The following is a 115,343-nucleotide window of genomic DNA, read 5'->3' as shown; positions in this document are numbered from 1 at the left end:
TCTTCTGCTGAAGTTCTGGGTCTATTGCTTTATTCATCTACACCCTCTTTAAAAACTTGACAAGATAAGCTTTTATGGACTGGCTAATATAATTTGATTGAGTATTATCTTAGCCAAACATTAATCTATACCTAAGTCAAATTTAGCATAAGTGTATTTATCTATGTTTTTCGATTATTCAAAAATGTGGTTTGTTTTAAAGGAGACGTTGCACTGCTAAGTCTCCCCAGATTTACATATAAATCTAAACTGTTGTTAAAACCTTTTCCAACAATCCTTGAAACAACTTTAATCCATCAGTATTACCCAACATCGCATCAGAGGCTCTCTCAGGATGCGGCATCATTCCCAACACATTACCGTCACGATTGCAAATACCTGCAATATCTCTTAACGAACCGTTAGGATTTTCACCTTCGTAGCGAAATACAACTTGATTATTGTCTTCCAACTCTCTTAAAGTTTTCTCATCAGCATAAAATTTCCCTTCACCATGAGCGACAGGTAAAGTTATTTGTTGGCAACTTTGATAACCTTGCGTCCAGGGTAAATCGTTACGCTCAACCTTTAGCGGGATTCTGTCGCAGATAAAATGTAAATCTCGATTTCTAATCAACGCACCCGGTAACAGTCCAGACTCAGTTAACACCTGAAAACCATTACAGATACCGAGGACAAACTTACCCTTTTGTGCGTGTTCGATAACAGAAGACATGATCGGAGAAAATCGAGCGATCGCACCGCAGCGAAGATAATCACCATAGCTAAAACCGCCAGGGAGAATCACCACATCAACATCGGAAATATCTGTATCTTGATGCCAAACCATCCGAGTTGGCTGCGACAGAATATCTCTCGTCACATAAGCAACATCGCGATCGCAATTAGAACCAGGGAAAACAACAACGCCGAATTTCATGATTTGATAATGTCAAAGGTATAGAGGGGGGGGAGAGGCGGAGAGGGGGAGATGGGGAGAAGAATGAATAATAACTCCTAACTCCTAACTCCTAACTCCTAACTTTTTTAATCCAAAATCCAGTCTTCGGAGCGTGTCCGTAAGGACATAATCTAAAATCCAAAATTCCTAGACTGCTCCAATAACTGATTCGACTTCAGTCAAATCGAAGCGATAGTTTTCAATTACGGGATTTGCTAGCATTTTGTCGCATATTTTGTCTAAATCTTGACGCGCTGACTTCTCAGAATCAGAGGTAATCATCAATTCGATGTACTTGCCAATTCTTACTTGTTCAACGTTGTTGTATTCCATCTGCTTTAGCCCGGATTGTACGGCGACACCAGCTGGATCTAAAACTGAAGGACGAAGAGTTACAAAAATTTTAGCTTGATATTTAATTGGCACTTAATCTTACCCAATGCGGCTCTGGGTATACTATATCTTTCTACGGTTACTAAATGAAAATTATATTGTCAAACGGTTGAAGTAAATTAAAAGTAGAAGTGGTAATAGAAATTCTTTATTGCAGTTATTCAAATAGTTATCGTTTATGAAACCCATACGTACCCGCAGTCAAGAGCGGCTTTTAAACTTGCTCAAATCCATTAAACAAGGCATTTCCGCTCAAAATCTATATGTGGAACTGCGTAATAGCAATCAAACTATGGGTTTAGCAACAGTTTATCGTTCGTTGGAAGCTTTAAAACTCGAAGGATTAGTACAAGTCAGAACCTTAACTAACGGTGAAGCACTTTATAGCTTAGTACAGCAAGACAAACATCATTTAACCTGTTTGCAATGCGGTAGAGAGATTCCCATCGAACAATGTCCGGTACATCAACTAGAAACCGAATTAGAAACCAACCAAAATTTCAAAATCTTTTATCACACATTAGAATTCTTTGGTTTATGCGACAAATGTCAAGTTGAGCAAGCTTGTTAAATGTTAGTTGTTAGGAGTTAGGAGTTAGGAGTTAGGAGTTACCAATTAAATTCTACCCCCTCTCCCCCTCTCCCTCAACCTAACCGCGTTGTTGATGATTCTTAACCTCCCCAAGCATCGAATTCCCATCTTGGGTTTCAGAAACAATGGAACGTATACCTTCAAGAGTACCGGGAATTGTCCGGGGATCCATAAACATGACTTTGGCGCTTTCGCTTTGTCCGATTGCTGCTCCCATGTCTAAATAACCTAAAGCTAATAGCACTTCTAATGCTTGCTGGGCTTTGGGATTCTCTTTCATTTTTAGAGCGAGAATTTCTGATGATTCGGCTACTGCGTGGGCTTTGAGTACTTGCTGCTGGCGTTCGGCTTGCGCTTTGAGGATGGTAGCTTTTTGTTGTGCTTCTGCCTGTAAAATTACGGCTTTTTGATTGGCTTCTGCTTCTAAAACTTGAGCTTCTGCTCTACCTCTAGAACTATTTACCGCTGCTTCCCGTTCGCCTTCCGATGTCAAAATTGCTGCCCGCTTGCGTCTTTCTGCGGTCATTTGCAATTCCATTGAGTCTTGCACTGCTTTGGAAGGAATAATATCGCGCAATTCTACACGGGTTACTTTTACACCCCAAGGGTCTGTTGCAATATCTAAATCTCGCAATAAAATTTCATTAACATCGCTACGAGCGGTAAAGGTTTGATCGAGTTCAAATTGTCCCATTTCCGCTCGAATTTGAGTCAATACCAAATTCACCATCGCCGCTTGGAGATTTTCTACTTTGTAGTAAGCTTTCTCCATATCCATAATCCGCCAGTAAACCACAGCATCAACTTCAATGGCTACGTTGTCGCGGGTGATGCATTTTTGCGGAGGAATATCGAGAACTTTCTCCCGAATCGTTTCGCGGTAAACTACGCGATCGAAGAAAGGAAACATGAAATTAAGTCCGGGTTCTAACTTGGTGTTGTAGCTCCCCAATCTTTCGACTAAAGCTTCGTTTCCTTGGTTGATAATTTTCACGCTACCAGCTAAGGCAGAACCACCTAAAGCTAAAGATATCAGTAAAAATAATTGTTCCATTGTCTTTATCTCCTAGTTTTTTCTAATAGTTACTAATTTTGTAGACAAATCTACTCAAGCTTTATAAGGTTTAAACCTTATAGGGCTAACTACAAGCCTCTCTACTGAGTCTCTATTAAAAACAGAATCCCCAACTACTTTTCTCAAGATATTTAAAGAAGCATTCAAATCGGCGTTTATTCTCATCCCTTGTGAAGATTTGAACAAACCTCTTTTCACTCGGTTCCCTTGATATTTACTGTGCTTTGCTATTGGCTCCATATCCAGAAAACTACACTTGCTTGTGTAACTCTCCTCACTGGTTGTGACTTTAATTCCCACCAGTTCGCATTTATAAATTAACTGATTTATAAATTTAGAGTGAGGAATCGAAACAAAGTGCTGATTATTTCTTGTACCAATTTTAATGTTCTGTTTCCAGCCTTCATTTTTACCGACTATCAAATGACTAACACCACGTTCTACCAGTTTATTTACAATAAATCTGCTAGCTGCATGGATATAATAATCCATCTTATTATTACGCTTCCGTGTGAGGGCTTCTAGTTTTCTAGAAGTATATTGATTTTCTCTTAAAAATGATTGTAATTTCGATTTAAGTTTGTTGTACCACTGGTTATAAGATTTAATCGCTTTACCACAAACAATAAAAGGAGTAAAGTTTGGGTCATTACTAGCAACAGTAGCTAAGTTATTCAAACCTATATCTATCGAAGCTATAACACCATCCGTACATTGTCCAACGTCAGGGACATTATAAACAATTTCAACAACATAACATCCATATTTTGGTACAATTCTTAATTCATCGATATTAGTGATATTGGTTGGGACTTTTAGAGTCAACCCGGAAGGACTAACAAAACCCTTATTTAACCAAGTTTTAGAAATCGCTTGGTAATTAAAAGTTAATAAATTTCTACCTTTTTCTTTATGTTTATATTTAGGTAACTTAGGTTTACCTGTAAACTTATCTGGATTTCTGGAATACTCCGTCTTTGCTTTTTGGTAAGACTTAAAAACATTGCTGACTTGTTTAATCGTCAGTTGTGATATTTTGGCGGGTAAAGTTTTATAATCCTCAGTTAGTTTAAGAAGATGATACAACTCATTGAAAGTTGGTATTTTCTCACCTTTAAAGTAACTTTGTCTGCAAATGTATAGAGCGCAATTAAACAAGTTTTTTGACGCGAAACAAGCTCCATCAATCTCCTTAAATTTCGGGTGTGTTTGTTTAATTTGATGCTTTTGGATTAGTTTCATCAGTTTTCAAGCATTTGACTTAATTTGTCTGTGTTTGACTATGTTTATTTAGTTTAAAATAAATACTATTTTTCAAACATGAAAATCAAACACAGTTGGGAAACACGAGAATTACGGATGTAAGATATTTTCGGGCATGACAATCAACGTTGTACCTTCACGTCTAACTACGTAAACTCTTTGGTAAGGGGCGATAAAAGCTTGTTCATCATCGCATCGCGCTCGCCAAGAATTGCCTTCGTACAAAACTCTTCCCGTTTTACCAGCAGGTATTTCAGTGATAGTTTCTCCTAAAACTGCATCTCTAATTTTTGATTTACGTCGTCGTGGTGAAATATATTTACGAGTAAGTACTATTAATGATGCGGAAAGCAACAACCAACAAAGTGCTAATAGCCATAAATTTCCTACAGCTAAAGACAATAACGCTACTATAAAAGCGCTGATGCCCATCGTAAAAGCGACAAAAGCAGTGGGAATAAATAATTCCGATAAACAAAAACAGGCTCCGACTATCAGCCAGATCAAAGTTATAGACATATATCATCCTAAAATCTATATTCAGGATAAATTGATTCGCAGTGAGTAGTATACAGAAGCTTTGAGTATCAAGTATGAAAGTAAAAAACTGATCCTGCAAGCCTTTTTACTACTTCAAAAGCCAAGATTTTATTAAAAAAAGCGGTACTAAAGTTAAATACACTTGGCGAACTTAAATTTTCTGAAAGCGAAAAAAATAAAATTGTTCTTTTTAAGGTAAATTTTGATTACTTCTAATCACAAAATTTGGTTAAAAGGATACCTACTTAGTCTAATCCAAGCCTTAATTCTCTGGCTGCGAAATGTCACTTAAATTTACTTGTTAATTATAGTAGATGGAATTTATACCTGATGATTTCTACTCAAAGGATAGTTTATTGCACGAATCCTCACTGTACCGATCCCATTAATACTGTAGGTAATCGCCTTTGCGCTAATTGCTTCACACCTCTTGTCTACCAATATCTTTGGGCGGTGGATACTAAAAAAAATAATTTAGAATCAGGAGAAAAAATAGATGGACGCTATGAAGTTATTTCACCTCAAATTTGGCTGGATACTCAACCGATACTAATACCGGAAACATTAGATAAATTACCGAATAAAGTTCTTCCCTATCTACGCTTGCATCAACATCGATTGCACGTACCTCATGTATACGGATTTACACAATTAACTCAAAACAACGAAGATAATATCTTGTTGCTGGAAAATGCACCTATTGACGATAAAGGCAGTCTGTATCCTGCAATTACCGATGTCTGGGATTCAACGGCAGTAAGACAAGTTTACTGGTTGTGGCAAATTCTCGAATTGTGGAAACCTTTATCCGAATTAGGAGTTGCAGGTAGTTTGCTGGTTCCAGAGAATTTGCGCGTACAGGGTTGGTGCGTGCGTTTAGTGGAACTGATCGAAAATACAAACGCGCCAACTTTACAGCAGTTGGGAGAATGTTGGCGACCAATTGTAGCCATTTCCCACACAAAAGTTAACAGTTCCTTAACAAAACTTGTTAAGCAAATGTGTAGCGGTGTGGTTGATTTTGAAGCAATTTCTAACCAACTTAATCAACTATTGCTATCACCAGCAGCAGAATTACCTTTAACTCTGAAAGTATTTGGAATTACAGATAAAGGAGAGCAACTAACCAGAAACGAAGATAATTGTTTTCCTACAAATAAAGATTCCCAAGACGATTCTTTAATACCCAAAATATCTCTTGTATGCGATGGTATAGGCGGACATGAAGGTGGTGAAGTTGCTTCCGCTTTAGCCGTGCAGTCAGTAAAATTGCAAATCAAAGCTCTACTAGCTGAAGTCGCACAGCAAGCCGAAATCGTATCCCCAGATTTGTTAAAACAGCAAATTGAAGCCAGCTTGCGAGTTGTAAATAATTTAATTTGCAGTGCCAACAATCAGCAAAGACGCGAAAAAAGAGAACGCATGGCTACAACGCTGGTAATGTCGGTACAGATACCGCAAAGCGTGCAAACTACCGGAAATTGGCGTTCGGAAAATGCCTGCGAACTTTATTTAGCAAGCGTTGGCGATAGTCGCGCTTACTGGATTACTCGCAACTACTGTCAGCTACTTACAGTTGATGACGATGTAGCAAAGCGAGAAGTAATTCACGGACGCAGCCTGTATCGTAAAGCATTACAGCGTCCCGATGCTACTGCTTTAACTCAAGCTTTGGGTACTAAAGAAGGTGAATTTCTTCATCCCCAAATCTCACGCTTTATTTTAGAAGAAGATGGAATATTACTATTATGTTCCGACGGTTTGAGCGACAATAACTTGGTAGAACATTACTGGCGCGATTATGCTTTACCAGTATTAACGGGTGAAGTCTCCCCCCAAGAAGCAGCACAAAGTTGGATTAAATTAGCAAATCAAAGAAACGGACATGACAATATTTCAGTAGTCATTACCCATTGTCGCGTCATTCCAGATTACTTAGCAATAGTAAATCCTAAAGCATCTGATATAGAAGTTTTAGAAGGGGAAACAGCACAGCCAGAACAAGAATTAGCAGAAAGTTCCCAAGCACTATTAGACTTAAGACTTTCCGACGACGAACCCGTTGCAGCCAACAATTGGGCACCCGTCAAGAAAAAGCGATCGCGCAATCCAATAATATTACTATCCATAGTATTGCTGCTATTAATCGGAGGTACAGGTTTATTGTTGCTCGGATGGTGGTTAATTCAGCCCAAATCATTTAACACAACCTGCAAGCAGCTTCCGCAGCAAGTGCGGAGAGTTTGTCCCCCTTATTGAGGATGGGGGGATGGGGAGAGGGGGGGATGGGGTAGAGGGGGTAGAATTTAATTGGTAACTGGTCACTGTTAACTGCTAACTCTTAACTCCTAACTCTTAACTCCTAACTCTTAATCCAAAATCTAAAATCCTTTCACCTTTCAACTAGTTGACCAATGTCTACTTTTGGAGTGAAGATATAGAGATGAAAACTCTTGCCTTCGTGTAAGGGGAGTTTTATATATGGCTTCTATACCGCATTTATAAGGCTAAAACAAAATTTAAAGTGGCAAGCGGTCTATATTTTGATAAAAAACAAATTCATTGAGGGGTAGGCGTGACGACTGTTGTGGAAAACCAAAAGTTAGATGTAAATAGTGATATGAATGTTGGCGATCGCGTCCGTGTTACGGAATCTGTAGTAATTTATCATCATCCCGAACATCGCGGTGAGGCTTTTGATATCAAAGGCTTAGAAGGAGAAGTGTTTGGTATTGCTACAGAATGGAAAGGAAGACCTGTTAGTGCTAACTTCCCTATTCAAGTGAAGTTCACTAAAAAGTTTAAAGCTCACTTACGTACTGATGAATTAGAAACAATCTAAAATTTAGCGTCTGCGGCGAAACCACTGAAATATATTCAGTTCGCCGCGCATTTTTTCTAATTCTTGACGATTGCTTTTAGCTGTAGCACGATACCATTCACAGTAACTATTAAACTCCGAGCGCACTTCAACTTCTCGGTAAAATTCATGAGCAGTTTCACTCGCAGCAATTGTTTCTTCTATCTGAGATGACCCCGACGGAACTATTCTTTGTAATTCTTGAGACATTATTTTAGTTGTTAGTTGTTATCCAATACCTATAGCTTAATCGCCGATCGGCCGCACCCTCTGGGTGATAACTGATAACTGATAACTGCTCACTGTTAACTGACTCAAACCCACCCGCGCAAACGGTATACAATCATACCTATATATTCTTTTAAAGCAAGAGTAAAATTTTCTAAATATCTACTATCTGGTAACAAATTTAAAATTGCACTTTTGGGGGTTCTACCTATTGAGTCAAATTCGTCTTTTGTAACCAGAAAATCAGTGGGTGCAGCAATTGTTTCAATATCTTGATGTTTGAAAATCGCCAGCGAACGCGGCATATGCATTGCTGAAGTTACTAATAGTATGCGATTAATATTACGTTCTAAGAGAATTTTTTTGACGTTTACGGCGTTTTGATAAGTATTTAGTGAAGTGGGATCTTGTAAAATATCTTCCGATTTGACTCCCATAAATATAAGTAATTTTGCGATATCTTCCGATTCTGGTGGGCCGCCCCCAGCCCAATCGATACGTCCACCACTAGCAATAATTAAAGGAGCTTTTTTTTGACGGTAAAGTTGAACTGCGTAAACAACTCGATCGCCTGCTTCGCTTAAGTCTACAGTTGTTCGAGGTTCGTAATTAGCCTTAGTTGCACCACCCAAAACCACAATGGCTTCTGCTGTAGGCAATTCTCCTGTAGGAATATTTTGCCATTCCAGGGAACTCACCATAAGGCGAGAAATCCAACCATTAGAGGTAAATAGCACTGCAAACAATCCTAGCGCAATGCAAAATGCTGCTACACGCGGTCTTTTCCAAAGCAAGATCAACCCTAAAACACTACAAATACAGGCAAATCCTAGAGGATATAAAAAAAGGGGTAGCAGCTTGGAAAGATATAAAAACATGGGAACTACAAGTTATAAAGACAGGAGTTAGGAGTTAGAAATTATGAGTTAGGAGTTAGGAGTAGCAAGTAAATTACCAACAATATTTTCTATTCCTACTTATTACTCATTCCTCGTTACTATGCAACTCGTTACTTGCCGGAATGTCTCCTTATCTCCCCATTTCTCAAACCCCCGATTTATTAGGAGGCTTTGCGTAAGTTTTACGATTAACTCTTAACTCTTAACTCCTAACTCTCTTCCTATTAACTTTCGGCTACTTTTCCCAAAACTTAATATTGATTCCCGAACGGCGACGGTAACGACGGGCTACTCTTCTACTTCGCTGCGAATTAGTTCTCTGTGTGGGGGCAGCTAACTCGTCATCGTCGGTTTCGACTTCTCGCTGAATCTGACCTGGTGCTTTAGTAACAGTTGGTTCCTTGCTTCCCCACCAAGCAAAAATAAAGCCCCCACTCAAACCAGCTATTCCACCTAACAAAATACTTATAGGCGGTTGATAGCCCAAAAGTAAAAAGCTAAGTAAGAAAAATAACCAGTATTTTAGTCCAGCATCTACACCATCGGAAGATGCTACGGTTTCGGGATGAGGCCCAGTTCTTGTGGATGTTGTAAATAAGCCTAGTAGTAACCCACCTAATACTCCAAGAAAGAGACTTAAGCCTAATCTATCAGAGGATAGGAAAAATACAAAGGCTAAAAATGACCCGAATATCAGTTGAGAAAGAAAGCTTTGGGAGATAGGTAAAAAATTACCAGAACTTTTTTTTGCCATAATATAGGCTATTGGCTAATAAGTTGTTTTAATTGTGCATCTCGTGGTTGAGTTGTATCTAAAATTTTAAGATATAATTTTTCTTTGTTGCTAACGAGTTTCTCTATAAGACAATTACACTTAACCAGGACTTACGCAAAATAACGTGATTGCGTCCGGGCCGAGCGACAGCGACGTAATCCCACAATTGTTGGGAAAGATCCCCTACACTTCGTTTTGGTCGCAATGACATTTTTTCCTTGCGTAAGTCCTATTAACATTTAACACTTAAGTATAGATACAAAAAAACCAGGAGCTAATCCCCTGGGATTGTAATTCATTAAAGCATAGTTTAAGTAGTTTCCGCAGGTTGAACTTCTGCTTTGCTTTCACCTTCAGCTTCTTGATCTTGTGTAGTTGCACTAACTTGTGGTGGTAAAACACTAACAACAAGTTCGTCAGATTCTGCTGTTAATGTTACGCCTTCGGGTAATGTAATTTGATTAACGTGTAAGCTGTCTCCGACATTCAAGTTACTAACGTCAATATCAATTGAATTAGGAATGTTCTCTGGCAGACAGTTTAACTGCATTTGAGTAATTACGGTATCTAATATACCGCCTTCTTGTTCTACACCAACTGCATTGCCGACAAAGTTAAAAGGTACTTCTACTGTCATTTTACCGTGACCTGCGACAGCAAAAAAGCTGAGATGGTAAAGTTTACCTGTTGCTGGATGAGCTTGAACTTCCCGCAATAAGGTTTGTCCCTCCCAGGGGATATCGCCAATTTTCAAGTCAATTAAGGTATTGTTAACCGAAGCTTTTTTGAGTAAGCGCTCGACGGTTTTAGCATTAATTACCAAAGAAATTGATTCCGTGCCTTTATGACCGTATAAATTGGCAGGAATCTCTCCAGAACGACGCAAAGCCTTTGTTTTGCTTCCTTCTGGTCGTTTTTGACATTCGACCGTCATTTCCATAGTTTTGTTCTGATTATTTATGTTTGTGGGTCAGTTTACAGTTAAAGCAGGGCAGTTTTTTACACTGCACTTCTAAAATATACAGACAAAGAAAACATTGTACCTTATACAGTCTCTAAAGAAACAGGGGTACCGTCAGCTTGCAGTAATGCTCGTTTTGGTCCGTGAATTGGATCTTCAACAATTATTGTTTGATCGCGACTCGCACCTAACGAAACAATCGCGATCGGAACCTCAACCAATTCAGCCAAAAATTTGAGGTAGTCGAGTGCTTGTGGTGGTAAATCTTCTAAACTACGACAATCACTTGTTGATCGCCCCCATCCCGGTAAGGTTTTGTAAATAGGACGACATTGTGCGAACTTTCTGGAACTGGTGGGAAAATGTTCGGTACGCAAACCATCAATTTCATAAGCTACACAAACTTTAATTTCTTCAAGTTCGTCGAGAACATCTAATTTGGTAATTGCTAAACAGTCCATACCGTTAATACGTACTGCATAACGACCGATAACCGCATCAAACCATCCACAACGGCGTTTGCGTCCGGTAGTTGTACCAAATTCTGCTCCTACAGAACACAGATGCTCTCCCATTTCTCCGGAAAGTTCGGTCGGAAATGGTCCTTCTCCAACTCGGGTAGTATAGGCTTTAGCGACACCAATCACTCGGTCGATGGCGGTTGGCCCCAAACCAGTACCCACACAAGCCCCACCCGCTACGGGGTTCGAGGAAGTGACAAAAGGATAAGTTCCGTGGTCTAAATCTAATAGAGTACCTTGCGCTCCCTCAAACAAAATATTTCGACGTTCTCTAATTGCTTGGTAAATTTCCAAGGAAGTATCGACAACGTGAGGACGCAACCGTTCTGCGTACCCTAAATATTCTTCAATTACAGCAGCAGCATCTATCGGTGGTAAGTTATAAAGCTTTTCAAGAATGACGTTTTTAGAATTAATCGTCCAGTCGAGCTGTTCGCGCAATCCTTTGGCATTCATCAAATCCAACATCCGAATACCCGTGCGTTCGGACTTATCAGCATAAGTTGGTCCGATACCTCTACCTGTAGTACCGATTTTATGACTACCCCTTCGTTCTTCTGAAGCTTTATCAATCAATCGGTGATACGGCATCGTGACGTGTGCCGTCTCGGAAATCAACAAATTGCGAGTAGAAATATTTAAACTTTCTATTTGATCCAATTCCGCAATCAAAACCTGTGGGTCAATTACAGTTCCAGAGCCGATAATACATTTGGTATCTGGATACAAAATACCAGAAGGAATTAAATGCAGCTTAAAAGTTTGACCTTTTACTACAATTGTATGTCCCGCATTTACCCCACCTTGGTAACGGACCACCACATCTGCGGAGCGGCTGAGTAAATCGGTTATTTTTCCTTTTCCTTCATCGCCCCACTGGGCACCTATAACAATGACGTTAGCCAAGAGATTTTATTAATATACGGTTTTCACAAATGATTATTATCCACACGATTAGTAACTGATGTCAAGGCTGGTAAGCAACATTTTCAAAAAAAAACTTGGTTCGTTATAAATCCGTGACAATTGTTACCTTTTATCAAATTGAAATTGATTTATATACTACATTTTCAAATTTTATTTCTGGTAAAATAATTAACACTTTAATACCGTAACTGTTTAGTAAATAGTTTGCATCTTGAATTTAGAATAAATGTATAAAATATGTATAGCTCGAACCTATTTTTATGTATCGTCTATCACTGATAATAAATCCGGATTATATAATTTATACTTGAGTAGGTAATAGCAGCTTGATAAAGATAATTGTTCAAGTAAATATTAATTTGTTGGATAAAAATCATTTTCGGGGTAACTGCGATCTTCTTTAATTTACATCTTTTGCAAAAGTTGCAATATTTCCTCAACGTTATTAAAAGTAATTATTTAAAATGATTTTCTTGTCAAATATTTTATTGATCGTAAATAGGATTTACGCAAAGTCAATTTTTTAAATTGGATGTTCCCATCTTAATGTCTGGAATATGATATTTGTCGTTGATAACCCTCAGAGCCGGACAGGCTGGGGAAACAGGGCATCGCAGCTTAAGCCCGGATTGTTACTTTCTTCCCGGCTTTATGATTTCCTATGACGTAGGTTGGGTTGAACGGAGTGAAACCCAACACCGACCTTGGGTTTCGTTCCTCAACCCAACCTACAATTTTTCGGTAATCTTAGAGCGGAATGGGAGTAATATTCTTCTATTCGTGAATAAAACTAACACGCATACAGCTTTATTTTCGACGATTTACGAATATTGTATGTATCCAAAAGAGTAAAAAGCGGCATTCTTATAGGACTTTATTTACTTTAGTTATGATGAAATTATTTAGCATAAAAATTTTGAGAATATTATTTTTATTAGTCCTTTGTTTACTATTCGCTAATGCAGTGATTTCATATAACAGTACTATAAAGTTAAATACAAACGAACAAATTATAAATTATTCAAACGAAGTTATTATTCGGCTTGAAAAAACACTTTTAGCGTTTCAAGATGCTCAAACAGCACGTTATAATTACTTAACTTCAACGAATACAGATTCTCTGAAATTATATGATGTTGCACAAAAGCAGATTGATCGAAACATTCAATCATTAAAAGATTTAACTAGACATAACTATCAAAAACAGGAGCAAGTTTTCTTGCTCAATAAAAAAAACAATAATAGATTGGATTTTTTCGAGCAAAAGTTATATTTTAAACAGAACAAAGAAGTAAATGTATCTCATGATTTAGCTTTAAGCTATGCTGTAAAAAAGCTTCTTTATAACCTTGAAGAAACAGAAACAAAGGTTTTACTAAATCACATAATTTTATCAAAAATTAGCTTCCATAAAACTGTAATTGCTTTTTTAATTGCTGGCTTTGGAAACCTAGCATTAGTTACACAACTTTATTATCTAATTAAAGACTACGCAGTCAAACTAAAAAAAACAGAAGCTGCTTTACGACAAAGCGAAAACCGCTTGCAGACAATCATAGATGCAAAACCGGAATCTATTAAGTTAATAGACAAGGATGGTACTCTTTTAGAAATTAATGCCTCCGGGATAGAAATGATGGAGGTAGAAAGCGCCGATGCAATAATCGGGCGATCGCTATGTTCGGTAATTACTCCAGAGTATCAAAAAGCTTATAGATTAATGCATGAAAGCGTTTGTCGGGGTAACAAGGAAACTTTGGAATTCGAGATGGTTGGATTCAAAGGTACTCGTCGCTGGATGAAAACACACGCCGTACCGTTACCAACCGAAAACAGCGGTTTTCTACATTTAGCAATAACTCGCGACATTACCCAGCGCAAAGCTTCTGAAGAAAAGCTTCAAACACAAGCAGCGCTATTAGATGTAGTGACAAACGCAATTTTAGTCAAAGATATTCACAATCGAATTTTGTATTGGAATAAAGGGGCTGAAAATATCTACGGTTGGCAAGCCCAGGAAGTTCATGGTGAAAAATCATCGCGATTATTACATAAAGAACATTCTTCACAACAAGACGATGCATTATTAAGCGTTATCGATCGAGGAGTTTGGCAAGGAGAATTACATCAAGTAACCAGAGAAGGTAAAGAGATTATTGTTGAAAGTCGCTGGACTTTATTACGAGATCAAAAAGGACAGCCGAAATCAATTTTGGCAGAAAATACAGAAATTACTCAAAACAAACAACTTGAAACTCAACTGTTAAGAACCCAGCGTTTAGAAAGTATCGGCACCTTAGCAGGTGGAATTGCTCACGACTTAAACAATGTGTTAGCACCAATTCTAATGTCAGTGCAATTATTAGAAAGAAAACTGTCCGATTCCCAACATCTACGATTGCTAAAAACTTTAGAAAATAACGCCCAACGCGGTGCTAGTTTAATCAAACAATTATTATCCTTTGCTAGAGGTATTGAAGGTAAACGTACTCTTATTCAAATCAAATATTTAATCGCAGAAATTGAGCAAATTGTTAGAGAAACTTTTCCTAAATCAATTCAACTAAATGTAAATATAACGTCAGACTTGAATTACGTTTGCGGTGATGCTACCCAATTACATCAGGTACTAATGAATTTAGTAGTTAATGCCCGCGATGCCATGCCCAAGGGAGGGAAATTAGAAATTTCTGCCGAGAATCTCCAAATCGATGAATATTACGCCCAAATGAATATCCATGCCAAAACAGGTGCTTATATTGTAGTCACCGTGGCTGATACCGGAGTAGGTATGCATCCAGAAATTCAAGAACGCATTTTTGAACCATTTTTTACAACAAAAGAAGTAGGAAAAGGTACGGGTTTAGGTCTTTCTACTGCTCTAAGTATTGTGAAGAACCACGGTGGTTTTGTGAATGTTTATAGCGAGTTAAATAAAGGTACCATCGTTAAAATTTATTTACCCATCCAAAAAGCAGAAGAAACAAATGTTTCCTGTTGCGATGAATCAGAAGACTTAAATGGTAGTGGCGAATTAATTTTAGTTGTTGATGACGAACCAGCTATCCGTAAAATTACCAAGTCATGTTTAGAAGCATATAATTACCGTGTATTAACAGCATCTAACGGAATAGAAGCTATAGAAATTTATACCAAATATCAACAAGAAATTAATTTAATATTGCTAGATATGATGATGCCTGAAATGGATGGTGAAACTACCATCGGGTTGTTACAAAAAATCAACCCCAAAGTAAAAATTGTTGCTATCAGCGGCTTAGTGTTAAATTACGATTCAACTTTAGATAAAAGTCTAAACTTAAAAGCATTTATGTCAAAACCCTGTACTGGTAAGGACTTGTTACATACTCTAGCTAAAGTTAGCAGGGAATTTAGATAGACTTTACTCAATTTTTTTTTTAGTATATATTTTTTTTATCTTTGTTTTTGTTACCATTAATAAAATTTTTAGTATGAAATATCAGTTATGGCTTTATACGCTGAATTACATAGACATTTGGGCGGTTCGGTTGTACCCCGGATTTTGTGGGGATATTTCGAGCGTCATTCTAACGAGTTAGTCAAAAACTTTCAGAATTATCAAGAATTTGAAGAGTTTTACACCAAACCGCGCAATACTTTAGAAGAATATCTAGAGTTACATACTTTAGTAGAAAGCGTGCAAACTGTAGAGACTCTGCCTTACTTTATTTATCGTTTGGTACGCGGTGCATATATTTTTGAAAATTTGGCGTATTTGGAATTGCGCTACACTCCTTATCTACGAACTCCAGAACATTTAAGTCAATCAGAGAGAATTGACAAAATGGCGGAGATTGTTGATGTTGTGGGTAAAGCCAGCAAAGTTCCCGAATATCCCATTGTCACCAGTCAGATATTGTGTATGCACTCGCGGCTTCCCTATGAAGTGAATAAAGCGATTGTAGATTTAGCCGCTCAAAACAGGCAGTATGTATGTGCTGTAGACGTTGCCGGAGGAGACAGCGCTTACTCCGAACGTATGGATGAATGGAAAAAGCTTTACGAATATGCTTTATCCGTTGGTTTAAATACTACCGGACACCTTTATGAAACCGAAGCTGGCTGTCATCCAGAATTATTGCCTTATTTGATGCGAATCGGGCACGGTATCCAAATTCCTTTGTTAACCCCAGATTTACTTAAAGATGTCGCAAAACGCGGGCAATGTTTGGAAGTGTGTCCGACAACTTACATTAAAACGGGAACCTTGCAAGATATCCGACAGTTAAAGTTGGTGTTTGAGCGTTGTTTTGATGCCGGAGTAGATATCGCGATTTGTACCGATAACGCCGGGTTACACAACGTGCGTTTACCATTTGAGTACGAAAATCTTTTAACCTACGATATTATCGGCTTTGAAATGCTCCAAGCTTGTCAGGATGCCGCTTTCCGTCATGCTTTTGCTTGGCCATACGGAGGCGAACGTCCGGCTCAGTTGTTAAATGGTTTACTCCATCCTCAACCTCAAAAAGCTGTCATGGCTAATAGATAATTAGCGATTAGTGATTAGCCATCGGTTAAAAAGTGATTAAAGTTGCAGCAAGTGAATTTTTATTTTTTAGTGAAGAGTGAATTTAAAAAACTTGGTTTTTACTCGTAATGATACCGACAAGCCAGGAAATAAATTTGAATATTTTCAACTTGATAAACAAGCCGGTGTTCTAAATCAATACGTCTTGACCAAATATTTCCATCCATATATTTTAAAGGTTCTGGTTTACCAATTCCTTCAAATGGATTTTCCATTACAGCAGTAACTAAATCCAAGATTTTCGAGGCAACCTTAAAATCTTGCTTGAACCACCAAGCCAAATCTTCTTTAAACCTAGAACTAAAACCAGGGCTGCGATTCACAACAACTGGTTTTATTTCATCTGACTCAGCCTTTTTCTTTTTCTTCTTGCTCAATCCCCAACTCCTCTTGAAGTTCTTCAATAGTTTGAGGTTTAATTTTTCCTGTCTTAGATTCCTCCATAGCATCCAGCAGACGACTCGCATTTGCAGGAGTTCTAAACAAATAAACCGTCTCTACCAAACTTCTTAAATCCGATTCTGTAATCAATGCTACATTCTCACCATCACGACGATTGATGATATATACCTGATTATTCTGTGTAACTAGTTCTAACAACTTAAAAAAGTTATTTCTAGCATCTGTGGGAGATGTGATTTCGTAATCAAACATCAGTTTATGTACAGGTAATGGTACATATATTATATCAATTGTGGTCTGATGGCGGAGTAAACGTTTTATTAACACGGCAGCAATAAACCATAGTTAATTATTGCCGCACGTTTTATTGGCTTTGATTAATCAATAAAATATTGAAAATAAAATACATTTCCACTATGTATAACTACTAAGCTAAAAAGTAATTTTAATTTATGTTTCTAAGATGAAAGCCTTATAATTCTAGTAAAATAGTAGATAACTCAGCAATTAACGGTTAAATTAAAAACATAATTAAGATTTTACTTTAAGTATAAATAAAATCATTAAGAATTATTTAAAAGCATGAATTTCTATTAACAAATTCAATAAAACATGGTTGTGCGGTAGAGTGGCATTGTATCCTCGCCAACACTGTACGCTATGGCATCTACTATCCAAGCTCTACCTTCAGAAGTCGTACATTTAATTACAGCCGGAGAGGTAATTGATTCTTTTGCTTCGGTGGTACGGGAATTGATCGAAAATTCCTTGGATGCTGGTGCGACAAGGATTGTGGTTTCTTTGCGTCCGGAACAGTGGCGGGTGCGAGTATCGGATAACGGTTGTGGAATGAGTCTAAATGACTTGCAGCAAGCAGCAAGCGCCCACAGCACTAGTAAAATCCGCTCTCCTAAAGATTTGTGGAAAATTAATAGCTTGGGTTTTCGTGGTGAAGCGCTGCACAGTTTGACAACCCTAGCCGATTTAGAAATTATTAGCCGTGCAGAAACTCATCCAGAAGCAAAAACAGGGTGCAGCGGTTGGCGGATTGTATACGGTGACGAGGGAGAACCTTTGCTTATGGAAGCAGCGGCGATCGCCCCCGGTACGGTAGCGATGATTTCTAATTTATTTGGCAATTGCAATGCTCGTCGTCAGGGTTTACCTTCGATATCCCAGCAAATGAAAGCAGTGCAAGCAGTAATTCAACAAACTGCTTTGTGTCATCCTCACGTTACCTGGCAAGTTTGGCAAAATGAACGCGAATGGTTCGCCATTTATCCGACTGGCAACATGAAAGAAACTCTGTCTCAGTTTCTGCGTAGAGTGCATCCATCAGACTTACAAGATTTGAAAGTTGAATTAAACGATCGCGATAATAATCCCGATTCGTCGCTTTCATTAGTGATCGGATTACCCGATAGATGCCATCGTCATCGTCCAGATTGGGTAAGGGTTGCAGTTAATGGACGTATGGTTAAATGTTTAGAACTCGAACAAACTATTTTCTCCTCATTTCATAAGACATTACCGCGCGATCGCTATCCAGTTTGTTTTCTACACTTATCAGTTTCCCCGAATCAAATTAACTGGAATCGCAACCCCGCGAAAACACAAATTTATCTTAATCAACTTGATTATTGGCGAGAACAAATTGCTCAATCGATTGATAAAGCATTCAGCATTAATCATTCGGGCATTAAGGAATCTCTACAGGTAACGCGAGTAGGTAAATTAATCAAAGCCGCAGAAGCCAAAAGCGGTTACAACTTCAACCGTAGAGATATTGAAAAAAAGAACTTTGAAGAATTTGAACTCAATGAAAATTTAAATAAAACTAATAAAACTAATAAAATTCAATTCAAATCGCACGAAACCCAAAACCCCCTCTCAAACTCCATTGCTTTAAAAGCAGTTGCTCAAATCAACAAAACCTACATAGTAGCCGAGCATCCGGGAGGAATGTGGTTAATAGAACAACATATTGCTCACGAAAGAGTTTTATACGAACAAATTTGCGAACACTGGAAATTAGTAGAATGCGAACCACCAATAATTCTGTACCAATTATCTCCCGAACAAATAGAACAGCTACAAAGAATTAATTTAGAAATAGAACCTTTTGGCGAACAACTTTGGGCAATACGTCAAGTACCCGCACTTTTACAGCAGCGCGAAGATTGTGCCGAAGCGATATTAGAACTTAGTAAAGGAGGCGACTTAAACACAGCCCAAGTTGCCGTAGCTTGTCGCAGCGCCATCCGCAACGGCACAACCTTGAGCCTGCCACAAATGCAGCAATTAATAGACGAATGGCAGCGCACCCGCCACCCCCGCACCTGTCCCCACGGAAGACCAATTTATTTATCATTAGAAGAATCAGCCTTAGCTCGCTTTTTCCGTCGTAATTGGGTAATTGGGAAATCGCACGGAATTTAAACAGTGAGCAGTGAACAGTTGAAGGGGGTTGGGCATTGGGCATGGGATAATAAGTTAGGAGTAACTAAGGTTAAAGGTTAAGAGGATGTTTGAAAAGTATTGTTTTTACCTCAAAACATGGGAAACCTAACCCCCCTGCCCCCCTTCCCTACAAGGGAATGGGGGTTTCAAAGCCTCTCTCCTCGCAGCTTTAGTGGTTTGGAGAGAGGTCACAAGTATACTTATTTACTTTCCAAACATCCTTTAAAAGTCAAAGGTCAAAGGTTTAATTTCTCCTTGTCTCCCCATCTTCCCCCTCTAAAAAAATATGAGTGCAGAAATTATTTGTGTCGGTACGGAAATGCTATTAGGAGATATTGTTAATAGCAATGCTCAATATTTAGCGCTACAGTTAGCCCAATTGGGTATTCCTCATTTCTATCAAACGGTTGTCGGCGATAATGTTGACAGAATCAAGCAAGTTATTGAAATTGCTAGTAATAGATCGGAAATCTTAATTTTTACTGGTGGTTTGGGGCCGACTCCCGATGACTTAACTTGCGAAACCATTGCCGATTTTTTCGGTTCTCCCTTAATTGAACGTGCGGAAGTTATAGAAGATATTACTAAAAAATACGCTACACGAAATAGAGTTATGAGCGCGAGCAATCGCAAGCAAGCTTTAATCCCCAAAGGTGCGGAAATTCTCCCCAATCCTACGGGTACGGCACCGGGTATCATTTGGCAGCCACGACCTAATTTAACAATTTTCACCTTCCCCGGCGTACCTTCAGAAATGCATCGGATGTGGGAGGAAACCGCCGTTCCTTACCTGAAAAATCAAGGTTGGGGCAAACAAATCATTTACAGTCGAATGTTGCGGTTTTGGAACGTTCCCGAATCTACTTTAGCTGAGAAAGTATCTGCTTATCTCAATTTACCTAATCCAACCGTAGCGCCTTATGCGAGTAAAGGGCAGGTAAAATTACGAGTTTCTGCGAAAGCGAGTTCGGAAGCGGAAGCAGAAAGTTTGATTGTACCCGTTGCAAAGCAAATTCAAGAGATAGCCGGATTAGATTATTTTGGTGCCGATGATGATACGCTAGCTTCCGTAGTTGGGGATTTATTGCGTAAATCTGGGGAAACGCTTTCGGTTGCGGAATCTTGCACCGGGGGAACTTTGGGAGGAATGTTAACTGATACTTCGGGAAGTTCCGATTACTTTTGGGGTGGTGTAATTAGTTATGATAACTCCGTAAAAATTGGGATGTTGGGAGTTAATGGGGAAGATTTGGAAAAATATGGTGCGGTAAGCGCAACTGTAGCCGAGCAAATGGCTGTAGGTGTGAGAAAACAGCTGGCTACAACTTGGGGATTAAGTATAACAGGAATTGCAGGGCCAGGTGGAGGTACAGAAACTAAGCCAGTGGGTTTGGTTTATGTGGGTTTAGCGGCAGAGAATGAAGTAGAAAGTTTTGAATTTCGGTTTAATTCCGTGCGCGGTAGAAGTTTGATTCGTCACTTTAGCGCTTGTAATGCTTTGGATAGTTTGCGAAGGAAGTTGTTGCAGCGGTAATTGGTAATTGGTAATGGGTATTTGGTATTTGGTAGGTTGGGTTGAGGCTTTGCGAAACCCAACAAAGGTGGTAGATGGTAGGTTGGGTTAGATACGAAAATCAATTTGATTTGTAACGATAAGTACTTAGGCAAAATTAATTGTACATTTGTCATTGCGAGTGGAACGGAGTGAAACGTTAGCGCAGCGTCTCCCGAAGGGAGATAGCAATCGCAAGGTGTTGGGATTGCTTCGCTGTCGCTCGCAATGACACAAATAATTTTGCATACCCACTTATATATTCATCGTGTCGTAACCCAACATTGTAATTAATAGGATTCATATCGGAGAAAGGTTGCAAAATCACAGCTAATAACAATTATCAGTTAGGCTTCACTACCGCCTTGGAATAAATTCCGAGGCTCATATACAAAGTACGTTAAAACGCACTATAATCACCGATCTAAACCTTGCTCAGTCTGATTTATCAGACTATGGCTTACGCCACGCTGCGCTAACGTGTATTAGCCTGGGAATTTATTCCAAGGCGGTGTTAAGAATGGTGCAAGATGTCAGTTAAAATGCATTCAGAGTATGATAGCTGTCTATGAAGAAATGACGAAAAGTAATTTGCTCGAAACGGCTGGGATTGCGTCGTCGTGCCTCCATTCCCTAAGAGGGAACACTTCGTGAACGCAATGACAAAAAAACAGTTATGTTTACCTACTTATTAACAATATTTATCTTCGCAAAATATCCATCCAATGAATATTATTTTGCCGTTGTGATGTTGTAATATCTTGCCATTCAATTTGTTGAAATGTATCTTCCTGCTGTGGAATTGGTAAATCTTGTGCTTCGCTTATATTTTCTCTACAATTAGCTTGAAAGTTTAATAACATTTCAGGTTGTAACCAAGATTCTCCGATGGTTAAATATTCCTCTACAATAGCGACTTCAAAATTCAAAGCCTGACATTTACGAATAATTTCAGGAGAGGAAGTGAGAAAAACTATTTTAGCTTCAAGATTTTCAGAAAGTTTGAGCAAGCTGAATAAGTAGCAATCTAATAAGCTATTAGTATCAAGATTTGTTTGGTGAAGTTTTTCATCAATAAAATAGACTGTTCCACCAGCAACGGTTTTAAATATCAAAATTTCAGGATCATCATGTTCTATTAACGAATTGATGATGAGATTTGCAGCTTCAGTAGCAGATTGGAAGTTACCTAAACTGAGATGTTGTAGTTGAGTGTAAAAATATTTTGGTAAGATAATATCTTTTGTAAAATCATTTATATATTGGGGATTGATAAGACATAAATCTGGTTCGAGAGCGTATAAAATGTTCATTCTTGTATTTCTTTTATTTGTGAAGGTTGATTTATAACTATTACAGGTCTATTTCTTCTATTAAAAGTTATTTCGCCTGAGATAATTACATTTTTATCAGTTAAGGATGAAGCATTAGGAAACAGAGAAAAACTTTTTCTAGGTACATAAGCATAAAGTGTTTCGATACTATTTTTGCTAAATTGAAAGTTAATTAATTTATATTCTGTATCTACAGTGACGCTGGCAATTTTTCCTTTTAAACGAACAGTCTTACCAATATTGTAATAGATAGCATTTATATCTAGAACGTTAATGTATTTTTCAACAACCTTAGTTGATGGAGACGGTATATTACTATTAGTAATATTATTTTTTAATCTTTGTTCTATATCAAGCTGGGAACGTGCAATATCTAAATTCTTTTGTGCTTCAGTATAGTTAGCTACGATAGTAAGAGCGCGATTATAATCTTTAATTGCAGCTTCTAGATCTCCTAATTTATAATAAGCTTTTCCTCGATTGTTATAAAAACTTGCATGATTCGGATTAATACGAAGAGCTTGAGTAAAATCCTTGATGGCTAATTGCATTAAACCTCGTTCATGATACGCTACACCTCGATCATTATAGGCAGCGTCATAATTAGGATTAATACTAATAGCTTGAGTCAAATCATCAATAGCAGCTTGATTATTGCCTAGATTATAGTAAGTAGTACCTCGATAATAATAAGCTTCAGCAAAATTGCTATGAAATCGTAATGCTTCAGTAAAATCTATAATAGCTTCACCATACTTTTTGTTTACAGTTTTTTTTAATCCCGAATGTAATAAATCTTCCGCAGTATTAAAACTATCAACAATTTGAGTCTGTGGGATATCTGTAAAAGTTATAGGAATTGGAAGACTATATAATTTATTAATTGAAGATTTGCACTGTTCGCATTTTTTATTTAGGAATTCCCAACTATCTTTATGGTATCCAAGTTGGCAAGGTTCACAAATATATACTTTCTCACCTGCTTGAAGAATTTCACCACTTACACGATCTTTTTGTCCTACTAAATTTTTTAGCAGTTCATTTATATTAAGTTTTTGATTTTTACCGCCGAGAAAATCGTTATCAAAACTTGTATTATTTTGCTCGCTTGTCTGTGAATTATTTGAGTAATATGTACCAACTTCCGTCCACTGAATATTTTGTGGAGTTGCATTAGTTGATGATTGAGTATTGTTAACTTGATTATTAGAAGATGAGTTCGGTGTTTGAGTAGATGGAGATGATCGAGTATTATTAACTTGATTATTAGAAGATGAGTTCGGTGTTTGAGTAGATGAATTTGAAGATTTCTTCTCTTCAATTAATCCAATCAAAAAAAATAATATTATAATAGCTATGATTATCCAGAATAAGAACTCAGAATAATAATAAATCCTAATAAGAATTTGGATCAATAAAGAAATAAATAATCCCATATTAAAAAATATTCGTCTGATTTTTATTTTTAAACAGGTAGTAGTATCGCATTTTATATAAAGCTAGATATTATTTTGTTGGTAATTTCTTAAATCTATTAAAATCAACTAAAAACTCTCATCAGTCATCTTCAGATGACTTTTGCTATTAGCCAGGGGTTTGCAACCCCTGGCGATTATCATGCTTAAACCTACAAACCAAAAAACTTTATTTCATCAACAACATTGGCTGAGATTTAACTGCTTTAACAACCTTTGCTTCCTCACCCAAAAAGTAAGCAATTTGATTCCTAACGGGGTCATAAACAATAGAAACGCACCAAGGATGATAGAAAAATGCTCGCTGCGTTCTCATATCTGTTCCCGACATAAAAACACCAATGTTGGGATGAGAATGATACCAGCCAACTATATTTGCTTCTGGATGAGTCGATTTAGCATAATCCATAATTCCTTGCCAAGAATCTGGAGTAAATTCTAAATGCGCTCCGGTTCCAATTGTCGCTGGTGCTGGTACTGCTGCGGTAATTTCTACATATATTCCATGCTCGGAATCGTTATAAGCTTGACCAAAAAGAATACCCCCTTGTTCAACACTTGTATTTGCTTCTAAATGATTTGTAAGTATTGTAAGTGCTGACTGTAAAATATAAACCTGAGTATAGGTAAAATATACTTTTCGTTCAGCTAGAAATTCTTTAATCGGTTTTTCTATTGGCTTATAAACATCTTCACATTCAACCCATTCAATTTGATTGAGTTGAGTTAACACTGATTCTTCCTGATTCATCGGTTTACGCTTCATAAACCGTAAAGGATTTATTACTAAACTTCGTTTTAAATTATTTAAAATCATTCCAAACAATTGTTGACGTTGGTTTTTTATTAGCTTTGAAAGTCTGATTATCTACGGCAAAAAGATGCATATTATTTTCAGCCCAATTTTTAGCGGCACCATTAGCTGGACTTTTCAAATTCAGAACATCTTTGGAATACTGAATAATTTTGCCAATACGAATAACTAATTCAGAAAGATTCTCTGCCATTGTCCAGTAGCTACCAAGACAAACATTTTTATTACTAAAAACATTCGGATGAAATATGTCTGTAATAAACTTAGCTTTTGGCTGATCTTTAGGGTAATTGTTGCCTAAAGTAATTTCTACGTTGTGAGTTGTACGATAAACAGGTTGATTATTTCGTACACTTTCTATTCCTTTACAGCGATATTCAATTTTGTAAATTTCTACTGGTTTTCCTTGAGTTGAAACAATGGCTAAAGTACCCCCGGAATTACCAACAAGTTGAGATAATTCTTTAAAATCATTTTCTAAACGCTTTTCTCGAATACCCATAATTAACAACCAGCCTCTAAAATTGGGTAAACTTCTAAAACATCATTGTCTTGAACTCCTGCTGAAGCAAGGTTTATTGCAGGATCTAACTGTTGCCCTGTACGCTCAACACGCATCGCGTAACTTGTATTTGCTGGTAAATTCCAATTCTGCTGGGTAGTTTGAAGTAACTGCTCTACACTCAATACAGCAGGTAAGTTAACAGCAGCTTTACGAGTTTGATCTGCTGAACGAATAATTAAAGAAAGTGAATCAGACATTGTTCCTCCTATATTTGGCAAAATTGAATTGCTATTAAACCTTTCTCGGTTTTGCAGTGTAGTATTTCGTTCTTGGGTAGACATAATTCTCCAAGGGTAATTGCTTCAGAATCCTTGAGTGAAAGATTGCTGATGACTTCAAAATCTCGTTCGTGACTGCATTTTGGACAAGTTAACTTTGATTCGGGAAATAAACGCAAAGGTGTATTAACTTGCTCTTGATAACCGCAATCTGGATTGAGACATCGCATCGTTTTGATAACTTCGTTTCGCAACCGCAAAATTGGTTCGTAAAATCCACAGTTATCAAGATGCTTAAGAATTTCTTGAATGCTCAAATTTGCATCATGTTTGATACATATTGTTGGTTCGATATTTATCTCATGAGCAATACAATCCTCTTGTCTTTGAATTTGCACTTTAAAAGCCATCCAAGGATTTAAACCCAAAAATACTTTTTCTCCAGGATTTACCACACCCGGTTTATCGTGCAAATATAAAAGAGCTTGCTGCACCTGCATTGCTCCAACTATTGAGGCAATAGTTGCCGTAGTGGGCATTGATGCTTCTGGTATATTCCGTTTCATTCCCTGACAGGAATATCTTTTGTTGCGCCGTTGCCACATCTGTTTAGAAATGCTGCATTCGTAACAAGCAGTAGATTCATGGGGATCGAAAAAGCTTACTTCCCCTTCAGCTACTCCAATACCGCCATTTATCCAAGGAATTCCAGCCCGATAAGCAAGCTGATTAATTGCCCAACGAGCATTAACGCTATCGAGACAACCGATAATCAAATCGCGATCGCGCACATCTCCGATACCCAAGTCAAATTCCAAATCACCGTGAATTGCTTGAATCTCTATCTCTGGATTAATTTCTAAAGCCCGTTTGCGAGCAACATCGACTTTACACAAGCCAACATCCGATTCCCGAAATAAAACAGATCGCGTCAGGTTAGTAATTGATACCGTATCGAAATCAATAACGGTAATATTTCCAACACCCACCATTGCTAGATTCTTTAGTACCTCATTGCCTAAAGCACCCGCTCCAGCAACCAGAATTTTAGAATCCTTAAGCCTGTTTTGATCCCACCAGTCAATTGAGTGATGCCTGTCATAGCGCTTCTCTTCAACTGTTTTTATTGCGAAGGTGTCCATTATTCCACCTGAAAACTTATACTTTTATAGTTCCCAAGAAATACTAAGAAAAATCACTTACTAAAAATAATTATTAGTGTTTTAAAGCACTTAACGTAAAATAGTTGCAGTTTTGCTTTAGCATCAAGCTCAAGCAGCGAAGGTAAATCATAAATTCACCACTCCGATACCTTGATGAGAAACCGGGTTTATTGCAAATAGCTAAAAGCAGAAATAATGTTTTCAGAAGAATAAACCCGGTTTGTTTTCACTTTCACGCGCATTGAAACGAAGCGAATTAAAAGCCCTTAAGTTTAAATATTATAGGGCTTTGCGTAAGTCCTTAAAAATATTGAATTACGATTAGGGAATTAGAAATAGATTTAAATCGGTACAGATGAAAGCTATACTGGTGGAAGTATGCTGCTATGTAAGACTGACTTCTATAAGCAAATTCATAGGAAACATATAAGATAAATAAAACAAAATTCGCAACGCATTATGCTGATTTAAACGCCGATCGTTTCACTATTTTGACGACAAATTAAAAGTGATTTGTATAAATTCATTTATTATTTAATTTATGATTTTTATACATAATGCTTTTCATGTTTTCTCGATTTTGATTTCTGCCATCTATCTAAGGTGATAATAAAAATCGCTTTAAGGATAATTCTTCTCAGTAATTGATTACGGAATCAAGGCAACAATCTGTAGCAACTTACTCTTTAACCTTTGCTGGAAACAAAAATTTACAAAAGATGAGTGATTACTTGATTTTTTTTACTATGGATTTGTAATCTGACAATAACATTTATTATTTTGGAAATAATTTTTACTTATAAGTAAAAAAAAGCTCTAATCCAGCAACCTCAAGGGTTTTGCTAATAAATCCATTAACTGTGATTAACATTTTTGTGTTTCATCATCAGCATATTTAATCTCTAGGAGGTTGCTGAGAAGTTCACAATTTGTTACAAAAATACAAAGAACCTCTAGTAACCTGTACTAAAAAAATGCTTGGCGGACTTACTGGTTTTAAAGATTCTCAAGGCAGCGACTGGGGCGAGCAGATGCTCAATACTGTCGCGAGTCAAACGATTCGCCACTTGTTTACTAAAAGCGAGTCGGTAGAAGTCTTTGTCCGCTGTTATCCCTCCAGTAAGCTTTTGCAAGGCAGTATTGACAGCTTTAAGATGGGCGGGCGTGGTTTGATAATTCGCAAGGATTTCTTCGTTGAGGAGATGTCGTTTGAAACCGATGCTGTGTCTATTGACTTCAGCTCGGTACTAAGCGGCAAATTGCGATTAAAACAACCCACTCAGGCGATCGCTCAGGTTGTGTTGACTCAAGACGGTATTAATCAAGCTTTTAATGCTGAATTAGTGAAAAAGCGTTTGATAAACCTCTCGGAACCAACTTTAACGGAATTGTCTGACGGCGAACCCGTTTCTTTTACAGATGTTCAGGTGGAATTGCTGCCAAACAATCGGTTAAAGATTTTCGCTAAAGCTGACTTAAACAACGGTGAATTAGTACCGTTGAATATGACTGTAAAAGTAGGTATTGAACGGAGACGCAAAGTTTCCTTCAAAAGTCCTGAAATCGACCTGGAGTCGGTACCAGAAGAACAAAGAGAAATTTCAGAAACTTTATGTACTGTATTGGCTAAGATTTTAGATAATATGGTCGATTTAGACCGTTTTGACCTAGATGGAGTAAAAATGCGGCTTAATCGCTTAGAAACAGAAGGTCAAAAGTTAATTTTTAGCGGATATGCCGAGATTGAGCGCATACCACGTACTTAAGTTATGATTCGCGAACAGTTATCAACCCAAATTTGATAATTGTTCCCCACCGTAATTCTTTTAGGAAAGTGTTTATATAATGTCACCAGAGTTAATACCCCCTTGTAGTCAACCAGTCTTCTGGAAGATTGCAGGGGGGTATTTATGTTGGGGAGATGGGGAGAGGGGGAGATGGGGACAAGGGGACAAGGAGAAATTTGAAATATTGCCCCATGCCCCATGCCCAATCCCCAATCCCCCATTTAGTAATTAAAAGCTTATATAAAACCAAGCCTTGAATTGTACAATCAACCGCAGGAGTGTAAAAGGGGAGAGGTATTGTGTCACTCAAATCATCGCCGCAACTGCGACGCGAGTTAGGGGTTGTAGGAGCAACTGTGATGGGGCTTGGTTCGATTATCGGTACTGGGGTGTTTGTCAGTATTGGTATTGCTGCTGGAATTGCTGGTAATGCGGTGATTTTAGCTGTAATTATTGGTGCTTTGGTTGCTATTTGCAATGGACTTAACAGCGCCCAGCTTGCTGCTAATCATCCTGTAAGTGGTGGCTCTTACGAATATGGTTATAAATATCTAAATTCTTGGTTAGGATTTACCGCTGGATGGATGTTTTTGTTGGCAAAGTCTGCTTCTGCGGCTACTGCTGCTTTGGGTTTTGCTGGCTATTTTTTGAATGCGACGGGTTTAGCTGGACGTGGTTTACTGATACCTTTGGCTTTAGCATCTGTATTTGTAATTACGGCTGTTGTTTTAAATGGTATTCGCCGTTCTAATCGAGTAAATATCGCAATTGTATCTATTTCTATTTTTAGTTTAATTTTCTTTGTACTTGGGGGAATTCCGACAGCGATCGCCACGGGTAGGGAAAATCTAACGCCTTTTAATGGTTCGTTTTCTACGGTGCTTCATGCCAGCGCTTTAATGTTTGTAGCCTATACGGGCTACGGTAGGATTGCGACTTTGGGAGAAGAAGCAAAGGAGCCGCGAAAAACTATTCCTAAAGCTATTATCGTGACGATGATAGTGACAATGCTGATTTATGTAGGAGTTGCCACGATTGCTGTCGCGGGGGTAGGGGCAGAAAATCTGGGTAAATCGGCTTTTACGGGACAAGCTGCACCTTTAGAAGTGGCTGTGCGTAGCTTCGGCATTCCCGGAGGAGCGCAAATATTGGCGATTGGCGCAATTTTTGCGATGTTGGGAGTATTGCTCAATTTAATTTTGGGCTTATCTCGCGTCTTGTTGGCGATGGGAAGAAGACGAGATATGCCCAGAATTTTCGCAAGGTTGAATACTACTGGTACAACTCCAACACCTGCTGTAATTGCCGTTAGTTCGATAATTTCTATTTTGGTGTTAATTGGGAATGTTAAAACTACCTGGTCGTTCAGTGCTTTTACTGTCTTGATTTATTATGCGGTTACTAATTTAGCTGCTTTTTCTTTATCAAGTAATGAAAGACTTTATCCAAAATGGCTGTCAATTCTTGGTTTATCAGCCTGTGTATTTCTAGCTTTTTGGGTTGAACCGTTTATTTGGCAAGTGGGTTTAGCGCTGATTGTAGCGGGATTAATTTGGCACGCGGTTGCGAGGATGAAGAATTAGGAGTTTTTCTTTGTTGTTCCCAGTCTCCGGACTGGGAATATATTTCTATAGGCTCTGCCTTGTAATAAACTGGAGGCTCTGCCTCACGTTAGAAGTTCTCAGCCAGAGACTGGGAACTAGTTACTACCTAAAAAAATGTAGAGACGTAGCACGGCTACGTCTCTATGATTTAATGCACAAATCGAATTTTAGAATCAATCTCAAATTTAAATTCTAAAATCCCTGCAATAATTAAAAATTAGAAATTAGCGACCAACACCAATGTATTGGAATCCTGCTCTAATGGTTGCTTCGGGATCGAGGAAGTTACGGCCGTCGATGATAACGGGATGGTTCATTAATTGCGCCATCTTAGCGAAATCGAGACTATTAAACTGATCCCATTCGGTGACGAGTACTAAAGCATCGCAGCCATCAGCAAGTCTTTCTGCATCGGTTTCTACCTGTACTCCAGAAAGACCGTGACGCATACCAGATTGTGAAATAATTGGGTCGTATGCTTTAACTTTGGCTCCCAATCTGTTGAGTTGTTCAATTAAATTCAAGGCTGGAGCATCGCGCATATCGTCGGTATCTGGCTTGAAGGTTAAACCGAGCAAACCTACAGTTTTACCTTTAAGAATCTTCAATGCTTGCTGCAATTTCTCCATTGCAATCAAACGCTGACGCTCGTTAACGCTAATTGTAGCTTTGAGTAGCTGTGCTTCGTAGCCATAGTCATCAGCAGTGTGAACCAATGCGGATACGTCTTTGGGGAAACAAGAACCACCCCAACCGATACCGGCATTTAAGAACTTGTTGCCGATACGGGAATCCAAACCGATACCTTTAGCAACTTGAGTTATATCAGCACCAACGCGATCGCAAATGTTCGCAACTTCGTTAATAAAGCTAATTTTGGTTGCTAGGAAAGCGTTAGCGGCGTATTTAACCATCTCAGCAGAAGACAGATCCGTGCAAAGTACGGGTACTGGGGGTAAAGATTGGTCTTCAGCATACTGACGCTCTACAATCGGAGTATATAGTTCTTTCATCATCGAAAGAGCTTTCTGAGAGTTGCCTCCCAAAACAATTCTGTCGGGGTTGAAAGTATCGTAAATTGCCGAACCTTCGCGCAAAAATTCGGGGTTACTAACTACATCAAAATCACCAGTAGGCAACTTGTCTTCACTAGGTGCGCCACCTGCGGGTACTAATTCTTTTTGACGCTCGGCAATTCCATCGAGAACAATCATTCTCACCCAATCACCAGAACCAATAGGTACTGTAGATTTATTAACGATAACTTTATAACCGCCATTCAAATGACTACCGATACCTTTTGCAACCGCTTCTACATAACGGGTATCGCTTTCACCTGTAGGTAAAGGTGGAGTTCCCACAGCAATAAATAGAATTTCTCCATGAGAAACGCCAGCAGCCAAATCGCTAGAAAACTGAATTTTTCCTGTTTTAATAGCATTTTGCATGATTTCCGAAAGCCCAGGCTCAAAAATTGGCGATTGCCCGGACTTCATTAACTTAACTTTCTCTTCGTTATTATCTATACAAATTACATCATGCCCGACGTGAGCCAAGCAAGCGCCAGTTACCAAACCAACATAACCAGTTCCAATTACGCAAACTCGCATTTTATCTAATCCCTCACTTTTTTAGAGTTGTCCAACAAATTATTAGTAGTCGATATTCCAGAACCCGAATGGGTTCTATAATCAAAAATTTTGAGCAAATAGTATCTTCTACTTAGTGCTGCTATTTACGACTTCTTTGCCAGTAGTTTGTACCCGCTCTCGGAAATCTTCTATAGTCTGTTTTAACCCTTCTTGAAGAGTAATGCTAGGTTCCCAATTTAACAAGGTCTGTGCTTTGGTGATATCGGGGCGGCGACGGCGGGGGTCATCGGAAGGTAGCGGCTCAAATTTAATTTTCACCTCTGGATTAACCATGTTTTGCACGGTTTGCGCTAATTGAAGAATGGTGTATTCATCTGGATTACCCAAGTTAATCGGGCCAATATGCTCTCCATTCATCAAACGCATCAACCCATCTACCAAGTTATCAACGTAGCAAAAGCTACGGGTTTGCGAACCATCTCCGTAGACAGTTAAAGGTATACCTTGTAAAGCTTGGACTATAAAATTGCTAACTACCCGTCCGTCACGTTCAAACATCCGAGGGCCGTAGGTGTTAAAAATACGAGCAACGCGAATATCAACATCATTTTGTCTGTGATAATCGAACATCAAGGTTTCAGCAATCCGCTTACCTTCGTCATAGCAGGAACGAAGTCCAATTGGATTTACATTACCTCTATAATCTTCCTGTTGAGGATGAACTTCTGGATCGCCATAAACTTCACTGGTAGAAGCTAATAAAATTCTGGCTTTTACACGCTTAGCCAACCCCAGCATATTCAGCGTACCCATCACATTGGTTTTAACTGTTTTGACGGGATTGTACTGGTAATGTATCGGCGATGCAGGACAAGCTAAGTGATAAATCTGTGCTACTTCCAACCTAATAGGTTCGGTGATATCGTGGCGAATCAGTTCAAAATACGGATTGCTCAACCATTTGAGGATATTCCGCTTATGTCCCGTGTAAAAATTATCCAAACAAATGACTTCATGCCCATCATTCATTAATCTATCAATCAGATGGGAACCAATAAATCCAGCTCCGCCCGTCACCAATATTTTCATAGTTGACCAGTTAATTACAAATATTTACGTTATTCGATTGTGCTTGTCTTTAGGATACCCAGCCTGACGTAAAAAATAGAGTAAGTACGGATTATTCAAAAAAAAAATTGAACTCGCCTATTTCCCAGTTGATGCAATTCTTACAATCTTTACTTTAAATTTAAATTTATCCCCTTGACAATTCCACTAAGAAAAATAACAAAAATTGTATAGTGACTGTGAAGTATCGTCCAAAAGTTTATCAAAAATTTAATAAGTTAAAGTTATTGTAGGGGACTACATTTATATTGAAGTTTTCAGAAATTTCACATTGGGCATTGAGAATTGGGCATTGGGAATTGGAAGATGAAGAGTATCGGATAAGGAGATTTTAACCTTTAACCTTAGTTACTCGTAACTGGTCACTGATAACTGGTAACTGGTTGACTGCTGGGATAACCGGCTTTCACTGTGGCATTATTGGTACGCTGTGATGGTTCTCCAAGCATGATAATAGAACAAGTTAATTGAGAAGCTAACTGAGTTGTCACATCACTAATAGCTAATCCCCCAGGAATAGTACGATTGCGAATAAAAGGTAAAACTACTAAATCGTATAGTCTGGCTGCTTGCAATATTGCTTGAGCAACATTTTCGTGAGCGATAATTTGAACTTCTGGTGGATTGGATAAACCTAGTTTGGATACTAATAGGGAGAGTTGCGATCGCCGATGAGATATTTTGCTCGAACTAGTGCGGCGATCGCACACGTTAAGTACGGTAACTTGGGCTTGATTTGATTCCCCTAACAAAGTTGCAAGCTGCAATGGCTGCAATATAGGTGCGGTCAAGTTTTCGACTGGTACTAGGATGCGCTGAATTTTGGAAGGTGATTCAACAAGACGGGTAACTGCTACCGGACAATGAGAGGCCCATAACACGCCATCAATTACGTTACCGAATAAACGCGCTTTCAATCCGGTACGTTTGCCCCAGCCCATTACAATCAAGTTTGCCTTTTTTTCTCTAGCAGTTCTACTGATTCCTTGAGCAAAGGCATCGTCTATTCGTAATAATGGTTCTGCTTCTACATCTAGGAAGCGACTTAATGCTGTAGCTTTGTTCAACAATCTTTCGCTTCTTCGCAGCGAGTGTTCTAACTGGGGTGCATCCATGCTCGCTGTCGCAGTGGCTATTGCTAAAGGCATAATTTTGCCTTGAGCTTGATGAGCTAATAATGCAGCCATTTCCATTAAATGTTGCTGCGTCGCAGGATTATAAACGGGTACTATGATGTTAAAAGGGCTATCGATTTGCTCGGAAACTGGTACATACGTTGCTGTTTCTTGCTGCTTTAGTAATGAAGAGTTTAAGCCTCGTGCTGCCCGACTAGTAATTATTGGCCCAATAAATGAAGTTATTAGAACCAAAACTATAACGCTATTGAAAATTTCTGAATTTAATAACTCTGCTTTATATCCTACAAAAGTTACACAGCAGGTAACTGCTACTTGAGGTAGGCTTATCGACCACATTGTTAATACTTCACGCCAATTGTAGCGATAAATTAATTTAGCTAATAATGCCGCAATAAACTTACTCGCGACTAAACCACAGACAAGAGATAGCGTCAACCATACTAAACCCATATCTTTGAAAAAGGCTGGTAAATTCAGCCTTAAACCAAGATCGACAAAGAAAATCGGAATGAATAGCACGGTACCGACAAACATAATCTTTTGTTTGACAGGCCCATCTCCGATAACTTCATTAACCGCTAATCCAGCAAAAAAGGCTGCAATAATTGTTTGTATACCAATTAATTGAGCTATCAAGGCGGCTAAAAATACTGCTGTAAGTACAAATAAAAATTGGTTTCCTTCATCTTCTCCGCTTCTTCGCAGAAATTCTTTGCCAACCCAGTCGAAACCTACCAAAACTACAACACAATAGACGGCCAACCAACCCAGTAATGCAATAGTTTGCCAAATATTAAACTGTTGTAAATGTATTGCAACGCATACAGCCAAGGTCAACAATGTGGCAATATCGGTAAAAATGCTCGCTCCAATTGTTACCCCCACAGCTTCATTAGTGGTTAATCCCAAACGATTAATAATCGGATAGGCCAAAAGAGTATAAGAAGATAGCAAAGAGCCAATTAATATTGAGCTTAACCAATCAAATTCAAAAACTCTTCCGAGTAAAGTTCCTAATAATAAAGGTATGCAGAAGGCAAAACTGCCAAAACCTAAAGCACGATTTCGCTGACGACTCAATTGTTCTAAGTCAACTTCTAAACCTGCTACAAACAATACATAAGCTAAACCGATAGTTGAGAGTAATTCCCAAATCGAATTATCTATCTTGAATAAATTCCAGCCAGACTGACCAATTAATATTCCCGATAAAATTAAACCAATTAATCCGGGTAGTCGCAGTCGTTCAAATATAATAGGTACGACTAAAATAACTACCAATAAAATAGCGAAAGGAATAATTGGTTCGTTTTCAATAAGTTGACTGTATGGTAAGACTGCAATTCGCTCTAAAAGTACCATATTTTATTTATTGCGGACAAAGCAAAAACGTGCTACTTGCTGCTGCAATCGCAGTTATGATGTACAGAACTTTAATGGCTTTTTTAAATATAATTTTAAATATAAGGTTAAATATAAAGAAAACTTGTTACCGTTAAAAAAATCAAAAATTATACTTAGAATACCTTAAAAACTGTATATAAATGAACTACCTACGGATGTATTTGATTCAAAATGAATCGCAGACGGTCGTAGTCGTCTTTAAGCAACACGCTTAAGTAGCGTCCAGCTTCAACTAACCATTGTCGATCGCCTTTGCGTAACTTGTATACATCCCGAATTGCTGCTGCGCTCAAAGCTTCAACTGGGGCACCATTAACCGAAAGCAAGGTTTGTAAAAAATCAAATTTTTCGGTGAATTTTAGCACCTCTTCTGATTGGCATCGATGAACCGCTTGATGAATCTGGGGCGGTCGAGGTGGTAAATACTGATATATTTGATTACCTTGCACCTGCTCAAATCCAACAATCGCGGCGCGGAATTCAGTTTTGAGCATGGCGAATATTTGAGGTTGTTCCTCTCGCAAATCTTGCAGGGATAAACCTAAAGCTACAGGTCTATGTACGGAATCTATAGGCATTGTGGTTGCATGAAATACAACAGCAAAAACTTTATTCGCTGATTCTTCATCTACCGAACACACCCAGCTACCGAAAGGAGGCATTGCTGGGAAGCTCAAATCTTCTGGGTCTAAACACTGAGCTAAAAAATCACAGCTAGCAGTTTCAATCACTTCGGCAAAGTGATTGGGGTGACGATTGTTGTTACTAAACTGCGGTAAAGGAAGGCGCATAAATAAATTAAGTTATGAGTTATGAGTTATGAGTTATGAGTTATGAGCTAGGAATTATCAGTTAAAGAATAATAACAAATAATAAAAAAACTCTTAACTCTAACTCGTAACTAATTTATTATCCAGCTAATAGCTTTTAACCTTTTTTGCGTCCTGCTGTGGGGTCTACAGGCTCTAACTCACTGAATCTGAAGGTAATCAATTTATCCCAATTACCACCTTCAAACAGTACAGCTACCTTACCATCGCTGACTCGTTGCACAAGCCCTTCAAAACGGTAATAGGTATCTGCGGGGTTTTTAACGCGAACGGTTGCTCCAGGCAAAATCATAATACTTACTCTTTTCAATTATCAATTATCAATTATCAGTTATCAGTTATCAATTATCAATTATTAATCTCCAGACTGCGCTAATACTCATAAGCATTGCATATTATTCTTACACAGAGAAATTAAACCCATAACGATCGGGCTTTTAGCTAGTTGCTCGTCGTTGTTCGCCTTCTAACTAGTTATTGATAATTGTTCATTGATAATTGTTCATTGGTTGCTAATACTTATTAAAGTTGCGAAAGTTCGCTACCGATTCAACTAAGCCGATGGCTAAAAAGTTAGCTAACATTGCCGAATTACCATAACTCATAAATGGTAGAGGGATTCCCGCTACTGGTGCTAAACCTATTGTCATTCCAATATTAACAGCCATCTGGAACACAATCATTGCCAAAACGCCAATTGCTAATAATGAGCCGAAATTATCTTTAGCCGTCAAAGCAACGTGGAGTAACCTTTGACAAATTAAGCAAAATACTAGCAATAATACCAAACTGCCGATAAAACCAAATTCTTCGCCAACCGCCGAGAAAATAAAGTCGGTATGTTGTTCGGGAACGAAATTTAATTGAGTCATTGGACCGTTAAACGGACCCCAACCAAACCATTTTCCGGCACCAATGGCGATACGAGATTGAATCAAGTGATAGCCGGTTCCGAGGGGATCTAGTTCCGGATTCAGAAATGAGGTGATTCGACCTTTTTGATACTCTTTAAGTACGTGATTCCAAGCGAAAATTCCTAATTCTCCACCCAAAAGATTCAAAGCTAAGGCCCCTATACCTCCTAAAGCAAATCTTTTGCCAGGAAGCGTCAAGAAGCCTAACAAGCCCATAGCGAACGACCAAATCAAACCCAAAGGTGTAAAAAATATCCATTCAGCTACCACCATTGGTTCGGACCAAGGCCATGAAATACTAAACAAAATCGCCGCTACTACTGGAGAAATTAACAGTACTAACCAGCCGGGATTGGCATTTGCCCAATACAGCATTGCTAATACAATCGCGGCAAATACCAATGATGTTGCTAAATCTGGCTGCAAAAATACTAATGCCCAAGGAACTGCCGTTACTGCCAAAGCCCGGAAAAAGTTGGGAAGACTTGAAGCCGTGCGCTTGTGTAACAGTGCGGCTAGGGTAATAATTACTCCGATTTTGGCAAATTCCGACGGCTGCACGTTGAAACTACCAATACTAATCCACCGTTGCGCCCCTTTAGCACTGACACCTATTGCCATTACTGCTATTAGGCTGGCGTTGGTTAAAGCATAAGTAACCCAGTGCCACTGTCGGAGAGCTTCATAACGACTGCGGGCTATCAATAACACGATCAAACAACCAACACCCGCCATTGATAAGTGCGACAACCACTTAGTTTCTGCTTGGCTTAATTCCGTACTGAAAATCATAAAGCCGCCGAATATGCTGACGGCGATGGGCAGCAAGAATAGCAGTAAGTCTACTTGATGCCAGGGCTTAAATAAAGACTGCCAGCGATTTCTGTTTCGTGAGTAGCGTGACTTTTTTAGTAACATCTAATCTTGTTAATAACTGAGCGATTAAAATACTTGATAATTGCGTATGAATATCTTTATTCTCAGTACTCAGCACGCCACCCAGACAGAAATACATTTCCATTTTATGTCAAGGCAGCTACTGATACTTTTCCGGCGATCGCCAAAGCAATTTCTGTTAAAGCTTTTGCTGAAGCTGAATCTGGATCGGCTACTACTATCGGTACACCGTTGTCTCCACCGACTCTTGTAGATATTTCCAACGGTACGCACCCGAGTAGAGGTACTTCCAACTCGGCGGCTGTTTTTGAGCCACCACCAGAACCGAAAATATCATACTGTTTATCAGGCATATCTGGGGGTATAAAATAACTCATATTTTCAATAATCCCCAAAACTGGTACATTCAACTGCTGAAACATCCGCAAGCCTTTACGAGAATCTAGTAAAGCTACGTTCTGTGGTGTAGTGACTATAACGGCACCGGCGATCGGTACTGATTGTGTCAATGTTAACTGGGCATCACCCGTCCCCGGAGGCATATCTACAATCAAGTAGTCGAGTTCTCCCCATTCCACTTGATATAAAAACTGGCGAATAACTCCATTCAGCATTGGCCCGCGCCAAATTACGGGCTGATCTCGGTCGATCAGAAAACCCATTGAAACTAATTTGACTCCATGATTAAAGGCAGGTTCCAAGATTTCGCCTTTTTCACCCTGACTGACTTTTATTTGCGCGGATTCGAGTCCTAACATTGTCGGGTCGTTGGGGCCGTAAATATCGGCATCGAGCAAACCTACTTTTGCTCCTGTTTGAGCTAAAGCTACTGCAATATTTACGGCAACAGTACTTTTACCAACACCGCCTTTACCGCTAGAAACAGCAACAATATTTTTGATCCCAGGTACGCCATTACGGTCGGGTAAGCTTTTCTGTTGCGGTGTTTCTGCCGTAACCTCTACCGATACATCAGTAACCCCAGGAAGTTTATTAACAGCTTTTTCACAATCTTCAACGATAAATTCTCGTAAAGGGCAAGCAGGTGTAGTCAAAACCAAAGTGAAGCTAACCTTGCCATCTTCGATTTTGACATTGCGAATCATATTCAGTTCCACCAGACTTTTACGAAGCTCAGGATCTTGAACTGGTCGCAATATTTCTAGAACTGAACTTGCCGAAAGAACATTTTGCATAGTATTTGCACTCTTAATGTTGAAAACTTATTTAACAAAAAATATTATCTAATTAATTGGGCATAGGGGATAGGGCATTGGGCATTGGGGGATAAGGAGATGGGAAGAGATGGGGACAAGGGAACAAGGAGAAAATAATTACTCGCGACTCCTAATTCCTAACTCCTAAGTCTAATGCCCAATTACCAACTACCAATTACCAATCCCCCATTCCCTTTTCAAAATAATTCCGATTGCAACGTCGATTTCCTTTTTCCGGATACTGCCTTAATTGCGGCTTCTTCAACGGCTTCGATTAAAGCCCGCGCTACTTTGTCTGCATAAGGACGAGAAAAAGACCAAACCAAGGGAGACAGCCAACCGCGTAAAGTAACCGAATAAGACAAACAACTACCGCAAACTGTGGACTCTATTTTGTAACTAATTCGTTCTTCTACGCCGGGGATTGCTAATACTCTCACGCTTAACAGTTCCCTGGGATTGACGCGCTCGACAAAAATGCGGATTGGAATTGGTGAAAGACGGGTAACTGCTTGATAAATCAATCCTGGCTTGGGTACTAATCCGTAAGGTACGTTAGTACTTTTAAATAATGGGTGCCAGGAAACATCTGCCAAGTCAACAACTTTATGCCATATTTCATCTACAGAAGCAGGACTAATTTCTCGATAACTTCGCACCAGAGAAACGCAAACTCGACGACGCTTGCGGTTGATAAATTTTGATAACCAACCTTGCATTCTCTTAATCCTCCCGGCTACACACCGAATCTGAGTTTGTCTACCGTCTTTGGGTTTGTTGGGTAACTTTTACTAGTTCCAGTTTAAGAAATTTTCGGAGCTTTCAAAAAATCGTTACCTGTGGAGTTTCTTCATACAGATTGGATAAACTGCTTTTATTATTTAGCTGATATTTCAAGCTGCATAAATATTCTTTAAGGCAAGATTTAAGAGGCTGTATTGTGCTATGCGAGCAAGATTTTTTTTTGTTAATTTTCCTTTTAATACATTAAACAAGATGCTAATATCTTCTTCCTCCAATAGGAAATGCGTGCTTATTAATGTAAGCTACGATATAGATTCTTGACTTTATTTAGCCACAATTTTAGATAAAAGGCTCTGTATAAAAGCAGTTACAGCAATTCAAGTCAGGTTTGAGTATAGAACTACAAAACCCTTATTCTCGATCGCCACTAGATAAAAGTATTCTATGCCTTCTTGAGTTAATGCCCCTTCACAGCAGCCGCTTACAGGATATTGTTACAGAATTTAGTCTCTATATTAGAATACTCAGATAAAAAAGTTGCAAAAAGTTAACCAATTTAAAAGCGTATACCTATTTGAGGCAGAATAAGTTTATCTACGTTACCGGAAAATTACGTGCGTGAGATATTTACATTCCATCCCAATGATTCGGGTGAAACCTGAGTGCGGGATTTAATACTCAAATAGTTCTGCTCGCGGAAAAAATAGAAATCGTTATTTAGGTTCAGAAAATATGTTGACATCGCCAACCTCCCCCAAATCGCCTTCTTCTCAATCTTTACCGCCATCTGACGCTAAGGCTAGAGTCAGTGCTTTTATGAAGCAGTTACAAGATCAAATTTCTCAATCTTTAGCTGAAGTGGATGGCGCGGGACAATTTCAAGAAGATAGTTGGGAACGTCCCGAAGGTGGTGGAGGGCGATCGCGAGTTTTACAGGAGGGTGCAATTTTTGAACAAGGTGGTGTAAATTTTTCGGAAGTTTGGGGAACTAAATTACCACCTTCGATTATTGCAAATCGTCCGGAAGCCGAAGGACATAAGTTTTATGCGACGGGAACTTCAATGGTGCTACATCCCCGCAATCCTTACGTTCCTACCGTTCATCTGAATTATCGCTACTTTGAAGCTGGCCCGGTTTGGTGGTTCGGTGGTGGTGCGGATATGACTCCTTACTATCCTTTTGCCGAAGATGCAATGCATTTTCACGAAACTTATAAACAGGCTTGCGATAAGCACCATCAAGAATATTATCCGGTGTTCAAGCGCTGGTGCGATGAATATTTTTACCTCAAGCATCGCGATGAAACCAGAGGTGTCGGTGGTTTATTCTTCGATTACCAAGACGGAACTGGTGCTTTGTATCGCGGCCCTCATGCAGATAAAGCAGCAGCTGAGTACAGCAATGAAATTGGCGAACTACCTACTCGTAGCTGGGAAGAAATATTTGCCTTTGCCCAAGAATGCGGTAAATCATTTTTACCAGCTTATCTGCCAATTGTGAAAAAAAGACATCCGATGGAATATAGCGATCGCCAACGAGATTTTCAGCTATATCGTCGGGGTAGGTATGTAGAATTTAATTTGGTTTACGACCGGGGAACCATTTTTGGTTTGCAAACCAACGGACGTACTGAGTCCATTTTGATGTCCTTACCACCCTTAGTACGCTGGCAGTATGGGTATCAGCCAGAACCAGGTTCCCCAGAAGCCGAATTGTACGAAACCTTCCTCAAGCCTCAAGATTGGGTTAACTGGAAACAGAGACATACCTAAATAATGTGAGCTAAACTACTAAAGATGCCATTTGTGCAAGGTGACAATTGAGGCTGTAGCAAGTTAATCTCTAGCTACAGCATTAATTATTCTTGTTACTGATGAAACACCCTGTTTTCATATATAGGGAAATACGATAGTAACTATAGATTAGCGTTATAAATTTCACCAGTATTTTGCAGAAATAGCTGTATCCAATTAGTAGTTAGTTTGAAGAGTGCTAAGGGAAACCTTTATGATTCATATAGAACAAAAAAGTTATACAACTCAGGACGGAAAAACCGTCATCGTTTTATCGCCTACTGGTCGTTTAGACATTACCACAGCTTGGCAGTTTCGTTTGAAGCTACAGGAATGTATTTCTAAACTCAGCCCCCATGTAGTTGTAAATTTAGGACAGGTAAACTTTATTGATAGTTCTGGTCTTACTTCTTTAGTTGCTGGAATGCGCGATGCGGACAAAGTAAAGGGTAGCTTCCGTATTTGTAACGTACATCCAGAAGCGAAATTAGTATTTGAAGTAACAATGATGGATACCGTATTTGAAATATTTGAAACTGAAGAGGAAGCTTTAGAAGGTGTACCTCGCAGTATTGCTAGCTGAAACTTTTTTAGTACTGTTACAGCTTGGTGTAGCGATAAGGACCTAAAATCGCTCCCCAAGTTGCTTTTCGCGTTTCTGGATCGATTCCTTTGTCATAGCTGAGAAATTCCTTTTGGGTTGCTTCAAATCCTAAAGAAACTTCTAGAGTCTTACCAGCATAATCAAACGTGCAGCGATTATCTGGTATAGGTTTTGCAATAAATTTGTATTGGTCTTGAGCTAGGATTTCTGTATTTAGACTCAAAACGCATCCCGGTAGAATATCGATTTCTTCAGTAGTTAAAGCCTCAAGTAATGTATAATTGCGACCTGCACCACGCCATGCATTTGGGTCTTTAAACATATAATACTGAACTTTAAATTCGGCATCAGCGCTACTAGGTGTAATCCGCATGATTCGCTGACGGTAAGGTTGTTCTATATTGAGAATATTTGCTTGCTCGGCAAATAAAGCTACACTGTCTTCCCCAAATAAAGAGACAGGTCTTTGCCACATCAGCAAATTAACGTACCAAGCAGGTTCTGACATTGCTTGTTGTTTATTCTCAAACTCACCCGCCAGGTATTGGGCTAAGATACTTAAATGTGGTGAAGAAGTCATAAACACTTTTTAAAGATTAAACTAATATAAATATGGGTTGATTATATAGGGAAAGGGGTTTGTATTTTCTATTGCCATACTTAAAATATGGTTGTGACCTTTTTTTTACAGCATGAAACAGTCATTTGTAAAACTGTAATTGCTTCTAATCGGCGAGTAGGATGCATTTTCCGTAGTAATTGTTTCTTAACCATTACTTGGCAAAGTTGCCTACAAGCGCGAGAATAAGTTTACATTGCCCTTAAAATTAATAAAAATTTCTTCGTGAATAACGTCCGTACCGTTTCTGAAACAAAAAGAACTTTCTACAGTCTTCACACCCGTCCAATCAATACGATTTATCGTCGGGTGGTAGAAGAGTTAATGGTAGAAATGCACCTACTTAGTGTAAACGCCGATTTCAAATACGACCCCATTTATGCTTTGGGTGTTGTGACCACTTTTGACCGATTTATGCAGGGTTATAAACCCGACGAAGACAAGGAATCGATTTATAATGCTTTGATTAAGTCTGTGGAAGAAGATCCACAGCAATATAGGCAAGATGCTCAACGGTTGGAGGAATTAGCTAAAAGCATACCGGCAAAAGATTTAGTTGCTAATTTAAGCGAAAAGCGTTTGGGTAATGATTCCGATTTGCAAGCACTATTAGAAAGCATTGCGAATAATCCTTCATTCAAATACAGCCGTTTATTTGCGATTGGTTTATATACTTTATTGGAATCGTCAGATCCAGAAATGGTTAAAGACGAAAAACTCCGCAACGAAGCTTTAAAAACTATTGCAAATAGCTTGAATTTATCTGAAGATAAACTGAGTAAAGATTTAGATTTATACCGTTCAAACTTGGATAAAATGGCTCAAGCTGCAATAGTAATGGCTGATATGGTTGCAGCAGATCGTAAAAGACGCGAGCAACGCGCTCAGAATTCCGAGACTAAAGTTGCACCTCCCTCTCAAGAATGAACCTCAAGATTTTAGATTTTAGATTTTGGATTTTAGATTTTAACAACGGATGCGTTTCTTTTGGATTTTGGATTTTGGATTTTGGATTTTAAATTAAAAATAAGTCCCTAATTCAAGTAGAAGATAATCTAAAATACCCAAATCTTAAAATCTTTAATTTAAAGCATAAAATCTGGAGTTGGTAAGCTGCTTTTTTAAAGAAAGAGAACAATCCAAAATCTAAAATGGACTAAACTGATTTCTCGATTACTCGTGAAGAAGTTAGGAGGTAAATCTTGATTTATCGCTCCTAACTTTTGAGATCAAAAAGGTAAAATATGGTAAATTATGCTGCTAACAAATGAGAGTGTTAACGCTCCCATTATTGCGCTCCAAATTCCGTAACGCAAGCGAAATCCTTGTACTAGAAAAGCTGCAAGACCGAAACAAATAACCGAAATAATAAAGGTAAACAAGCCTTGAAATAAAGTCAAGGTTAGAACATTTGGTATTAGAAAAAATAGACTGAAGATTGGTCTAACTAATACGTTAATAATACCGAGAACAGCCGCAGAAACAAAGCTTTTATTTAGAGAATCAACTTCAACTCCTATCAATGGAATTTTGCTAATAATTAAAAAGCTGACGGCTGTTACTAACCAAGCAACTAAAAGCGCAATGATATTCATTTAAAAAACTCCTGTGAATTTAAGGTTAAAAGTTAGGAGTGAGGAGTTAGGAGTTAAATAATTTTAGATTTTGGATTAAAATCTTCACCCCATCACCCCATCACCCCATCTCCCCTTGTCTCCTCCTCTCCCTCTGCCCTTACTCTGGACTATCATTACCTCCGGGCGCTGCTGGTGCAACAGTTGCGCCTGGTGCTGGTGCTGTCGGAGCAGATGCTGGTGGAACTTCTTGTCCGGTTTGTGGTTGATTGGGGATGCTAGGAAGTGGAATTTGAGTGCTGCCGGGAGGTAAGTTAAGGTTGGGGTTGTTTGGAGGTAAGTTAGGAGCGGGAGTGAGTGGCGAGCCTGGTAAAGGTATGGCTCCACCAGGAGTAGCCCCTGGATTGATCGGTAAATTGGGAAGTGGCTGTAATGGATTTGCAGGCTGTTCTTCAGAACCGGGTATAATTGCTAAAGATACCCTGTCACCACCGACTTGTCGCAGCAAATCTAATATTTCAATTACATCATTATAAGTTGCCGATCGCGAAGCATATAGTACAAGAGTACCTTGAGGATTTGCTGCAAGATAGTTCTTTAAGATATCTCCTAGCTGCTGGCGCTCTACCCGATCTTTTTCGACATAAATTTGACCGACTGCATCAATGGTAACGGGCAAAATTTCTCGTTCTGTCTGGCCTTGTACGCTTGATGAAGCAGTGTTAGCTTGGGGTAAATCGATGTTGATTGATTGTTGGCGAGTAAATTGTAACGATGCCAAAATAAAAAATGTCAGAATGCAAAAAACAACGTCGATTAACGGGATAATTTGAACTTGAACTTCTTCAGTCGGATTATTTAGGTTTATTTTCATTTGTTAATTCTCACCACGTGCTTACGGCAACAGGAATCAGATGGAAGTAAGGGACTACTAATTAATTGCAAGGCAGGCTTATTCAAGCGCGAACCCAATCTAAAAAATAAAGCTATTAGCTATTAGCTATTAGTTATTAGCTAATAGTGCTTGCACCGTCTTTACGGTGGGGTATTAAAATCGCTCGTAGCAGAAAGCTGTTAGCGCAGCGTGCGCGGTAGCGCATAAGCTCGATAAAAAGAAAAAAACACGCCGTTGCTGAAAATTAAATTTACGCAGTGTGTGTGTGGAGCGTGTATTATCGTTTTGGCAAATGTAAGCGATTATTTATCTTCAGATTCGGGTGAATCGGATTCTGTTGTTTGAGGAGGTTCCGAAAACTTATTTCTCCCTCGCTTACGCGGGCTTCTAGAATTTTCCTGCTTGGTATCTTTATCTCCTACAACTACTTCAGATAGCGCTCTACGAGGTCTAAGAGTGGTATCAGTTGGAGGAAATTGACGATAAAGCAACTCCATCTCATTCCCAGCCTGACGGAAAACCTTGACTTGATTAACTAGCAAAGCTTGAAAGTATCGATAGAAAATCAAACTGACGATCGCAACTACTAATCCGGCTGCCGTACTGTATAGCGATTCACCAATACCAGAAGTCGCTCCAGCAGTAGCGGAGGTACCCAAATCCGAAATATTAATTGACTCAAGAGATTGAATCAAACCCCAAACGGTACCAAATAATCCTAATAAAGGTGCAACGGCAATTACCAACTCTAAAACTTTTTCGCCGCGACGCATTAAAGATAATTCATTTTCTGCCGTTGCTTCGAGCGCCAATCTAAAAGTTTCGGGATCTCTTCTTGGTAAACTTAAAGGCGCATAGAGAAACCTACCAATAGGTTGACGATCTGCTCTTTCGGCAATTTCGGCAGCTAGTCCCCAATCATCCCGAGCTGCGTCTAATACGCGATCGACAATCTTCCTTTCTTGAGTTAAAATTCGCAGCCAGAACCATAGCCGCTCGAAAATTACGCTCAAAGATAAAATCGAGAAAAAAAGCAAAGGCCACACTACAGGCCCAATCTTACGTACTATATCTTCAATATTCATTTTACAAGTCTCCTCCGTTCATCCTCAACCAAATTCACACCACTTTAATTTTAGAGATTAATGCACAAGTTCTACATTTTTATGAAAAGAACGTATATTTAATATCTACCAGATAAGCAGAAAGTTAGTAGCATATTCCTTACCATAATAGGGCGGTTATTCCCACAGTTCGGAATGGTCATATTTTGTCAAAATTAAAGGTATGTTGAGGTAAAAAAGATGAAATACTCAATTCAATCAGTTTATGAATGGTATCGTGGTTTAATTCGTAATCCCAAATACCGTTGGTGGGTACTTTTAGGGACTCTCGTATATTTTGTGAGTCCGATTGATGTAATTCCCGATATTTTCCCGATTGTCGGACAAATTGACGACGTTTTTGTGTTAACGCTATTAGTCAGCGAATTCTCACAATTGCTTATCGAAGGCTTCAAATCACGTAAGGGAGTTACAGATACAGATACAAATGATTCAGATAGCACAACCGATGCGGCTGCAAGAAATAAAAGTGCAGATACTATCGATGTTGATGCTGTTTCCGTAAAATAGTATTAGTCGCGAAATAAAACTTATCAACCTCCTTTTTCCGCTTGCCAATGCGCCGAGAAAGGGGGATATTTTTTTTCAGTGAACAGTGTTAGCGTTAGCGGAGCGTGTCCGATAGGACATAGCGTGTCCCGAAAGGGACATACAGTTAGGAGTTATGAGTTATGAGTAGCAAGTAGCAAGTAGCAACTAACTAATTCTTCTCCTTGTCCCCTTGTCCCCCTATCCCCCCATCTCCCCATCCCCCCATCTCCCCATCCCCCCATCTTATGAAAAATCTCCCTGTCATCGGACTAATTCCCGCTGGTGGAAAGGCTACGCGAATTTCTCCTTTACCTTTGAGTAAGGAGTTATATCCTGTGGGTTTTCGGGGTGATGTTGATGATATTAAAAAAAATAATCAAAATAATCGAGCAAGATTACGTCCTAAAGTTGTTTCTCACTACTTGCTTGAAAAGATGCAGCTAGCGGGTATTGATAAAGCATATTTTATTTTGCGTCCGGGTAAATGGGATATTCCGGCATATTTTGGCGATGGTGAAATGCTGGCAATGAATTTGGGTTATCTAATTATGGGTTTACCTTATGGCGTACCTTTTACTTTGGATAGTGCTTATCCTTTTGTTAAAGATGCTGTGATAGCTTTAGGTTTTCCCGATATTTTATTTGAACCAAAAGATGCTTTTATCCAAATATTAAAACGTTTGAAAGCAAGTAAAGCTGATGTGGTTTTGGGACTATTTCCTACGGATAAACCCCAGAAAGCTGGTATGGTGGATTTTGATGATACGGGTAAGGTTATTTCGATAATTGAAAAGCCATTTCAGTCAGATTTACGTTTTATGTGGGGAATTGCTGTTTGGAAACCTGAGTTTACTGAGTTTCTACATGAGTATTTGATTGCTGTTAAAGAAGATATAAATTTACTTAATTTGCCGGAAATTCCGATTGGGAATGTGATTCAAGCTGCTATAAATCAAGGTTTGCAAGTGGAAGCGGAAGCTTTTAGAAATGGTAGTTATTTGGATATTGGTACCCCTGATGATTTGATTAAGGCTGTAAGAGGGTTTGGTGATGGGTTTGAGTAATTATTTTTTTTAAACGCAAAGTTACGCGGAGGTTTCGCAAAGTTTCGCTGAGGGGAGATATTACTTTTTTTGTCTTTGAAATAGATATATCTGATAATAATTATAAAAATATTTATGTATTTCTTAAATACTTTAAATACAACCACTATCTAAAGATAAACTAATATTCCGTCGGAGGAATGAGAGGAGCGCTAACCGAATTTTGGTATTGTAATTTCATTTGCATTTGGAGAGGGTAGAATGCGGTGAAGCTGAGAACCAAGATTCTCGCTGGTTATGGTGTTAGTCTCGCCTTAGTTATACTTTTGGGTATGTGGGGTGTTGCGAATATTTGGCGTTTGGGGCAGGCTAGTGAAGCGATTTTGCGGGAAAATTACCGCAGTATTCGCGCTGCTCAAGGAATGGTGGAAGCTTTGGAGCGTCAAGATAGCGCTAATTTGATTTCGCTGTCGGCAGATAATACTAACGCTATTAATTTATTCGCAGATAATCAAGTTGAGTTTCTGCAATGGCTGTCGCGAGCTAAGGATAATATTACTATCGATGGCGAAGCTGATATTTTAGCTCAGTTAGAAAAAAGCTATCGAGAGTATGTGAGCAGCGTTACTCAATTTCGCTCTTTACAAAATCAACCCGAAACGGCGAGAAGTTTTTACGAGCGATCGGTTTTACCCAAGTTTGAAGCAGTACGTCAAGCTTCTATCGAGTTACGAAACTTGAACCAGCAGACGATGGAAGCAGCTTCGCAACAAGCACAAGTTACTTCTCGAAATGCGATCGCATCAATGATATTTGCGGGTTCTTCTGCTGCTGTATTGGGATTAAGTTTTAGCCTAATTCTTTCCAAAAATTTAACCCGCCCGTTGAAGAAAATTACGGAAGCGACTGAGGAAGTTGCTGGTGGTAATTATGATGTCAATATTCCGGTACAATCTAACGATGAGTTGGGACATTTGGCGGGAGAAATCAATTCTATGAGCCAAAAACTCAAGAATTTTCACGCTTTAAATGTTAATACAATTATTGCTCAAAAACAGCGCAATGAAGCAATTATTGATAGTATTACTGACGGAATTATAGTAGTAGATGACCGCTGTAATATTATTGATATTAATCCGACAGCTGCAAGTTTATTTAATGCTAAACCTAAATTAGCAGAAGGAAGACATTATTTAGAAGTTATTGAAGATAGGACTTTGTATAATGAAATTCAAGCTACAGCGGAAGCTGGCGAGTCTTCACAATTAAACCCAGATAAATCGGTTTTAACTTTAGAAAAAAACGGCATTGAGTATTTCTATCGCTACGTTACGACTCCGGTAAAAACTGAAGATGGTAAACGATTAGGTGTAGTTTTGCTGTTGCAAGATGTGACTAAATTTAAACAAATCGATCAGTTAAAAAGTGATTTTGTGATGACAGCTTCTCACGAATTGCGAACTCCTTTAACGGGAATGGCAATGAGTATCGATCTACTTTTGGAAACCGCACAACAAAAGTTATCGGAATCAGAGCAAGAATTATTATTAGCCGCTTCCGAAGATGTACAGCGGTTGCGGAGTTTGGTAAACGATCTACTCGACCTTTCTAAGATAGAATCCGGTCGAATTGATATGGAAAGAGTACCTATTAAAGCTAATTTTATTATCGATAAAGTAATATCATTATTTAAAGTGCAAACTCAAGAAAAGAATATCAAATTAAATAAAAAACCAATAGAAGAATTACCGGAGGTAAACGCCGATGCGAATAAAATTACTTGGGTATTAACAAATTTGGTCGCAAACGCTTTACGCTATGCAGAATCGCAAATTGAAATTGCAGCAACACAACACGGTAACTCAATTTACTTTTCAGTAAGCGATGATGGACCCGGAATTGCTCCCGCATTTCAAAGCAAAATTTTTGACAAATTTGTGCAAGTCAAAACAGAACGCGATATCGGGGGTAGCGGCTTAGGATTATCTATATGTAAGGAGATTGTCAAAGCTCACGGCGGCATTATCTGGGTAGATTCCACAGTGGGTCAGGGTAGTAGGTTTAATTTTACACTGCCAATAAATACACATTTAAGTCAAAATTCTGATAAACAATCCAATAAACAAGGAGAACTAACTAATGTCTGAAACAAGAATTTTAGTTGTAGATGATGAAAAAAATATTCGATTAACGGTAGCTCAATGTTTGCAACCCCAAGGTTATACTGTTAAAACAGCTATCAACGGACAAGAAGCACTTGCTCAACTTGAAGAATATGACCCTCAATTAATGCTCCTAGATTTGCAAATGCCGGGAATGAACGGTTTAGAAGTATTGGAAAAAGCAAAAGAACGTCTACCCGATTTACACGTAATTATGATATCGGCTCATGGTAACGTTGAAAATGCCGTAGAAGCAATGAAATTAGGCGCAGTAGACTTTATGCAAAAACCTTTTACCCCCAAAGAAATTCGCGAATTAGTAGCAAGGGTATTAGGTAGAGAAAACGTTTCAGATTTACCAACAGATTACGACTCATTGATGTCAGCAGCCAAACACCGTGTCAGCAAACGTCAATTTGAAGAAGCGATAACTTTAGTTAAACAAGCAATTGGTACAAATCCTAATAATGCCGAAGCATTTAATATGTTAGGAGAACTTTTAGAAGTAACTGGCGATAGTTTACAAGCAAAAAAAAATTATCGCGTTGCTACAGATTTAGATCCAGCTTACAAGCCAGCACAGAAAAATTTGGAACGAGCCACAGCTTCGCCAAAATCTCGTTTGAAGATGTAAGAATTGGGGATTGGGCATAGGGCATGGGAAATTGGTAATTGGTAATAGAAAATATATTTCAAAAAAATGGCAAAGTCTCAATACATTGTAGTTGTAGGTTGCGGTCGTTTGGGTTCAATTTTGGCGAGTCAATTGAGTGGTGAAGGTAATTCTGTTGTAGTTATCGATCGCCACGAATCTGTTTTTGATCATTTGGGAGGGGAATTTAGCGGTTTTCAGATTGTTGGTGATGCAACGGAACTTGCTGTATTGCGAAGTGCGAAAGCCGATAAAGCAGATTGCTTGCTAGCTGTTACCGACTCTGACAATATTAATATTATGGTGGCGCAAATAGCCAAAAAGTTGTTTGACATTCCCAGGGTATTAGCTCGCGTATTCGATCCAAATCGCGAAGCAATTTACCGCGAATTTGGTATTGAAACAATTAGTCCGACGCAACTTTCTGCGGAAGCTTTTGTGAAAAGTTTAAATTAGTTGTTAGTAGTTAGTAGATAGTAGATAGTTGTTAGTTGTTAGTAATTTCAATATTTAAGTTTTGACCTCTAACCTTTGACCTTTAACCTTTTATGATATTTTATGAAAATCATTCTAATTGGCAGTGATAAATTAGTTTATTTTTTAGGCAGACAGTTTGCTAGTAAGGGCTATCAACTAACTATTATTACTCCCAATGAAACCCAAGCTTTAACATTGTCTCGAAAGCTGAAAGCAACGGTTATTAAAGGTGACGGTAGCAACCCTATAATACTTCAAGAAGCTGGTGCTTATAGTGCTGATGTTTTGTTGGCTTTGACGGCTCTTGACCAAGATAATTTGGTTGCTTGTCAAATTGCTCAAGATCGTTATGGGGTTCCTCGTACTGTTGCTTTAGTTAATGACCCCGATAACCGCGAAGTTTTCCAAAAATTGGGTGTGACTCAAGCGTTTTCAGCTACAGAAATTCTCGGTTCTTTAATTGAACAGCAAGCAGATATTCAAGATATTAAAAATTTACTACCTGTCGCAGATACGGAAGTTACCTTAACAGAAATGACGCTACAAGATGATAGTCCTGCTGTTGAGAAAACCCCCGAACAATTGAATTTGAATGGAGCGGCGATCGCCTGCATTATTCGCGGTGGAAGTGTCTTACAAGCTAAGGAATACAGCCGTTTGCGGAGTGGCGATCGCCTGATTTTAATCAGTCAATCAGATTACTGTGCTAAGGCTCAACGTACAATTATGGGGGAGAAAGTTTAATATGAGTCGTTACAAAAGCTTTTTACGTCAGCGTTACCGCGCTATTTTTGGTTACACGGGTTTAGTTTGTCTGATTTCCGGACTCGCTTTACTTTCACCCTTAATTGCCTTAATTGCTTACCCAGAAGAAGTTTCACTGGCTTGGGCTTTTCTGATTCCTGGTATCATACTTTGCGCTGTGGGCTTTCTCTTATGGCGCAGTTTAGCTCCTAAAAAAGCCACCAGCTTGACTTTACAAGAAGGTGCGGTAATTGTTGTTTTGTCGTGGTTGGTAGCAATTCTTGTCGGTACGGTACCGTTAATGACGGTGCAGGGATTGAACTTTACCCAGGCAATGTTTGAATCAACCAGCGGTTGGACAACAACGGGGCTTTCGGTGGTAGACGTAACCAAAGCTTCGCGGTTGATATTACTTTACCGCAGCACCATAGAACTGTTTGGTGGAGCGGGATTGGCGATTATTACATTGAGTGCGATCGCGGGACCTAGTGGTTCTGGTTTAGCGAGTGCGGAAGGGCGTACCGAGCAGTTGGTTCCTAACGTGCGACGTTCTGCAAAGCTGGTTTTAGTTATTTATTTAGGATATATCGTAGTAGGAACCATAGCGCTAGATTTGGCGGGAATGAGTTTCTTTGACGCGATTAACCATTCCTTCGCTGCTGTTTCTACAGGAGGTTTTTCCACTCGTCCCGAATCTATCGGTTACTGGGATAATACTGCTGTCGAAGTAGTAACAAATATATTAATGATTGTGGGAGCATTCAACTTTGTCACTAGCTATATGTTGCTGACGGGTAAGTTCAAATCGGTGATGCGTAACGGAGAAATACGGCTGCAATTTTTACTGTATGTCTTGTGTAGCGTTGTTTTGTTCTTTGGTGTGGTTCTGCCACTATATCCTAACTTAGGTAAAGCAATTCGAGTCTCTATATTTGAAACCATCACCGCTCTTTCGACAACTGGTTTTTCTACTGTGGGATATACCGATTGGAATGGTTTGGGATGGTTGATATTAATACTATTAATGTTAATTGGTGGCGGAAGTGGTTCGACAGCAGGCGGTATCAAACAAATCCGCGTATATATCCTTTATCGCGCTTTAATGTGGGAAATACGCCGGATGTTAATGCCATCTGGGACAGTTAATGAAGCTTATATTTGGCAAGGTGAACAACGGCAATTTATGCAAAACGACCAAGTTAAGCAAATTAGTATATTTGTATTTCTTTATTTAATGATTTTTGGTATTGGTAGCGCGATTATCGCCGCTCACGGTTACACGCTGCAAGAAAGTTTGTTTGAATATGCCAGCGCTATGGGAACAGTGGGTTTATCGGTAGGGGTAACGGCTGCGGATGCTGCACCTGGTTTGTTGTGGGCAGAAACTGTAGGAATGTTTTTAGGGCGTTTGGAATTCTTCACGGTGTTTGTGGGAGTAGTGCGTTTGTTGCGCGATACCCGTCCAATTTTGGCGTGATTTGTTGAAACGCAAAGGTACGCGGAGGTTTCGCAAAGTTTCGCAGAGGAGAGATATGGCTTCTTTCTCTCTAAATTTCTTCCTCTGCGCTCTCTGCGCTTAGTAAGGTTTTTCAATCGGTAATTTTCTGCTAAGAAGTGATTAATCCCCGCAACTCTTTTAAGGAATTCACAGTTTTAACTCCTCTTTGAATCACCTTTAATTGTTCTAAATCGGTGATTTGAGAGATTTGTGGCATTAATTGCAATCCTTCGTTACCGAACTTGATTTCTAAATCCATTTCGATACCTGATATTATTCCTCGTGCTTCACCACGGGCTTCACCTTCTCTCAAAATCTGCTGATACCAAGGAGATTCAGTTAATATTGCCATATCCCACCTCATGATTTGTTTGACTAAAGCGCTATCTATTACGAAGGTAGCAAAAAAAGCTAAAACGGTTTCTAGTTGATTTAGGTTTTCATCGGTGCGAAGTCTTTGTAAGGCTCGCTGTATGGTTGATTCTTCCGCACCATCTTTAAGAATTGGTACGAATGGTAGTAAAGATGATAAGTTTTCTTCAAATGCGAGATTAGCATCAACTTCCCATAGATTAATTACGCGGTAATCTTGACGTGCTGTTATTCCTGCGAATTCTGATTGGTAGCTGCTGGGTATTTCCGTTTCACTGAGTTTGAGAATGTTAATTAAGACGGGATAAACGGGAAGATTATATTTTTCTTCTGCTAGTGCTACATAAGCTCGCATTCGTCTGGGCATTTCTGCTTTATAGCGCAATTGTAATTCGTTTAAAGCCAGAAATTCGCCATATCGTTCGCTTTGAGCGCGAATCAATACGTCGGATTCTCTACTTATCCATTGAAATTCGGAGTCGAGAATTTCGGTTGCTGTGATGTCGGGGATTTGAGTTACCCATTTCACCCAGTTTTCTGGTGCTAGGCTAATTATTCTTTTGCTGCTAATGTCGGCGGATTTTGTCATGAAGGTAGATGCACGGAGTTGAGATAATTATTTTAATCTCTGATGGGAGGAAATTAGATAATTAAAATTTAATATATGAAAATTATCTGTAATTAACTAATCTCGGATGGTGCGTTAGACGATTTTTAAATTATCGTTAACAATAATAGTTAATTGTGCGTCTAACACACCCTACAAAAATATTAAATTACAATCTATTTAAACTTCTACTTCGGCTTCACTAACTGCGAATTCATCACCAAATTCTGTTAAGAATCTAAATGCTTTGACAATATTTTTCGCACATTCTTGGGGAGAAGTGTTATAAAAATAGCGCCATGCTGCGGCTTTGTCTTCGTCGTATTTATCGCTTCTTCCGGGTTGATTAGTTAACCAGTTTAAGCGCACGGCGTGTCCAATTAATACATCTAAGACGATATATCCACTGATTTGTAATTGAGGATTATTAATGGATATCGCTGCTAGTTCCATTAAGGCTTCAACGTTTGCCTGTCGGTATTCTGGGGCTTCGATTTTGTTTAGCAAGTGTTCGACTCTCAAGGCAAAGTTTTTTTCACTCGCTGTCATTTCTGATACCAGAATACTATCTAAGCGGTTGCGACGTTCTAATTTATCGCCGATTATTAAGCCTTTGCAGTGGTGCATTAATTCCCAAACTCTTTCAAAGAAGTCATCGGGTACGCGGTTAATGGCTCCTTGTGCTTGCCGATATCGTCGCCAACCTCCTTCTGGTACATCTATTTTTTCTAAACTAATTGGCTTTAATATCCAGTCTATTTCGTTTTCTTTTTGCTTAACGTGCAGTGATTCTTGCTGACGCAATAACTGATTCATGCCGGAATATTCTAACAAACAGTCTTTCAATCGCATTTTGACTTCAAAGGGCGATCGCTGCATTAAGTTTTCGTAGGCTTCATCTTGAGTAATATCTTCCTCTCTAGCAAGTTTACTGGTAATAAATAAGATTAGATGAGATGTTCTAATAGTAAGTAATCCTTGAAATATTTCTGGTTCGGAATTGATTAAGGTACGCAGGTAAATTAAAATTTCTTGAGTTAAAACTCCGTCTCTGACATCTTCGCGACAGAAATCTTTGATTTTCTCGACTATTTCTTTATGGGAAAGCGGTACTGTTATCAATGATGCTTCGTTGTAAGCTCTACCAACTGCTATTTGCTTACCGCGTGCTAAAAGGCTGGTGACTATATCCGATAAGCGCATATCTGCCATTTGCAGCAATCCAGCAGCACGACGCACAACCGCCCAAAGTCCGATTTCACCTGCTTTGTAATAAACTTCGTCGAGTAAATCCGATACTGTTACGGTATTACCATCGCCAAAGCCGGTATCGAAATCAAGCCCCTGCAATCGGGTTAATGTCTGCAATAATTCGATTTGTTCGTAAAGGTTATCTGAGCAGCGCAAGGAATCAAGCAAGAATTCTAAGTTGGTTTCGCATTCCATTTGGAATTCTTGGGTATGTTCTAATAACCAGTTGTTTTCTGGATTATAAAGTAAATAAGAACTGCGAGGAGCAATTTTTGTAACTGGCGATGTTTGAAATTCAAAGTTTTGCTGTACGTTAACTCTTTGAATATTAGCGGTAAGCATTAACTGATTGAGTCTTCCCAATTTTACTCGCACGTTGTTACATACACCGTTATTTAGTTCTTCCATTAATGATAATAATGCTTCGCTACCAGTTTCTAACATGGTGCGAGTTAGCATTAAAGTTAAAGTCGGACGACCTAAATCGCTCCAATATTTTTCAATATAAGCTAGTTCACCTTTGAGTTGAGCTACAAGAAAGTGATAATCTAAGGTTAAGTAAAACTGTTCTGAATCTAAGAATGAAGGTAGAAATACAACGTTTTCGTTACCGATGCGGAAAATTCTCGATGTAGTTAAACTTCTCGGCAGTCTTGGCGGTCTTCCTGTTAAACCAAGTTTTTCGTTACATCCAATTCCTTGATAAATTGCAATTAAATCTCCTGCTTGGCGTACTTTAATTGGTTTTATTTGTGATAGGGTTTCCGTTTGAATTCCGCGAACTGCTAATTTAGCCTGTAAATCTTCATCTTCTGCTAATAAAGCAATTTGTACTATCGGTTGACGCTCTCTTCCTACAGTTAAATGTCTTCCTAAAGGGTCAATATCTCCTACAGAAAGTAATTTTTCACTTAACATTTGTCCGAGAAAATACAAACTTTGCGCCCATACTAAAGGAACGTTTTCGTTGGGTAAACGTTTTTGAGTTCCGGGTACTTGTTTCTCGGCTGCGATATTTTCTTCTGGTACAAAATAAACTTCCGGTAGCAAACGCATATTATCGCGTTCAACTAGCGTATATTCTAAACTTTGCTGATAATGCTTGATTCTATCTAATTCGCCGCGAAATAATGCATCTAAATATAAATAAGTAAAAAATAACGGCCATTCACATTCGATATGCTCGAATTGCTTAAGCTCGCTGGGTTCGTAATGCAAACGGTGACTATCTTCCAAAACTGTTTGATGCCCGTCGCGCAAAAACCGCTTGCAACCGTAATTACCTTCTAACTTATTTACTATCTCTTCCAAAGTCGAAAGGCGTAAACTTTCATCTTCCACAGCAAAAGCCGGAAAACTAATTACGCTCAAAAGTGCTGCATCAATTTCTTTAGAAGCCGATTCTCTAGGCAATAAATATTCTAAGGTAATGCGAGCGCGGGCAATTTCATCGGGTAGCACGTGGATTACCGATGCTTTACTTCCATGCACCCCAAATAAATCTAGTCCGTTGATAGCTTCTAAGGCAGCTTTCGCCATACCCACGGAACTAGCATTTAATTCTGCATTACCATGATTGATTTTATTACCTCGTTCCCAAATTCCGTAATCTGGAGTGCGGTAAGCTCGTCCAATATAGTAAACCAGATTTTGCACAAAATCGACTTCATCAAGAGTGTAAACCAACTGCACTCCCGAAGCTGTCATTTGCGCCAACATCAGCAAATATATAGATGTTGCATCAAGCTGTAAATGTCCCCATTCATCGTCACCAACCACAATATCGCCAGTTGCAGTATTGTACTTGGCGTGTAAAGCATCAGCATGGGATTGAGTATGTTTGAATTTTTCTACTTTAAGTGCCTGTCGCATCATCGAGAATAACAATCCTCGCATCAACTTGATAACGCTGTGTTCTAATTCGTAAGTGCGCCCCTTATCTTCATCAACTTTACGATAAGCTAACGCTAATCCCCAAACCGCTAAAATACTGTAAACGTTATCGCGTACCCAAGCATCGGTATAGTCTCCGTGGGCAGTTATCGCCGTGGAAGCCGGGAGCAAACCAGTAATCGGATTTTGACGCGCCAGAATAATAGTTTTAACTTGCTGATAATAATATTCCAGGCGCTTAAGTAACTCTAGAGTTTTAAACATAATCAAATTCGATAAATCTTGGCGGGATTTGAACCCATAACTATCCAGTCAATTTTACGAGCTAAAACAAGGTAATTTCTGTAATCGCCACTAACGATATGACAAACTTTTGTTCTTCAAAGTTTTTTGCAAACAATACAAATATCTTGTTTCAACCTTGCAAGTTGTCAAACAGTAAATATTGCGGTTTTTTTTTGCAGATTGTCAACAAGTCAAAATATTTAGTTTTGAAATCCCGTGTTTTTCTTGATTGAAATTTTGGTGAAATTTGCTTTAATGCTAAATATTCCTATTATTCTCTGCAAAAAGTGTATTGTTATCAAGCTATTTGCTGCGATAAATTATTTGCACTATTTATCTAAGTTAGATTCTCGTTTTAACCAACCTATAAATATTGACAATTAGGTCTTAATAATATATGAAACCCTAACGAAAAAAAGACTATTGTTAAGTTACTGTAAATTTTGATGCCGTAAAGAAAGTGGCGTTTAGCGGGAAGCTGCCTATATCGCGAATAGGTTCTTAGGAATTTGACAGTAGTTTTCTGGGATATTTTAACTATGCCGGATCTACGTTGAATGCCATCTGTTTTGCTTATTAACTGGGAAAACAGAGACTTTGTATATGTGATAGTACTGATTTTTATTTGGGTGCTTAAAATAAAAATTACTTGCTACAATGTTAATAATTTGACATCTCGAATTGTCAGGGAGATTAATATATTACCTTGACATAGATAGCGATAGTAGTAAAATCTACTCTATTGAGATGAAAATCGGGGCATAGAGCTATTCGGTAGTGCGTAATATCACACAAACATAATACTGAAGCTCAGCATCTACCGGATTACACTGTTCCGGGTTAGTATTATGACTTAGCGATGCCCTCATAGGTAATCGATGTTGATTTTTTAAATATTTATGGACAAAAGTCCGGAAGACGGTAGTACCATCCTCCTCTAAGCTGTAGAGTTTATCTCTCAGCGCGGGGGAGATAAAAGGAGAAAATATGCTTATTCAAGATGTTCGCAATTGTGCAATCAACATTGTTGATTTTGGCGTTTCAGATTTAAATGAACTCAAATGGGATTTGAACCATTTACCAGCCGTTGATGTAGGGGATTACATCACCAATTTATCCAGAAAACAGCGTGCGATCGCCTTTCGTTTGCTGAATAAAAATCGAGCGATCGACGTATTTGAATATTTACCTGCTGAAGTACAGGAACTATTAATAAATTCTCTCCATGACGTACAGGTAGCGCAAATCCTCGAAGCGATGAGTCCTGACGAACGTGCGGAATTATTCGACGAATTACCCGCGAAGGTTGTCAAACGGTTGTTACAGTCTTTGAGTCCCCAACAAAGACAAGTCACTGCAACGATTCTCGGCTATCCAGAAGGTACCGCAGGCAGGGTAATGACTACCGAATACGTGCGGTTGCAAGAGGGATTGACAGTCAGAGAAGTTCTTAATAAAATCCGCTGTCAAGACGAAGATAAAGAAACTATTTATTATGCCTACGTCACCGATAACAACCGTAAATTAGTTAGCGTTGTATCGCTGCGACAGTTGCTGTTTTCCTATCCTGATGCTTTATTGCGAGATATAGCCGCTGCCAAAGTAATCAGAACTACTACAGATACTCCTCAGCGGGAAGTAGCTAAAATCATGAAGCGTTACGATTTAATTGCTTTACCTGTAGTTGACCGGGAAGATAGACTTGTAGGCATTGTCACTATCGATGACGTAGTAGATATTATCGACGAAGAAGCTACCGAAGAGATTCAAAAACTTGCAGGGGTAACTGGTGGTGACGAAAGTGCTTTGTGTTCCCCTAAAGTAACTCTCCGCAAACGTTTACCTTGGCTGCTGGGAAATATCGGTTTGTATATTGCTGCCGCTAGCGCGATCGCACCTTTCCAGGAAGTGATTAAAGTAGTGCCAGTTTTAGCAATAATTATGCCTATCTTGGCAAACAGTAGCGGTAACGTAGCTTTTCAGGTTTTATCAGTAACAGTACGGGGATTGGGTTTAGGAGAAGTAACTCCCAAAGACACAATGACTTTATTGCGAAAGGAGTTAACCGCAGGCTTAGGAACGGCGGTGGGATTGGGTTTAGCATTAACAACTTTATCAATGATGTGGTCGCCCCCGGATGAGCGTTGGGTATCATTTGTTGCTGGAAGCGTAATGGCAGTAAACGTAATGATAGCCGTAACTTTAGGAACCGTATTGCCAATGGGTTTAAAACGCTTAAACCTAGATCCAGCATTAATTAGCGGCCCTCTAATGACCACAACTTTAGACGCAGTTGGTTTTATGACATTTTTATCCTTAATTTCCTTCGCTTTGCAAGTATTCTCTTAACAGTGAGCAGTTATCAGTTATCAGTTATCAGCGAACAGTTAGTATTCCACCACATTTATTTTAAAGCGCTACTACAAACCTTAAGCTTAATCTCCAAAACTGTATCTGAATACAAAAGAAAATCCTATATTCACTGCTCACTGTTCACTGATAACTGTTAACTGTTCATAACTTGACCGTTATCGCTTAAAATTGGTGAATGCCGAATTCGATCGCATTGATTAACAACGCCGGAAACCGCTTTTATTTGATGTGTAATAAGGATTTGTAAAAATTAGTAAAATAGAGCAAAAATTATGAGTACAGTAACTCAAGTCCAAGAAACCGAATTTGATACGCTTTTAAAATCTGAAAATCTACTTGTTGTTGATTTTAGCGCAAGTTGGTGCGGGCCTTGTCGTGTGGTTGCACCTTTGGTTGAACAATTAGCGCAAGAGCATCAAGATATTAAAGTAGTAAAAATAGACGTAGATAAAGATAAACCCCTGGCTAAAAGATACGAAGTTAAAAGCATTCCTGCGGTGTTAATTTTCAAAAATGGCGAGTTAGTAGAAAATATTGTCGGTGTTAAACCTTATGAAGAATTTGCCGACGCAGTTAAAAAGAATCTTTAGGGAATAGGGAATAGGTAATAGGGAATAGGTAATTGGTAATTGGCACTGAGCAGTGAATAATGTCTCCTTGTCCCCTTGTCCCCCCATCCCCCCACTCTCCCCATCCCACATCTTTTATAGTTAAAACTACCACTTGGTGGTATGATTTGCTCTGCACACTTAAACGCCGTAACTGTAGAGACATCATCGCTCGTGCAACAAGCACGCCAGAGTCGATAAAAATCTATGCCTACTACCACCTGGACTCGTCATCACGTTCTTTCCCTAGCTGATTTCACCGCTACTGAATACAACGCAGTTTTACAGACTGCTGCTAGTTTTCAGGAAGTACTAACGCGGCGGATGAAAAAAGTACCTACTTTGCAGGGACAAGTGGTGGCGAATTTGTTTTTTGAACCATCAACTCGGACTCGCAGTAGTTTTGAACTTGCTGCCAAACGTTTGAGTGCAGATACGTTGAACTTCTCCGCAGCAAGTTCTTCGATGACAAAGGGAGAAACAATTTTAGATACAGCCAAAACTTATTTAGCGATGGGCACCGATATTATGGTGGTGCGCCATCGGGAAGCAGGAGTACCAAACGCGATCGCAGCAGAAATGGATCGTTTGGGTGTAAAAGTTAGCGTGCTAAATGCTGGTGACGGACAGCACGAGCATCCTTCTCAAGGGCTATTAGATTTGTTTACTATCTGTAGTTTACTTGACCCAGAGTTGCCCCGGTTGGAGCTTTTACAAGGTAAAAAAATTGCGATCGTTGGAGATATTCTGCATTCTCGCGTTGCCAGATCGAATATTTGGAGTCTTACCGCAGCTACTGGCGCAGAGCTACATTTAGCAGCACCACCAACGCTTTTACCGAAATTATTTGCAGATTACGGCAAAGATCGGCCGGGTAAATTATTCGTACATTGGGAATTAGAGCCAGCTTTGCAGGATGCTGATTTTGTGATGACATTAAGATTGCAAAAGGAACGGATGACAGAGCATTTATTGCCTTCCTTGCGTGAATATCATCAGTTATTTGGAATTACGCGGGATAAATTACGAAACTGTAACGATAACGTGAAAGTATTACATCCGGGGCCGGTAAATAGGGGTGTTGAAATTAGTTCGGATTTAATGGATGACCCAGAATTTAGTTTAATACAAAATCAGGTGACGAGCGGGGTCGCGGTAAGGATGGCTTTGCTGTATTTGATTGGTAGCGGTAAGAGCTAGGAATTAAAAATTAATTTGTAGGTTGGGTTAGACGCACAAAGAAGTATAGTTTTTACGAAAAATTATATTTGCGTCGTAACCCAACATATTTTGCATCAATACAGTTAAAGACAATTACAATTGACCTAAACTAAACTTTTTATCAGTAAAAGCACTTACTTTTTTAAGATTGTGTTAGTAGAAAAATAAATTAGGGAACCATAACTCCAGAACATAAAAATATTTTGACCACATGAAAGGGATTGCTTTTCTATCTGGATTGATAAGTAGTTTACTAACTTCAGGAATTACACTACCAGCAATTGCTCAAGTAAGTAGCGATGGTACAACTAATACAACTAATACAACTGTCAATTCAACTAATAATAATTTCAATATCCTTAACGGTATTCAAAAAGAAAATAATTTATTTCATAGCTTCAAAGAGTTTTCGATTCCTACAGGTGGTTCGGCGACTTTCAATAATTCTACCGATGTAGTAAATATTATTAACCGGGTAACGGGTGGAAATATTTCTAATATTGATGGGTTAATCAAGGCTCAGGGTAATGCCAATTTATTTTTGATTAATCCTGCGGGAATTGTATTTGGTGAAAATGCGCGATTAGATATTGGTGGTTCTTTCTTAGGAAGTACAGCAAATAGTATTAAATTTGCGGATGGGTTTGAGTTTAGTGCTACCGAGACTGCAACACCCCCTTTATTGACAATAAGTACACCTATCGGTTTACAACTTGGAAAAAATTCTGGCAGTATTAATATTCAAGGGCAAGGACATAGTTATCTGCATCCAGGCAATTTTGTAGAACCAATTAACCGCGATTCACAATTGGCAGGTTTAAGCGTCCTTCCAGGAAAAACATTAGCTGTTATTGGCAATAATATTCGTTTAGATGGAGGGATTTTAGTTGCCCAAAGCGGACAAGTTGAGCTAGGAAGCGTTAACGGAGGAACTGTTAACTTTGATACGAGTTCTGCCATCTGGGAACTAGATTACGCTCCCGTACAAAATTTTTCCGATATCCATCTGACTAATGCAGCGCTAATTGATGCAAGTGGAAATCCTGGAGGTTCGATTCATCTTCAAGCAAAAGCTGTTCAAATCCAAGATAGTTCTGCTGTGTTTGTTCAACATCAAGGAATGCAAAATGCTGGTCGGATTGAGATTAATACAGACTTGTTAGAACTAAGTGGGGCATTGCCAAACAAAGACCAAAGTTTGATTTTGTCCGAGAATTTGAGTAGTCAGCAGAAAGCTAATATTGATATTTCAGCCAAACAGGTATTAGCAAAAGATGGCGGTTTAATTACCTCTACAACTTATCAAAGTGGAGGTGTCGGTGGGAGCATTTCCATTAATGCAGCAGAATCAATTCAGTTTTTTGGATTTTCTCCTTTCGCTGCCTCTAGTACGAGTGGTATTTTAACTCCATCTCACAAAGGTGGTGGAAGAGGTGGAAATATTGCGATCAAAACTCAAGACGTTTTACTAAAAGATGGTGCAGTAATATTATCTGGTATTTTTGGCGGTAATGGTGGCGGTAATATCAGTATTACTTCAGATAATATTTCTTTAATTGGCGAGAATTCCGGTACTTCTGGAGCCTCAGCACTAGCTGCAACAACTCTGTTTGGTGGAGATGCTGGTGCGATCGCCAGGTGCGGCGTGCTTTATTAACAGCGGTAGATAAGGATGACAAAAACACTGATAAGCCAGCTTTGGGCACTCTTGTTGCGTTGAAATATCTGGCCGCAGAAAAGATTGAATTAGAAGCTGTTGACGCAGAACAAAAAAAATATCGGTTAGGTAAACAAATTCACGTACCGTTAGAAGTAGGGGAAGCTGGTTATACTAAAGCTGATTCAGGTGGATATCAAATTTTACTTAATTGGTACGGTTCCGATAAAGCATTTACGAAAGTATCAATGCGCGATGTGATAGCCGGGAAAATACCTAAAGACATAATGCGCGATCGCATGGTGTTTATTGGTTCCACAGCAGAGAGTACTAATGATTTTTTTGGTACTCCTTTTAGTTCTTCTTTTTTAACTGCGGGAAGCCCGACTCCAGGGGTTATTATTCATGCCAATATTGCTTTGCAATTAGTAGAGGGAGCAAAAACCGGAAAGTGGTATTCAAGGAAATATACCGCAAATTCTGATTGTGGAAGATGAGGAAAATCACCTCAATGTATTGAGCAATTTAACAAAAGTCATCGGCTTTCGCACTTTAGAAGCAAGCGATGGTATAGAAGGGCTAAAGTTGGCAACGGAAAACAACCCAGATGCGATTTTACTAGATTTAGCAATGCCTAATATGGATGGTTTTGAGTTGATGGTGAAACTTCAAGCCAATCCTCAAACTTCTTCTATCCCAATCATTGTTTCTAGCGCTAGCGTTTTTGATGCAGATAAACAACGCAGTTTAGAAGCAGGAGCAAAAAGTTTTTTACCGAAACCTTTACAAGTTGAAGAATTAACCAAAACATTGGGAAATCTCTTAAATTTGGAATGGATTTACGATAACTTAAATTCCAATATTGATACCACACTATCTCAATCTTCTTCTCCCAATCCCAAAGATTTCACCCAAACTGAAATAATTCCTCCATCAGAAGAAATCATCGAGCAACTATATCATTTCGCAATGATGGGTGATATTTCAGCAATTGAGGGAATACTAAAAGAAATCACATCCGGAGATAAGCAATTACTTATCTTCGCAAACGAGCTAGGTAAACTTACCGTTAGCTTTCAAACTGCGAAGATTCGTAAATTTCTCAAACAGTTTCTAGCTAAGGAGTCTACTCAAAAATGACAAATATTTTATCTCAAGAAATTAATATTCTTTTGGTTGACGACAATCCAACCAACCTTAAAGTGCTGTTTGAAGTTATTGGGGGATATGCCTGGAAAGTACTGATGGCAACTGACGGTGAATCAGCAATCGAGCAAGCAGAATATGCTAAACCCGATCTGATTTTATTAGATGTAATGATGCCGGGTATTGATGGATTTGAAACTTGTCGCAGATTAAAAGCTAATCCCATTACCGAAAATATACCAGTTATTTTCATGACTGCTCTTTCTGACATTACAGATAAAGTCAGAGGTTTAGAAATTGGAGCAGTTGACTACATTACCAAACCTTTTCAAAAAGAAGAAGTTATTGCTCGATTAAAACTACATTTAAAATTGTCTTTACTCACCCGCAATCTCGAACAACAAGTGCAGCAACGTACCGTAGAATTAACCCAGTCCTTAGAAGAATTGCAACAAACCCAATTACAATTAATTCAAAGCGAAAAAATGTCTACTTTGGGACAACTTGTTGCTGGGATTGGACACGAAATTAATAATCCGATTGGTTTTATTGCTGGAAGTTGCTCTAATATCGAAGAATACCTTAATGATATTTTTAGTCTGGTAGAGCTTCAACAGCAAAAGTTATCCGATTCAGAAGATGAAGAAATTGAAGAACTTATTGAGGAAATAGACTTAGAATATTTGAAAGAGGATTTACCCAAACTGATTAAATCAATGCGTCAGGGAATCACTCGTTTAAAAGATATCAGTCTATCTCTAAGAACTTTTGCTCGTGGTGATATTGCATCTCAAGTAGAATATCAGATTCATGAAGGAATTAATAGTACTTTGATGCTACTCAAACATCGACTTAAAGATATAGGAGAGCGTCCAAAAATTAATATTATTAAAAACTATAGCGAGCTACCACCAATTAATTGCTATCCAGGACAATTAAATCAGGTATTTATGAACATTATCGCTAATGCTATTGATGCATTTGACGATTTACATGAAAATTCCGACGAACAAACAGCCACTTCACCATACAGTATCACAATTGCAACATCTGTAGATTCTACACAAAACATTGTCTCAATTTGTGTTGAAGATAACGCTTTAGGTATGCCTCCTGAAGTACAAGCTCGAATTTTTGAACCATCTTTTACAACTAAAGCTGTAGGAAAAGGAACCGGATTGGGATTAGCAATTAGTCACCAAATTATTGTCGAGAAACACAGTGGAACAATTGATTGTTTTTCAACCATTGGAAAAGGAACTAAATTTATAATTACTTTGCCAATTTAGTTTTTATTTAAAGTAATTAGTAATTAGATATATTTGAAACAGTTTATGATTAATTTTTATTTTATCTAGGCGATATTTAAGGTAATGGGTAATGGGTAATAGATTTTATTTACAAATTCGCAATTGATTACAAAAGAAAATAACCATTAATTGCAAATGGTGCAAATTATCATTGGCATCTTTTATTCACTACTCACTACTCCTAACTCCTAATTCCCTACTCCCTATTCCCTTCCTTAAGTTTATATTCGTTTCGCTGCAACAATTTTTTAGTAGTCACTAACACTGTGACTAATAGCAAAGCTTGGATTTCCCAAGGTGCTAAAATCAAGCTCAGAATAAAACTAATAATCGCGAATAAACCTGACAGATATCCCACTTCATCGCTACATCGGTTATAGATATAGCCAGTAATTACACAGATAGAAAGTGGAAGTAGAAAAAATAAAGGCATCTTTTCTCAACTCCGAATTTAAAGCATTTGCTTTGATACAAATATGATAAGGCTGCGACATAAGCTTATGTAACTAATATTACACCTTTCAGCTTTTTGTTACAACATCTTGTCTATACAAACAGCGCATCGGATAAATAATCCGAATGTTTTCTTATAGTTTAGTATATTAGCTTATCACTATATACCAACGCTCTTTAAATAATATAGGGCGTAAAATTACCTTTTATGTAGTGTTCTTTTAAGAATTGCAGAATTATGCTGAATATTCCCCAACTGTTAGCCACTGAACTAAATCTTAAACCTTTTCAGGTGCAAAACGCGCTAGAACTATTTGCTGAAGGTGCAACTATCCCCTTTGTCGCACGCTACCGTAAAGAGCGTACAGGGGAGATGAATGAAACTCAGTTGCGCGATTTGTCGGATAGGTTCACTTATCTTACAGAATTAGAAGATAGAAAATCGGTAATATTAAATGCTATTGAGGAACAAGGTAAACTCACCGATCAATTAAAAAAGCAAATCGAATTATGTTTGCAAAAAACAGAATTAGAAGATTTATATTTACCATTTCGTCCCAAACGTCGCACTCGCGCTACTATTGCTAAGGAAAAGGGACTCGATAAGTTAGCGGAATTTATTAAGTCGTTAAACGTGAAAAATGGTGCTAGTGGCGATCTAAATGTAGAAGCAGCTAAATATATTAACGTCGAAAAAGAAGTTAAAACCGCAGAAGAAGCGCTTAAAGGTGCCAGCGATATTTTAGCGGAAGAAACGGCGGAAAAGGCTAAGTTAAGGGCATATTTGCGCGAAATGTTGTTAGAGGAAGGGGTATTTGTTTCCAGCATTAAAGATGAACATCCCGAAGGTACAACAAAGTATGAAATGTACCGCGATTATCAAATGAGAGTTTGCAATATTGCACCTCATAATATGCTGGCTTTGTGTCGGGGAGACAAGGAGAAAATATTAAGTTACGAAATCGTTTTTGATGAAGATTATGTACTTGAGTATTTAGAGTCAGAAGAAATTCGCTCCCTACAGCCAGAAATTCGCAAGTTTTATCAGCAGATGCTCAAAGATGCATTTAACCGCTTGATGAAAAACTCGCTGACGAATGAAGTGATATCCGAGAAAAAAGAATATGCAGATATTGAGTCTATCAAGACATTTGAAACTAATCTACGCAACTTGTTACTGTCAGCACCAGCAGGAATGAAACCAGCGATCGCCATCGATCCGGGTTTTAGAACTGGCTGCAAAGTGGCGATATTAGACGAAACTGGCAAATTTTTAGAGTATCAAGCGGTATTTCCTCACACCGGAGCCGGAAAACGCAGCGAAGCCGCCAAAACCCTGCAAAATTTGATGGAGAAATACAAAGTTGAATTAATTGCGATCGGTAACGGTACGGCATCCCGCGAAACCGACGAATTTGTTGTGGAAGTTTTGCAGAATATGCAAATTAAACCAGTCAAAGTCATGGTTAACGAATCCGGTGCATCGATATATTCAGCCAGTAAAGTCGCGATCGAAGAATTCCCCGACTTAGATATTACCGTGCGCGGAGCAATTAGCATAGGTCGTCGCTTACAAGATCCTTTAGCCGAATTAGTCAAAATTGACCCCAAATCCATCGGTGTGGGACAATATCAACACGACGTAGACCAAAAATTGCTTAAAAAGAAATTAGATGAAACCGTAGAAAGCTGCGTTAACTACGTTGGAGTTGATTTAAATACAGCTTCCAAAGAACTTTTGACTTCTGTTTCTGGAATTTCATCCAGCGTCGCCAATAATATAGTTCAATATCGCAACGAAAATGGAGCCTTCAAAAATCGTCGTCAACTATTAAAAGTTCCTAAATTAGGACCAAAAGCATTTGAGCAAGCAGCAGGTTTTCTCAGAATTCGCGGTGGTGAAAATCCTTTAGATAATACCGCAGTGCATCCCGAAAGTTATGCAGTAGTGAAAAATATTGCAACTGATTTGAAAGTTGAATTAAAGCAAGTTACTAAAATAGCCGAAAATCTGAAAAAAGCCGACTTAAAGAAATACGTTACCGATAAAGTTGGGGAACCAACATTAAGAGATATTATCGGGGAATTAGAAAAACCTGGAAGAGATCCACGAGCTGAATTTCAATATGCCACCTTCAAAGAAGGAGTTAACGAGATTAGCGATTTAGAAGAAGGAATGGTATTAGAAGGAATTGTTACTAACGTTGCCAACTTTGGGGCTTTCGTAGATGTGGGAGTGCATCAAGATGGTTTGGTACATATATCTCAATTAGCAAATCAATTTGTCAAAGATCCCAATGAGATAGTTAAAGTTGGGGAAGTTGTCAAAGTTAAAGTTTTGGAAGTTAATCAGAAATTGAAGCGGATTGGTTTATCGATGAAAGCAGTGAGTCAGTAAACCTCACCCCAGCCCTCTCCGATGTTTTGGGAGAGGGAGTTGGAGAAGATGATTTTTGTAGATGGTAGATGGTAGGTTGGGTTAAAGGCGTAAATATGTTTATGCTTGATGCGATATTGATAATGCGCCGTAACCCAACATTTTGATGTTGAAAAGAACAAATAACTGATGTAGAGACGTAGCAGTGCTACGTCTCCCCGCATTTAGATTACCAACGAAAATGTAGCGGTGGATTAATTTTAAACGCGCACTAAATATTGTCATAAATTCTCGATTTTACCGACACTCGCCAGGGACTGCAAGTCCCTGTCTAATAGCAAAAGTCCATTAAAATGGACTGAAAATTTAATGTGTGGAATATAAAAATATTCTTGACCGTTAATTTTAAAATCTTCAGTATTTTTATTTAAAAAATCAGATATCAGTTTATAAAACAAGGACCTTCAATAACAGTTCCATCCGGCATAGTAGTATTCCAGAAAAGAATTCCTGTCATGTATCTATCAATAGCGAAATCGGCACCAGTAAAATCAACATTAGCTAAGTTAGCACTATCTAAAACAGCACCTCTCAAATTAGCATTGTATAAAATAGCATTTCTCATATTTACTCCTTTCAAAATGCAGCTACTTAAATTAGCATCATTTAAAAAGGCACTCCATAAACAAGCCCCTGTTAAATCGGCATTACTGAAATTGGCTTCTTCGAGTCCTTTACCTTTAAAATCAAAACCGATTAGACAACTTTCACTCAAATTAGTTTTACACAAACTACCTGCTGCAAAATAACCTCCCATCATATTAATTCCGCTAAGGTTAGCTCCCTCCAAAATACAATTCTCGTCACAAAGGGTAATTAAAGGAAAATCTCGCTCCCCCTTCTCATAGCGTCTGAGCAATTCTTCTCCAGTGATTTCTTAAGACGGAACCTACCATTTCCATAGTTCAATACCTTAATGAAATAAATACCAACAAATATACAGCGAAATACAAATAATTTTCTTAGTCCATTTCAATGGACTTCTGCTATTAGACGGGGGTTTGCAACCCTCGGCGGTTGTGAACACAGTCGAATAAATGGTAATTATTTTGATCTTAAATGGTGCGTTACGGCAATACCAATTATCTCGTTATGTCCGCAAATGATTTCAAGCCGTAAGACACTCTACAAACTCGTATTCCACCTGCATTAGATCCCCCCAACCCCCCTTGGAAAGGGGGGCTTTTTTTTGGTTGTATTTCATCTGCTTCAACCATCACAATTCCCCGCCACAACTATATTAATTCTACGGATTACCCTAAACTAAAGTTGCAGTTTTAAGATAAACATAAATTAAATGACAGCAGGACAAAACAATTCTAAGTCAGTGGATGTTTTTGGCGTGGGTAACGCTATGGTGGACATCTTGGCAATGGTAGAAGATGATTTCGTGAAGAAAAATGACTTGAGTCGCGGTGGTATGACTCTGATGGATGCCGAAAAACAAGGTCATTTATTGCGGGAGTTGAAACATCATTCCCTGGAATTGAGTTCCGGAGGTTCTGCTGCTAATACAATGATTGCGATCGCGCAAAGTGGTGGTAAGGGTTTTTATTCTGGTAAGGTTTCTCGCGATACTAATGGTGAGTTTTATCGTGAGGATTTAATTGAAGCTGGAATTGGGTTTGATGTCCACCCCACGGAAGAAAATCATGGCCCCACGGGTACCTGTTTGGTTTTAACTACTCCCGATGCGGAACGTACTATGTGTACTCATCTGGGGGTTTCTACTAATTTGGCTCCTACCGATATTGACGTAGATAAATTAGCTCAATGTCAATATAGTTATGTCGAAGGTTATCTTTGGGATGCACCAGATCCAAAGAAAGCCAGTGTTGAGACTATGGAGCAATCGAAGCGTTTGGGTGTAAAGGTTGCTTATACTTTTTCCGATTTATTTTTGGTAAGTCGCTTCAGCGATGATTTTCACAAGTTAGTTTCCGAATATTGCGACGTAGTATTTTGCAACGCTGATGAAGTTCGTAATTTCTTCGGCAGCGAATCTTTAGAAGATTGTGCCAGCAAACTCGGCGAAATTGTTGACACTGGATTTATTACCGATGGTGCTAATGGCTGTTTGGTAGTAGAAAATAAAAAAGTTGTTAGCGTACCCGGTTTTCCAGTAAAAGCTATTGATACCGTTGGTGCGGGAGATTCCTTCGCTGGTGGTGTATTGTACGGATTAACCAATGGTTTGAACGCTCAAAAGTCAGCCCGCTGGGGAAATTATATGGCTTCTTGTATAGTACAAGTTCACGGCGCTCGCCTAGATAAATCGATGGCTGACAAAGTTTCAGAGATTGTCGGTAACTAATAAAAAGGTTCGTAGTAAGGACTGTCTTTCCTCAGATTAAGGAATAAATTCCTTACTACAAACCTTTATCTAAAAATCTAATAATTGCAAATGCCTATCTACAAAGTACGATTAATCAACCCAGATATCGGATTAGATCGCACCATCGAAGTACCCGATAACGAATATATATTAGATATTGCTGAAGACAAAAACATCCGCTTACCATCTGGGTGCAAACAAGGTAATTGTTCCGCTTGCGTAGCAAAAATAATCAGTGGAAAAGTTGACCAAAACGAACAAATATTTCTTCAAAATAAAGAAATTGAAGCTGGTTACACTATTACCTGTATAGCCTATCCCTTGTCCGATTGCACCTTACAAACTCATCAAGAACAAGTTTTATATAACTCTTCCCTTTACTTTAAATCCGATAAATAAAAGTAATAATATTGCCATTAAATATACAAAAATTAACAATTAATCATCAGCAGTTTAAAACTTATAACTAATTCTTTTACCAATTACCTATTCCCAATTACCTATTCCCAATTACCTATTCCCCATTCCCTACCTTTCGATATAAACCAAATCTATCTTGTTAGAGAGGTTTGCTTCAACAGAATTGTTCACTATATATATAAGAGTTCAAAAAAACGATTTTTGTTTTAGGTACAGATTATGTTAAGCATATTTTTAACAACATTAGCAACTGCATTAAGCTTGCTAATAGTAGATGTAGTAGTTCCAGGCGTAAATTTAGCTAATTTCCCATCAGCTATGATTGCTGGTTTAGTAATTGGTTTAGTAAATGGCTCAATCAAGCCTATTATCTCAACGCTTTCCTTACCAATTAACTTAGTGACATTAGGAGCATTTTCCCTTGTAGTTAATGGACTTTGTTTCTGGTTAGCTGCTGTTATAACCCCCGGATTTTCAGTTCACGGACTTATCGCCTTTTTCCTAGCTCCGGTAGTTATGTCTTTTGGTAATACCTTCATTAGCAATTATATGGGAGAAAAGAATCTCCTCGCAGGTAAAGCAAACAATAATGCTGAATTACCTTCTAACTAATTAATAGAATTTCCAATAATAAGCCAAAATATATCTTTAGATAGAAGATAGAATCATAAATTTTGGTTTGCCTCAAATCGCTTCAATCAACTGTAATTAAAAAGGTCAAAACAACTATGAAACTTTTACTTGGTTTACTCGTACCTCCCGTTGGTATTTTCTTAACTTATGGAGTTGGTCCCACTTTATTTATTAATATTGGATTGACTTTGTTAGGATGGCTTCCCGGAAGTATTCATGCATTATGGGCAATTACCAAGCATAATGAATTGGAACGAGGTGGAACTTTATAAAGAAAATGCTCTATACGAGCAAACATCTTATATAGGATATTGGGGGGTGGGTAATGTCCACCCTTTAGATTTTAGATTTTAGATTTTAGATTTTGGATTTGAAAACAGAATAAACATACAAAATAATAAATAGCAGACAAGAAACCCGGTATCTTTAAGATACCGGGTTTATATAATTGGTAACTAATAATTACTATATTTAGTCCATTTTAATTGACTTTGACCTGGTTCCCAGGTTGAACCTGGGAACTAGGATTTAGAGGCTCTGCTTAAAGTGTTGACTTTGATAGAAATTTCGCGTTTTTCGTTCACGCTACTTTCCCTCACCCCGCCCTTACGGGCACCCCTCTCCCAAGCTTGAGAGAGGGGAGGGGGAGAGGGATTTGAATAGCATTATAATAATTATTCAACATTAAAAAGACGTTGCACTGCAACGTCTCTACATTAATATTCATACTAAATTAAACAACAACTATCTATTAGTCATTTATTAATTTATTTTTATTTCAACCAGTCAGCAGTTGATAAAAGCAACTCTCTTAATTTTTGTTTTAGCTGACTCTCTTTCTTGGCTAATGAACTACCTGCTTCAGCAAGTTTTACTTCCACGTCAGAATGCTTATCTTTAACCTGAGTAACGATTTCTTCCCCTTGAGGACGAGATTTTTCGTACCAGGTTTTAGCGTCGTTCAAAAAAGTTTGTACGTTATCGCCATCACCACCGTAACGTGCTGCTAAATTTGCTCTGACAATAGCGATTTGTGCTTGCAACTGAGCATAACGTTTCTTTAATAAAGAAGCTTCTTCGCTGTTTTTAATAGATTCAACAGCAGATTTTATTGCAGTTTGAGCTTCAGTAGATTTTTCTTGACTTGTATCTTCAATTTCTGTCAAAATACCATCAACTTCTTGCTGAATTTTATCTTCTTCGTCATCGATTTGAGCTTGTAATAGCTTAACTTCCGTCTGACTTTTATTTAAAGCTTCTCGTCGCTTACTATCAACAGCTTCCACAGCACCTTCAATAGATGCAGTAATTTCTTCTTTAATTTCGCTACCTTTTCCTTGCAAGTTTTCAGCTACAGCAGAAACAGCATCTTTAACAAGTACTCGAAGTTCAACCGAACCTTCTTTAAATTCAGAAACTACTCCACCTACAGCAAGTTTGACAATTTCTCGAATTCTATCGACTCTTTGCTGTCCGGTTTCTTTAACTTGTTGCAAGTCTGTTTTAATTTGATCTTTGATATTGTCAGCCATATACTATACCTATGTAGATAATTTAAGAAATTTTATTGACATATTGTCACCTCTATATAGTGACGTAGTATTTAATTAAAGTGGTACATCCTTTAGATAGAAAATAGCGATGAAAAGAAAATATTTATTCCATAAGATATATTTTTGATAATTTAGAATAGGTAAATAGTATATGCTCGCTTATATAAATAAATGATAATTGGTAAAGATTGATTAAATGGTAAAGTTAACCATAGTCCATAATTCAAATATTTATTTATCAAAATGAAAGCTTTGATTAAATTTGTGTTATTTACAATTTTATTATTGATAATTTGCCTGCAACAACCAGTTTCAGCAAATACTGTTGATGGAGCTAACGGGGCAAAAATATTTTCAGCAAATTGCGCCGGTTGTCATATTAATGGAGGTAATATAATTCGACGCGGTAAAAACCTGAAAATGAAAGCTTTAAAAAAATATAAAATGGATTCTCTAGAAGCAATTTCTAATATTGTGACATACGGTAAAAACAATATGTCAGCCTACAAAGATCGTTTAACCGAACCAGAAATACAAGCCGTATCCACCTACGTTTTAAACCAAGCCGAAAATAATTGGCCGAAACAGTGAACTGTTAGGAGTTAGGAGTTAACAGTTATAATTTCTCCTTGTCTCCTTGTCCCCCTTTCTCCTCATCCCCCATCCCCCCATCCCCCGAAATGACCACCGCTTATCTACCAAAATTAAACGTACCCGGACCGTCTGCAAATACATTTTTGGGACGTTTACCAATAATTTTACGTTTTGCAAAGGATTCTATTGGATTTACGCGCCCTTTATTTGAAACTTATGGTTCCGTGGTTGCTATGACGGCAGGCGGAGGTACTCATATATACTCGCCCCTTGCGGAATGTCCCGGTACAGTTTTTACTTGTGGTGCGGAAAATGTGCGTAAAGTCACTAGCCAGCACGAAATTTATTATAAATATCCTTTATCCGGGAAGATTTACAGCAACCGGAATGATTCACCACGAACTGAACCGTTAAAGCATTTTGGTGTTGGTTTATTTGGAGTCAACAGTGGAACTCACCGCCAGCATCGCCAACTTTTGATGCCAGCTTTTCACAAGCAGCGTATTGATTCTTACCGCTCGGATATGGTTGCTATTACGCAATCGGTACTCGAACAATTAACTATTGATAAGCCGGTTGATATCGCTCAAGTTATGCGACTTCTTACCCTGCGAGTAGCCACTAAAACCTTATTTGGTAGTGACGTTGGCGAAAAAGGAGCTAAAAGTGGTGAGATTTTACAAGAAGCATTGAGAATGAATGGAAGCTTGGCGATCGCACTTTTGCCTTTTGATATTCCGGGGCTTCCATTTCATCATTTACTCAATTTATTCGGGCAACTAGATGACGAAATGCGCGGTCTAATTCGCCTTAAACAAGCTAAAAAGACAGATGAGGGTGATGTACTTTCAATGCTAATTCAAGCGCGAGATGCTGAAACAGGTTTAACCTTAGACGAAGATGAACTCTTAGGACACGCAGGAGTTATCTTTGCAGCAGGACATGAAACCAGCGCAAATGCACTCACTTGGACGCTATTTCTTTTATCTCAACATCCCCAAATCGCGCAAGACGTAGTTGATGAGCTGCAAAGCGTATTAAAGGGAGAAGCCCCCACGGTAGAACAATTACAAAAATTACCTTTATTAGAAAGAGTAATTAAAGAAAGTATGCGCTTATTAACTCCAGTACCTTGGAATGCTCGCATCACCTCCCAAACAACCGAACTCGGAGGTTATGAATTACCCAAGGGAACCGAGGTTTTCGTCAGCATCTACCACACTCATCATCTAAGAGAAATTTACCCACAACCGGAGAAATTCAATCCCCAAAGATGGGAAACATTTGAGCCAACAATGTTTGAATACAACCCCTTCAGCGCTGGAAGTCGTATTTGTATTGGTGCGGGTTTTGCAATGATGGAAATTAAAATTGTACTATCAATGTTATTACAAAAATACCGCTTAGAATATATACAAAATCAAACAATAGATCGTACCGGCAACATAATCTTGGCACCCAAAAATGGCATAAAAATGATTGTCCGCAAAGATCGAGATTTTACTCAAGCAGTTGGTGGAGTCAAAGGTAACGTCCGCGAAATGGTCGAACTAGTCGGTTGATGGGGAGATAGGGAGAGGGGGACAAGGGGAGAGGGGGAGAGGGGGTAGAGGTGAACAATTACCAATTACCAATTACCAACTGATAACTGATTATTTATGAATAATAAAGGTGTAACGCTTTGGCTGACAGGACTTAGTGGGGCGGGTAAAAGCACGATCGCCAAAGGGATTGAAGAAAAACTCAGAGCTATAAAATGTCCGGTTGAAGTTTTAGATGGAGATATAATTAGAACTTGGCTATCTCAAGGATTGGGCTTTAGTAAAAAAGACCGCGATACAAATATACGTCGAGTCGGATTTGTAGCTAACTTACTCAGTCGCAATGGAGTTGTGACAATTGTTGCTACAATAAGTCCTTATCGAGAAATCAGAGAAGAAGTTCGAGCTATTACTAATAATTTTGTAGAAATCTATATTAATACACCGTTAGAAGTGTGTGAAGCAAGAGATGTTAAAGGATTGTACGCGAAAGCAAGAGCGGGAGACATCAAAGGTTTTACAGGTATAGACGACCCTTACGAACCTCCTTTAAACGCAGAAATTGTTTGCAATACCAATCAAGAAACCATTGAAGAAAGTGTTAGTAAAGTGATTAATTATTTGCAAGATAATGGTTTTTTATAGTAATTGGTAATGGGTAATTGGTAATGGGTAATTGATAATTGATAACTGATTTATAATAGCACGTATGTACCAAACAGACCCACCGATTCCTCCAAAAGAAAGTCTTCCTACAATGTATGATTTACCTAGTGAAGACCCAGAGGAACCTGGTTTGCCAGACGAATTTCATATTTATCAACCGCAATTGTTGGAGGAAACTTTCCGTCCGCCAACTTATACTGCTGATGAAATTTTTGTTGCCAGTGATTTAAATATTTACTATAGTACGCTCAATCCTCGCTGGTATAAGCGTCCCGATTGGTTTGCAGTAGTTGGGACTTCTAGGTTTTATCAGCAAAGAGATTTACGCTTAAGTTATGTCATTTGGCAAGAAGGGATAAGTCCTTTTGTTGCAGTTGAATTACTTTCCCCAAGAACAGAGAAAGAAGATTTGGGTCAAAGCTTACGTATAGTAGAAGAAAACCAACCACCAACTAAATGGCAGGTTTACGAACAAATTCTTAGGGTTCCCTATTATATTGTATTTGACAGATATACAGATAATTTACGAGCCTTTGTTCTTCAAGCTGATTCGTATACGGAGCTAAATTTAGAAGAACCGCGTATTTGGATGCCAAGATTAGAAATCGGTTTGGGACTCTGGCAAGGTACTTATAAAGGAATCGAACGCTTGTGGTTACGCTGGTATGACAATGAGAATAATTGGCTTTTAACTCTAGCTGAACAACAAAGTCAACGAGCCGAACAACAAAGTCAACGAGCAGAACAAGAACGTCAACGAGCAGAACAACAAAGTCAACGAGCAGAACAAGAACGTCAACGAGCCGAACAAGAACGTCAACGAGCCGAACGATTGGCTGCAAAACTGCGAGAATTGGGCGTTAATCCAGACGAATTAATATAGAGACATGATATATCACGTCTCTACAATGCCGGTAACAAACTGTATATTTTTCTCTTGCTCCCTCTTTGTATCTTTATTAGTTCCAACTCTAACAAGGCAATGTATATTAGCTAAGATGATACACAGCCCCCTAAAGGTTTGTTAAAGTTTGTTGTATCTTTCCATAATAATAACTGCTAAAACGAACTTAAAATAATGCTCCTCCACCAAAAGGTAACTCATGCAAACTAGTACTCTGCTTCTTTCTAATCAACTTCCCAATCTGCAATACTCTTCTACAAAAGAGCAGTTTGATGAAACTTGGGCAGCACCTTTATCTACTCTCTTAGGTTTGGGACGCGCTGCGGGTGCTGACTTTATCGAATTCTTTTTAGAGCGGGTAAATTATATTAGCTGCCTAGCAGAAGAAGACACTATTACCAGCATTACTCCTCGTCTTTCTACGGGTGCTGGAGTGCGGGTGTTTCGCGGTAAAGCTGATTGCTACGTTAGCACAAACGATATTTCGTTTAATGGTTTAAAAGCTGCTTTGGAAAAAGCTTTGGCGATTGTTGGGTTACAATTACCAGCACCAAATGCTTTTATCGCGGAAATTAACCTGGAATTATTTAGAGACTACGCATCGAAGAGAGGTAAAAATGCATGGTTGCCTTTATGTACTTCCATGCGAGAAATGGGAGAAGTTTTACTTGATAGTACTACTCAACTGCATCAGAAAGGGAGTCATATTCAATCTCGTCGTGCTTCCTATTTCCGCGATTGGCAAGAAGTTTTAGTGGCTGCAAGCGATGGCACTTTTGCTCGCGATATCCGCTTAACTCAATCGGTAGCATTAAGTTTGTTGTGTGCTGATGGTGCCCATCGTAGTTCTATCGCCGAACGTGCGGGTAACACTAGCGACCCCAATTTTCTCAAAACTTGGGATTTCCAGCAAGCGGCAGCGCAAGTTGGCGAATCTGCTGGTAAAATGCTGTACGCCGATTATGTCGAATCGGGTAATTATCCAATTATTATGGCGAATCACTTCGGTGGAGTAATTTTTCACGAAGCTTGCGGACATTTACTCGAAACAACTCAAATTGAACGCAATACTTCTCCTTTTGCTAAGAAGAAAGGCGAAAAGATTGCTCATGAAGCTTTAACTGCTTGGGATGAAGGACGTACTGATAATGCCTTTGGCACCATTGATATGGATGATGAAGGTATGCCAGCCCAAAGAACTTTATTAATTGAAAAAGGGATTCTTAAGAATTTCTTGGCAGATAGAACTGGTTCTATACGTACCGGACATCCCAGAACAGGTAGTGGAAGACGACAGAATTTTACTTACGCTGCGGCAAGTCGGATGCGAAATACTTATATTGCTACTGGCGAAAACTCTACTTCGGATTTGTTTGCCTCTATTGATAAAGGTATTTACTGTAAAAAAATGGGTGGTGGTAGCGTTGGTGCCACTGGCGAATTCAACTTTGGTGTCGAAGAAGCCTATTTAATTGAAAACGGCAAAATCACCAAACCTTTGAAAGGAGCTATTCTGATCGGCGAAGCTCAGGAAATCATGAATAAAATTTCCATGTGTTCGAGCGATTTGTCTTTAGCTCCAGGTTTCTGCGGCTCTGTTAGTGGTAGCATTTATACTACCGTAGGGCAGCCACACATCAAAGTTGATTCGATTACAGTTGGCGGACGTTAAGGGATTTTGGATTTTAGATTTTAGATTATGTCCTTGCGGACACGCTGCGCTAATGGATTGGGGATACGTAGTTAGGAGTTAGGAGTTGGGAGAATCATGATGGGGGTGATGGAGTAATAAGGAGAAAGTTATCTCTTCATCTTTCTCCCCATTCCTAATTCCCTATGCCCAATTCCCAATTACCAATTACCAATTACCAATTCCCAATTCCCCATTCCCAATTCCCTATTTGAAATTCTTTTATCTGAAATAATTATGACTAACATACAGGAAATAGCAGCATCTGCTAAAGAAAGTGCCGATAAACTTGGTATTAAAAAGTTTGACATTTACGGTTCATCAGTAGATTCAACTAGCGTTCAAGTTGACCAAGGTGAGCCAAAGCAAGTCAAAGCAACGAATCTTTCTGGTGTCACCGTCCGAGTCTGGAATCAAGATAATACGATGGGTGTGACTAGTACTACAGATGTAGACCCCAAAGGGTTAGAGTTGGCTTTGAAAACTGCATTTGAAGCAAGTACGTTTGGTGTTAAAGAAAATGTACCCGATTTTAGCCCGGAAGCTAAGGCTGCAATAAATAACGGTACATCTCCAGAAAAAGCCCCTTTAGCCCCGGTTCCATCTTTGATAGAGAGTCTGTTAGCAGCAGAAAAAGAAGTACTCGCTGCTCATGAAGCGATTAAGGGAGTACCCTACAATTCTTTGTCGCAAAGAGAAGTTGATAGATTTTATCTTAATAGCGATGGTGCAATGAGAGCCGAATCGCACTCTTTAGCATCAGTTTTTCTCTACACTAAAACTGAGGAAGAAGGTAGAAAACCTCGTAGTGCTGGTGCTTTTAGAATTAGTTATGGTGTCAACGATTTAGATATTGATGGCTGCATTAAAGAAACTGCCGAAAAAACTATCAGTCACCTGAATTATCGAAAAATTCCGACTGGTAAATATATGGTTGTGTTTTCACCAGATGCTTTTTTAAGCTTGCTCGGTGCTTTTTCCAATTTATTTAACGCTCAAAGTATTCTTGACAAGCAGAGTTTATCTACTCCCAATGATATAGGTAAAGAAATTGCTTCGCCCTTACTTTCTCTATACGATGATGCACTGCATTCAGCAAATATTGGTGCAGAAACATTTGATGGGGAAGGTACTCCTACTCGTCAGATATCGCTAATTGAAAATGGAGTTTTGAAGAACTTTCTTCATAGTGCGGGTACTGCGAAGCGAATGAATGCTCAACCGACGGGTAATGCTAATATCGGTGCGAAAGTCACCATCAGCCCTAACTTTTATCACGTTTTTGCAAGTGCAGCACCAGAACAACAGTTTAGTTTAGAAACTGCTGAAAATGTTGTTTTTGTTGATGATTTGCAAGCGCTTCATGCTGGAGTTCAGTCTTTGCAAGGTTCATTCTCTTTACCGTTTGACGGTTGGTTAATGAATAAAGGAGAAAAAACCAGTATTGATTCAGCAACTATAGCTGGAGATTTTCTCGAACTTCTTAAATCAATTGTTTTTGTAGAGAAGGAAGGAGAATTAACTCCAGGAGGAGTTTGTCCCCGAATTTGGGTTAAAGGTTTGTCGATTACGGGAGAATAAATATAGTGGTTTTCATATAGATAGAATATCGTCCCAACCAAATCACCAAATCTCACCCCGTCTTAACGGACACCCCTCTCCTTGTTAAGGAGAGGGGAAGGGGGTGAGGTTTCGAGTGTGTATTGCATCTAAATAAACTTTTGAGACTCAAATTCCTCAAACCAAAACTTTTTGTGATAAGTAAGTCGGCAGAAATAAAACCAACTATGTAACGAAAAGTAAAAATTACGAAACGGTTGAGATTGCAACCGAATGCCTCGTCGCAATGACAAATCACAGCTATATTTATTAACGCCGATCTACTTATCAACAAAACATAAAGATATAGAGACGCAAAGTTGTGCGTCTCTACATAAAATTTATTTGTAAATTATTCGTAATAGTTAAAAATCTTATTCTTCGAGGTATTCACCACCAACGCCCACTGAAGTATTAAAGATATCCGCGCCTTCCAAATTCGCACCAACCAATGTTGCATCTTCTAATTGAGCGCTGTATAGCTGAGAATCACTCAAGTTAGCATTTGTCAAATCGGCTTTATTTAAAGTCGTGCTATTAATAAAAGCACCTTCTAAATTAGCACCTTCTAAATCAGCACCTGTTAAATCGGCACCTTCTAAATTAGCTTCTTCAAGGTTAGCACCTGTTAAATCGGCGTTTCTTAAGTCAACACCAATTAAATGAGCGCCTCTTAAATTAGCACCTCTTAAATTACAACCATAACATTCTCTTGTTTGATTTAATTTCAATACCTGGCTAGATACTGGATTTTCGGCTTGAGCAGGAGCGCCTAAAAACATAGTAGTTAATGCTGCTGCTGCTGCGATAATTTGAGTTTTCATACCTTAAATTCCTTTAAATTCCTCCACCACTAGGCAACTCTTGTTGATTTATTTATTAAAGATAAAATTTTAAATATTGTCTCTTCGACGCAATTTCAAATTTATCTTAATCATTAAGAGTTGCTAAACTTGTTGTTTAATCAACTGTTTATATCATCGCTTAAATTGAACTAAATGTCTTCATCCTAACGATTGAATTCTTAGGTAGTAGATTGGCTTTTTGCATTTATTAAATAATAAAAACACTTGATATCAGTATTCAGAAAAGAGAGCATAAGCCTGAGCCAGAAGCAAAAATCCAAAATATCCGCCAAAACCGGATTTTTTCGCTTTTTACTGCCAAATTTGACCCTACTCATTTATGTGATGTTGTGAAACTCTATCGCAAGGTATAACAATAATTACAAGAAGACAGCAGTATTTTTGGTTCCAGGAACTGCTTGCAACAGAAAATAGTACTCAGACTTCCTCCGGCAGATAATTTCATTTCAGGTTAGATAAAACTTTTGTCAGAGGAAATGTTACAGCAACCAGAACTAAAAATGAATACCATCAGTTTAGATAATGGATTTGCTTTTTATGAAAATGCGTTGAAGATGACATCATATATAGTTAAATTACTGTAAGTATAGAAAAAGATTGATCGCAATAGCGATGAGAAGAATTTAAACTATTAAATTGGAAGCAGTTGTATGTAGATTACGCTCTAACAATAAAACCAAGTCATATTCTTTATTATTGAGGTATAAATAAAATCAAAATACATTGTGTGAAAAATAAAGTCTATAAGTGAAAAGCTGAGACTGTAAACTTTTTTATTGGTTCTCAGTAATTGATTCTCTGTTTTCCCAGAACTGATTTAATATCTTCAGAAGAAAGATGAAACAAAACTTAGCGATATTCTGGGCTATTCGAGGCTTATAAATCAGAAGTAATCGTTTATTTTTCTGCTCATTGCAACACTAATTTTCTTGAAAATTGTATAAACCGGCGGTAAAAATATCGAAATGATGTATAGTTTACTTTACCTACGTGCGTATATTCCTGATTTCGTTAAAATAATGGATCTATTACCGATAATATCAATACTGACTTGAAAAAGGTCTAAATAAACGATACTTATGAATCAACTCAGCAATGGTTATACTATATTCCTTAGTTTGTTAGTGGAAGCGATTCCTTTTCTGTTGATCGGAGTTTTGTTCTCCAGTATGCTGCTGTTTTTTGTTGATGAGCGGGCGCTGGTAGAAAAAGTACCGAAGAATCCAATGCTTGCAGCCGTTTGTGGAAGTCTCTTGGGTTTCTTGTTCCCCGTGTGCGAGTGCGGTAACGTTCCGGTAGCGCGGCGATTAATAACCCAGGGTGCCCCTACACCTTTTGCAATTGGTTTTTTACTTGCGGCTCCAACAATTAACCCAATCGTAATTTGGGCAACATGGGTTGCATTCCGAGATCAGCCGGAAATAGTAGTATTAAGAGTAGTATTTTCTTTATTGATAGCCACAATTATCGGCTACGTCTTCAGCTTTCAAAAAGACTTAAGTCCTATACTTCAGCCAACACTTGCTCGCTATTTAAAATTTAATCAACCGCAAAAAGCACAGTCAAAAGGACTTCTCGAAGGTTCTGACTTAGAAAAAGAAGCAGAAGTACCCAGCATCTTAAAGCCCGGTACTTATTTATTAGGTGGGAAACTAGGGGGACAAGCCGTGCGGATGGAAACTGCGGCAGTGGAAGCCACTCTTCCAGCTTATAGTCCGAGTAAACCCTTCTGGGACAAAATGCGACTTGTCATAGAAAATTCCATACAAGAATTACGGGAATTAGGAGCAGTACTTGTTTTAGGAAGTGCGATCGCCGCAGCAATTCAAGTTTTAGCACCCCGCGAATTAATTCTCAGTTTGGGTGTAGGTCCAATTGTTTCTATACTCACAATGCTGGTACTGGCGGCAGTTGTATCTATTTGTTCTACTGTAGATTCTTTCTTTGCTTTGTCTTTTGCTTCGAGCTTTACCAGCGGTTCTCTATTAGCCTTTTTAGTTTTCGGTCCAATGATTGACCTAAAAGGCATTGGCTTGATGCTATCAATATTCAAACCTAAAGCAGTTATTTATCTCTTCGTATTAGCAGCACAATTAACGTTTTTGTTTTGCCTGATAGTCAATTTGCATTTTATATAAAAAGTGAAATATTAATATATCATTTGTAATTCCAGAGTAATTTTCGCTTTCTACCGATTTTACTGTGTTCGCTTCCTCACACCAATAATTAATAGGCAATGAGTTACAGAAAACGCCCATCAAAAACTTTAAAGAATTTACTTCCTTGGTTAGATGTCCTCGCGATCGCAGCATGGGGATTTTTGTTATTAAAATATTGGCTGTCACAAGAGCTATATTTACTTATTCACCCTAATTACTTTGTATTAGTTGTTGTAGCTGGCATCCTATTAATAGTTATTGGTATTGCTAAAGGAATTCAGCTTTTGCGACAGCGCGAACCTGTTCAAGACGTTCAACATATGAACTTAATACCCCCTCGTTTCGGTAGTTTTTTACTAATCGTAGTCGCAATTATAGGCTTTACAGTAGCACCCCGAGTTTTTGCCAGCGATAAAGCAATACAAAGAGGGGTAGCTGAATTCGGGCAAGCAAATTCTCGTCTCCAACCTCAGTCATTCCGTACTTCCACTCGTCCCGAAGAACGTACTTTGGTAGATTGGACGCGCACCCTGGGCGTTTATCCAGAACCAGATGCATATACCGGACAAAAAGTAAAGGTGAAAGGATTTGTGATTCACCCGCCAGATTTAGGGAATGAATATTTATTTTTAGCACGATTTGTACTTACTTGTTGTGCCGCAGATGCTTACCCAGTAGGCTTACCCGTAAAATTAAAACAAGGTCAAACAAGAGACGAATTTAAACAAGATAGTTGGTTTGAAGTAGAAGGAGAAATGGCAACAGAAACTCTTTCAGGAAAACGCCAATTAACAATTATCTCGAATTCTATCAAAAAAGTTTCTCAACCTAAAAATCCTTATAGTTATTAGATAGTTGTTAGTTGTTAGTTGTTAGTAGAAGATGTTTTAAATCTATTATGACTTACGCAGCGATAACGAAAAGTATAGTGTTCCAGACATTTTAGATCCCCCCAACCCCCCTTTTTAAGGGGGCTTGCGTAAGCCCCATGTATAAGAGAGCATAAATTTGGGAGTAGGTAATAGAGGCTTATATTCTGCTATATTTTAGTGTTTATATAGAGCCGAATTATTCAGATAGTGTTCAACAAATATTAACCATCAATCCAAAATTAAAAATATAAAATCCAAAATAGAATGACAACCAACAAGAAATTTGTTCAACCATTAGATAGAGTTTCCTTAATCCTGATAGTAATTTTAACCGTATTGATTGGATTGATAATATTGCAAGGTGATGCGGTTAAACCAAGTGTTCGTAACTTTAGCTGGGAAAATGAAAAAATTGGAGCGGACGATATATCTTTTAATCTTACTTTTAGCCGTCCAATGGATATTGAAAGTGTAGAAAATAATTTACGAATTGAACCACCTTTGGCTGGGAAAATAAGTTGGGCAGGACGAAGAATGGCTTATACACTTTTAACACCAGCCCCTTATGGAGAAGAATATAAAGTAAACTTAGAAGGTGCTAAAGATAAATTTGCTGTTGCTAAAAGAACAAAGAAAGTTATCCAACCTTTTACAGCTAATTTTGTCTCTCGCGACAGAGTTATTCTTTACTTAGGCGCTGAGAACAAAGAAAGAGGAAGACTGGTTCTCTATAATTTAACTAAACAGAAAAAAAGATTATTAACTCCTAAAGACTTAGTGGTATTAGATTTTGAACCATTCACTCAAGGAGATAAAATTTTATTTTCGGCTCATGCTGCAAATAGCCAAGATACTTTAACGGCTCAACTATATACAGTCTCTACAGGTATTTCCACAGAAAAACAAGGAAAGGCAAAAGCACCAGGTAAAGTTGATTTGGTTTTAGATAGTAAAGAATATCAAATTCTCAAATTTGACTTATCCCCCGATGGAAAAACTATAGTTTTACAAAGAGCGCATAAAAATAATCCCAGTGATTTTGGGCTATGGTTTCTATCAGTAGGGGATAATGCTAAAGAAAGCGAACCCAAACGGATAAAAAACGAACAACCAGCAGGAGACTTTTTGATAACTCCTGATAGTAAAGCCGTAGCAGTTGCTCAAGGGAAAGGAACGGCAATACTACCGATACAAACAGATGCTAGCAAACCCCTAGATTTTCTACCGCAATTTGGTGTACTGCAAGCTTTTTCCAAAGATGGCTCTCAAGCAGTTTTAGTCAAATTTAATACCGATTACACGCGAGATTTAGTTTTAGTTACCAACAGTGGTACTCAAAAACAATTAATCAAAACTACAGGTTCAATTATAAAGTGTGAATTCGATCCGGCTTCACCTGCTCTTTACTGTTTATTAACCCAGTTATTACCTGGAGAAGAATATCAAGAGCAGCCATATTTAGTGGTAATCAACCTCAAAACCGGACAACAAAAACCAATCTTAATACTACCTCCTGACAAACGAGATTTACAGATGAGCTTATCCCCCGATGGTTTGGGATTATTATTCGATCAAGTAGTATCAGCAACAGATACCAATTCATTCAGAGAAAGCTCTTTAAAAACAAACGACGGGCAAGAAATTAGCACAAGCAGTTTATGGTTAATGCCCCTACTACCTATTAACGACGGCGAACTTAATGCAGAGCTAAAACCAGAACAACTTCCTTTAGTCGGTTTTTATCCTCGCTGGCTTCCTTAAGCAGTTAGCAGTTAGCAGTTAAGAGTTAGGAGTTAAGAGTTTAAATTTCTCCTTGTCCCCTTGTCCCCTTGTCCCCTTGTCCCCCCATCTCCCCATCTCCCCATCCCCCCATCTCCCCTAATCCCGTTACAACCTTTACTTGCTTACAAGGGGGAGTAATTTGCTACATTAGAATACAATGTCCAAATTATTTGAAGCAATTGTGAAGGACGGTGAATTAATTAAAAATCACTGTTTGATAACAATTGTTTTCAACTTTACTGAATTTGTAATTATTCTTCAAATTCGATTTTTGCGCTGGTAACAGGTGTTTGGCAGCAAAGCCGATAATAAAAAACTTACCCTTGGGGGAAGTATGTCTTGCCTTAATGAGAAGATTTTGTTAAGACAGCATCAATAATGAAGAATTATACCGTAGTGTTTGCTTTCAAATTGAAGCTGGTGGGTGAAGAGTGATGCATGAAGCCCAAACCCCGGATGATGGGGCTAATATTAAAAATATAAATTCTGTTGATTCGCCAAATTCGTCTGAAGGGACGACTAATCCTTTTTATTCGATTTTAGCTGGCGAACATAAAGCAAGAGAATTACTGTTGCTAGCTCCAGCTACTGAGGAATCCCTGCCATCCGCAGTTGTGGATTACTCGGAGCAAGAGCAAGTGACAGAACATATTCATACAGAAGTCGAAATAACTATTGATTCTCAATTCGATGAGGAAACCGACTTGGAAAGTCATTCAAACTCGGATTGGGTTGCTGAGCCTAACGTCGAGCAACAAGGGATAGTTAATGCGGAATTTGATCGACTGCTGGAATTAAATGAAGAATTACAAAGCGCTAACAATCAACTGTACGAGGAAGCGGAGCAACTTACTACCGCTTTAAGCGAATCAGAAGCAGCTTTACAGCGTCAAAGAAAGCGTTCAAATGTTGCAGAATCGATGTTGAAGCAGCAGACTCAGGAATTAAACGCTGCTCAAGCACAGATCCAATCTTTGTTTGAACAGTTAGAAAATTCCGTGCAAAATGCTCAACGTCAAGAAACTGTAGCTGAGTCATATAGAGGGCATCTCGAATTGAACCAGCAACGTCTGGCTCAGTTGGAACGGGAATGTGCTTCAATCCAACATAAGTACAGCGAACAAACGAGGCTTTTATCGCAATCGGAAAATGCTTGTCGGGAGTTACGCACTAGACTCAAGCGCCAGCAGCGTCAAACTTTACAATTCAAAGCTGCCTTAGAAAAGAGTTTGGAAACATCAATTCCTAGTTACGATACCGTTGATGATAGCAGCAGCAATTTCCTCGATCTAACAAATCATTCGCAGTTAAATAAAGTTAAGCGAACCAAAGGTATAAGTAGTACGCAATCAATAAAACCTTGGTCGGCTCCCACAGCAGACTATAAGATACAAAATAACCTTTGGGAAGAAATCACAACATCGGCAGCTAATAACAGCCAAAATTCAATTCCCGAAGTTTCTTCTACTTGGGAATTTACAGCTAATCCCGATATAGAACTTGACAAATATACAAACGATACTCGAACAAATAATAATGTAAATAATCTAAATAATCTAAACGGCGATCGCTCACAAGCAACCGAGTCAACAACTATCGATCCAATAGTTCCTCCGTCAAATTCAGAAACCGAGGAAACAACTATCAAAGTAGATCCCCTGTCAAATTCAGAAACCGAGGAAAAAACTATCGATCAAGTAGTTCCCCCGTCAGATTTATCCGACTTAGAAGAACAATTAGACAGCGTTATCCAAACCTTTTTTGCTTCTCAAACAGAATCTGTATCTCCACAATCTCCCCAAGAGCAAGATGCAGAAACCTCGGAAGATCATGAAGATGATGATATAGCTTCTACTTGGACAACTATTATCGAACCTCGTGAAACTAATAATAATAGTGACGTAGTGAATATTGAAACTCATCAAACAACATTCACCGAAGATGAGCAGACAATAACTTTTACCTCATCCATGAATAACAGTAATACCGACGAAACTGAAGATTATTGGGAAGAAGTTTCGCATTTTCCAGCTTTTGAATTATCCCAGAATGCCGCATCCTTTGAGGTAATCAGCGATACAGACTCTCACAATAATTCTCCTTCACCATTGATTTATCCCAAACGTCCACCTAAAGGACGAAAATCCCTTGCATCTGTAGAATTACCAAAATTTCCTCATAAAGGTGATGGTGATAACAGTTGACAGTGTAGAGACGTAGCAATGCTACGTCTCCGTTTTGTTAATTTATTTTACAATTTGATTTTGTTTTGTTTTAATATTTTGTTTTCATAACTGGAATCTCAGCTTGAGAAATATTATCTAATTTAATATCTAATTTAAGAGCCACTAAACCTTCTTGAAAAGCTCTTTGAAACATATCTTGTTTTTCTGAATCATAACCCAATCCATCATAAAAACCTTCAGCAAACTCAATTGCGGATGTATCTTGAATTGGCTGGTTCATCCCAACAGCATAATTAATATATTGACAAATTGCTTCAGCAGCTTTGATAGAATGACAAGCATTTAACACCACGCATTTGACATAATCAGCGTGCATTTGAAAAAGTGCAGCTAATCCCGATGATGAAACAGGTTTTTCATTTCCCCCATCATCTTCTAACAGCAAACTACCATCTTCTAAACCGTGTCCGCAGAAATGGACAATTTGGGGTTTTTCTTCGGCGATCGCCCTACGAATATCTTGCGATCGAACAGCAGTTTTAATTTCAACTTTAAATAAATCGCGCCTTACCGCACGTTGGATACATTCTTCAATCGAGCGAATTTCTTTATCCAAACGCAAATTGTGAGGGGTTGCTGCTAATATTAATATTTTTTGTGGTTGAGTAGATGTTTCATTGGTTGATTCATTAAGAGATTTTTTTGATGGTGTGTTGTGTTGGATTCCGATTTGATCGCCTTTGATTGTGGTATCTCCTGCATTGAGATTACCGATATTTCCATGAAAGTTAAATTGATTTTGATATTTAGAATTTTCTGACATAAGTAGGTGGGTGTAAATAAACGTGGTTATGTTTTGTCATTGCGACGAGGCATTCGGTTGCATTCAGCGGAGCTGCGGTTCATCGCAAGGGTTTCAATCTTTTTTACATTTCGTTACATAGTTATATTTATTGGTGCCAACCTACTTATTTTTAATCGTTGGATTCAGTTTTTTGATTGTTTTGAGTACCTATTTGATTTCCTCCGATGTTGACATCTCCTGTATTTAGGTTGCCGATATTTCCATAGTAGTTATTGGTATTCCATGAAGTGGGATTATCTGAATTTTTATTTTCTTCTAGCGGCGGAGAATGGAAAATATCATGATTATAAAACTTAAACAGCTCTTGAATTTTTAATATGATATTTTTTGCTTCAGTTGTATCATCTAAAAGCAACTGCCACATTGGATAAATTTTATCCGAGCCTGCGATTTTTCTTAATGCAGATGCGGCACTCCTACGAACAAGTGAATCTTGATGATTCAAAGCATTAATAAGAGCATCAACTGCTTTTTCGCTGCCGATTTCTCCTAATGCAGATGCGGCTCTCCTACGAACAAGTGAATCTTGATGATTCAAAGCATTAATAAGAGGATCAACTGCTTTTTCGCTGCCGATTTTTCCTAATGCATCTGCGGCTCTCCAACGAACTTCGGAATCTTGATTGTTCAAAGCATTAATAAGAGGATCAACTGCTTTTTCGCTGCCGATTTCTCCTAATGCATCTGCGGCACTCCTACGAACAACTGAATCTTGATCATTCAAAGCATTAATAAGAGGATCAACTGCTTTTTCGCTGCCGATTTTTACTAATGCATCTGCGGCTCTCCAACGAACATATGAATCTTGATCATTCAAAGCATTAATAAGAGGATCAACTCGGTAGATAAGCCATGACAAACTCGCGCATCTGGGTTTGATTTAGGGGTTGCATTTCCAACTTTTTCTCAATTCCCAAATCACCACCGACACCCAAATCTCTGGTTGTGAAAATCATTGGTGTCTGGGAGTAGTCTTTTTGAAATATTGCAACTTGTCGTCGTGCTTCTTCTGAAGGAAGTTCGTTTACACCGTCGATGAGGAGCAAAAATCTACCTTGACGCAGTTGATTTTTTAAAGTTGTTTCATCCAGGTTTAAATTTGCATCGTGCTGTTGTAAAAATGCTTGGATACGTTCAAAAATTGAAGTTTTCCAATAGCGTAATTCTACAAGTATGGGAATGGTTGTGTCGTTTAACGAACTCGCTGCTTTTGATTCTTCTAACAATAACCGTGCTAAAGCCGTCGATTTACCTGAACCCGGTTTACCCACCAGCAACACATGATTTTCAGCGTATTTACGAATACCTTCTAAAACTGGTAAACGTTCTATTTTTTGTTTTTCTTGCTTTTCTTGTTCTTGCTTTTCTTCTTCTTGCTTAGGTTCCACGCTCTGCACCATCAACCCAAAATCAAAAGGTGATGAAAGCGATGAAGATTCTTGTTCTTGCTTTTTCTTACCTTCCGCATCCGTCAACGTGTAGAGATTCCACCAGCATTTATACTTTTCGCTGATGGCTTCTAAATAGCTTTTAAACTGTGAATCGTTAACTGTTGTCACGTAAGGGTTTGATAGCTATAAAAGTATAAATTGTATGTCAGTTTAAATTAGGGCTTACACACTTGCGAGAAAAACAAAACTTTGCGATTACTTCACTTCGTTCGTAATGACGTAACCGCGTAATTCATGCCTAAGTTCTGTAAATAAAACAAACCAAAATTACTGTTTTTTTTGGATCGATTAGATAATAATCAATATTTACACAAGTAATTAAAATTATAGCGGTTTTCACTGAAGTAAAATACAGATAGATTTTGGTGCGTTAGACCAAAGTCCTAACGCACCGTACAATAAAACGTAGCATTGCTACGTCTCTACACTGTCAACTGATTACTTTCAACTTTGGGTTGATAATTTTGGTTTTGGGAAAGTGGTTTACCCGCACTTAGGGCATAATTCATCGCCAAAAGCTTTAACCACAGTGCTGGAAAGCGAGGTTCTAGTTTTGGCTGCATTTGACTGACAAATTTCCCAAATAATTTACCAAATACAGCACTGACTATGCTGTGACGAGTAAAGTCAATATAATTACCAACCCATCTAAGTAAATCTTTTGCACCCGCAAGTTGCCAAATCCACAAGAGTAATGCGGGATTTTTCTTGGCTGCTTTTAATGCAAGTCGATTAAAGGTTGATAAAGTGAATCTGTCTTTAATAAAGTTATCGGCAACTTCTATAGGTTCGTCAGCTAACAACCCAAAGAAGTTATTCAGCATGGCGTTGATGCGCTCTGGCGGTATAAATTTTCCGGTGGGAACCATCATACCTTTAGAAAACATCCAAGTTACGGCAATATTATTTTGGAAAGCGCGAATTTGATTGAGATGTTTTGCAGAAAGTAAGTCATGCTTGAGCGCAGTATCTAAAAGTTGGGTTAATCTTTCTAGATTGCGTACTAAAGAACCAAAGCCGGTAAATACCAAGGGAGACTGGAGCGATGCTGCATCACCAATCGCGATTAAACGATTAAAAGCAACAGTGCGATCGCGACTTCCTACACTGAAATGTCCCGGTATATATCCGAACGTAGGCTTTTTCCACACGAGTTTGTCCATATCGCAACGGCGATATTCTGGCAAAATGGTAAAAAAGTCTTCGTACATTTCCATTAAAGAACCGGGATTCTCTGCATTTACCTGGTGATAGTGAAACAAGTAAATAGTTAATTCTTCGTTTTCTCCAGGAAATAATTCCCAAATTAACTGTCTTCCCCGCGAAATATCTCCATGACTGTTAAGAACATCGCCGTATTTTGAATCCCAGACTTGTGGTTCAAATCCGCTTTCTACAACCGCTCCGACTGTCGGGCATACGCTGTCAAAAGCACGTTTTGGGTTGAGTTGCCATGCGATCGGTGATGCCGTTCCCATTGCATCTACTAGCAATCTTCCACTAACTTGGTTTTGGGTTTGCGATGGTAAATCCTTAACCGTCAAAATAACTTGAGATGCATCAATATCAGCCTTGATAAACTCCGTTTCATCCCAGATGTCGCCACCTGCTGCTCGCAACTTTTCACCACATAATTTCAGAAAATTTTCTGATTTCAAAGGTATATTAAGTACGGTTGGCGTATGTAGAATCGACGCTTTAAGTTTATCCGGAATATAAGCATCAAAAAATTTATTAAATCCGTCTTTATACTCACGAGCAATAACTGATTCCACTTCAGCAGAAGTTAGTAAACCCAGATTTACCAAACTTTGAATTTCTAAACGGGAAATATTCCACTCCCGATTCATTTTTCCAAAAGGTAAACGCTCCAGCAACAGCACTTTATAGCCCAATCTTGCCATCACTGCCGCATGGATAACTCCTAATGCCCCGCCGATGTAGATTAAGTCGTAAGTTGGAGGGGGGGAGGGGGAGAGGGGGGGAGTGGGGGAATGGGAAAAAATAACCTGCCTCGGCTCCTGGGGATTCCTTACACCTTCACGCCAACGTTGTTCCCACCAGTAAGCACGGTTTAGATCGTATTCCCCGTTAGGCATTTTCTGAAAATACTTAACGGTAAGGGGATAATAAGGAGCTAAAGCTTCAAAGATTGATTGTTTGGACAAATCAATCGTCGGTGGTTCGGGATAATGATGGGGAAAGCTATTTCGGATCTTATTAGTTAGTTGTTGTATAATTTGTGTCTCTTGTTGGAATTTATCTCCCCATCGAAACACCTTCAAATACGTGGTTCGCTGCACATTCCACACGAATACGGATAATTCGTTGGGTAACTTTTCCGCAATATTTGCACTGGCAGCTGTAGGATCGGACGACTTCAAGCGAATGCCATCAGACGTTAATATTTTGTCGCAAGTTCCCGGTTCAAATTCAGTTTGCAACCAGTTTCTTACTACTGCTGTATCGGTCGTTGGGACTTCTAAATAAAGAATTTCTTTCATTTTTAGTGGCCATTTCCCCAAAATCTACTCATTAAGACAGATTTAAGAAAGTTGTAAATCACGGTAAACTCCCCCCTATCAGTTAAATAAATATTCTGTAAAGAAAGTTTAAGAGTTTGCAAGTTTTTTTGTTCCTTTAATTATTCACACACACACGCCATGAATTATCCCATCCCAGATAACCCCCAAGAAATATTTGCTATGAAGCAACAGCCGGTTGATGAGGAACTTGTTGCTGTAGCAATAGCAGGCGTAATAAAATTTGTCCGTTCTCAAGGTCAATCATTAGAAGAATTAACAAACCAAGTTTTAGCAGAAGATGCTGTGCTTGATAAACAGCAACGTCGTTGGTTAAGTCAAGTCGTAGCACAAGCTTGGGAGAATATATAAAGAGTGGGAATAGGGCATAGGGGATTGGGCATTGGATTTTGGATTTTAGATTTTAACAACGGATGCTTTTGTTTTAGATTTTGGATTGAGAGTTAGGAGTTAGGAGTTAGCAGTAGTGAGTAAGTCCCGTCTTCACCTTGTCCCCTTGTCCCCTTGTCTCCCCATCTCCAATGCCCAATCCCCCATGCCCAATCCCCATTACCAATTACCCAACTTCAGCATTCAATTGCGAGTGCAAAAGTAAACCGTATTCCAATCCTTCAACTACTGCTTGATAAGAGGCTTCTAATATATTGTTAGAAACTCCTATTGTTGTCCAGCGTTGTTGTCCGTTTCCTAGTTCCACCATTGCGCGGGTGGTGGCTGAGGTTCCGGTGTGTCCGTTGAGAATTCTGACTTTGTAGTCTGTGAGTTCAAATGTCTCGATTTGGGGATAGAATTTAATCAAAGCTTTACGTAAAGCTGCGTCTAGGGCTGCAACTGGCCCGTTTCCTTCCGCTGCTTCCCAAATATCTTCGTTGTTTACGGCAACTTTAACTGTTGCGAGCGCTTTGGTTGTGTCTAAGATTTTTCCTAAATCGCAGTGAATTTGAAAGCCTTTAACTTGGAACCAAGAGGGACGAGTTTGTAAAGCTTCACGCATCAATAATTCAAAACTAGCTTCTGCTGCTTCAAATTGATATCCTTGACTTTCTAATTCTTTCAGACGCTGCAATATTTCCCGCGTTGCTGGATGGTTTTTATCAAGTTCAATGCCAAATCCACGGGCTTTCATTAAAACGTTGCTGACTCCTGCTTGTTCGGAAATTACTATGCGGCGACAATTTCCGATTTTTTCTGGTTCGATGTGTTCGTAAGTCAGCGGATTTCTTTGTACTGCCGATACGTGAATACCTCCTTTATGAGCAAAAGCCGAACGTCCAACAAAAGGAGCATGATCGTCAGGAGCAAGGTTGACTACTTCGCTCACAAACCGACTAGCTTGAGCAAGTTGAGATAGCTGGTTAGGAGCAATGCAGTTGTAACCCAACTTTAATTGTAAATTCGGAATCAAAGAACAAAGATTGGCATTACCGCAGCGTTCGCCATAGCCATTGATTGTACCTTGTACCATCTGCACTCCCGCCATTACCCCAGCTAAAGCATTGGCGATCGCCGTATCCGAGTCGTTATGAGTGTGAATACCCAGTTGAATACCTGGGGGACAGCTTTTAATTACATCGGTAACGATTTGGGAAACTTCGTGAGGTAAAGTACCGCCATTCGTATCACATAAAACTAACCATTCGGCACCAGCAGCAATAGCAGTTTTGATAGTTTGTAAAGCATAATCCCGATTGTGCTTGTAACCGTCAAACCAGTGTTCCGCATCGTATATAACGCGACGGTTTTGAGTGCGAAGATACTCGATAGTATCGCGAATCATTTCTAAATTTTCTGCTAAACTTGTTTTCAGACCTTCAGTAACGTGTAAATCCCAGGACTTGCCAAAAATAGTTACCCATAAAGTACTTGCAGCAAGAATAGCTTGCAACATAGGTTCGGAACTTGCCGATTTGTTCGGTCGTCTTGTTGAGCAAAAAGGAACAATTTGTGCTTGTTTAAGCGGTTGTTCTTGCAATTGCCAAAAAAGCTGTACGTCTTTAGGATTAGCCCCCGGCCAACCACCTTCAATAAAAGGAATTCCCAGTTCATCTAGTCTTCTTGCGATACGTAATTTATCTTCCAGCGAAACTGATAAACCTTCACGCTGAGTACCATCTCGTAGCGTGGTGTCGTAGATCCAAAGTTGGTGTGAGGAATTTACAATCATAATTATAGAGAGTAGAGCGACAACTGAAGATGGCAATGTGTAAATATACAACAATAATTTGCCAGTTTGGTAACGTAAGATGCCTGTTCTTTTAGCTCAATAATCGACAATATTTCCTATGCAATCCCAATGTTGCAGTTTGAAATAAAAGGCTAAATTTTGGCTAAATTTTTAAAAGGCAGCAAAATGGCATTGACCTTTATAACAGCAGTGAATACAGTAATTAACAATCAACTGTTAGTAATAAGAGCAAGTTTACAGAGTGCAATAGCCGTATAGTTCAAATCCAAGGTTCGCGGTGCGGAACGATTTCACTGGCTGAAAAATTTTTGACATAGGTCAAAGTATTTTTCTGCAGAAGGATAATTAAAAAATCAGTAAGTAACACAAGATACCATTTCGTTTGAAAAGGAGATAAAACAGAAAATGGGTAGATGGACACCTTTAATTTTGATGGCTGGAGGCTTGGCAATTTTGCTAGGCACATTGTTGGGAATCAATTTTCCTATGGACGGACGTAACGCACAAGTTCCTACAAAAGGAAGACAATCGCAAGTCCTTCCAGCGAATATTAATGTTAATAGTACTGCAACTGGCGCTGGTGGTTCTAGTGGCGGTTCTTCTGGACAAAGCGGTGAGGAAAGCGTTGCTCAGAATGATACTACTAACCCTAGAACTGTTCGCAGTGTGCCAACAACAACCGCTCAAGGCAACACATCCACAACTGGAAGTGATTCTACCGCACAATCACCAAGCAACACATCTGGTAGTAAGGCACCAATTCGCGCTTTATGGTAAGAATACCAGTTAGCACTTAGCAGTTATCAGAGTTTTTGCAAAGCGAACATCGTTAATTGTTACTGGGGGTTTGCATTTGGGGGGGTATTGAATTATCTCGTACCTTTTCCGATCAAAAACCCAGTTTCTCTAATACTATTAAGAGCTTAAGATTTATTTTACAAATAGTCTCTAGGTCAGTAAGTAGGTAGGCATAATTAAATGTAAGATGTCATTGCGAGGAGGAACGACGAAGCAACCGCAGTGACTGGGATTGCTTCGTTCCTCGCAATGACCAAGCGTATTATATTTATTTGTACTCACCTACTTAGTTATTTGTTACTAGTTAGTAATAACTAACGACGGCGGGACTGGCTGACTAATGACTAGTGATATTTTAATTATTGGTGGCGGTGTTATCGGCTTAGCAACAGCCATTGAACTCAAGCTACGTGGTGCAAAAGTCACCGCGATCAGCCGAAACTCTAAAGCAGCAGCAGCCACAGCCGCAGCTGGAATGCTCGCACCTTCTGCCGAACGAATTGCCGATAGGGCTATGCTGGAATTGTGCAATCGTTCGCTATATTTATATCCAGATTGGACGAAAAAATTAGAAGAAATTACAGGTTTAGATACTGGTTATTGGGCTTGCGGTATTTTAGCCCCGGTTTATGAGGGACAAGGAGACAAGGAGAAAAGGGGACAAGGAGAAAATAAAAATAAATTTCCCCCCATCTCCCCCTCTTCCCCCTCTTCCCCCTCTCCTAAAAATTGGTTAGACAAACAAACAATCCATCAATACCAACCGGGATTGAGTGAAGAAGTAATCGGCGGTTGGTGGTACCCTGAAGATGCTCAAGTTGATAATCGCGCTTTATTTCAAACTCTTTTAAATGCTGCTGAAAATCTTGGTGTAGAAATTCAAGAAGGTATTACGGTAAAAGGAATTATTCAGCAGCATGGAGTTGTCAAGGGCATACAAACGGATGCTGGCACGCTCCGCGCTTCTAAATACGTGTTAGCAACGGGAGCTTGGAGTAATGAGTTATTTCCTTTGCCCGTGCGCCCTGTCAAGGGGCAAATGTTGAGCGTCAAAATACCTTTGTCTTCTCCAGAATTGCCTTTAGGTAGAGTCTTGTATGGTGATAATATTTATATCGTACCTAGACGCGATGGAAGAATTATAATTGGGGCTACTTGCGAAGATGTAGGTTTTACTCCTGGAAATACACCTGTAGGCATTCAAACTTTACTTCAAGCAGCTATTCGGCTATATCCTCAACTGCAAAATTATCCCATCGAAGAATTTTGGTGGGGATTTCGCCCTAGTACTCCCGATGAATTACCCATCCTCGGTAATAGCTCTTGTAAAAACTTAATACTTGCCACTGGTCATCATCGCAATGGTATTCTGCTAACACCGATTACAGCAAAATTAGTTGCCGATATAGTTCTAGAAGAAAAATCCGATTCGTTGCTAACCCACTTCCATTATTCGCGCTTCCATAATTCATCATCTACATCTACCGCCATGCTGACTTCTTCAGTAAATTTCTCTAACGGTAATAACTCCTCACAAACAAACGGTATAAATGCATTACTGATTGAAGATTCAATTCAAGATTCCAAACTAATAATAGCTGGTAAAGAATTTACATCGCGTCTAATGACGGGTACGGGTAAATATGGAAATATTGCCGAAATGCAGCAAAGCGTAGACAAGAGCGAATGCCAAATAGTTACAGTTGCAGTACGTAGAGTTCAAACTAATGCTCCCGGACATGAAGGTTTAGCAGAAGCCTTAGACTGGAACAAAATATGGATGTTACCTAATACAGCAGGATGTAAAACCGCAGAAGAAGCAATTCGCGTCGCTCGTTTGGGAAGAGAAATGGCAAAAATTCTCGGACAAGAAGATAATAACTTCGTCAAATTAGAAGTAATTCCCGACGCAAAATATTTACTTCCAGATCCCATCGGCACCCTGCAAGCCGCCGAACAGCTAGTAAAAGAAGGCTTTGCCGTACTCCCCTACATCAACGCCGATCCGATGCTAGCCAAGCGCTTAGAAGAAGTCGGTTGTGCAACAGTCATGCCTTTAGCAGCACCAATTGGTTCCGGACAAGGATTGCAAACCACCGCTAACATCAAAATTATTATCGAAAACGCCAACATTCCAGTAGTAGTAGATGCTGGTATTGGTGCCCCATCCGAAGCAGCCCAAGCAATGGAAATGGGCGCAGACGCTTTGCTGATAAATAGTGCGATCGCGCTCGCAAAAAACCCACCCGCAATGGCACGCGCTATGAACATGGCAGCAGTTGCCGGAAGATTAGCATATCTATCCGGAAGAATGCCGCTAAAGGATTATGCCAGTGCTTCCTCTCCTTTGACGGGAACGGTGAATTAGGGATGGGGAGAGGGGGAGATAGGGTGATGGGGGGATGGGGGGATGGGGAGAAAAATAACTAATTCCTAACTCCTAATTCCTAATTCCTAACTCCTAACTATTCCCAATGCCCAATGCCCAATTCCCAGTTCTACATCTTTGAGAGTGCTTACAGTCGTAATGTAAAATAATACGAAGACAATAAGAAGGATTTTATTTTATGCCCTATACCAAAGAAGAAGGCGGTCTGTTAAATAATTTTGCTCGGGAACCAAAGGTTTACAAGGCTGAACCTCCCGATAAAAAACAACAAATGACCTATCTTGTTCTGGGAGTTGCTGCTGTTGCATTGCTTGCCGGTGTAATTTTTGTCGCTTTCTCAGTGTCTAATGCTGTTTAAGAAAAGTTAAATACGAAAAATTTATTTACTTTTGGTATAACAGGTTCCATTTTTTTTAGGAGCCTGATTTTTTATTTGTTAGAATGCCAGAGATTTGTAAGTATAAAATATAACTTTTTACTCAGTAAAACCTGAAAGAGCGGATTTTTCCTGAACAATGCAATAAATACTTGAAAACCGTAGTCATAGTCACAACTAAGGTTGCTGCTTATATATACCCATTTTTGGGAAGTTAATAATTTCTCTATAGAAAATGGACGAAACCTTACTTTTGCAAAGAGGCTTTGTAAAAAGGTTTCCCCATTTTTTAGGAGTACTTTCGGTAAACTGCATTTGGCTGACGATGAGCCGCTATGAGCTTAAAGGATACTGTAAACTCTAATAATTCTGGTTGGAACCGGCAAGTATATCACCGCTTGAAACTTGCTCTGGGTTTAAACTTGCGAAGACAAATTTTCATAGCGGTATGTGATGATTTAAACCTGAGAAATCAGGTAGCGGCTCGTTTACATTCAACTTTGGCATATCCGGTAGGACAGGTTTTGTATCAGCCAATCGATACGCAATCTGAAGCTAGTACCCCAGCTTATCCGCGATTAGTCACTCTACGGTTGAATTTAAACGATCCAAATCCCATAGCGCAAATAAATCAATGGTTAAGCAATTATCCACCGCCAATTGTCGGTGGCTCTAAAGATGTGCCGGGTAGGGCTTTGCCTATTCCGTCATTTCAAATGGTGGGTACGGAACAGTTAACTAGACAACCTGTTGCCATACAGCGTTTATTTTTACATTATCTACGTTTAACAGAGCAGCAACTATCAAGTCAAGCAGACAGCAGATTTTTAGAATCAAGTTTGCTATTATGGGTTCCACGTCCGTGGTTGCGTGCAATTCAACAGTCTGCGCCTCAATTCTGGCGCAGTCGAACGGGTGTATTTTTGTTCGCTGGGGAACCAACTCCAACAAGTCCAAATAGAAGTGCAGCACGGCGTTTTTCCGTTCAGAGAAGTCTAGATTTAGACTCTGTGGAAGAACCAATCATCAACGAAGAATTAACAACGCCTGCTAGCGATTTAGATTTTGAACAAGATTTCGAGTTTCCACCATCTCAAGGATCGGAAAACGCCTTAGAATCGGCAAGGGAATCTTTTGTAGCTAAGGAAGAAAATCCGCTATCGCAATTAGAAATATTTACTCCTGGAATGCAGCAGGAGGAAAATACCGAACCTGTCAACAGAAGTAATTCGAGAAATATTGTTCCGTCAGCCTCGGATTTGCCTCATATTAGCAAAGAGTTAACCGAGCTAATATTAACAACTATTAGCACCACAATAGTTGATTCACCAGATCAAAACGAGCAAGTACAGCAAATCCTGAAAGAAATCGAGGATTTACATTCGCAACAAGCTGATGAAAAGGATATTGGGGCTGCTTATTATCGCTTAGGCAATATATATCGCGTCCGCATAGAAGAGGGACAATCGACTTTAGAAAACCTAATGGTGGCGATTCTGGCATATCAGGAATCAATTTCTTATGATGATTCTTCATCTGTAGTGCCTGATGTCTTGAACGATTTAGGTACGCTTTATTGGATGTTGTACCGCACTCCACCCAATTCTCAAGAAGGGCCAGCTTATATAGAGCAAGGTATAGAGTTTTACGAATTATCGCTTAAATTGATTTCCCCGGAAACGCATTCGGAAACTTATGCAAGAGTGCAAAATAATCTGGGAACAGCTTACGGCGATTTAGCTCGTTTTAATAATCCAGATCAAAACTGGCAAAACGCAGTGACGGCATATACACAGGCTCTCCGTTTTCGTACTGCCGAAATGGAACCATTAAAGTATGCAGCTTGCCAAAATAATTTAGGTACGGCTTACTGGCATTTGGCGCAATATAATCAACCTGTAGCAAACCTCAAACAAGCAGTAGTAGCTTACGACCATGCCGTAGTTTACTATAATTCCGACGAAGAACCGTTGAAATACGGCATGATTCAAAACAATATTGGTACGGCTTACTGGAATCTTGCCCAATACGAGCGAGAAGTAGAACATTTGCAATTAGCTATTAATGCCTACAACGAAGCATTAAAATATCGGACTCCAGCCAACGTTCCCACAGCTTGCGCTGCCACTCAAAATAACTTGGGTACAGCTTATTGGCACTTAGCAAATCAACCTGACACAGACAAACATGAGAAATTAAATTATTTAAAAATGTGTATTGAAGCTTATGATGAAGCCTTAGCTTTAGCACATTCACTTAAAGGTGTATCTCTAAGTTTCGATCTGTTCGCGACTCATAATAATTTAGGTTTAGCAAACTATCAGATCGGCACAGACAAATTTTTTACAGAAGATAAAAAAATTCGTTCCCAATATTTAGAAAAAGCATTAGATAATCATCTACAAGCCTTAACAGGAATGAACCAAGAATCAGAAGCTCATCAAAGCACCATTAGTTATATAGTAAAAACAATTCGCGGTTTTCATGATGAACTAGGAATTCAAGGACAAAATGTAGCTTTATCTAAAATTCCAGGGCAATTGTTGCCGGAGATTTTACCGAAACTATGACAGTTAACAGTGAGCAATGGTAGGTTGGGTTAGACGCACGACAAGATATAATTATTAACCAATTGATTTGATTGCGTCGTAACCCAACATCGGTATTTTGATTTAGATGAAATTACCCAACGTACATTTTTGAATGAAGCAAGTTGTTTCGTTAGGTGTTTAATATTGTTTTGAATTGAATTATTTAGTGGTAGGTTGGGTTAGACGCACGACAAGATTTAATTATTAACCAATTGATTTGATTGCGTCGTAACCCAACATCGGTGTTTTGATTTCATACAGCATATTTTATCTTTATGAAGTAGATTCGGACGGGCAGGGATGCCCATCCCACAAGAGTGGTAGGTTGGGTTAGACGCACGAAAAGATTTAATTATTAACCAATTGATTTGATTGCGTCGTAACCCAACATCGGTGTTTTGATTTCAAACGAATTATCCAACGTACATTTATAAATGAAGCGCGGTTTTGTTGGGTGTTTAATATTGTTTTGAATTGAATTATTTAGTTTAGTTTTCTAGATGATGTTGGGTTGTGCCGTTCAGCTTTGCTGCGGCTCAGGCACACCTAGCGGTGAACGTTCCTCAACCCAACCTAAGAACTTATGAATTACCAATGCCCAATTACCTATTACCTATTACCCATTACCAATTCTCACCCTTCCCCATGCTCTCCTGCTTTAATCGCTTCAAACAAAGATGAGTAATCTTCGTTTTTCATTGCCATTTTCATAGTCATATCAAGGATTTCTCTAACACCCTCAATACTGCTGACGTTCAAACCCGCTTCCTTAGCTTCTTCAATAAAATATTCTGTATCTTTAACTAAATGCTTTACAGGAAAGTTGGGATTAGCATAATTTCCATCTACCATACGTTGCAGCTTTTTATCAAAGGTTGGTGCATAAACCGCACTTTCACGCAAAATCTGCATAAATACGTCTGGTTTAATACCCTGACTTTGGATAAATCCGAGACTCAAACCAAAGGCAGATGTCAAGGATGCAATTAATTGATTTAGAGCTAATTTTAATGCTGCGGCACTTCCTACGGAACCTACTAATATGGGTTCGGGACCGAAATGCTTTAATAATTCTAGGCTGTTTCTGTATTGATCTTTTTGTGCGCCTACCATGACAATTAGTTTACCTTCTTTGGCTTCTGGTCTACTGCCAAGTACTGGTGCTTCTATGTAATCCCCACCAGCAGAAACTACTGCATCTCTAATTTCTCTACTTTCTGTAGGGGTAATTGTCCCCATTTGGATAACTTGTTTTCCTGCAACGCTTCGAGAAGACATATCGGAAAGCAAGACGGTGTAAATTGCTGCCGTATTAGTAAGCATAAGTACTACATATTCAGCAGCGGCGATCGCCTGATGGGGATGTTCTACAACTTCGGCACCAGCAGCTATAAGCGGTTCTAATTTTTCTGGGGTACGATTATAAGCAATTAACTCTACACCTTGTTCTAACAACCTTTGCGCCATCGGTTGTCCCATTAATCCAGTACCCAGAAATGCCACCTTCATGTTTTAATTCCTTTTCTTATATTTAGTCTTTAAATGATTATTTGATATGGGAGGGGGAGAGGGGGTAGAATTATTAACTCCTAACTCCTAACTCCTAACTCCTAACTTTTTTGATCAGCCTCCAGCGGCGAATGTCACCATAATAATTACTGAAAGTAAGATTCCGGGGGTAAGTAATCCAATTAACATTAATAAGTCGTGAGTAGACATAATTATTACCTTTGTTGTGTTTTTATAGCATTGCAATGGCTACTATATTAGACCAACAATCGATGGTAATTGATGTAAGATGAATAAATTTTTAACTTTTGAGATACGCAAGTGGGCAGAAACTTTTTAAAGCTATATTCCTTTATTCCTACAGCCTACAGGCTACTGCCTACTTCCTACTCATTATTACGATTTTCAACCCCAACTTAGATGTTAATATGGCTGAGTAAAACCTTTGAGTTGCTGAGATTTTTCTGTTTGTGTTAATCCTTTGGCTTGAACTAAAACGTGGAAACCACCAAGCCCCATCGGATCTAAAAGTTGATGTAGTGAGTCGCGGCGTTGCAATATGGTAGATAAAGGTTGCTTGGATTGAGATAAACTTGCAACACGTTCCCCTAATCCTAAAGCCATCAAAAATAATCCTTGTTGAGTTAAACCAACTTTGTGCAAACCCAGGCGATCGCCATTGTTCTCTAAGGCTGTAAAATCAACGTGGGCGGTAATATCTTGTTGCCCAATGTTAATATACGGGTCATTATGGCGATGATGTCGGGTGTAACACTGTAAGCTTCCTGTATCGCGTCTGGGATTGTAATAACGGTTTTTAATATATCCATAATCAATTGTTAGCACATACCCGCGCTGCAAACGGTTTGCTATTACACCTAACCATTCCACAGCCGCTAAATTAATTTCACTGCGATATCCATCGGGATATTGATTTATGTCAATTTCTAAGGAATTTAAGTAATCAAGCAGTTTTGGCGTTGAAGGTTTGTCGGTGATTTCGGTAAGAAGATTGGAGGGGGGAGAGGGGGAAGAGGGGGTAGAAAAATTAATTTCTACATTTTCATCTTCTTTCGTAACGTAAATTTCACGCAATTCTCCGTTTTCTATCTTAAATTGATGCACGGGGAAAGCGTCTAATAATTCATTTGAGAAAAAGCATCCGGTGACGGAATTATTTGCTATTTCTTCTAATTCACACCAGGTAACATCAAATTCTTTTAAGTGTTCTTGTTGGAGTTGTTTTAATCCTGGTGATTTTTCGATAATTATATATTTTAAAACTTTGAATAAATCGGCATATTCTTGTTTGATATAGTTGAGGATATCGGCGGCTAAATATCCTTGTCCCGCACCCATTTCTATTAAAGTAAACTCTACTGGTTGACCTAATATTGACCACATTTCGGCAAATTGAACTGCCAGCATTTCACCTATATCGCTTCCCAGATGTACGGAGGTAAAGAAATCACCTTCTTTTCCTAAGTTAATCGCTTTTTGGGAATAGTAACCGTATTCTGGATGATATAGCGCTAAATCCATGTATTCGGCGAAGGTGATGCGTTGATGGGGACTTGCGGTGATGCGGTTGGTGATTTCTTGATATAGTTCGGGGTTATATTCCATGTTTATAATAATTATATGATTGACAATTATAATGGTTTGTAGTAAGCGATTTATCGCTTTCCTTAAAGGACGCGCATTCCTTACTACGAACCATCGTATTTTATGATAAAAAGTATTGAACTCTCCTAGTAACTAGACTTAAGCAAATTAAAAGGCTTAAAATATAAAAACAATTTAATACCGCAGAAAACCACAGCCATTACGAAGAGTCCCCAAGATATCCAATTAGAAGCAATATTTAACATCCACATACCGATCAAAATTAATCCAACTACATCAGCACTTAAAATTGGCAGACGTTCGGTAATATTCCAATTTATAATTATATTATTCGCTGAATTATTAATTTTTATATTAGCAAATATATTAAACCAAATTAAGCTAATTAAAATAATAAACGAACCCCACCCTAAGTATATTGATGATAAATAAAAACCAATTAGTTCTATCAGAATTGTAATAATAGTAATCCTGTTAAAAATATCTAAACGAGCATCTTTAATTTGAGCTTTAGCATCAGTAACTTTTTGTAAATCATGATTTGCCATATTGGCTTGTTCTATACAAAATAAAAATATTCCAAACGCTAATAATTGATGGGTTAATTCTGTATTCCAAATAACTTGTTTTAATATCCCCAGACAAGCAGGAAAAAAAAGTAAAAATATAATTCGTGAAATAGACATTATTCAGGTTAGAGGTTAAAGGTAAAAATTTAGGAGTTATCAATTACCTATTACCTATTACCAATTACCAATTCCCCAAAAAAAAGATTCTAGATTTTGAATTATATGTGAAAATCCAAAATCCAAAATCCCGGACACTTGCTACAACGGAGAGAACCTCCGCAACGCAGTGTCCTCAAAATCTAAAATTCTAAATGGGTTTATCTATCAACGGAACCCATAATTACGTCGATGCTGCCCAAGATTACAACAATATCTGCTACTTTTACGCCTTTTAATAGTTCGGGTAAAATTTGCAGGTTGTTAAAATCTGCTGGACGGATTTTCCAACGCCAAGGAAAGACGTTATTTTCTCCAACTAAGTAAATTCCTAATTCACCTTTACCGCTTTCTACGCGGGAATAGATTTCACCATCAGGAATCTTGAAGGTGGGAGCAACTTTTTTAGCAATATACTGATATTCAAAGTCGTTCCACTTGGACTTTTTACCTTCCTGCATCCGCTTTGCTTCGAGGTTCTCGTAAGGGCCGCCAGGAAGTCCTTTGAGGGCTTGCTTAAGGATTTTGACCGATTCGCGCATTTCTCGCAATCTGACTGTATAACGAGCGAGACAGTCGCCAGCGGTTTCCCAGTGAACATCCCAGTCAAAATCATCGTAACATTCGTAGTGGTCAACTTTGCGTAAATCCCACTTTACCCCAGAAGCGCGCAACATTGGGCCAGATAATCCCCAGTTTATCGCTTGTTCGCGAGTAATTACGCCAATTCCTTCTACACGACGGCGGAAAATGGGGTTTTTGGTAACTAATTTTTCGTATTCGTCTACTTTGGGTAAAAAGTATTCGCAAAATTCCATACATTTATCTACCCAACCGTAGGGCAAATCAACCGCTACACCACCAATGCGGAAGTAGTTGTTGTTTACCATGCGATAACCTGTAGCGGCTTCCCATAAATCGTAAATCATCTCGCGTTCGCGAAACTGGTAGAAAAAGGGAGTTTGTGCGCCGACATCAGCCATGAATGGCCCCCACCACAATAAATGGTTGGCGATGCGGTTCAATTCCAGCATGATGACGCGGATGTAGCTGGCACGCTTGGGAACTTCGATATCCGCTAATTTTTCGGGTGCATTAACGGTAACGGCTTCGTTGAACATTCCCGCTGCGTAATCCCACCGACTCACATAGGGAACGTACATGATATTAGTACGGTTTTCGGCAATTTTTTCCATTCCCCGATGCAGGTAGCCGATAACGGGTTCGCAATCAACTACGTCTTCACCGTCTAACGTCATAATTAAGCGTAAAACGCCGTGCATTGAGGGATGATGCGGTCCCATATTCAGCACCATTGGCTCGGTGCGAGTTTCCATTAATGCCATGAATCAGTAATTCTCCTCAATATAAACTTTTGTTGCACTCTTCCCTCAGTTTAGTTATTTTAACCAAATATTTTTAATAGAATATTCGCTTATGCTCGCTGTTTCGGAGGGTGAAGATTAATTTAAGAGCATTTCTTTAATTATGAAGGATGAAACGGGGTAAATTACATTATTAAAAAAACCTCTCTCCAAACCTCTCTCCTACAAGGAGAGAGGCTTAAAAAAGCTTGCTCTCCTGTTCCCCTTCCCTAGTAGGGAAGGGGTTAGGGGTTAGGTTTCCGAGAGTTGAATTCAAAAACAAGCTTTTCAAACAACCTATTAGACTTTTCTATACAAGTGCATTATTATGCCTAATTCTAAAGATTACTTAGTTACCGAAGCTGATGTGGTGCAATTGCTTGGTGCATGGTGTCTTGAGAATCCGCGCATTCAAGCGACTAATCAAGGTACTGTCAACACGACTTTTTTTGTAAACGCGCCATCGGGTAAGTTTGTCTTTAAGCTGTATACCGCACAAATTAACTACGAGCATTCGCTGCTAGCACATTTACAATCTTGTAATTTGTCTTTTAGCGCACCAGCATTGAGTAGCAATACTCTATAAGGCGACAAAAAGGCAATAAGGCTTTAATTATTACGAATTATTTTATATTGCTAGATACAACCATACAGTTTTAATATGTACTTGAAAATATATGTGTTCGAGTACATACTTAATGAACTGGGTTGTTGAATTTTATCAAGATTTTGAACCAGAATTTGATGCTCTACCACAAGAGGTGCAAGACAAATTATTTGCTCGTGTAAGTCTGTTGCAAGTTTTCGGTTCCGAATTGGGGCGACCTCATGTTGATACACTTAACGGCTCGCGACATAGCAATATGAAAGAATTAAGGTTTAAAGCAGCAGATGGTGTTTGGCGTATTGAAGAAGGCATTTGACCCCAAACGCGATGCAGTATTATTAGTTGCGGGTGATAAATCAGGTAGTAGTGAAAATCGTTTTTATAAGCAACTTATCAAAACGGCTGATAATAGGTTTGACGCACATTTAAGCCAATTAAAATCTCAACCAGAATAAAAGTGAGAATAACTGATGGGGAAAACTTTAAAAGACAAATTACAAGAGCTATCACCCGAACGACGCAAAAAAATTGAAGAAGAATCAACAAAGCTGATTGCGGAGGAAATGACTAGACAGCAATTAAGACAAGCTAGAAAGCTGACTCAAAAACAAATGGCAGAATTTTTGCAAGTTGACCAAGGTAATATTTCTCGGTTGGAGCAGCGAACCGATTTGATGCTTTCAACTTTGCAGAAATATATTGCAGCAATGGGAGGTGAGCTAAAGCTTATTGTTGAATTTCCCAACCGTCCACCAGTTACCTTAATAGGTATTTCCGAAATTGAAGAATCAGATTCAAATGCAAATGTCCATGATTAATGAATTGCCAGCACCATCTAATCCAGAAACACCCGCTTTTTTACACATACCAGTTTTAGGAAAAGAAATAATTACAGGTTTAGAAATACGCGAAAACGGGCATTATTTAGATACAACTGTTGGTGGTGGCGGGCATTCTCGGTTAATTTTATCCGCTGCACCAAATACGCGAATCACGGCGATCGATCGCGATCAAGATGCTTTAACGGCAGCAAAAAATAATTTAGCAGAATTTGGAAGTCGTGTAGAATTTGTCCGTAGCAATTTCGCTGAATATAATTTTCCACACAATACTTTTGACGGAATTATTGCAGATTTAGGAGTTAGTTCTTACCATTTGGATAATCCGGAAAGGGGTTTTAGTTTTCGCAACGAAGCCGAACTTGATATGCGGATGGATAGAAGACAATCTTTAACTGCTGCTGAAGCAATAAACCATTGGGATGAAGTGGAATTAGCAAATGTTTTCTTTAAATATGGTGAAGAAAGATTATCGCGACGCATCGCCAGACGTATTGTTGAAAAGCGTCCGTTTCACACCACAACCGAGTTAGCTGAAGCCATATCTTACAGCGTTCCTCGGAAATATCGTTATGGAAGAATTCACCCCGCAACTCGCGTTTTTCAAGCTTTAAGAATTGTCGTAAATGATGAATTAAAATCTTTAGAAACACTTTTAGAGAAAGCTCCGAATGCACTTGTTGAAGGTAGTAAATTTGCCGTTATTAGTTTTCACAGCTTGGAAGACAGGATAGTTAAACACAGTTTTAAAGATTCATCGTTGTTAAAAGTATTAACTAAAAAGCCGATTATTGCACAAGAAGAAGAAATTAAAGATAATCCCCGCGCTCGCTCTGCTAAGTTGAGAATTGCGGAATCAGTTATCAATGAACAATGAATAATGAACAATTAACAATTAACAATTAATAGTATTCGCAGATAAAAATTCATGCAAAAAGTGCGTTGGTGTTCAAGACAGTGCCCTCTCCCCCTCCCCTCTCCCAAGCTTGGGAGAGGGGTGCCCTTTAGGGCGGGGTGAGGGCGGGAGCTGGTGTGGCATAAAAGTTGTATGAACTTAAGCGCGAAAATCTGATCAAAGTCAACACTCTAAGTAGGTAGGTACAATTAAATATGACTATGTAACAGAATGTAAAAAAAGCTGAAATCCTTGCGATTACTTCGTCGTACCTCCTCGTAATGACATCATTATAGTTATGTTTATTTACACCCAGGTACTAGGCTTTGTTTTTGTAGTGAGGGCGTTTAACTGATAACTGCTCACTGCTCACTGTTAACTGTTAACTGCCCTCGGTAACTCGACGCGAAAGGTTGAACCTTCACCAACTAAACTTTCTACAGTGATAGTTCCACCCATTAAAACTAATAAATCTTTGACTATTGCTAATCCTAATCCCGTTCCTTGAGAAGTACGAGTTATGGTCTGATTTACTTGTCTAAATGCTTGAAATATGTGTTTTAAATCTATGTCTGAAATACCAATACCTGTATCTTGAATAGTTATAATTATCTTATCTTCGTTTAACTCTTCTAATTCAACTGATACGCTACCAGTTTCTGTAAATTTAATGGCGTTGTAAACTAAGTTGCTTAGTAGTTGTTGAAGACGAATCGGGTCATTAATAACTATAACGTTTTGGATATTTATATGAGTTTCTAAACAAATGTTTTTCTGGTTTGCGAAAAAATACAAATCATCTGTAATTTTTCCGATTAACTCTTTAATATTAAATTTTTGCAGATGAAGAGTAAGTTTACCTTCTTCTAATCCGGCAAAATCAAGCATATTATTAATCAGTTTTAATAGCTCTTTACCGTTTCTGATAATTGTTTTTATTATATTTAGGGACTGAGGAGTAAACTGATTTCTGTTTAACCGTAAAAGTACATCGGAAAAACCTATGACTGCATTTAAAGGTGTTCGCAATTCATGGGATAAAACCGCTAAAATTTGCGATTTTAACCGCGAGGATTCTTTTAGTTTAAAATTTTGCAGTTCCACAAAACGGATTTTGGCTTCTGCTAATTTACGAGCGCTAACATCCCGTAATAGCCAGCGCATACCAACACAGCGGCCGTTTTTATCGTTTATGCTACTGGCGCTGATTTCACAATTAAATGAATTTTTCTGATAATTTTGTAAATCAATTTCCCAATCTTTTATTTGTTTTCTTTCGTATAAGTAGCGCAGTTTTTTGCGAAATTCTCGACGTGTTGCTTGTGGAACAAAGATAATTATCAGTTTACCAGCGAGTTTTTTTCTCTCAATTGTAAGTAATTGCGATGCGGCACGATTGGCTTCAAGGATTTTACCATAAGTATCAGTTATCAGGTAGGCATCGGGAGCAAAATCAAACAATTCTTGATAGCGTTGGCGTTCGTTATTTATTTCTTGTTGATATTCTACTAATTGCTCGTTTTGCTGGAGTAATTCTTCTTCTGCTACGTGAAGTTCTTCTAAGCTAGTATTTAGCTGCTCGACAGTTTCTACCAATAAATCTTCTCGATTGGGTATTTCCTTTGTAATTCGGTTTTGTAATAAATCTGATTGCTGTCGCACTCCTTTTACTTTACTAACGAATTTGTCAAAATTCACTTAAAACCTCTGTTTTATTGTGCAAATATTAATATCTAATTTTAAAATTATCTATTATTACAGCAAATAGTATCTATCTTTATACCGATATATTCTATTTTTATATAATCCGGTGGGATAAAACTTACGCCTTTTTTTTGGTTTATAGCTTTATTTTTTATGCGGCATTAAATAGTTGAATCAGAGGTAAAAGGTAACAGGGAATAGGGAATAGGGAACAAAGGCCAAAAATAATTATCTCTTATTCTAACTCCGCGCCTCCTAACTCCTAACTATTATATAGATTCCTCTTGTTCGTGTCCCTCCATTAATAAAATTACTCCTTGAATATCTGATGTTGAATTATTAAGGGGTGTTAAAATTATTTGACATTTAATTGCTTTACCTCTGCGATTTCTGGCATTTATTTCAAATTCATAGTTTTCCTTCTCACCATTAAGAATTGCTCGCAAAGGTTGTCTAAGTTTATCTAAGGGTAAACCGATATCTAAATTCATAAAGTGCTGGGAAAAAACTTCGTCAAACCGCAATCCCCACATATCTTCTGCTTTATAGTTCCAAATTAATATGTGCAATTCTGGACTTAAAACCACTACTCCAGAACGTAAACTTGTCAAAATAGACTCTAAAAAGCCGTTTACCCGGTTGAGTTCGTTACTACTTTCCCGCATTTCTTCGTTCATTGTCTGCAATTCTTCGTTGGTAGATTGCAGCTCTTCGTTCATTGTCTCTAATTCTTCATTAGTAGATTGTAGTTCTTCATTTGTAGTTTCTAATTCTTCCACAGTAGATTGCAGCTCTTCGTTTGTAGTTTCTAATTCTTCGTTAGTAGATTGAAGTTCTTCATAAGCTGTTTCTAACTCCTGATTTGCAGTGACTAAATTTTGTTGTAAATCCTTGAAGCGGGTAACGTTGTTAAAGATTATTTTCACCCCTAACAGTTCATCAGTATTTTCGTGGACGAGGGGTATTATTTGTATATCAAGATCGTAGCTGGTTTCCCGCTCTGCATTGAACCATTCGATGTCTTTTAAAGCAACTGTACGCCGATGATTATGAACTTGTTCGATTCGCGATCGCAATTCTACAGGGCGATAGGAAATCTCTAAATCTTGCAGCAAACGACCAATATCTTTAAGATGAATGTTAAACATATTGCGAACCTCTTGATTCGCAAGAGTAATTATACCGTTGACATCTACGACTATTTGAGCAACTGGCTCTACTTCAAATGCCGCTTCATAAATGCAATTGTGATCGATTATTTGGGGAACTTGCTGTTGATTATCTGAGGAAGCTATTCCCATCATCATTTGTCGAAAGTTACCATTAGCAAGCTTGGTAAATATTCGCTGTCTTAACTCTAACGGTGAAAATAAATGGTTGCGACTGAATAACATTTCAGCTTTACCCAAAAACAAAAAACCACCGTTATTTAATGCAAAGTGAAAGCGATCGAGAATTTTACTTTGGGTTTCACTATTAAAATACATTAAGGTATTGCGACATATCAACAGGTCAATTTTAGATATAGGGGCATCCTGTACCAAATCGTGACGACCAAAAATAACCCCGCGACGCAGTTCTTTTTTAATGTTGTAGTGATTGTTTACAGGTTCAAAATACTTTTCTAAAATTTCTTGAGGAATATTTTGGATTTGTTTGGAAGTATAATTTGCATAACGAGCGTGGCTGAGCGCTTCCATATCCACATCGGTAGCAAACACTTTTACCAACTGCGAATATTTTTCCATACCCAAACTTTCTGCTAACAGAATTGCGATGGTGTAGGTTTCTTCACCGGAAGCACACCCAGCACTCCAGATCCGAATTGGTTGATCGAAAGTTTCTTTGTTAATAATTTGAGGAATAATTTCCGAAGTAATATATTCCCAAGCTTTTGGTTCTCGGAAGAAAGAAGTAACGTTAATTAAAATCGTATTGAACAACTCAACAAATTCCTTGGGATGAACTTCTAAATAATCCAAATAATTAGTATAGTTTTCTATACCAATTGATTGCATCCTTTTGCAAATGCGACGACTTAAGCTGGCACGTTTGTAACCGCTAAAATCAAAACCACGATTGCTTTTGATATATTGCAATAATCTTTCTAATTCTGGCTCTGCCGGTGTATTATTCAATATAATCTTCTCCTATTAGGTTTTTTATTATTTAGATTTGTGTTTTTTATATTAATGAATTTTATGTGCGGTAAAAATTAAAATTTGTTTTTATCTAATTAGCCGTATTTAAGAAGATGTTTTAAAAGTATCCGGCTAGTACAAGTCGGCGGAAATAAGGCAACCATTAAAAATAGCTGAAAAGCCTAGAAAATCAAACTTCTTACTTCTTACTTCTTACTTCTTACTTCCGCGAAGCGGTACTAGGCTGTTAATTCTGCGTCTTTTTAAGGGGTAAAAAATCATGCAAAAAACGTGTTCTTATTCAAGATAAATCCCTCTCCCCCTCCCCTCTCCCAAGCTTGGGAGAGGGGTGCCCGTCAGGGCGGGGTGAGGGCTACGCTCGTGTGGCATAAAAGTAAAATATATAATTCGACTTTCTTTCACATCCTTTAATATGCCCAAATTTAGTTAAAAAGCGCTGCATTCGTTTATTAGGGAAGAATTATTATCTTCAATAACGCTCCAACAATAAATAATATCGTCTTTTTCCCCAATGCCCAATGCCCTATTCCCTATTCCCAATGCCCAATGCCCTATTCCCAATGCCCAATGCCCAATGCCCAATTCCCAATTCCCAATGCCCAATGCCCAATTCCCTATTCCTCATTTTCTGTTGCCTCCTCTAAAACATTAAATTTATTTTCGATAATCGTCTTTCCTAAAAGTAATGTTTCACGGATCACATTGGCACGAGCAAGAGCATCTTCTGCTTGTTCCTGCAATCGTTGTGCGGCTAAATTCTGATTGCGATCGCGCATTCTTTTTGCCATGCGTCTTGTTAAAGATGCTTTCTCTTCCAAAGCCCGCAAAGCAAACCATAATGCATCCTCTAAAGCGTCAGACTGCTTTGCTAGCAAGCTTTCTAACGAATAAGCATGACCGATACGACATCGAAACCGCAACAAATTTTTTTGTTCTAATTCCCAAAGAGTACCGCCGCAATCGGGACAGGCAAAGCTAGAAGGCGTACCTGCCCTATCGTCGTTATTAAAAGTTTCCATATCCATATCCACCAAATCAGTTTCAATTTCGATGTCATGGGAAACAGGCTTCTCTGCTTCGGCTTCAACAGGGGTATTAGCTAGTTTTATTAAAACGGAAGCAATCTCCGACAAAGGCAGAATATAATCAATATCCTCTACATTCTCAATTGCGCTGCGCGGCATTCCTGGATAAACAGCATCTTCCGGGTTTTGCACAACTGCCATGCCACCACGGAGTTTTATCGCTTGCAGTCCTGCCGTACCATCATCAAGTACCCCCGTAAGCACCACCCCTACAACTCGCCTTCCATAAGCCCGTGCGGCACTACGGAATAAAGGGTCAATTGCAGGACGATGATTGTTTTCTCTAGGTCCCCGCACCAAGCTAATATATCCGGGTTTGACTAATAAGTGATAGTCTGGCGGAGCAATATAAATACAGCCAGGGGAAATTTCTTGTCCATCTTTAGGATGACAGGCTGGTAATTCTCCGGCACGGTTAAGAATATGCGGCAGAACACTGGTAGCGTGACTAGGTACGTGTAAAACTATCATTACAGCAGCATTTAAGTCCGCAGGAAAATGACTAACCAGGAAAGAAAGCGCTTCTACTCCTCCTGCTGAAGTACCGATAACGATGATGTTTTTGTTATTTTCGATATGTCCCCCTAGAAGCAGCGATTCAGGTATTGCAACAATTTCACGCCACTAATATAAGGCTAGCAGTTATTAGGGAATTAGTAATTAGGAATTAGGAATTAGGAATTAGGAATTAGGAATTAGGAATTAGGAATTAG

Annotated in this window: 99 protein-coding genes and 1 pseudogene (1 of these 100 running past the window's edge); 50 read left to right on the top strand and 50 right to left on the bottom strand. The window is 38.7% G+C overall.

Features of this window, described 5'->3' with window-relative positions; genetic code table 11:
- The 3 genes from ACM03V_RS08130 to purS all read right to left on the bottom strand — a co-directional run.
- On the bottom strand, positions 1–37 hold the 5' portion of the coding sequence (locus ACM03V_RS08130) for a DUF4011 domain-containing protein (protein ID WP_414620264.1). 4,037 nt of this gene lie to the left of the window's left edge; only the first 37 of its 4,074 coding nucleotides appear in the window; its start codon is at positions 35–37; the stop codon falls past the left edge of the window.
- Positions 38–244: 207 nt separating this feature from the next.
- Positions 245–919: a phosphoribosylformylglycinamidine synthase subunit PurQ gene (gene purQ / locus ACM03V_RS08125; protein ID WP_414620263.1), complete on the bottom strand. Its 675-nt coding sequence runs from the start codon at positions 917–919 to the stop codon at positions 245–247.
- Between the two features lie 168 nt (positions 920–1,087).
- The gene (gene purS / locus ACM03V_RS08120) at positions 1,088–1,366 is read right to left on the bottom strand and encodes a phosphoribosylformylglycinamidine synthase subunit PurS (protein WP_414620262.1); all 279 of its coding nucleotides are present in this window, start codon (positions 1,364–1,366) and stop codon (positions 1,088–1,090) included.
- Between the two features lie 145 nt (positions 1,367–1,511).
- On the opposite strand from purS, the gene ACM03V_RS08115 reads away from it, so the two are divergent.
- A complete protein-coding gene (locus tag ACM03V_RS08115) occupies positions 1,512–1,904 on the top strand; it encodes a Fur family transcriptional regulator (RefSeq protein WP_414620261.1) in 393 nt (130 codons plus the stop codon).
- A gap of 79 nt (positions 1,905–1,983) precedes the next feature.
- On the opposite strand, the gene ACM03V_RS08110 is transcribed toward ACM03V_RS08115, so the two are convergent.
- The 3 genes from ACM03V_RS08110 to ACM03V_RS08100 all read right to left on the bottom strand — a co-directional run bounded on the left by ACM03V_RS08110 (position 1,984) and on the right by ACM03V_RS08100 (position 4,782).
- Positions 1,984–2,979, bottom strand: coding sequence for an SPFH domain-containing protein (locus ACM03V_RS08110; protein ID WP_414620260.1), 996 nt, complete (start codon positions 2,977–2,979; stop codon positions 1,984–1,986).
- Positions 2,980–3,033: 54 nt separating this feature from the next.
- Positions 3,034–4,242, bottom strand: coding sequence for an RNA-guided endonuclease InsQ/TnpB family protein (locus ACM03V_RS08105; protein ID WP_414620259.1), 1,209 nt, complete (start codon positions 4,240–4,242; stop codon positions 3,034–3,036).
- A gap of 111 nt (positions 4,243–4,353) precedes the next feature.
- The gene (locus ACM03V_RS08100; RefSeq protein ID WP_414620258.1) at positions 4,354–4,782 is read right to left on the bottom strand and encodes an NfeD family protein; all 429 of its coding nucleotides are present in this window, start codon (positions 4,780–4,782) and stop codon (positions 4,354–4,356) included.
- A 351-nt stretch (positions 4,783–5,133) separates the two neighbouring features.
- Between ACM03V_RS08100 and ACM03V_RS08095 the strand changes: the two genes are divergently transcribed.
- Both ACM03V_RS08095 and ACM03V_RS08090 read left to right on the top strand, forming a co-directional pair.
- Positions 5,134–7,062: a protein phosphatase 2C domain-containing protein gene (locus ACM03V_RS08095; protein ID WP_414620257.1), complete on the top strand. Its 1,929-nt coding sequence runs from the start codon at positions 5,134–5,136 to the stop codon at positions 7,060–7,062.
- 361 nt (positions 7,063–7,423) lie between these two features.
- Positions 7,424–7,645, top strand: a complete 222-nt coding sequence (locus tag ACM03V_RS08090; RefSeq protein ID WP_414620317.1) for a ferredoxin-thioredoxin reductase variable chain — start codon at positions 7,424–7,426, stop codon at positions 7,643–7,645.
- A gap of 3 nt (positions 7,646–7,648) precedes the next feature.
- Here ACM03V_RS08090 and ACM03V_RS08085 read toward each other — a convergent pair whose 3' ends face one another.
- The 5 genes from ACM03V_RS08085 to ACM03V_RS08065 all read right to left on the bottom strand — a co-directional run bounded on the left by ACM03V_RS08085 (position 7,649) and on the right by ACM03V_RS08065 (position 11,953).
- A complete protein-coding gene (locus ACM03V_RS08085; RefSeq protein WP_414620256.1) occupies positions 7,649–7,873 on the bottom strand; it encodes a hypothetical protein in 225 nt (74 codons plus the stop codon).
- Positions 7,874–7,977: 104 nt separating this feature from the next.
- The gene (locus tag ACM03V_RS08080; protein WP_414620255.1) at positions 7,978–8,769 is read right to left on the bottom strand and encodes a YdcF family protein; all 792 of its coding nucleotides are present in this window, start codon (positions 8,767–8,769) and stop codon (positions 7,978–7,980) included.
- Between the two features lie 256 nt (positions 8,770–9,025).
- A complete protein-coding gene (locus ACM03V_RS08075) occupies positions 9,026–9,544 on the bottom strand; it encodes a hypothetical protein (protein ID WP_414620254.1) in 519 nt (172 codons plus the stop codon).
- 331 nt (positions 9,545–9,875) lie between these two features.
- Positions 9,876–10,505 carry a 50S ribosomal protein L25/general stress protein Ctc gene (locus tag ACM03V_RS08070; protein WP_414620253.1) on the bottom strand — a complete coding sequence of 210 codons (630 nt, stop codon included), beginning with the start codon at positions 10,503–10,505 and terminating at the stop codon, positions 9,876–9,878.
- Between the two features lie 104 nt (positions 10,506–10,609).
- Positions 10,610–11,953, bottom strand: coding sequence for an adenylosuccinate synthase (locus ACM03V_RS08065; RefSeq protein WP_414620252.1), 1,344 nt, complete (start codon positions 11,951–11,953; stop codon positions 10,610–10,612).
- 985 nt (positions 11,954–12,938) lie between these two features.
- Here ACM03V_RS08065 and ACM03V_RS08060 point away from each other — a divergent pair.
- Together ACM03V_RS08060 and ACM03V_RS08055 are read left to right on the top strand one after the other, a co-directional pair.
- Positions 12,939–15,374, top strand: coding sequence for a PAS domain S-box protein (locus ACM03V_RS08060; protein WP_414620251.1), 2,436 nt, complete (start codon positions 12,939–12,941; stop codon positions 15,372–15,374).
- A gap of 87 nt (positions 15,375–15,461) precedes the next feature.
- Complete coding sequence (locus ACM03V_RS08055; protein ID WP_414620250.1) at positions 15,462–16,508, top strand: adenosine deaminase; 1,047 nt, start codon at positions 15,462–15,464, stop codon at positions 16,506–16,508.
- Between the two features lie 98 nt (positions 16,509–16,606).
- On the opposite strand, the gene ACM03V_RS08050 is transcribed toward ACM03V_RS08055, so the two are convergent.
- Both ACM03V_RS08050 and ACM03V_RS08045 read right to left on the bottom strand, forming a co-directional pair.
- Positions 16,607–16,924 (bottom strand): Txe/YoeB family addiction module toxin, encoded by a 318-nt coding sequence (locus tag ACM03V_RS08050; protein ID WP_414620249.1) that lies wholly within the window; start codon positions 16,922–16,924, stop codon positions 16,607–16,609.
- A complete protein-coding gene (locus tag ACM03V_RS08045) occupies positions 16,896–17,201 on the bottom strand; it encodes a type II toxin-antitoxin system Phd/YefM family antitoxin (RefSeq protein ID WP_414620248.1) in 306 nt (101 codons plus the stop codon). Before ACM03V_RS08045 ends, ACM03V_RS08050 begins: the two co-directional genes overlap by 29 nt.
- Positions 17,202–17,609: 408 nt before the next feature.
- On the opposite strand from ACM03V_RS08045, the gene mutL reads away from it, so the two are divergent.
- Positions 17,610–19,388, top strand: coding sequence for a DNA mismatch repair endonuclease MutL (gene mutL, locus ACM03V_RS08040; protein ID WP_414620247.1), 1,779 nt, complete (start codon positions 17,610–17,612; stop codon positions 19,386–19,388).
- A 307-nt stretch (positions 19,389–19,695) separates the two neighbouring features.
- Positions 19,696–20,943, top strand: a complete 1,248-nt coding sequence (locus ACM03V_RS08035; protein ID WP_414620246.1) for a competence/damage-inducible protein A — start codon at positions 19,696–19,698, stop codon at positions 20,941–20,943.
- 719 nt (positions 20,944–21,662) lie between these two features.
- Here ACM03V_RS08035 and ACM03V_RS08030 read toward each other — a convergent pair.
- The 6 genes from ACM03V_RS08030 to ACM03V_RS08005 all read right to left on the bottom strand — a co-directional run bounded on the left by ACM03V_RS08030 (position 21,663) and on the right by ACM03V_RS08005 (position 26,509).
- Positions 21,663–22,274: a hypothetical protein gene (locus tag ACM03V_RS08030; RefSeq protein ID WP_414620245.1), complete on the bottom strand. Its 612-nt coding sequence runs from the start codon at positions 22,272–22,274 to the stop codon at positions 21,663–21,665.
- Entirely contained in the window at positions 22,271–23,731 is a 1,461-nt protein-coding gene (locus ACM03V_RS08025; RefSeq protein WP_414620244.1) for a tetratricopeptide repeat protein, read from the bottom strand. The genes ACM03V_RS08030 and ACM03V_RS08025 overlap by 4 nt, the downstream gene beginning before the upstream one ends.
- A gap of 208 nt (positions 23,732–23,939) precedes the next feature.
- Positions 23,940–24,587, bottom strand: a complete 648-nt coding sequence (locus tag ACM03V_RS08020; protein ID WP_414620243.1) for a Mov34/MPN/PAD-1 family protein — start codon at positions 24,585–24,587, stop codon at positions 23,940–23,942.
- Positions 24,574–25,086 carry a ubiquitin-conjugating enzyme E2 gene (locus ACM03V_RS08015; protein WP_414620242.1) on the bottom strand — a complete coding sequence of 171 codons (513 nt, stop codon included), beginning with the start codon at positions 25,084–25,086 and terminating at the stop codon, positions 24,574–24,576. Before ACM03V_RS08015 ends, ACM03V_RS08020 begins: the two co-directional genes overlap by 14 nt.
- Positions 25,087–25,088: 2 nt before the next feature.
- Positions 25,089–25,346 carry a hypothetical protein gene (locus ACM03V_RS08010; RefSeq protein WP_414620241.1) on the bottom strand — a complete coding sequence of 86 codons (258 nt, stop codon included), beginning with the start codon at positions 25,344–25,346 and terminating at the stop codon, positions 25,089–25,091.
- An 8-nt stretch (positions 25,347–25,354) separates the two neighbouring features.
- The gene (locus ACM03V_RS08005; RefSeq protein ID WP_414620240.1) at positions 25,355–26,509 is read right to left on the bottom strand and encodes a HesA/MoeB/ThiF family protein; all 1,155 of its coding nucleotides are present in this window, start codon (positions 26,507–26,509) and stop codon (positions 25,355–25,357) included.
- A 995-nt stretch (positions 26,510–27,504) separates the two neighbouring features.
- On the opposite strand from ACM03V_RS08005, the gene ACM03V_RS08000 reads away from it, so the two are divergent.
- Together ACM03V_RS08000 and ACM03V_RS07995 are read left to right on the top strand one after the other, a co-directional pair.
- On the top strand, positions 27,505–28,296 hold the full coding sequence (locus tag ACM03V_RS08000; protein ID WP_414620239.1) for a DUF2993 domain-containing protein: 792 nt from the start codon (positions 27,505–27,507) through the stop codon (positions 28,294–28,296).
- A 320-nt stretch (positions 28,297–28,616) separates the two neighbouring features.
- On the top strand, positions 28,617–29,900 hold the full coding sequence (locus tag ACM03V_RS07995; RefSeq protein ID WP_414620238.1) for an APC family permease: 1,284 nt from the start codon (positions 28,617–28,619) through the stop codon (positions 29,898–29,900).
- A 245-nt stretch (positions 29,901–30,145) separates the two neighbouring features.
- Here ACM03V_RS07995 and ACM03V_RS07990 read toward each other — a convergent pair whose 3' ends face one another.
- The 8 genes from ACM03V_RS07990 to ACM03V_RS07955 all read right to left on the bottom strand — a co-directional run bounded on the left by ACM03V_RS07990 (position 30,146) and on the right by ACM03V_RS07955 (position 39,761).
- Entirely contained in the window at positions 30,146–31,531 is a 1,386-nt protein-coding gene (locus ACM03V_RS07990) for a UDP-glucose dehydrogenase family protein (protein WP_414620237.1), read from the bottom strand.
- A gap of 108 nt (positions 31,532–31,639) precedes the next feature.
- Positions 31,640–32,602, bottom strand: a complete 963-nt coding sequence (locus tag ACM03V_RS07985) for a UDP-glucuronic acid decarboxylase family protein (protein ID WP_414620236.1) — start codon at positions 32,600–32,602, stop codon at positions 31,640–31,642.
- A gap of 401 nt (positions 32,603–33,003) precedes the next feature.
- Positions 33,004–35,142 carry a cation:proton antiporter gene (locus tag ACM03V_RS07980; protein ID WP_414620235.1) on the bottom strand — a complete coding sequence of 713 codons (2,139 nt, stop codon included), beginning with the start codon at positions 35,140–35,142 and terminating at the stop codon, positions 33,004–33,006.
- 191 nt (positions 35,143–35,333) lie between these two features.
- Positions 35,334–35,975: a hypothetical protein gene (locus ACM03V_RS07975; protein WP_414620234.1), complete on the bottom strand. Its 642-nt coding sequence runs from the start codon at positions 35,973–35,975 to the stop codon at positions 35,334–35,336.
- A gap of 136 nt (positions 35,976–36,111) precedes the next feature.
- Complete coding sequence (locus ACM03V_RS07970) at positions 36,112–36,306, bottom strand: NAD(P)H dehydrogenase subunit NdhS (protein ID WP_414620233.1); 195 nt, start codon at positions 36,304–36,306, stop codon at positions 36,112–36,114.
- A gap of 220 nt (positions 36,307–36,526) precedes the next feature.
- Positions 36,527–37,846 carry a rod shape-determining protein RodA gene (gene rodA, locus ACM03V_RS07965; protein ID WP_414620232.1) on the bottom strand — a complete coding sequence of 440 codons (1,320 nt, stop codon included), beginning with the start codon at positions 37,844–37,846 and terminating at the stop codon, positions 36,527–36,529.
- Between the two features lie 104 nt (positions 37,847–37,950).
- Entirely contained in the window at positions 37,951–39,021 is a 1,071-nt protein-coding gene (locus tag ACM03V_RS07960; RefSeq protein ID WP_414620231.1) for an Mrp/NBP35 family ATP-binding protein, read from the bottom strand.
- A 218-nt stretch (positions 39,022–39,239) separates the two neighbouring features.
- On the bottom strand, positions 39,240–39,761 hold the full coding sequence (locus ACM03V_RS07955; RefSeq protein ID WP_414620230.1) for an SRPBCC family protein: 522 nt from the start codon (positions 39,759–39,761) through the stop codon (positions 39,240–39,242).
- Between the two features lie 757 nt (positions 39,762–40,518).
- Between ACM03V_RS07955 and hemF the strand changes: the two genes are divergently transcribed.
- Both hemF and ACM03V_RS07945 read left to right on the top strand, forming a co-directional pair.
- A complete protein-coding gene (gene hemF, locus ACM03V_RS07950; RefSeq protein WP_414620229.1) occupies positions 40,519–41,559 on the top strand; it encodes an oxygen-dependent coproporphyrinogen oxidase in 1,041 nt (346 codons plus the stop codon).
- A 235-nt stretch (positions 41,560–41,794) separates the two neighbouring features.
- On the top strand, positions 41,795–42,163 hold the full coding sequence (locus ACM03V_RS07945) for an STAS domain-containing protein (protein ID WP_414620228.1): 369 nt from the start codon (positions 41,795–41,797) through the stop codon (positions 42,161–42,163).
- 16 nt (positions 42,164–42,179) lie between these two features.
- Here the strand turns inward: ACM03V_RS07945 and ACM03V_RS07940 are convergent, their stop codons facing one another.
- Positions 42,180–42,764: a chromophore lyase CpcT/CpeT gene (locus ACM03V_RS07940; RefSeq protein ID WP_414620227.1), complete on the bottom strand. Its 585-nt coding sequence runs from the start codon at positions 42,762–42,764 to the stop codon at positions 42,180–42,182.
- A gap of 264 nt (positions 42,765–43,028) precedes the next feature.
- On the opposite strand from ACM03V_RS07940, the gene psb29 reads away from it, so the two are divergent.
- Positions 43,029–43,730: a photosystem II biogenesis protein Psp29 gene (gene psb29, locus ACM03V_RS07935; RefSeq protein ID WP_414620226.1), complete on the top strand. Its 702-nt coding sequence runs from the start codon at positions 43,029–43,031 to the stop codon at positions 43,728–43,730.
- Positions 43,731–44,032: 302 nt separating this feature from the next.
- On the opposite strand, the gene ACM03V_RS07930 is transcribed toward psb29, so the two are convergent.
- The 3 genes from ACM03V_RS07930 to ACM03V_RS07920 all read right to left on the bottom strand — a co-directional run bounded on the left by ACM03V_RS07930 (position 44,033) and on the right by ACM03V_RS07920 (position 46,357).
- The gene (locus ACM03V_RS07930; RefSeq protein ID WP_414620225.1) at positions 44,033–44,398 is read right to left on the bottom strand and encodes a phage holin family protein; all 366 of its coding nucleotides are present in this window, start codon (positions 44,396–44,398) and stop codon (positions 44,033–44,035) included.
- 139 nt (positions 44,399–44,537) lie between these two features.
- Complete coding sequence (locus ACM03V_RS07925) at positions 44,538–45,251, bottom strand: ExbD/TolR family protein (protein ID WP_414620224.1); 714 nt, start codon at positions 45,249–45,251, stop codon at positions 44,538–44,540.
- Between the two features lie 323 nt (positions 45,252–45,574).
- Entirely contained in the window at positions 45,575–46,357 is a 783-nt protein-coding gene (locus ACM03V_RS07920; RefSeq protein ID WP_414620223.1) for a MotA/TolQ/ExbB proton channel family protein, read from the bottom strand.
- Between the two features lie 219 nt (positions 46,358–46,576).
- Here ACM03V_RS07920 and ACM03V_RS07915 point away from each other — a divergent pair, with 219 nt between their 5' ends.
- The 7 genes from ACM03V_RS07915 (at position 46,577) to ACM03V_RS07885 (ending at position 53,482) form a co-directional block, all read left to right on the top strand.
- Positions 46,577–46,906, top strand: a complete 330-nt coding sequence (locus ACM03V_RS07915) for a YkvA family protein (RefSeq protein ID WP_414620222.1) — start codon at positions 46,577–46,579, stop codon at positions 46,904–46,906.
- A 266-nt stretch (positions 46,907–47,172) separates the two neighbouring features.
- Positions 47,173–47,991 carry a sugar phosphate nucleotidyltransferase gene (locus tag ACM03V_RS07910; RefSeq protein ID WP_414620221.1) on the top strand — a complete coding sequence of 273 codons (819 nt, stop codon included), beginning with the start codon at positions 47,173–47,175 and terminating at the stop codon, positions 47,989–47,991.
- A gap of 245 nt (positions 47,992–48,236) precedes the next feature.
- Positions 48,237–50,117, top strand: coding sequence for an ATP-binding protein (locus ACM03V_RS07905; RefSeq protein ID WP_414620220.1), 1,881 nt, complete (start codon positions 48,237–48,239; stop codon positions 50,115–50,117).
- Entirely contained in the window at positions 50,110–50,766 is a 657-nt protein-coding gene (locus tag ACM03V_RS07900) for a response regulator (protein ID WP_414620219.1), read from the top strand. Before ACM03V_RS07905 ends, ACM03V_RS07900 begins: the two co-directional genes overlap by 8 nt.
- Positions 50,767–50,832: 66 nt before the next feature.
- Entirely contained in the window at positions 50,833–51,240 is a 408-nt protein-coding gene (locus ACM03V_RS07895; RefSeq protein WP_414620218.1) for a potassium channel family protein, read from the top strand.
- A gap of 102 nt (positions 51,241–51,342) precedes the next feature.
- Entirely contained in the window at positions 51,343–52,005 is a 663-nt protein-coding gene (locus ACM03V_RS07890) for a potassium channel family protein (protein WP_414620217.1), read from the top strand.
- Between the two features lies 1 nt (position 52,006).
- Positions 52,007–53,482 carry a TrkH family potassium uptake protein gene (locus ACM03V_RS07885; protein ID WP_414620216.1) on the top strand — a complete coding sequence of 492 codons (1,476 nt, stop codon included), beginning with the start codon at positions 52,007–52,009 and terminating at the stop codon, positions 53,480–53,482.
- A gap of 130 nt (positions 53,483–53,612) precedes the next feature.
- On the opposite strand, the gene ACM03V_RS07880 is transcribed toward ACM03V_RS07885, so the two are convergent.
- Both ACM03V_RS07880 and ACM03V_RS07875 read right to left on the bottom strand, forming a co-directional pair.
- Positions 53,613–54,464: an Rpn family recombination-promoting nuclease/putative transposase gene (locus tag ACM03V_RS07880; RefSeq protein ID WP_414620215.1), complete on the bottom strand. Its 852-nt coding sequence runs from the start codon at positions 54,462–54,464 to the stop codon at positions 53,613–53,615.
- 198 nt (positions 54,465–54,662) lie between these two features.
- Complete coding sequence (locus tag ACM03V_RS07875) at positions 54,663–57,890, bottom strand: glycoside hydrolase family 15 protein (RefSeq protein ID WP_414620214.1); 3,228 nt, start codon at positions 57,888–57,890, stop codon at positions 54,663–54,665.
- A 1,008-nt stretch (positions 57,891–58,898) separates the two neighbouring features.
- Between ACM03V_RS07875 and mgtE the strand changes: the two genes are divergently transcribed.
- The 7 genes from mgtE to ACM03V_RS07840 all read left to right on the top strand — a co-directional run bounded on the left by mgtE (position 58,899) and on the right by ACM03V_RS07840 (position 66,205).
- Positions 58,899–60,260, top strand: coding sequence for a magnesium transporter (mgtE, locus tag ACM03V_RS07870; protein WP_414620213.1), 1,362 nt, complete (start codon positions 58,899–58,901; stop codon positions 60,258–60,260).
- A 296-nt stretch (positions 60,261–60,556) separates the two neighbouring features.
- Positions 60,557–60,874, top strand: coding sequence for a thioredoxin (trxA, locus tag ACM03V_RS07865; RefSeq protein ID WP_414620212.1), 318 nt, complete (start codon positions 60,557–60,559; stop codon positions 60,872–60,874).
- A gap of 225 nt (positions 60,875–61,099) precedes the next feature.
- Positions 61,100–62,092: an aspartate carbamoyltransferase catalytic subunit gene (locus ACM03V_RS07860; RefSeq protein WP_414620211.1), complete on the top strand. Its 993-nt coding sequence runs from the start codon at positions 61,100–61,102 to the stop codon at positions 62,090–62,092.
- A gap of 232 nt (positions 62,093–62,324) precedes the next feature.
- Positions 62,325–63,770: a filamentous hemagglutinin N-terminal domain-containing protein gene (locus ACM03V_RS07855; RefSeq protein WP_414620210.1), complete on the top strand. Its 1,446-nt coding sequence runs from the start codon at positions 62,325–62,327 to the stop codon at positions 63,768–63,770.
- A complete protein-coding gene (locus ACM03V_RS07850; RefSeq protein ID WP_414620209.1) occupies positions 63,752–64,267 on the top strand; it encodes a CHASE2 domain-containing protein in 516 nt (171 codons plus the stop codon). Before ACM03V_RS07855 ends, ACM03V_RS07850 begins: the two co-directional genes overlap by 19 nt.
- Positions 64,257–64,910, top strand: a complete 654-nt coding sequence (locus ACM03V_RS07845) for a response regulator (protein WP_414620208.1) — start codon at positions 64,257–64,259, stop codon at positions 64,908–64,910. Before ACM03V_RS07850 ends, ACM03V_RS07845 begins: the two co-directional genes overlap by 11 nt.
- Positions 64,907–66,205, top strand: coding sequence for a response regulator (locus ACM03V_RS07840; protein ID WP_414620207.1), 1,299 nt, complete (start codon positions 64,907–64,909; stop codon positions 66,203–66,205). Before ACM03V_RS07845 ends, ACM03V_RS07840 begins: the two co-directional genes overlap by 4 nt.
- A gap of 217 nt (positions 66,206–66,422) precedes the next feature.
- Here ACM03V_RS07840 and ACM03V_RS07835 read toward each other — a convergent pair whose 3' ends face one another.
- Positions 66,423–66,659 carry a hypothetical protein gene (locus ACM03V_RS07835; RefSeq protein WP_414620206.1) on the bottom strand — a complete coding sequence of 79 codons (237 nt, stop codon included), beginning with the start codon at positions 66,657–66,659 and terminating at the stop codon, positions 66,423–66,425.
- Positions 66,660–66,917: 258 nt separating this feature from the next.
- Here ACM03V_RS07835 and ACM03V_RS07830 point away from each other — a divergent pair, with 258 nt between their 5' ends.
- Positions 66,918–69,077, top strand: coding sequence for a Tex family protein (locus ACM03V_RS07830; protein ID WP_414620205.1), 2,160 nt, complete (start codon positions 66,918–66,920; stop codon positions 69,075–69,077).
- A 99-nt stretch (positions 69,078–69,176) separates the two neighbouring features.
- Here the strand turns inward: ACM03V_RS07830 and ACM03V_RS07825 are convergent, their stop codons facing one another.
- Both ACM03V_RS07825 and ACM03V_RS07820 read right to left on the bottom strand, forming a co-directional pair.
- Entirely contained in the window at positions 69,177–69,341 is a 165-nt protein-coding gene (locus ACM03V_RS07825; protein WP_414620204.1) for a hypothetical protein, read from the bottom strand.
- A 157-nt stretch (positions 69,342–69,498) separates the two neighbouring features.
- Positions 69,499–69,906, bottom strand: coding sequence for a pentapeptide repeat-containing protein (locus ACM03V_RS07820; protein ID WP_414620316.1), 408 nt, complete (start codon positions 69,904–69,906; stop codon positions 69,499–69,501).
- A gap of 507 nt (positions 69,907–70,413) precedes the next feature.
- Here ACM03V_RS07820 and ACM03V_RS07815 point away from each other — a divergent pair.
- From ACM03V_RS07815 to ACM03V_RS07800, 4 genes are all read left to right on the top strand, one after another.
- Positions 70,414–71,430 (top strand): adenosine kinase, encoded by a 1,017-nt coding sequence (locus tag ACM03V_RS07815; RefSeq protein WP_414620203.1) that lies wholly within the window; start codon positions 70,414–70,416, stop codon positions 71,428–71,430.
- Between the two features lie 90 nt (positions 71,431–71,520).
- Entirely contained in the window at positions 71,521–71,850 is a 330-nt protein-coding gene (locus tag ACM03V_RS07810) for a 2Fe-2S iron-sulfur cluster-binding protein (protein ID WP_414620202.1), read from the top strand.
- A gap of 240 nt (positions 71,851–72,090) precedes the next feature.
- Positions 72,091–72,483, top strand: coding sequence for a phage holin family protein (locus ACM03V_RS07805; protein WP_414620201.1), 393 nt, complete (start codon positions 72,091–72,093; stop codon positions 72,481–72,483).
- Between the two features lie 116 nt (positions 72,484–72,599).
- Complete coding sequence (locus ACM03V_RS07800; RefSeq protein WP_414620200.1) at positions 72,600–72,776, top strand: YqaE/Pmp3 family membrane protein; 177 nt, start codon at positions 72,600–72,602, stop codon at positions 72,774–72,776.
- A gap of 501 nt (positions 72,777–73,277) precedes the next feature.
- Here the strand turns inward: ACM03V_RS07800 and ACM03V_RS07795 are convergent.
- Positions 73,278–74,036: a histidine kinase gene (locus ACM03V_RS07795; RefSeq protein ID WP_414620199.1), complete on the bottom strand. Its 759-nt coding sequence runs from the start codon at positions 74,034–74,036 to the stop codon at positions 73,278–73,280.
- Between the two features lie 264 nt (positions 74,037–74,300).
- On the opposite strand from ACM03V_RS07795, the gene petJ reads away from it, so the two are divergent.
- The 6 genes from petJ (at position 74,301) to ACM03V_RS07765 (ending at position 81,033) form a co-directional block, all read left to right on the top strand.
- The gene (gene petJ, locus ACM03V_RS07790; protein WP_414620198.1) at positions 74,301–74,648 is read left to right on the top strand and encodes a cytochrome c6 PetJ; all 348 of its coding nucleotides are present in this window, start codon (positions 74,301–74,303) and stop codon (positions 74,646–74,648) included.
- Between the two features lie 89 nt (positions 74,649–74,737).
- Entirely contained in the window at positions 74,738–76,213 is a 1,476-nt protein-coding gene (locus ACM03V_RS07785; RefSeq protein ID WP_414620197.1) for a cytochrome P450, read from the top strand.
- A 96-nt stretch (positions 76,214–76,309) separates the two neighbouring features.
- Positions 76,310–76,837, top strand: coding sequence for an adenylyl-sulfate kinase (cysC, locus tag ACM03V_RS07780; RefSeq protein WP_414620196.1), 528 nt, complete (start codon positions 76,310–76,312; stop codon positions 76,835–76,837).
- 64 nt (positions 76,838–76,901) lie between these two features.
- On the top strand, positions 76,902–77,741 hold the full coding sequence (locus tag ACM03V_RS07775; RefSeq protein WP_414620195.1) for a Uma2 family endonuclease: 840 nt from the start codon (positions 76,902–76,904) through the stop codon (positions 77,739–77,741).
- A 220-nt stretch (positions 77,742–77,961) separates the two neighbouring features.
- The gene (locus tag ACM03V_RS07770; RefSeq protein ID WP_414620194.1) at positions 77,962–79,434 is read left to right on the top strand and encodes a TldD/PmbA family protein; all 1,473 of its coding nucleotides are present in this window, start codon (positions 77,962–77,964) and stop codon (positions 79,432–79,434) included.
- 255 nt (positions 79,435–79,689) lie between these two features.
- Positions 79,690–81,033 (top strand): TldD/PmbA family protein, encoded by a 1,344-nt coding sequence (locus tag ACM03V_RS07765; protein WP_414620193.1) that lies wholly within the window; start codon positions 79,690–79,692, stop codon positions 81,031–81,033.
- 392 nt (positions 81,034–81,425) lie between these two features.
- On the opposite strand, the gene ACM03V_RS07760 is transcribed toward ACM03V_RS07765, so the two are convergent.
- Positions 81,426–81,875: a pentapeptide repeat-containing protein gene (locus ACM03V_RS07760; protein WP_414620192.1), complete on the bottom strand. Its 450-nt coding sequence runs from the start codon at positions 81,873–81,875 to the stop codon at positions 81,426–81,428.
- A 1,121-nt stretch (positions 81,876–82,996) separates the two neighbouring features.
- Between ACM03V_RS07760 and ACM03V_RS07755 the strand changes: the two genes are divergently transcribed.
- The 4 genes from ACM03V_RS07755 to ACM03V_RS07740 all read left to right on the top strand — a co-directional run bounded on the left by ACM03V_RS07755 (position 82,997) and on the right by ACM03V_RS07740 (position 88,934).
- On the top strand, positions 82,997–84,055 hold the full coding sequence (locus ACM03V_RS07755) for a permease (protein WP_414620191.1): 1,059 nt from the start codon (positions 82,997–82,999) through the stop codon (positions 84,053–84,055).
- A gap of 98 nt (positions 84,056–84,153) precedes the next feature.
- Positions 84,154–84,927, top strand: coding sequence for a TIGR03943 family putative permease subunit (locus ACM03V_RS07750; RefSeq protein ID WP_414620190.1), 774 nt, complete (start codon positions 84,154–84,156; stop codon positions 84,925–84,927).
- A 285-nt stretch (positions 84,928–85,212) separates the two neighbouring features.
- The gene (locus ACM03V_RS07745; protein ID WP_414620189.1) at positions 85,213–86,709 is read left to right on the top strand and encodes a hypothetical protein; all 1,497 of its coding nucleotides are present in this window, start codon (positions 85,213–85,215) and stop codon (positions 86,707–86,709) included.
- A 455-nt stretch (positions 86,710–87,164) separates the two neighbouring features.
- Positions 87,165–88,934, top strand: coding sequence for a hypothetical protein (locus tag ACM03V_RS07740; RefSeq protein WP_414620188.1), 1,770 nt, complete (start codon positions 87,165–87,167; stop codon positions 88,932–88,934).
- 70 nt (positions 88,935–89,004) lie between these two features.
- Here the strand turns inward: ACM03V_RS07740 and ACM03V_RS07735 are convergent, their stop codons facing one another.
- The 4 genes from ACM03V_RS07735 to ACM03V_RS07720 form a co-directional block, all read right to left on the bottom strand.
- Positions 89,005–89,739 carry a CHAT domain-containing protein gene (locus tag ACM03V_RS07735; protein ID WP_414620187.1) on the bottom strand — a complete coding sequence of 245 codons (735 nt, stop codon included), beginning with the start codon at positions 89,737–89,739 and terminating at the stop codon, positions 89,005–89,007.
- A 151-nt stretch (positions 89,740–89,890) separates the two neighbouring features.
- Positions 89,891–90,598: a HEAT repeat domain-containing protein gene (locus ACM03V_RS07730; RefSeq protein ID WP_414620186.1), complete on the bottom strand. Its 708-nt coding sequence runs from the start codon at positions 90,596–90,598 to the stop codon at positions 89,891–89,893.
- 16 nt (positions 90,599–90,614) lie between these two features.
- Positions 90,615–91,340: an NACHT domain-containing protein gene (locus ACM03V_RS07725; RefSeq protein ID WP_414620185.1), complete on the bottom strand. Its 726-nt coding sequence runs from the start codon at positions 91,338–91,340 to the stop codon at positions 90,615–90,617.
- Between the two features lie 314 nt (positions 91,341–91,654).
- Positions 91,655–93,736, bottom strand: a complete 2,082-nt coding sequence (locus ACM03V_RS07720; protein WP_414620184.1) for a flavin-dependent dehydrogenase — start codon at positions 93,734–93,736, stop codon at positions 91,655–91,657.
- 159 nt (positions 93,737–93,895) lie between these two features.
- On the opposite strand from ACM03V_RS07720, the gene ACM03V_RS07715 reads away from it, so the two are divergent.
- Positions 93,896–94,126, top strand: coding sequence for a hypothetical protein (locus tag ACM03V_RS07715; RefSeq protein ID WP_414620183.1), 231 nt, complete (start codon positions 93,896–93,898; stop codon positions 94,124–94,126).
- A gap of 205 nt (positions 94,127–94,331) precedes the next feature.
- Here the strand turns inward: ACM03V_RS07715 and cimA are convergent, their stop codons facing one another.
- Complete coding sequence (gene cimA, locus ACM03V_RS07710) at positions 94,332–95,939, bottom strand: citramalate synthase (protein ID WP_414620182.1); 1,608 nt, start codon at positions 95,937–95,939, stop codon at positions 94,332–94,334.
- A 426-nt stretch (positions 95,940–96,365) separates the two neighbouring features.
- Here cimA and ACM03V_RS07705 point away from each other — a divergent pair, with 426 nt between their 5' ends.
- The 4 genes from ACM03V_RS07705 (at position 96,366) to ACM03V_RS07690 (ending at position 102,093) form a co-directional block, all read left to right on the top strand.
- Positions 96,366–96,737: a hypothetical protein gene (locus ACM03V_RS07705; RefSeq protein WP_414620181.1), complete on the top strand. Its 372-nt coding sequence runs from the start codon at positions 96,366–96,368 to the stop codon at positions 96,735–96,737.
- A gap of 361 nt (positions 96,738–97,098) precedes the next feature.
- Positions 97,099–99,126 carry a glycine oxidase ThiO gene (gene thiO / locus ACM03V_RS07700; protein WP_414620180.1) on the top strand — a complete coding sequence of 676 codons (2,028 nt, stop codon included), beginning with the start codon at positions 97,099–97,101 and terminating at the stop codon, positions 99,124–99,126.
- Between the two features lie 199 nt (positions 99,127–99,325).
- Positions 99,326–99,505, top strand: coding sequence for a photosystem II assembly protein Psb34 (gene psb34 / locus ACM03V_RS07695; protein ID WP_414620179.1), 180 nt, complete (start codon positions 99,326–99,328; stop codon positions 99,503–99,505).
- Positions 99,506–99,858: 353 nt separating this feature from the next.
- On the top strand, positions 99,859–102,093 hold the full coding sequence (locus ACM03V_RS07690) for a tetratricopeptide repeat protein (RefSeq protein WP_414620178.1): 2,235 nt from the start codon (positions 99,859–99,861) through the stop codon (positions 102,091–102,093).
- 654 nt (positions 102,094–102,747) lie between these two features.
- Here the strand turns inward: ACM03V_RS07690 and ACM03V_RS07685 are convergent.
- From ACM03V_RS07685 to ACM03V_RS07670, 4 genes are all read right to left on the bottom strand, one after another.
- Positions 102,748–103,623 (bottom strand): NAD(P)-dependent oxidoreductase, encoded by an 876-nt coding sequence (locus tag ACM03V_RS07685; protein WP_414620177.1) that lies wholly within the window; start codon positions 103,621–103,623, stop codon positions 102,748–102,750.
- 423 nt (positions 103,624–104,046) lie between these two features.
- The gene (locus tag ACM03V_RS07680; protein WP_414620176.1) at positions 104,047–105,249 is read right to left on the bottom strand and encodes a class I SAM-dependent methyltransferase; all 1,203 of its coding nucleotides are present in this window, start codon (positions 105,247–105,249) and stop codon (positions 104,047–104,049) included.
- A gap of 125 nt (positions 105,250–105,374) precedes the next feature.
- Positions 105,375–105,935, bottom strand: a complete 561-nt coding sequence (locus ACM03V_RS07675) for a hypothetical protein (RefSeq protein WP_414620175.1) — start codon at positions 105,933–105,935, stop codon at positions 105,375–105,377.
- 200 nt (positions 105,936–106,135) lie between these two features.
- Complete coding sequence (locus ACM03V_RS07670; RefSeq protein WP_414620174.1) at positions 106,136–107,320, bottom strand: NAD(P)H-quinone oxidoreductase subunit H; 1,185 nt, start codon at positions 107,318–107,320, stop codon at positions 106,136–106,138.
- Between the two features lie 346 nt (positions 107,321–107,666).
- Between ACM03V_RS07670 and ACM03V_RS07665 the strand changes: the two genes are divergently transcribed.
- The 4 genes and pseudogenes from ACM03V_RS07665 (at position 107,667) to rsmH (ending at position 109,661) form a co-directional block, all read left to right on the top strand.
- A complete protein-coding gene (locus tag ACM03V_RS07665) occupies positions 107,667–107,924 on the top strand; it encodes a hypothetical protein (protein WP_414620173.1) in 258 nt (85 codons plus the stop codon).
- 112 nt (positions 107,925–108,036) lie between these two features.
- Positions 108,037–108,400 (top strand): annotated as a pseudogene (locus tag ACM03V_RS07660) (type II toxin-antitoxin system RelE/ParE family toxin).
- A gap of 15 nt (positions 108,401–108,415) precedes the next feature.
- A complete protein-coding gene (locus tag ACM03V_RS07655; protein ID WP_414620172.1) occupies positions 108,416–108,763 on the top strand; it encodes a helix-turn-helix domain-containing protein in 348 nt (115 codons plus the stop codon).
- On the top strand, positions 108,756–109,661 hold the full coding sequence (rsmH, locus tag ACM03V_RS07650; protein ID WP_414620171.1) for a 16S rRNA (cytosine(1402)-N(4))-methyltransferase RsmH: 906 nt from the start codon (positions 108,756–108,758) through the stop codon (positions 109,659–109,661). Before ACM03V_RS07655 ends, rsmH begins: the two co-directional genes overlap by 8 nt.
- 393 nt (positions 109,662–110,054) lie before the next feature.
- Here the strand turns inward: rsmH and ACM03V_RS07645 are convergent, their stop codons facing one another.
- The 3 genes from ACM03V_RS07645 to ACM03V_RS07635 form a co-directional block, all read right to left on the bottom strand.
- The gene (locus tag ACM03V_RS07645) at positions 110,055–111,377 is read right to left on the bottom strand and encodes a PAS domain-containing sensor histidine kinase (RefSeq protein ID WP_414620170.1); all 1,323 of its coding nucleotides are present in this window, start codon (positions 111,375–111,377) and stop codon (positions 110,055–110,057) included.
- A 275-nt stretch (positions 111,378–111,652) separates the two neighbouring features.
- A complete protein-coding gene (locus tag ACM03V_RS07640; protein ID WP_414620169.1) occupies positions 111,653–113,521 on the bottom strand; it encodes a CheR family methyltransferase in 1,869 nt (622 codons plus the stop codon).
- 638 nt (positions 113,522–114,159) lie between these two features.
- Positions 114,160–115,206 carry a chemotaxis protein CheB gene (locus tag ACM03V_RS07635; RefSeq protein ID WP_414620315.1) on the bottom strand — a complete coding sequence of 349 codons (1,047 nt, stop codon included), beginning with the start codon at positions 115,204–115,206 and terminating at the stop codon, positions 114,160–114,162.
- Positions 115,207–115,343 lie beyond the last annotated feature (137 nt).

Source organism: Calothrix sp. CCY 0018 (assembly GCF_963920925.1).
Classification (GTDB): Bacteria; Cyanobacteriota; Cyanobacteriia; order Cyanobacteriales; family Nostocaceae; genus Rivularia.
Note: the sequence above shows the minus strand (reverse complement) of the source record. Positions and strands in the feature narration are given on the sequence as shown.

Coding starts and splice junctions, on each gene's coding strand:
- purQ (WP_414620263.1), bottom strand. CDS start 919: ATGAAATTCGGCGTTGTTGTTTTCCCTGGTTCTAATTGCGATCGCGAT.
- ACM03V_RS08115 (WP_414620261.1), top strand. CDS start 1,512: ATGAAACCCATACGTACCCGCAGTCAAGAGCGGCTTTTAAACTTGCTC.
- ACM03V_RS08110 (WP_414620260.1), bottom strand. CDS start 2,979: ATGGAACAATTATTTTTACTGATATCTTTAGCTTTAGGTGGTTCTGCC.
- ACM03V_RS08105 (WP_414620259.1), bottom strand. CDS start 4,242: ATGAAACTAATCCAAAAGCATCAAATTAAACAAACACACCCGAAATTT.
- ACM03V_RS08100 (WP_414620258.1), bottom strand. CDS start 4,782: ATGTCTATAACTTTGATCTGGCTGATAGTCGGAGCCTGTTTTTGTTTA.
- ACM03V_RS08095 (WP_414620257.1), top strand. CDS start 5,134: ATGATTTCTACTCAAAGGATAGTTTATTGCACGAATCCTCACTGTACC.
- ACM03V_RS08090 (WP_414620317.1), top strand. CDS start 7,424: ATGAATGTTGGCGATCGCGTCCGTGTTACGGAATCTGTAGTAATTTAT.
- ACM03V_RS08085 (WP_414620256.1), bottom strand. CDS start 7,873: ATGTCTCAAGAATTACAAAGAATAGTTCCGTCGGGGTCATCTCAGATA.
- ACM03V_RS08080 (WP_414620255.1), bottom strand. CDS start 8,769: ATGTTTTTATATCTTTCCAAGCTGCTACCCCTTTTTTTATATCCTCTA.
- ACM03V_RS08075 (WP_414620254.1), bottom strand. CDS start 9,544: ATGGCAAAAAAAAGTTCTGGTAATTTTTTACCTATCTCCCAAAGCTTT.
- ACM03V_RS08070 (WP_414620253.1), bottom strand. CDS start 10,505: ATGGAAATGACGGTCGAATGTCAAAAACGACCAGAAGGAAGCAAAACA.
- ACM03V_RS08055 (WP_414620250.1), top strand. CDS start 15,462: ATGGCTTTATACGCTGAATTACATAGACATTTGGGCGGTTCGGTTGTA.
- ACM03V_RS08045 (WP_414620248.1), bottom strand. CDS start 17,201: ATGTTTGATTACGAAATCACATCTCCCACAGATGCTAGAAATAACTTT.
- mutL (WP_414620247.1), top strand. CDS start 17,610: ATGGCATCTACTATCCAAGCTCTACCTTCAGAAGTCGTACATTTAATT.
- ACM03V_RS08035 (WP_414620246.1), top strand. CDS start 19,696: ATGAGTGCAGAAATTATTTGTGTCGGTACGGAAATGCTATTAGGAGAT.
- ACM03V_RS08030 (WP_414620245.1), bottom strand. CDS start 22,274: ATGAACATTTTATACGCTCTCGAACCAGATTTATGTCTTATCAATCCC.
- ACM03V_RS08025 (WP_414620244.1), bottom strand. CDS start 23,731: ATGGGATTATTTATTTCTTTATTGATCCAAATTCTTATTAGGATTTAT.
- ACM03V_RS08020 (WP_414620243.1), bottom strand. CDS start 24,587: ATGATTTTAAATAATTTAAAACGAAGTTTAGTAATAAATCCTTTACGG.
- ACM03V_RS08015 (WP_414620242.1), bottom strand. CDS start 25,086: ATGGGTATTCGAGAAAAGCGTTTAGAAAATGATTTTAAAGAATTATCT.
- ACM03V_RS08010 (WP_414620241.1), bottom strand. CDS start 25,346: ATGTCTGATTCACTTTCTTTAATTATTCGTTCAGCAGATCAAACTCGT.
- ACM03V_RS08005 (WP_414620240.1), bottom strand. CDS start 26,509: ATGGACACCTTCGCAATAAAAACAGTTGAAGAGAAGCGCTATGACAGG.
- ACM03V_RS08000 (WP_414620239.1), top strand. CDS start 27,505: ATGCTTGGCGGACTTACTGGTTTTAAAGATTCTCAAGGCAGCGACTGG.
- ACM03V_RS07990 (WP_414620237.1), bottom strand. CDS start 31,531: ATGCGAGTTTGCGTAATTGGAACTGGTTATGTTGGTTTGGTAACTGGC.
- ACM03V_RS07985 (WP_414620236.1), bottom strand. CDS start 32,602: ATGAAAATATTGGTGACGGGCGGAGCTGGATTTATTGGTTCCCATCTG.
- ACM03V_RS07980 (WP_414620235.1), bottom strand. CDS start 35,142: ATGGTACTTTTAGAGCGAATTGCAGTCTTACCATACAGTCAACTTATT.
- ACM03V_RS07975 (WP_414620234.1), bottom strand. CDS start 35,975: ATGCGCCTTCCTTTACCGCAGTTTAGTAACAACAATCGTCACCCCAAT.
- ACM03V_RS07970 (WP_414620233.1), bottom strand. CDS start 36,306: ATGATTTTGCCTGGAGCAACCGTTCGCGTTAAAAACCCCGCAGATACC.
- rodA (WP_414620232.1), bottom strand. CDS start 37,846: ATGTTACTAAAAAAGTCACGCTACTCACGAAACAGAAATCGCTGGCAG.
- ACM03V_RS07960 (WP_414620231.1), bottom strand. CDS start 39,021: ATGCAAAATGTTCTTTCGGCAAGTTCAGTTCTAGAAATATTGCGACCA.
- ACM03V_RS07955 (WP_414620230.1), bottom strand. CDS start 39,761: ATGCAAGGTTGGTTATCAAAATTTATCAACCGCAAGCGTCGTCGAGTT.
- hemF (WP_414620229.1), top strand. CDS start 40,519: ATGTTGACATCGCCAACCTCCCCCAAATCGCCTTCTTCTCAATCTTTA.
- ACM03V_RS07945 (WP_414620228.1), top strand. CDS start 41,795: ATGATTCATATAGAACAAAAAAGTTATACAACTCAGGACGGAAAAACC.
- ACM03V_RS07940 (WP_414620227.1), bottom strand. CDS start 42,764: ATGACTTCTTCACCACATTTAAGTATCTTAGCCCAATACCTGGCGGGT.
- ACM03V_RS07930 (WP_414620225.1), bottom strand. CDS start 44,398: ATGAATATCATTGCGCTTTTAGTTGCTTGGTTAGTAACAGCCGTCAGC.
- ACM03V_RS07925 (WP_414620224.1), bottom strand. CDS start 45,251: ATGAAAATAAACCTAAATAATCCGACTGAAGAAGTTCAAGTTCAAATT.
- ACM03V_RS07920 (WP_414620223.1), bottom strand. CDS start 46,357: ATGAATATTGAAGATATAGTACGTAAGATTGGGCCTGTAGTGTGGCCT.
- ACM03V_RS07915 (WP_414620222.1), top strand. CDS start 46,577: ATGAAATACTCAATTCAATCAGTTTATGAATGGTATCGTGGTTTAATT.
- ACM03V_RS07910 (WP_414620221.1), top strand. CDS start 47,173: ATGAAAAATCTCCCTGTCATCGGACTAATTCCCGCTGGTGGAAAGGCT.
- ACM03V_RS07900 (WP_414620219.1), top strand. CDS start 50,110: ATGTCTGAAACAAGAATTTTAGTTGTAGATGATGAAAAAAATATTCGA.
- ACM03V_RS07895 (WP_414620218.1), top strand. CDS start 50,833: ATGGCAAAGTCTCAATACATTGTAGTTGTAGGTTGCGGTCGTTTGGGT.
- ACM03V_RS07890 (WP_414620217.1), top strand. CDS start 51,343: ATGAAAATCATTCTAATTGGCAGTGATAAATTAGTTTATTTTTTAGGC.
- ACM03V_RS07885 (WP_414620216.1), top strand. CDS start 52,007: ATGAGTCGTTACAAAAGCTTTTTACGTCAGCGTTACCGCGCTATTTTT.
- ACM03V_RS07880 (WP_414620215.1), bottom strand. CDS start 54,464: ATGACAAAATCCGCCGACATTAGCAGCAAAAGAATAATTAGCCTAGCA.
- ACM03V_RS07875 (WP_414620214.1), bottom strand. CDS start 57,890: ATGTTTAAAACTCTAGAGTTACTTAAGCGCCTGGAATATTATTATCAG.
- mgtE (WP_414620213.1), top strand. CDS start 58,899: ATGCTTATTCAAGATGTTCGCAATTGTGCAATCAACATTGTTGATTTT.
- trxA (WP_414620212.1), top strand. CDS start 60,557: ATGAGTACAGTAACTCAAGTCCAAGAAACCGAATTTGATACGCTTTTA.
- ACM03V_RS07860 (WP_414620211.1), top strand. CDS start 61,100: ATGCCTACTACCACCTGGACTCGTCATCACGTTCTTTCCCTAGCTGAT.
- ACM03V_RS07855 (WP_414620210.1), top strand. CDS start 62,325: ATGAAAGGGATTGCTTTTCTATCTGGATTGATAAGTAGTTTACTAACT.
- ACM03V_RS07840 (WP_414620207.1), top strand. CDS start 64,907: ATGACAAATATTTTATCTCAAGAAATTAATATTCTTTTGGTTGACGAC.
- ACM03V_RS07835 (WP_414620206.1), bottom strand. CDS start 66,659: ATGCCTTTATTTTTTCTACTTCCACTTTCTATCTGTGTAATTACTGGC.
- ACM03V_RS07830 (WP_414620205.1), top strand. CDS start 66,918: ATGCTGAATATTCCCCAACTGTTAGCCACTGAACTAAATCTTAAACCT.
- ACM03V_RS07825 (WP_414620204.1), bottom strand. CDS start 69,341: ATGACAATATTTAGTGCGCGTTTAAAATTAATCCACCGCTACATTTTC.
- ACM03V_RS07815 (WP_414620203.1), top strand. CDS start 70,414: ATGACAGCAGGACAAAACAATTCTAAGTCAGTGGATGTTTTTGGCGTG.
- ACM03V_RS07810 (WP_414620202.1), top strand. CDS start 71,521: ATGCCTATCTACAAAGTACGATTAATCAACCCAGATATCGGATTAGAT.
- ACM03V_RS07805 (WP_414620201.1), top strand. CDS start 72,091: ATGTTAAGCATATTTTTAACAACATTAGCAACTGCATTAAGCTTGCTA.
- ACM03V_RS07800 (WP_414620200.1), top strand. CDS start 72,600: ATGAAACTTTTACTTGGTTTACTCGTACCTCCCGTTGGTATTTTCTTA.
- ACM03V_RS07795 (WP_414620199.1), bottom strand. CDS start 74,036: ATGGCTGACAATATCAAAGATCAAATTAAAACAGACTTGCAACAAGTT.
- petJ (WP_414620198.1), top strand. CDS start 74,301: ATGAAAGCTTTGATTAAATTTGTGTTATTTACAATTTTATTATTGATA.
- ACM03V_RS07785 (WP_414620197.1), top strand. CDS start 74,738: ATGACCACCGCTTATCTACCAAAATTAAACGTACCCGGACCGTCTGCA.
- cysC (WP_414620196.1), top strand. CDS start 76,310: ATGAATAATAAAGGTGTAACGCTTTGGCTGACAGGACTTAGTGGGGCG.
- ACM03V_RS07775 (WP_414620195.1), top strand. CDS start 76,902: ATGTACCAAACAGACCCACCGATTCCTCCAAAAGAAAGTCTTCCTACA.
- ACM03V_RS07770 (WP_414620194.1), top strand. CDS start 77,962: ATGCAAACTAGTACTCTGCTTCTTTCTAATCAACTTCCCAATCTGCAA.
- ACM03V_RS07765 (WP_414620193.1), top strand. CDS start 79,690: ATGACTAACATACAGGAAATAGCAGCATCTGCTAAAGAAAGTGCCGAT.
- ACM03V_RS07760 (WP_414620192.1), bottom strand. CDS start 81,875: ATGAAAACTCAAATTATCGCAGCAGCAGCAGCATTAACTACTATGTTT.
- ACM03V_RS07755 (WP_414620191.1), top strand. CDS start 82,997: ATGAATCAACTCAGCAATGGTTATACTATATTCCTTAGTTTGTTAGTG.
- ACM03V_RS07750 (WP_414620190.1), top strand. CDS start 84,154: ATGAGTTACAGAAAACGCCCATCAAAAACTTTAAAGAATTTACTTCCT.
- ACM03V_RS07745 (WP_414620189.1), top strand. CDS start 85,213: ATGACAACCAACAAGAAATTTGTTCAACCATTAGATAGAGTTTCCTTA.
- ACM03V_RS07740 (WP_414620188.1), top strand. CDS start 87,165: ATGCATGAAGCCCAAACCCCGGATGATGGGGCTAATATTAAAAATATA.
- ACM03V_RS07735 (WP_414620187.1), bottom strand. CDS start 89,739: ATGTCAGAAAATTCTAAATATCAAAATCAATTTAACTTTCATGGAAAT.
- ACM03V_RS07720 (WP_414620184.1), bottom strand. CDS start 93,736: ATGAAAGAAATTCTTTATTTAGAAGTCCCAACGACCGATACAGCAGTA.
- ACM03V_RS07715 (WP_414620183.1), top strand. CDS start 93,896: ATGAATTATCCCATCCCAGATAACCCCCAAGAAATATTTGCTATGAAG.
- cimA (WP_414620182.1), bottom strand. CDS start 95,939: ATGATTGTAAATTCCTCACACCAACTTTGGATCTACGACACCACGCTA.
- ACM03V_RS07705 (WP_414620181.1), top strand. CDS start 96,366: ATGGGTAGATGGACACCTTTAATTTTGATGGCTGGAGGCTTGGCAATT.
- thiO (WP_414620180.1), top strand. CDS start 97,099: ATGACTAGTGATATTTTAATTATTGGTGGCGGTGTTATCGGCTTAGCA.
- psb34 (WP_414620179.1), top strand. CDS start 99,326: ATGCCCTATACCAAAGAAGAAGGCGGTCTGTTAAATAATTTTGCTCGG.
- ACM03V_RS07690 (WP_414620178.1), top strand. CDS start 99,859: ATGAGCTTAAAGGATACTGTAAACTCTAATAATTCTGGTTGGAACCGG.
- ACM03V_RS07685 (WP_414620177.1), bottom strand. CDS start 103,623: ATGAAGGTGGCATTTCTGGGTACTGGATTAATGGGACAACCGATGGCG.
- ACM03V_RS07680 (WP_414620176.1), bottom strand. CDS start 105,249: ATGGAATATAACCCCGAACTATATCAAGAAATCACCAACCGCATCACC.
- ACM03V_RS07675 (WP_414620175.1), bottom strand. CDS start 105,935: ATGTCTATTTCACGAATTATATTTTTACTTTTTTTTCCTGCTTGTCTG.
- ACM03V_RS07670 (WP_414620174.1), bottom strand. CDS start 107,320: ATGGCATTAATGGAAACTCGCACCGAGCCAATGGTGCTGAATATGGGA.
- ACM03V_RS07665 (WP_414620173.1), top strand. CDS start 107,667: ATGCCTAATTCTAAAGATTACTTAGTTACCGAAGCTGATGTGGTGCAA.
- ACM03V_RS07655 (WP_414620172.1), top strand. CDS start 108,416: ATGGGGAAAACTTTAAAAGACAAATTACAAGAGCTATCACCCGAACGA.
- rsmH (WP_414620171.1), top strand. CDS start 108,756: ATGATTAATGAATTGCCAGCACCATCTAATCCAGAAACACCCGCTTTT.